The organism is Micromonospora sp. NPDC049282 (assembly GCF_043197045.1).
In the GTDB taxonomy this organism is placed as follows: Bacteria; Actinomycetota; Actinomycetes; order Mycobacteriales; family Micromonosporaceae; genus Micromonospora.
On sequence record NZ_JBICSL010000002.1, the window covers coordinates 303,669 to 416,056 of the forward strand.

112 protein-coding genes and 1 riboswitch (2 of these 113 cut by a window edge) are annotated in these 112,388 nt (G+C 74.6%); of the genes, 51 read left to right on the forward strand and 61 right to left on the reverse strand.

Annotated elements, in window-relative coordinates; all coding sequences use genetic code 11:
• From ACGFI2_RS05235 to ACGFI2_RS05245, 3 genes are all read right to left on the reverse strand, one after another.
• A protein-coding gene (locus tag ACGFI2_RS05235) for an amino acid transporter (RefSeq protein ID WP_393510900.1) crosses the window boundary here: on the reverse strand, positions 1-1,029 show its 5' portion. Its footprint begins 1,068 nt before the window's first position; the window shows 1,029 of its 2,097 coding nt (coding positions 1-1,029); it begins with the start codon at positions 1,027-1,029; the stop codon falls past the left edge of the window.
• Positions 1,030-1,152: 123 nt separating this feature from the next.
• A complete protein-coding gene (locus ACGFI2_RS05240; protein WP_393510903.1) occupies positions 1,153-1,923 on the reverse strand; it encodes a DUF5995 family protein in 771 nt (256 codons plus the stop codon).
• 111 nt (positions 1,924-2,034) lie between these two features.
• Positions 2,035-4,977 carry a helix-turn-helix transcriptional regulator gene (locus ACGFI2_RS05245; RefSeq protein ID WP_393510906.1) on the reverse strand — a complete coding sequence of 981 codons (2,943 nt, stop codon included), beginning with the start codon at positions 4,975-4,977 and terminating at the stop codon, positions 2,035-2,037.
• A 189-nt stretch (positions 4,978-5,166) separates the two neighbouring features.
• Here ACGFI2_RS05245 and ACGFI2_RS05250 point away from each other — a divergent pair, with 189 nt between their 5' ends.
• Positions 5,167-7,653 carry an AAA family ATPase gene (locus tag ACGFI2_RS05250; protein WP_393510909.1) on the forward strand — a complete coding sequence of 829 codons (2,487 nt, stop codon included), beginning with the start codon at positions 5,167-5,169 and terminating at the stop codon, positions 7,651-7,653.
• Positions 7,654-7,764: 111 nt separating this feature from the next.
• Here the strand turns inward: ACGFI2_RS05250 and paaI are convergent, their stop codons facing one another.
• Together paaI and paaK are read right to left on the reverse strand one after the other, a co-directional pair.
• Entirely contained in the window at positions 7,765-8,175 is a 411-nt protein-coding gene (gene paaI / locus ACGFI2_RS05255; RefSeq protein WP_393510912.1) for a hydroxyphenylacetyl-CoA thioesterase PaaI, read from the reverse strand.
• 1 nt (position 8,176) lies between these two features.
• Entirely contained in the window at positions 8,177-9,484 is a 1,308-nt protein-coding gene (gene paaK / locus ACGFI2_RS05260) for a phenylacetate--CoA ligase PaaK (protein WP_393511624.1), read from the reverse strand.
• Between the two features lie 239 nt (positions 9,485-9,723).
• Between paaK and ACGFI2_RS05265 the strand changes: the two genes are divergently transcribed.
• From ACGFI2_RS05265 to ACGFI2_RS05275, 3 genes are all read left to right on the forward strand, one after another.
• On the forward strand, positions 9,724-10,233 hold the full coding sequence (locus ACGFI2_RS05265; RefSeq protein ID WP_393510915.1) for a CrcB family protein: 510 nt from the start codon (positions 9,724-9,726) through the stop codon (positions 10,231-10,233).
• Entirely contained in the window at positions 10,230-10,592 is a 363-nt protein-coding gene (gene crcB, locus ACGFI2_RS05270) for a fluoride efflux transporter CrcB (RefSeq protein ID WP_393510918.1), read from the forward strand. The genes ACGFI2_RS05265 and crcB overlap by 4 nt, the downstream gene beginning before the upstream one ends.
• A gap of 62 nt (positions 10,593-10,654) precedes the next feature.
• Entirely contained in the window at positions 10,655-11,359 is a 705-nt protein-coding gene (locus ACGFI2_RS05275; protein ID WP_393510921.1) for an MBL fold metallo-hydrolase, read from the forward strand.
• 65 nt (positions 11,360-11,424) lie between these two features.
• Here ACGFI2_RS05275 and ACGFI2_RS05280 read toward each other — a convergent pair whose 3' ends face one another.
• Positions 11,425-11,757 (reverse strand): hypothetical protein, encoded by a 333-nt coding sequence (locus ACGFI2_RS05280; protein ID WP_393510924.1) that lies wholly within the window; start codon positions 11,755-11,757, stop codon positions 11,425-11,427.
• Positions 11,758-11,848: 91 nt separating this feature from the next.
• Positions 11,849-13,084, reverse strand: a complete 1,236-nt coding sequence (locus ACGFI2_RS05285; RefSeq protein ID WP_393510927.1) for an MFS transporter — start codon at positions 13,082-13,084, stop codon at positions 11,849-11,851.
• A 119-nt stretch (positions 13,085-13,203) separates the two neighbouring features.
• Here ACGFI2_RS05285 and ACGFI2_RS05290 point away from each other — a divergent pair, with 119 nt between their 5' ends.
• Positions 13,204-14,193, forward strand: coding sequence for a LacI family DNA-binding transcriptional regulator (locus tag ACGFI2_RS05290; protein WP_393510930.1), 990 nt, complete (start codon positions 13,204-13,206; stop codon positions 14,191-14,193).
• 483 nt (positions 14,194-14,676) lie between these two features.
• Here the strand turns inward: ACGFI2_RS05290 and ACGFI2_RS05295 are convergent, their stop codons facing one another.
• Positions 14,677-15,300, reverse strand: a complete 624-nt coding sequence (locus tag ACGFI2_RS05295; protein WP_393510933.1) for a TetR/AcrR family transcriptional regulator — start codon at positions 15,298-15,300, stop codon at positions 14,677-14,679.
• A 69-nt stretch (positions 15,301-15,369) separates the two neighbouring features.
• On the opposite strand from ACGFI2_RS05295, the gene ACGFI2_RS05300 reads away from it, so the two are divergent.
• The 18 genes from ACGFI2_RS05300 to ACGFI2_RS05385 all read left to right on the forward strand — a co-directional run bounded on the left by ACGFI2_RS05300 (position 15,370) and on the right by ACGFI2_RS05385 (position 32,020).
• Positions 15,370-16,524: an FAD-dependent oxidoreductase gene (locus ACGFI2_RS05300; RefSeq protein ID WP_393510936.1), complete on the forward strand. Its 1,155-nt coding sequence runs from the start codon at positions 15,370-15,372 to the stop codon at positions 16,522-16,524.
• Between the two features lie 190 nt (positions 16,525-16,714).
• Entirely contained in the window at positions 16,715-17,212 is a 498-nt protein-coding gene (locus ACGFI2_RS05305) for a nitroreductase family deazaflavin-dependent oxidoreductase (protein ID WP_393510939.1), read from the forward strand.
• A 131-nt stretch (positions 17,213-17,343) separates the two neighbouring features.
• Entirely contained in the window at positions 17,344-18,153 is an 810-nt protein-coding gene (locus ACGFI2_RS05310) for an LppM family (lipo)protein (RefSeq protein WP_393510942.1), read from the forward strand.
• A 172-nt stretch (positions 18,154-18,325) separates the two neighbouring features.
• Positions 18,326-18,667 (forward strand): hypothetical protein, encoded by a 342-nt coding sequence (locus ACGFI2_RS05315; protein WP_393510945.1) that lies wholly within the window; start codon positions 18,326-18,328, stop codon positions 18,665-18,667.
• 14 nt (positions 18,668-18,681) lie between these two features.
• Positions 18,682-19,290: a glycine zipper family protein gene (locus ACGFI2_RS05320; protein ID WP_393510948.1), complete on the forward strand. Its 609-nt coding sequence runs from the start codon at positions 18,682-18,684 to the stop codon at positions 19,288-19,290.
• On the forward strand, positions 19,287-19,970 hold the full coding sequence (locus tag ACGFI2_RS05325; protein ID WP_393510951.1) for a carboxypeptidase-like regulatory domain-containing protein: 684 nt from the start codon (positions 19,287-19,289) through the stop codon (positions 19,968-19,970). The genes ACGFI2_RS05320 and ACGFI2_RS05325 overlap by 4 nt, the downstream gene beginning before the upstream one ends.
• Positions 19,971-19,986: 16 nt before the next feature.
• Positions 19,987-21,231: a phage tail sheath family protein gene (locus ACGFI2_RS05330; RefSeq protein ID WP_393510954.1), complete on the forward strand. Its 1,245-nt coding sequence runs from the start codon at positions 19,987-19,989 to the stop codon at positions 21,229-21,231.
• 1 nt (position 21,232) lies between these two features.
• Complete coding sequence (locus tag ACGFI2_RS05335) at positions 21,233-21,715, forward strand: phage tail protein (protein WP_393510957.1); 483 nt, start codon at positions 21,233-21,235, stop codon at positions 21,713-21,715.
• Positions 21,716-23,117: 1,402 nt separating this feature from the next.
• Positions 23,118-23,363 (forward strand): hypothetical protein, encoded by a 246-nt coding sequence (locus ACGFI2_RS05340; protein WP_393510960.1) that lies wholly within the window; start codon positions 23,118-23,120, stop codon positions 23,361-23,363.
• Complete coding sequence (locus tag ACGFI2_RS05345; protein WP_393510963.1) at positions 23,363-24,121, forward strand: hypothetical protein; 759 nt, start codon at positions 23,363-23,365, stop codon at positions 24,119-24,121. The genes ACGFI2_RS05340 and ACGFI2_RS05345 overlap by 1 nt, the downstream gene beginning before the upstream one ends.
• A gap of 103 nt (positions 24,122-24,224) precedes the next feature.
• Positions 24,225-25,796: a phage baseplate assembly protein V gene (locus ACGFI2_RS05350; RefSeq protein WP_393510966.1), complete on the forward strand. Its 1,572-nt coding sequence runs from the start codon at positions 24,225-24,227 to the stop codon at positions 25,794-25,796.
• The gene (locus tag ACGFI2_RS05355; RefSeq protein WP_393510969.1) at positions 25,796-26,134 is read left to right on the forward strand and encodes a hypothetical protein; all 339 of its coding nucleotides are present in this window, start codon (positions 25,796-25,798) and stop codon (positions 26,132-26,134) included. The genes ACGFI2_RS05350 and ACGFI2_RS05355 overlap by 1 nt, the downstream gene beginning before the upstream one ends.
• Positions 26,131-26,580, forward strand: coding sequence for a GPW/gp25 family protein (locus tag ACGFI2_RS05360; protein ID WP_393510972.1), 450 nt, complete (start codon positions 26,131-26,133; stop codon positions 26,578-26,580). Before ACGFI2_RS05355 ends, ACGFI2_RS05360 begins: the two co-directional genes overlap by 4 nt.
• A complete protein-coding gene (locus ACGFI2_RS05365) occupies positions 26,577-29,231 on the forward strand; it encodes a putative baseplate assembly protein (protein WP_393510975.1) in 2,655 nt (884 codons plus the stop codon). The genes ACGFI2_RS05360 and ACGFI2_RS05365 overlap by 4 nt, the downstream gene beginning before the upstream one ends.
• Positions 29,212-29,838: a phage tail protein gene (locus tag ACGFI2_RS05370; protein WP_393510978.1), complete on the forward strand. Its 627-nt coding sequence runs from the start codon at positions 29,212-29,214 to the stop codon at positions 29,836-29,838. The genes ACGFI2_RS05365 and ACGFI2_RS05370 overlap by 20 nt, the downstream gene beginning before the upstream one ends.
• Positions 29,835-30,755: a hypothetical protein gene (locus ACGFI2_RS05375; RefSeq protein WP_393510981.1), complete on the forward strand. Its 921-nt coding sequence runs from the start codon at positions 29,835-29,837 to the stop codon at positions 30,753-30,755. The genes ACGFI2_RS05370 and ACGFI2_RS05375 overlap by 4 nt, the downstream gene beginning before the upstream one ends.
• The gene (locus ACGFI2_RS05380) at positions 30,752-31,228 is read left to right on the forward strand and encodes a hypothetical protein (RefSeq protein WP_393510984.1); all 477 of its coding nucleotides are present in this window, start codon (positions 30,752-30,754) and stop codon (positions 31,226-31,228) included. The genes ACGFI2_RS05375 and ACGFI2_RS05380 overlap by 4 nt, the downstream gene beginning before the upstream one ends.
• Positions 31,229-31,255: 27 nt before the next feature.
• On the forward strand, positions 31,256-32,020 hold the full coding sequence (locus ACGFI2_RS05385; protein ID WP_393510987.1) for a hypothetical protein: 765 nt from the start codon (positions 31,256-31,258) through the stop codon (positions 32,018-32,020).
• Here the strand turns inward: ACGFI2_RS05385 and ACGFI2_RS05390 are convergent.
• The 8 genes from ACGFI2_RS05390 to ACGFI2_RS05425 form a co-directional block, all read right to left on the reverse strand.
• Positions 32,013-32,627: a bifunctional 4-hydroxy-2-oxoglutarate aldolase/2-dehydro-3-deoxy-phosphogluconate aldolase gene (locus ACGFI2_RS05390; protein ID WP_393510990.1), complete on the reverse strand. Its 615-nt coding sequence runs from the start codon at positions 32,625-32,627 to the stop codon at positions 32,013-32,015. The two genes, ACGFI2_RS05385 and ACGFI2_RS05390, sit on opposite strands and share 8 nt — an antisense overlap.
• Positions 32,624-33,583, reverse strand: coding sequence for a sugar kinase (locus ACGFI2_RS05395; protein ID WP_393510993.1), 960 nt, complete (start codon positions 33,581-33,583; stop codon positions 32,624-32,626). Before ACGFI2_RS05395 ends, ACGFI2_RS05390 begins: the two co-directional genes overlap by 4 nt.
• Positions 33,584-33,719: 136 nt before the next feature.
• The gene (locus tag ACGFI2_RS05400; protein WP_393510996.1) at positions 33,720-34,631 is read right to left on the reverse strand and encodes a PmoA family protein; all 912 of its coding nucleotides are present in this window, start codon (positions 34,629-34,631) and stop codon (positions 33,720-33,722) included.
• A gap of 64 nt (positions 34,632-34,695) precedes the next feature.
• Entirely contained in the window at positions 34,696-35,337 is a 642-nt protein-coding gene (locus ACGFI2_RS05405; RefSeq protein WP_393510999.1) for a hypothetical protein, read from the reverse strand.
• Positions 35,334-36,197: a carbohydrate ABC transporter permease gene (locus tag ACGFI2_RS05410; protein ID WP_393511002.1), complete on the reverse strand. Its 864-nt coding sequence runs from the start codon at positions 36,195-36,197 to the stop codon at positions 35,334-35,336. Before ACGFI2_RS05410 ends, ACGFI2_RS05405 begins: the two co-directional genes overlap by 4 nt.
• Positions 36,194-37,174 (reverse strand): carbohydrate ABC transporter permease, encoded by a 981-nt coding sequence (locus ACGFI2_RS05415; protein ID WP_393511005.1) that lies wholly within the window; start codon positions 37,172-37,174, stop codon positions 36,194-36,196. Before ACGFI2_RS05415 ends, ACGFI2_RS05410 begins: the two co-directional genes overlap by 4 nt.
• A 32-nt stretch (positions 37,175-37,206) precedes the next feature.
• Entirely contained in the window at positions 37,207-38,550 is a 1,344-nt protein-coding gene (locus ACGFI2_RS05420; RefSeq protein WP_393511008.1) for an ABC transporter substrate-binding protein, read from the reverse strand.
• Between the two features lie 97 nt (positions 38,551-38,647).
• Positions 38,648-39,694 (reverse strand): LacI family DNA-binding transcriptional regulator, encoded by a 1,047-nt coding sequence (locus ACGFI2_RS05425; RefSeq protein WP_393511011.1) that lies wholly within the window; start codon positions 39,692-39,694, stop codon positions 38,648-38,650.
• A gap of 239 nt (positions 39,695-39,933) precedes the next feature.
• Between ACGFI2_RS05425 and ACGFI2_RS05430 the strand changes: the two genes are divergently transcribed.
• The 8 genes from ACGFI2_RS05430 (at position 39,934) to ACGFI2_RS05465 (ending at position 49,522) form a co-directional block, all read left to right on the forward strand.
• Entirely contained in the window at positions 39,934-41,262 is a 1,329-nt protein-coding gene (locus ACGFI2_RS05430; protein ID WP_393511014.1) for a Gfo/Idh/MocA family protein, read from the forward strand.
• Positions 41,263-41,279: 17 nt separating this feature from the next.
• The gene (uxaC, locus tag ACGFI2_RS05435; protein WP_393511017.1) at positions 41,280-42,713 is read left to right on the forward strand and encodes a glucuronate isomerase; all 1,434 of its coding nucleotides are present in this window, start codon (positions 41,280-41,282) and stop codon (positions 42,711-42,713) included.
• Positions 42,710-44,011: an enolase C-terminal domain-like protein gene (locus ACGFI2_RS05440; RefSeq protein WP_393511020.1), complete on the forward strand. Its 1,302-nt coding sequence runs from the start codon at positions 42,710-42,712 to the stop codon at positions 44,009-44,011. The genes uxaC and ACGFI2_RS05440 overlap by 4 nt, the downstream gene beginning before the upstream one ends.
• Positions 44,002-45,492: a mannitol dehydrogenase family protein gene (locus ACGFI2_RS05445; protein ID WP_393511023.1), complete on the forward strand. Its 1,491-nt coding sequence runs from the start codon at positions 44,002-44,004 to the stop codon at positions 45,490-45,492. Before ACGFI2_RS05440 ends, ACGFI2_RS05445 begins: the two co-directional genes overlap by 10 nt.
• A gap of 69 nt (positions 45,493-45,561) precedes the next feature.
• Positions 45,562-46,740: a Gfo/Idh/MocA family protein gene (locus ACGFI2_RS05450; protein WP_393511026.1), complete on the forward strand. Its 1,179-nt coding sequence runs from the start codon at positions 45,562-45,564 to the stop codon at positions 46,738-46,740.
• A 16-nt stretch (positions 46,741-46,756) separates the two neighbouring features.
• Positions 46,757-48,103 (forward strand): polysaccharide lyase family 1 protein, encoded by a 1,347-nt coding sequence (locus ACGFI2_RS05455; RefSeq protein ID WP_393511029.1) that lies wholly within the window; start codon positions 46,757-46,759, stop codon positions 48,101-48,103.
• Between the two features lie 233 nt (positions 48,104-48,336).
• Positions 48,337-48,795 (forward strand): ATP-binding protein, encoded by a 459-nt coding sequence (locus ACGFI2_RS05460; RefSeq protein WP_393511032.1) that lies wholly within the window; start codon positions 48,337-48,339, stop codon positions 48,793-48,795.
• 7 nt (positions 48,796-48,802) lie between these two features.
• Positions 48,803-49,522 carry an HD domain-containing protein gene (locus ACGFI2_RS05465; RefSeq protein ID WP_393511035.1) on the forward strand — a complete coding sequence of 240 codons (720 nt, stop codon included), beginning with the start codon at positions 48,803-48,805 and terminating at the stop codon, positions 49,520-49,522.
• Positions 49,523-49,651: 129 nt separating this feature from the next.
• Here the strand turns inward: ACGFI2_RS05465 and ACGFI2_RS05470 are convergent, their stop codons facing one another.
• The 9 genes from ACGFI2_RS05470 to ACGFI2_RS05510 form a co-directional block, all read right to left on the reverse strand.
• The gene (locus ACGFI2_RS05470; RefSeq protein WP_393511038.1) at positions 49,652-50,065 is read right to left on the reverse strand and encodes a barstar family protein; all 414 of its coding nucleotides are present in this window, start codon (positions 50,063-50,065) and stop codon (positions 49,652-49,654) included.
• A gap of 35 nt (positions 50,066-50,100) precedes the next feature.
• Positions 50,101-50,541, reverse strand: coding sequence for a ribonuclease domain-containing protein (locus tag ACGFI2_RS05475; RefSeq protein ID WP_393511041.1), 441 nt, complete (start codon positions 50,539-50,541; stop codon positions 50,101-50,103).
• 177 nt (positions 50,542-50,718) lie between these two features.
• Positions 50,719-53,628 carry a M36 family metallopeptidase gene (locus tag ACGFI2_RS05480; RefSeq protein ID WP_393511044.1) on the reverse strand — a complete coding sequence of 970 codons (2,910 nt, stop codon included), beginning with the start codon at positions 53,626-53,628 and terminating at the stop codon, positions 50,719-50,721.
• A gap of 128 nt (positions 53,629-53,756) precedes the next feature.
• Positions 53,757-54,365: a hypothetical protein gene (locus ACGFI2_RS05485; RefSeq protein WP_393511047.1), complete on the reverse strand. Its 609-nt coding sequence runs from the start codon at positions 54,363-54,365 to the stop codon at positions 53,757-53,759.
• A gap of 8 nt (positions 54,366-54,373) precedes the next feature.
• Positions 54,374-54,694: a hypothetical protein gene (locus ACGFI2_RS05490; RefSeq protein WP_393511050.1), complete on the reverse strand. Its 321-nt coding sequence runs from the start codon at positions 54,692-54,694 to the stop codon at positions 54,374-54,376.
• Complete coding sequence (locus ACGFI2_RS05495; RefSeq protein WP_393511053.1) at positions 54,691-56,868, reverse strand: EAL domain-containing protein; 2,178 nt, start codon at positions 56,866-56,868, stop codon at positions 54,691-54,693. Before ACGFI2_RS05495 ends, ACGFI2_RS05490 begins: the two co-directional genes overlap by 4 nt.
• 176 nt (positions 56,869-57,044) lie before the next feature.
• Positions 57,045-57,977 (reverse strand): HNH endonuclease, encoded by a 933-nt coding sequence (locus tag ACGFI2_RS05500; RefSeq protein ID WP_393511056.1) that lies wholly within the window; start codon positions 57,975-57,977, stop codon positions 57,045-57,047.
• A 33-nt stretch (positions 57,978-58,010) separates the two neighbouring features.
• A complete protein-coding gene (locus tag ACGFI2_RS05505) occupies positions 58,011-58,889 on the reverse strand; it encodes an alpha/beta fold hydrolase (RefSeq protein WP_393511059.1) in 879 nt (292 codons plus the stop codon).
• Positions 58,890-59,102: 213 nt separating this feature from the next.
• Positions 59,103-59,342 carry a winged helix-turn-helix domain-containing protein gene (locus ACGFI2_RS05510; RefSeq protein WP_393511062.1) on the reverse strand — a complete coding sequence of 80 codons (240 nt, stop codon included), beginning with the start codon at positions 59,340-59,342 and terminating at the stop codon, positions 59,103-59,105.
• Positions 59,343-59,567: 225 nt separating this feature from the next.
• Between ACGFI2_RS05510 and ACGFI2_RS05515 the strand changes: the two genes are divergently transcribed.
• Positions 59,568-59,846 (forward strand): DivIVA domain-containing protein, encoded by a 279-nt coding sequence (locus tag ACGFI2_RS05515; RefSeq protein ID WP_393511065.1) that lies wholly within the window; start codon positions 59,568-59,570, stop codon positions 59,844-59,846.
• A 2-nt stretch (positions 59,847-59,848) separates the two neighbouring features.
• Positions 59,849-60,115 carry a hypothetical protein gene (locus ACGFI2_RS05520; RefSeq protein WP_393511068.1) on the forward strand — a complete coding sequence of 89 codons (267 nt, stop codon included), beginning with the start codon at positions 59,849-59,851 and terminating at the stop codon, positions 60,113-60,115.
• Here the strand turns inward: ACGFI2_RS05520 and ACGFI2_RS05525 are convergent.
• Together ACGFI2_RS05525 and ACGFI2_RS05530 are read right to left on the reverse strand one after the other, a co-directional pair.
• On the reverse strand, positions 60,100-60,645 hold the full coding sequence (locus ACGFI2_RS05525) for a hypothetical protein (RefSeq protein WP_393511071.1): 546 nt from the start codon (positions 60,643-60,645) through the stop codon (positions 60,100-60,102). The genes ACGFI2_RS05520 and ACGFI2_RS05525 overlap by 16 nt on opposite strands.
• A gap of 4 nt (positions 60,646-60,649) precedes the next feature.
• Positions 60,650-61,252: a hypothetical protein gene (locus tag ACGFI2_RS05530; protein WP_393511074.1), complete on the reverse strand. Its 603-nt coding sequence runs from the start codon at positions 61,250-61,252 to the stop codon at positions 60,650-60,652.
• Between the two features lie 437 nt (positions 61,253-61,689).
• Between ACGFI2_RS05530 and ACGFI2_RS05535 the strand changes: the two genes are divergently transcribed.
• The gene (locus ACGFI2_RS05535) at positions 61,690-62,526 is read left to right on the forward strand and encodes a hypothetical protein (protein ID WP_393511077.1); all 837 of its coding nucleotides are present in this window, start codon (positions 61,690-61,692) and stop codon (positions 62,524-62,526) included.
• Positions 62,527-62,963: 437 nt separating this feature from the next.
• Here ACGFI2_RS05535 and ACGFI2_RS05540 read toward each other — a convergent pair whose 3' ends face one another.
• Positions 62,964-64,715 (reverse strand): ABC transporter ATP-binding protein, encoded by a 1,752-nt coding sequence (locus ACGFI2_RS05540; RefSeq protein WP_393511627.1) that lies wholly within the window; start codon positions 64,713-64,715, stop codon positions 62,964-62,966.
• 119 nt (positions 64,716-64,834) lie between these two features.
• Between ACGFI2_RS05540 and ACGFI2_RS05545 the strand changes: the two genes are divergently transcribed.
• The gene (locus tag ACGFI2_RS05545) at positions 64,835-65,254 is read left to right on the forward strand and encodes a MarR family winged helix-turn-helix transcriptional regulator (protein ID WP_393511080.1); all 420 of its coding nucleotides are present in this window, start codon (positions 64,835-64,837) and stop codon (positions 65,252-65,254) included.
• Between the two features lie 9 nt (positions 65,255-65,263).
• On the opposite strand, the gene ACGFI2_RS05550 is transcribed toward ACGFI2_RS05545, so the two are convergent.
• From ACGFI2_RS05550 to ACGFI2_RS05590, 9 genes are all read right to left on the reverse strand, one after another.
• Positions 65,264-65,878, reverse strand: coding sequence for a TetR/AcrR family transcriptional regulator (locus tag ACGFI2_RS05550; protein ID WP_393511083.1), 615 nt, complete (start codon positions 65,876-65,878; stop codon positions 65,264-65,266).
• Between the two features lie 87 nt (positions 65,879-65,965).
• Positions 65,966-67,237 carry an ABC transporter substrate-binding protein gene (locus ACGFI2_RS05555; RefSeq protein WP_393511086.1) on the reverse strand — a complete coding sequence of 424 codons (1,272 nt, stop codon included), beginning with the start codon at positions 67,235-67,237 and terminating at the stop codon, positions 65,966-65,968.
• Between the two features lie 39 nt (positions 67,238-67,276).
• Positions 67,277-68,398, reverse strand: a complete 1,122-nt coding sequence (locus ACGFI2_RS05560; protein ID WP_393511089.1) for a branched-chain amino acid ABC transporter permease — start codon at positions 68,396-68,398, stop codon at positions 67,277-67,279.
• Entirely contained in the window at positions 68,395-69,273 is an 879-nt protein-coding gene (locus ACGFI2_RS05565) for a branched-chain amino acid ABC transporter permease (protein WP_393511092.1), read from the reverse strand. Before ACGFI2_RS05565 ends, ACGFI2_RS05560 begins: the two co-directional genes overlap by 4 nt.
• Before the next feature lie 23 nt (positions 69,274-69,296).
• A complete protein-coding gene (locus tag ACGFI2_RS05570; protein ID WP_393511095.1) occupies positions 69,297-70,013 on the reverse strand; it encodes an ABC transporter ATP-binding protein in 717 nt (238 codons plus the stop codon).
• Positions 70,010-70,825 carry an ABC transporter ATP-binding protein gene (locus ACGFI2_RS05575; protein ID WP_393511630.1) on the reverse strand — a complete coding sequence of 272 codons (816 nt, stop codon included), beginning with the start codon at positions 70,823-70,825 and terminating at the stop codon, positions 70,010-70,012. The genes ACGFI2_RS05570 and ACGFI2_RS05575 overlap by 4 nt, the downstream gene beginning before the upstream one ends.
• A gap of 110 nt (positions 70,826-70,935) precedes the next feature.
• Complete coding sequence (locus ACGFI2_RS05580; protein WP_393511098.1) at positions 70,936-71,772, reverse strand: SMP-30/gluconolactonase/LRE family protein; 837 nt, start codon at positions 71,770-71,772, stop codon at positions 70,936-70,938.
• A complete protein-coding gene (locus ACGFI2_RS05585; protein ID WP_393511101.1) occupies positions 71,769-72,980 on the reverse strand; it encodes an RNA polymerase sigma factor in 1,212 nt (403 codons plus the stop codon). Before ACGFI2_RS05585 ends, ACGFI2_RS05580 begins: the two co-directional genes overlap by 4 nt.
• Entirely contained in the window at positions 72,977-73,327 is a 351-nt protein-coding gene (locus tag ACGFI2_RS05590; RefSeq protein WP_393511104.1) for a YciI family protein, read from the reverse strand. Before ACGFI2_RS05590 ends, ACGFI2_RS05585 begins: the two co-directional genes overlap by 4 nt.
• Positions 73,328-73,449: 122 nt before the next feature.
• Here ACGFI2_RS05590 and ACGFI2_RS05595 point away from each other — a divergent pair, with 122 nt between their 5' ends.
• The 5 genes from ACGFI2_RS05595 to ACGFI2_RS05615 all read left to right on the forward strand — a co-directional run bounded on the left by ACGFI2_RS05595 (position 73,450) and on the right by ACGFI2_RS05615 (position 77,734).
• Complete coding sequence (locus tag ACGFI2_RS05595; RefSeq protein ID WP_393511107.1) at positions 73,450-74,814, forward strand: flavin monoamine oxidase family protein; 1,365 nt, start codon at positions 73,450-73,452, stop codon at positions 74,812-74,814.
• An 87-nt stretch (positions 74,815-74,901) separates the two neighbouring features.
• A complete protein-coding gene (locus tag ACGFI2_RS05600) occupies positions 74,902-75,648 on the forward strand; it encodes a lysozyme (protein WP_393511110.1) in 747 nt (248 codons plus the stop codon).
• 69 nt (positions 75,649-75,717) lie between these two features.
• Entirely contained in the window at positions 75,718-76,392 is a 675-nt protein-coding gene (locus ACGFI2_RS05605; RefSeq protein WP_393511113.1) for a peptidoglycan recognition family protein, read from the forward strand.
• A 180-nt stretch (positions 76,393-76,572) separates the two neighbouring features.
• Complete coding sequence (locus ACGFI2_RS05610) at positions 76,573-77,130, forward strand: NADAR family protein (RefSeq protein WP_393511116.1); 558 nt, start codon at positions 76,573-76,575, stop codon at positions 77,128-77,130.
• 94 nt (positions 77,131-77,224) lie between these two features.
• Positions 77,225-77,734 carry an NUDIX domain-containing protein gene (locus tag ACGFI2_RS05615; protein WP_393511119.1) on the forward strand — a complete coding sequence of 170 codons (510 nt, stop codon included), beginning with the start codon at positions 77,225-77,227 and terminating at the stop codon, positions 77,732-77,734.
• A gap of 3 nt (positions 77,735-77,737) precedes the next feature.
• Here the strand turns inward: ACGFI2_RS05615 and ACGFI2_RS05620 are convergent, their stop codons facing one another.
• A complete protein-coding gene (locus tag ACGFI2_RS05620) occupies positions 77,738-78,904 on the reverse strand; it encodes an LLM class flavin-dependent oxidoreductase (RefSeq protein WP_393511122.1) in 1,167 nt (388 codons plus the stop codon).
• Between the two features lie 143 nt (positions 78,905-79,047).
• Between ACGFI2_RS05620 and ACGFI2_RS05625 the strand changes: the two genes are divergently transcribed.
• The 6 genes from ACGFI2_RS05625 (at position 79,048) to ACGFI2_RS05650 (ending at position 84,180) form a co-directional block, all read left to right on the forward strand.
• Positions 79,048-80,022, forward strand: a complete 975-nt coding sequence (locus ACGFI2_RS05625; RefSeq protein WP_393511124.1) for a sulfonate ABC transporter substrate-binding protein — start codon at positions 79,048-79,050, stop codon at positions 80,020-80,022.
• The gene (locus tag ACGFI2_RS05630; protein ID WP_393511127.1) at positions 80,019-80,852 is read left to right on the forward strand and encodes an ABC transporter permease; all 834 of its coding nucleotides are present in this window, start codon (positions 80,019-80,021) and stop codon (positions 80,850-80,852) included. The genes ACGFI2_RS05625 and ACGFI2_RS05630 overlap by 4 nt, the downstream gene beginning before the upstream one ends.
• Positions 80,825-81,550: an ABC transporter ATP-binding protein gene (locus ACGFI2_RS05635; RefSeq protein ID WP_393511130.1), complete on the forward strand. Its 726-nt coding sequence runs from the start codon at positions 80,825-80,827 to the stop codon at positions 81,548-81,550. Before ACGFI2_RS05630 ends, ACGFI2_RS05635 begins: the two co-directional genes overlap by 28 nt.
• 16 nt (positions 81,551-81,566) lie before the next feature.
• Positions 81,567-82,073 (forward strand): selenium-binding protein SBP56-related protein, encoded by a 507-nt coding sequence (locus ACGFI2_RS05640; protein WP_393511133.1) that lies wholly within the window; start codon positions 81,567-81,569, stop codon positions 82,071-82,073.
• Entirely contained in the window at positions 82,070-82,708 is a 639-nt protein-coding gene (locus ACGFI2_RS05645) for a hypothetical protein (protein WP_393511136.1), read from the forward strand. The genes ACGFI2_RS05640 and ACGFI2_RS05645 overlap by 4 nt, the downstream gene beginning before the upstream one ends.
• Before the next feature lie 194 nt (positions 82,709-82,902).
• Positions 82,903-84,180 carry a sulfite oxidase gene (locus ACGFI2_RS05650; protein ID WP_393511139.1) on the forward strand — a complete coding sequence of 426 codons (1,278 nt, stop codon included), beginning with the start codon at positions 82,903-82,905 and terminating at the stop codon, positions 84,178-84,180.
• Here the strand turns inward: ACGFI2_RS05650 and ACGFI2_RS05655 are convergent.
• The 4 genes from ACGFI2_RS05655 to ACGFI2_RS05670 form a co-directional block, all read right to left on the reverse strand.
• Positions 84,167-84,715, reverse strand: coding sequence for an RNA 2'-phosphotransferase (locus ACGFI2_RS05655; RefSeq protein ID WP_393511142.1), 549 nt, complete (start codon positions 84,713-84,715; stop codon positions 84,167-84,169). The two genes, ACGFI2_RS05650 and ACGFI2_RS05655, sit on opposite strands and share 14 nt — an antisense overlap.
• Before the next feature lie 100 nt (positions 84,716-84,815).
• A complete protein-coding gene (locus ACGFI2_RS05660) occupies positions 84,816-85,922 on the reverse strand; it encodes a hypothetical protein (protein WP_393511145.1) in 1,107 nt (368 codons plus the stop codon).
• Positions 85,923-86,194: 272 nt separating this feature from the next.
• On the reverse strand, positions 86,195-87,244 hold the full coding sequence (locus ACGFI2_RS05665) for an aldo/keto reductase (RefSeq protein ID WP_393511148.1): 1,050 nt from the start codon (positions 87,242-87,244) through the stop codon (positions 86,195-86,197).
• A gap of 78 nt (positions 87,245-87,322) precedes the next feature.
• A complete protein-coding gene (locus ACGFI2_RS05670; RefSeq protein WP_393511151.1) occupies positions 87,323-89,263 on the reverse strand; it encodes an ABC transporter ATP-binding protein in 1,941 nt (646 codons plus the stop codon).
• Positions 89,264-89,498: 235 nt separating this feature from the next.
• Between ACGFI2_RS05670 and pgi the strand changes: the two genes are divergently transcribed.
• A complete protein-coding gene (gene pgi / locus ACGFI2_RS05675; protein ID WP_393511154.1) occupies positions 89,499-91,133 on the forward strand; it encodes a glucose-6-phosphate isomerase in 1,635 nt (544 codons plus the stop codon).
• Positions 91,134-91,892: 759 nt separating this feature from the next.
• On the opposite strand, the gene ACGFI2_RS05680 is transcribed toward pgi, so the two are convergent.
• The 7 genes from ACGFI2_RS05680 to ACGFI2_RS05710 form a co-directional block, all read right to left on the reverse strand.
• Complete coding sequence (locus ACGFI2_RS05680) at positions 91,893-92,303, reverse strand: type II toxin-antitoxin system Phd/YefM family antitoxin (protein ID WP_393511157.1); 411 nt, start codon at positions 92,301-92,303, stop codon at positions 91,893-91,895.
• A gap of 38 nt (positions 92,304-92,341) precedes the next feature.
• Entirely contained in the window at positions 92,342-92,884 is a 543-nt protein-coding gene (locus ACGFI2_RS05685) for a GNAT family N-acetyltransferase (RefSeq protein WP_393511160.1), read from the reverse strand.
• A 50-nt stretch (positions 92,885-92,934) separates the two neighbouring features.
• Complete coding sequence (locus tag ACGFI2_RS05690) at positions 92,935-94,656, reverse strand: acyl-CoA dehydrogenase family protein (RefSeq protein WP_393511163.1); 1,722 nt, start codon at positions 94,654-94,656, stop codon at positions 92,935-92,937.
• Positions 94,653-95,225: a PadR family transcriptional regulator gene (locus tag ACGFI2_RS05695; RefSeq protein ID WP_393511166.1), complete on the reverse strand. Its 573-nt coding sequence runs from the start codon at positions 95,223-95,225 to the stop codon at positions 94,653-94,655. Before ACGFI2_RS05695 ends, ACGFI2_RS05690 begins: the two co-directional genes overlap by 4 nt.
• Positions 95,226-95,326: 101 nt before the next feature.
• Positions 95,327-95,782 (reverse strand): DUF4383 domain-containing protein, encoded by a 456-nt coding sequence (locus ACGFI2_RS05700; protein WP_393511169.1) that lies wholly within the window; start codon positions 95,780-95,782, stop codon positions 95,327-95,329.
• Positions 95,779-96,081: a hypothetical protein gene (locus tag ACGFI2_RS05705; RefSeq protein WP_393511172.1), complete on the reverse strand. Its 303-nt coding sequence runs from the start codon at positions 96,079-96,081 to the stop codon at positions 95,779-95,781. The genes ACGFI2_RS05700 and ACGFI2_RS05705 overlap by 4 nt, the downstream gene beginning before the upstream one ends.
• Positions 96,082-96,127: 46 nt before the next feature.
• Positions 96,128-97,369, reverse strand: a complete 1,242-nt coding sequence (locus ACGFI2_RS05710) for a hypothetical protein (protein WP_393511175.1) — start codon at positions 97,367-97,369, stop codon at positions 96,128-96,130.
• Positions 97,370-97,553: 184 nt separating this feature from the next.
• Between ACGFI2_RS05710 and ACGFI2_RS05715 the strand changes: the two genes are divergently transcribed.
• From ACGFI2_RS05715 to ACGFI2_RS05730, 4 genes are all read left to right on the forward strand, one after another.
• Complete coding sequence (locus tag ACGFI2_RS05715; protein ID WP_393511178.1) at positions 97,554-99,029, forward strand: NAD(P)/FAD-dependent oxidoreductase; 1,476 nt, start codon at positions 97,554-97,556, stop codon at positions 99,027-99,029.
• Between the two features lie 68 nt (positions 99,030-99,097).
• A riboswitch (SAM riboswitch) is annotated at positions 99,098-99,208 on the forward strand.
• 246 nt (positions 99,209-99,454) lie between these two features.
• Positions 99,455-100,312 carry an ABC transporter substrate-binding protein gene (locus tag ACGFI2_RS05720; RefSeq protein WP_393511181.1) on the forward strand — a complete coding sequence of 286 codons (858 nt, stop codon included), beginning with the start codon at positions 99,455-99,457 and terminating at the stop codon, positions 100,310-100,312.
• 38 nt (positions 100,313-100,350) lie between these two features.
• Positions 100,351-101,127, forward strand: a complete 777-nt coding sequence (locus ACGFI2_RS05725) for an amino acid ABC transporter permease (protein ID WP_393511184.1) — start codon at positions 100,351-100,353, stop codon at positions 101,125-101,127.
• Positions 101,124-101,867 carry an amino acid ABC transporter ATP-binding protein gene (locus ACGFI2_RS05730; protein ID WP_393511187.1) on the forward strand — a complete coding sequence of 248 codons (744 nt, stop codon included), beginning with the start codon at positions 101,124-101,126 and terminating at the stop codon, positions 101,865-101,867. The genes ACGFI2_RS05725 and ACGFI2_RS05730 overlap by 4 nt, the downstream gene beginning before the upstream one ends.
• Positions 101,868-101,875: 8 nt before the next feature.
• On the opposite strand, the gene ACGFI2_RS05735 is transcribed toward ACGFI2_RS05730, so the two are convergent.
• The 12 genes from ACGFI2_RS05735 to ACGFI2_RS05790 all read right to left on the reverse strand — a co-directional run.
• Positions 101,876-102,796, reverse strand: a complete 921-nt coding sequence (locus ACGFI2_RS05735) for a carbohydrate ABC transporter permease (RefSeq protein ID WP_393511190.1) — start codon at positions 102,794-102,796, stop codon at positions 101,876-101,878.
• Positions 102,793-103,806 (reverse strand): ABC transporter permease, encoded by a 1,014-nt coding sequence (locus ACGFI2_RS05740; RefSeq protein WP_393511193.1) that lies wholly within the window; start codon positions 103,804-103,806, stop codon positions 102,793-102,795. The genes ACGFI2_RS05735 and ACGFI2_RS05740 overlap by 4 nt, the downstream gene beginning before the upstream one ends.
• On the reverse strand, positions 103,803-105,482 hold the full coding sequence (locus ACGFI2_RS05745) for an extracellular solute-binding protein (RefSeq protein WP_393511196.1): 1,680 nt from the start codon (positions 105,480-105,482) through the stop codon (positions 103,803-103,805). The genes ACGFI2_RS05740 and ACGFI2_RS05745 overlap by 4 nt, the downstream gene beginning before the upstream one ends.
• A 100-nt stretch (positions 105,483-105,582) precedes the next feature.
• The gene (locus tag ACGFI2_RS05750; protein WP_393511199.1) at positions 105,583-106,272 is read right to left on the reverse strand and encodes a RibD family protein; all 690 of its coding nucleotides are present in this window, start codon (positions 106,270-106,272) and stop codon (positions 105,583-105,585) included.
• Entirely contained in the window at positions 106,269-106,898 is a 630-nt protein-coding gene (ribA, locus tag ACGFI2_RS05755; protein ID WP_393511202.1) for a GTP cyclohydrolase II, read from the reverse strand. The genes ACGFI2_RS05750 and ribA overlap by 4 nt, the downstream gene beginning before the upstream one ends.
• A 68-nt stretch (positions 106,899-106,966) precedes the next feature.
• On the reverse strand, positions 106,967-107,941 hold the full coding sequence (locus ACGFI2_RS05760; RefSeq protein WP_393511633.1) for a lysylphosphatidylglycerol synthase transmembrane domain-containing protein: 975 nt from the start codon (positions 107,939-107,941) through the stop codon (positions 106,967-106,969).
• A 147-nt stretch (positions 107,942-108,088) separates the two neighbouring features.
• Positions 108,089-108,895, reverse strand: coding sequence for an SAM-dependent methyltransferase (locus tag ACGFI2_RS05765; RefSeq protein ID WP_393511205.1), 807 nt, complete (start codon positions 108,893-108,895; stop codon positions 108,089-108,091).
• The gene (locus ACGFI2_RS05770) at positions 108,892-109,929 is read right to left on the reverse strand and encodes a glycosyltransferase family 4 protein (RefSeq protein ID WP_393511208.1); all 1,038 of its coding nucleotides are present in this window, start codon (positions 109,927-109,929) and stop codon (positions 108,892-108,894) included. The genes ACGFI2_RS05765 and ACGFI2_RS05770 overlap by 4 nt, the downstream gene beginning before the upstream one ends.
• Before the next feature lie 4 nt (positions 109,930-109,933).
• Complete coding sequence (locus ACGFI2_RS05775; protein WP_393511211.1) at positions 109,934-110,332, reverse strand: 6-pyruvoyl tetrahydropterin synthase family protein; 399 nt, start codon at positions 110,330-110,332, stop codon at positions 109,934-109,936.
• 2 nt (positions 110,333-110,334) lie between these two features.
• Positions 110,335-111,312, reverse strand: a complete 978-nt coding sequence (locus tag ACGFI2_RS05780; protein ID WP_393511214.1) for a dehydrogenase — start codon at positions 111,310-111,312, stop codon at positions 110,335-110,337.
• Between the two features lie 94 nt (positions 111,313-111,406).
• Positions 111,407-111,685: a hypothetical protein gene (locus ACGFI2_RS05785; protein WP_393511217.1), complete on the reverse strand. Its 279-nt coding sequence runs from the start codon at positions 111,683-111,685 to the stop codon at positions 111,407-111,409.
• Positions 111,686-111,795: 110 nt separating this feature from the next.
• Positions 111,796-112,388: the 3' end of a heavy metal translocating P-type ATPase gene (locus tag ACGFI2_RS05790; RefSeq protein WP_393511220.1), read on the reverse strand. It continues 1,534 nt past the right edge of the window; only the last 593 of its 2,127 coding nucleotides appear in the window; its start codon lies off the right edge, out of view — the gene reads right to left on this strand; the stop codon is at positions 111,796-111,798.

A 112,388-nucleotide genomic window follows, 5' to 3' on the forward strand; every position in this document is an offset into this window, starting at 1 on the left:
GACCAGGTAGACCGACATGATCAGCGCGGCGGTGGTGAGCAGCCGCCGGGTGCTGCGGATCCGGGCGGTCAGCCGCTGCTCCGGGTCCTCGCCGTCGCCCCGGACCAGCGGCATCATGCTCACCCCGGTCTCGAAGCCGGACAGGCCCAGCACCAGCAGCGGGAAGGCGAGCACGCTGGTGGCCAGCACGTCGCCGGCGCCGCCGACCCGGGTCAGCCGGCCGGTCCAGTCGCTGAGCACCCCCGGGTCGGCGGCGACCTCGGCCAGGCCGGCGACCACCACCACCGCGTTCAACGCGAGGAAGACCGCCACCAGCGGGATGGCTACCTGCACCGCCTCGCTGAAGCCGAGCAGGAACACGCCGCCGAGCACCAGCAGCAGCACCACGGTGACCAGCACCGCGGCCGTGGCGTCGTGCGGGAACGACGCGGGCAGGATCGGGTTCTCCAGCAGGTGCACGCTGGCGTCGGCGGCGGAGAGCGTGATCGTGATGATCCACGAGGTGGCCACGAAGCCGAGCAGCACCAGCACGAAGACCTTGCCCCGCCAGAACGGCAGCAGCCGCTCCAGCATCGCCACCGAACCCTGCCCGTGCGGGCTCTCCCCGGCCACCCGCCGGTACATGGGCAGCATCCCGAGCAGGGTCAGCGCCACGATGAGCAGGGTGGCCAGCGGGCTGAGCGCGCCGGCCGCGACCGCCGCGATGCCCGGCAGGTAGGACAGGGTGGAGAAGTAGTCGACCCCGGTCAGGCACATCACCTGCCACCACGGGTGCGCCCGCGTCTGGTGCTCCCGGATCTCCGGGCCGACCGGCTCGACCCGGTGCTGGAACAGCCACCGGTGCAGCCGGTCGGCGGGCGCCGCCGGCCGGGCCGGCGTCTCCACCCGCTCCGGCAGCGCGCCCGGGGCGCGGGCGGCTCCGTCGCCGGGCTCGGCGTGGCGACCGGCCCGGGCCGCGGCGGCGGCGTGCGCCTCGCGGCGCCGGTCCCGCGTACGCCGGGGCTGCTCCCCGTCCCGTGCCTGCGCCATGACCCGACGGTAGGCGGTACCCGGGTCGCGGCCCGGCGGAATGCCGTTCGAACCAGCGACGAGAGGGACGGCGTCCCCGTGTCCCGCGCCCGGACGGCGGGACACGGGGACCCCCCGTCCCGGCTACTGCAGGAACGCCCCCAGGGGCGACAGCAGCAGCCGGCCGAGCAGCGCGGCGTTGTCGTCCAGCCGCGTCCGCTCACACTCGCGGGCGTGCGGGTCGTGGCGGCAGCGCCAGATCTTCTGCGCGTTGCGCCAGGCCACGTTGCGGGTGTATTCCACCAGCTCGCCCTGGTACCAGTCGTCGATGTCGCCGTTGACCATGTCGAGCATGAGTTGCCAGTGGTCCAGGTAGCCCCGGCGCAGCTCCGGGATCCGCTCCGCGAAGATCTTGTTGATCTCCAGGTAGTCGTGGTGCTGGTCGCTGCCGTCGACCGGCTCCGACTCCAGGCTCTCCAGCGTGGTCACCAGCGCGAACGGCAGGTCGAAGTTGATGTGCGCGTTGACGCCGGCGGCCGCCGACGGCAGCGGCCGGGCATCCGGGCCACGCATCCGCTTGAACAGGCACGACCAGGCCCGCGGCGTGCTCGGGCTGGAGTCGGTCCAGAACCGCAGCGCCTCGAAGTAGCGGGCGGCGAAGTCCACGTCGAGCCGGGCCAGGAACGCCGGGTCGACGAACCGGTCCTCGTAGAGGCCGTCCAGCACGGTGCTGGTGATGACCAGGTAGAGCTTGTTGAAGTCGGCGAGCGGGCAGCTCGCCTCCAGCGGCGGGAGCCGGACCAGCAGGTCCTGCAGCTTCGTCAGATGGTCGACGACCGCCGGCACGTCGGCGGGGTGGTCGGCGAGCAGCCCGACGATGTCCTGGTGCACGGGACCCCAGACCGGTTCGGTCATCTCTCCTCCACGATGGTCGGCGCCCCCACGACGCCACCCGATTCCGTCGGACAGCCTGACAGCCACCGTGGACGGGCCGGATCAGTAGAACGACGTATAACCGACGTACGTCTATTCCGGTCGGTTACGCAGGAAGATCGCGCTGGCCTGCACCCGCGTACGCACCTGGAGCTTGTCGAAGATGTGCGACACGTGCACGCCGATGGTCCGTTCGCTGATGAACAGCCGCTGGCCGATCTCCTTGTTGGTCAGCCCCTCGGCGACCGCGGCGAGCACCTCCCGCTCCCGCGCGGTCAGCACCGCCGTCTCGTCCACCGCCGGCGCCGCGGGCGCCGCCGCCCGCGGCCGGGGCACCGGCGCGGGGGACGGCGCGTCGTCCAGGGTGACCCGGGCCCGACCCGCCAGGGTACGGATCTCCGCGCTGAGCGGCACCGCGCCGAGCGACTGCGCCATCGCGTGGGCCTGGCGCAGCAGCTTGCCGGCGGTCGCCACCCGGCTGCGCCGGGCCAGCAGCGCCTCGGCCTGCCGCAACCGCGAGTACGCCGCCGGGTAGGGATGGTTGCGCCGGTCCCACTCGGTGGCCGAGCGGCCCCACAGCTCGGGGTCGCCCCGGCCGTCGTCGAGCCGGCTCAGCTCGGCGTCGCAGAGCGCCAGGAAACCGTCGGCCACGTAACGCACCGGGGCGCCGGCCTGCCCGCTCTTGCGGGTCACCCGGTCGACCGCCTCCCGCAGCCGGCGCACCGCGGTCGGGTCCACCTCGACCGTGCGGCTGGCCGTCGCCTCCGCCTCCGCGCGCAGCCCGTGCCAGGCCAGCGTGGCCAGCACGATCACGTCGTCGGAGCGACTCTCGGTCAGGCCCCGCTGGACGGCCTGCCGGGCCAGGTCGTGCCGGCCCTGCCACATGAACAGTCCGGCGCGCAGGATCAGCATCGGCAGCACGTGCCGGGCGCCGCCGCCGGCCAGCACCGTGGCGACCGCCTCCAGGTCGCGGTCGGAGGCCTCGACGTCGCCGTACCCGACGGAGAGCCGGCACCGGGCCAGCAGCAGCTCGACCGCGTCCGCCCCGGACGGCCGGTGCCGTAGCGCGGCGGCGACGACCTTCTCCGCCTCGGCCCACTGCCCCACCCGGAACAGCCCGTTCGTCGCGACCGCCAGCAGCCGGGTCTCCCAGGTGCGGCCGAGGCCCAGCTCGGCGACGCGCTCGGCGCCGCGGCGGGCCACCACCACCCCCTCCTCGAGGATGTTCAGCGGCCCGGTGAGCAACTCGGCGAGGTGAAGGTATGCGCAGGCCACGTCCTCCGGTCGACCGGAGCGCTCGGCGGTCTCCAGCGCCCGCCGCATCACCGCCAGCCCGGCGGTCGGATCCTCCAGGAACGCCTCGCTGAAGCCGAGCGCGGCGCTGGCCATCACCACCTCGGAGGTGGAGCCGGGCACCCCGGCGGCCAGGTCGAGGGCCTCCCGGGCCTGGCCGCCGGCCTCGGCGTAGCGGCCCAGGTGCAGCAGCAGCTCGGCCAGCCGGGCGGCGGCGGCGCACCGCTCGTGCGGCGTGCAGTCGGCCGAGGCGAGCACCCGCCGGTATTCCTCCTCGGCCGGGGCGGAACGGCCGGCGGCAGCCAGGTAGCGGGCCCGCCGGATGTGCAACGCGCAGGCCGGCGGGCCGGCCGGGTCGGCGGACAGCTCCTCCAGCAGGGTCAGCGCCCGGGCGTGCTCTCCACTGTGGTGCGCGGCCTCGGCGGCGTGGCTGAGCAGCTCGGCCCGGTCCACCTCGACCGGCTCGGGCGGCCGGCTGCCGTCCGGCGGCACCGGGGTCGGGGTGGCCACCAGGGTCAACGCGGCGGACCAGTGGCGGTGCGCCTCGGCGTACCCGTGCAGCCGTTCCGCCTCGCGGGCGGCGGCCATCGTCGCCGGCAGCGCGCGGGCCGGCTCGCCGGCCTGCCGCCAGTGATGGGCCAGCCGGGCCTGGTGCAGCTCGGCCGGGACCGCGGTGAGTGCCTCGGCGTAGCGGCGGTGCAGCGCGGCCCGCTCGGCGGGCAGCAACTCGTGGGCCAGGATCTCGGCGACCAACCGGTGCCGCAGCCGGTAGCCGTCGTCCGCGCCGACCAGCAGGCGGTGCGCCACCGCCTCGCGCACCGCGTCGAGAAGCTCGTCCTCCGGCAACCGGACGACCTGGGCCAGCAGCCAGTGCTCGACCGGCTCGACGCCGGCGGCGACCGCCTGCACCACGGCGTGCGCGGGCTGGGGCAACGCGTCCACCCGGTCCAGGAAGACCTCGCGCAACGTGTCGGAGAGGCCGTCGCGGCCGTCGCGCCGGTCGCGGGCCAGCTCCTCCACCACGAACGGGTTGCCGCCGCTGCGCTGCCACATCTGGTCGGCGGCCTCCGGCGGCAGGGGCGCGCCGACGATCGCGGCGGCCAACTCGTCGGTGCCGGCCCGGTCCAGCGGGAGCAGGTCGACCACCCGGACCGAGCGCAGCCGGCGCAGTTCGGTGAGCACCCGGCGCAGCGGGTGCGCGCCGCGCAGCGACTCGGCGCGGATCGCGGCGAGCACGGACAGCTGCAGGTCACCGAGGCCGGCGAGCAGGTAGAGCAGGAGCTGGCGGGTGCTCCGGTCGACCCACTGCAGGTCGTCGAGGACGAGCACGAGGGGCCGGCCGCCGGCGACCAGGTGCAACCCCTGGGCGACCCGTTCCAGCAGCGCGCCCGCACCGTCCGGGCCGGGGGTCTCCTCGTCGAAGACCTGCAGCAGACCGCGGACCGCCGAGGTGGTGCGCGCCTCGGCCAGGTCGGCGTCGAGCCGGCGCAGCGCCTGGCGCACGGGGTGCAGCGGCGAGGCGTCGCCGATGTCGAGACAGGTGCCGGTGAGGACCAGGGCGCCGGCCTGCCGCAGCCGATCGCCCACCTCGCCGAGCAGCCGGGTCTTGCCCACCCCGCTCTCGCCGGTGAGGAACACCGCGGCGGTCTGCCCGGGCGCGACGTCGTCGAGCAGCGCCGACCGCAGCGTCGCCAGGGTCCCGGTGCGACCGACGAGCGGTGCGGTGTCCGGGTCGCTGGCCATGTGACGCAGCCTAGTCACAGGTCCCCGCACCGTTCTACGGCCTCGGGGCCCCACTCGTACTCCTCGCGTCGACAACACGACTAACGGTTGCGCGTGCTCGACATACGTCGTCCTACCGATCCCCCGACGACCCGGTGGTGAAAGTGTCCGGAGGTCGTCGGGCACCGGACCAGGGAAAGGGTGGGTGCGATGTTGATCACCACGCCCGTGGGGAGTCGGGGAGCCGTCAGCACGGTGCGCTGGCCGGTGCCGGAGGAACGCCGCACCGTCACCGTGCTCTTCGTCGACATCGTCGGCTCGACCGCCCTCGTGGAACGACTCGACCCGGAGGACGTGCGGACGCTGCAACGGGTCTACTTCGGCACCGTGTCCGGCGTGCTGCGCCGGTGGCGGGGCGTGGTGGAGAAGTACGTCGGCGACGCGGTGATGGCGCTGTTCGGCGCGCCCGACTGCGACGGCTTCGACGCGTACCGGGCGGTGCGGGCCGGACTGGAGCTCCAGGCGGCGCTGGACCGTCGGACGCCCGGCGACGCACGGCTGCGGGTCCGGGTCGGCGTCGCGACCGGCGAGGTGCTGGTCGACCTGACCGGGGCCCGCGACGGCGGGCACGGCGCCGCCAGCGGTGCGGTGATCACCACCGCGGCCCGGCTGCAGGAGTACGCGCCGCCCGGCGGGGTGGTGGTCTGCCCGACCACCCGACGGGCGGTCGCCGGCCTGGTGGAACAGCGTCCACTCGCCACCACGACCCTCGCCGGCAAGGCGTCGCCGCTGGACGTCTGGCGGGTGACCGGGGTGTCCCGGCACCGACCGGCCCGGCACCGCGGCCCGCTGGTGGGCCGCCGGCGCGAGCTGGCCGGAGCGGTGGACGCGGTGACCCGGGCGCTGCGCGAGCGCCGTCCACGATGGATCTCGCTGACCGGTCCGCCCGGCAGCGGTCGCAGCCGGCTGCTGCACGAGCTGACCCGTGCCGTGGCGCGGGTGGACGGCGCTGCCGTGCGCTGGTGCGTGACGCACTGCCCGCCGTATCCGGACGGGGACCTCGCGCCGCTGGCCGACCTGGTCCGCGCGCTGCTCACGCCGGACGTGGTCGGCCGGCCGGCCGGTGTACGCGCGCTGCCCGGATCGTCCGTGGGCCGCGCCGCCGGACGGGCCGCGACCAGCGCCGCGCTGGCCGCGTTCCTCGCCGCTCCGCGCGACGCCGCGGCGGGCGCCCGCGCCGCGACGGCCTGCCACGAGCTCCTGCTCGACCGCGCCACCGGAAGCCCGGTGGTGGTGGCCGTGGACGACCTGGACCGCGCCGCGCCGGCGCTGCACCGGTTCCTGCGTCAGCTGCACGCCGCCGCCGGTGACCGCGGGCTGGCGCTGGCGGTGGTCACCACCCACGGCGCCGGGCGGGCCGATCCCTGGCCCGGACCGGCCGGCCGACGGCACCGGGTGTGGTTGCCGCCGCTGGGCCCCCGCGACACCGGCCGCCTGCTGCGGCACCTGCTCGACCGGGCCGACCGCCCCGGCGCCCTGGCCGCACGGCTGCTGCCGCTGGTCGGGGGCAACCCGGGCGTCGCCACCGCCTACGCCGCGGCCGACCCGGCCGACGAGCCGGCCGGGGTGCCCGCCGCCGTACGCCGGCTGGTGGACGCCCGGCTGGACATGTTGAACGGCAGGCAACGGGCGGTGCTGATGGCCGGCGCCGCACTGGGCGGCCCGATCGGCGCCGCCACCGTCGAACGGATGCTCGGCTGGCCGGCCGGGCAGGCCGGACCGGCGCTGCACGCCCTGGCCGCGACCGGCCTGCTCCGCCGCGCCGATGCCGGCCCGGTCGACCCGGGCGCCGCGGTCGGCGCGGTCGGCGCGGTCGCCGTGGTCGGCGCGGTCGGCGCGGTCGGCTGGACGATCGTCGAGCCGGTGGTCGCCTGGCTGGCCGCGCACCGGTTGCCCCGCGCGGTGCGGGCGGACTTCGCCCGGCGACTGGTCGGCGGGTCGGCCGCGGCGATGCGTCCCGAGCGGACGGGCGCCCTCGCCACCCGGCCCGCGCCCAACGCCGGCCCCGGTGCCAACGACCGGCCGGGCGCCGCCATCAGGGCCGGCGCCAATGCCGGCCCGGGTGCCGGCGCGGCGCGGGTTGGCGCCGTCAGGCCAGGCACCGGCGTCAGCACGGCGACCGCCGTCCGGCCGGGCGCCGCCATCAGGCCGGGCGCCGACGTCGGGCCAGGGGCCGGTCCGCGGGCCGGCGCCGGGGGGCCGGACGCCGTCGCGGGTCGACACGCGGCCGGTCGGTCGGACGATGCCCCCGCCGCGAGCCACGCGGCCGCGGCGGGTTCCGGGATCGGCGTCCCCGGGTGGGACGCCGACGCGTGGGCGAGCTGCCCGCGCGCGGCGGGACGGTACCGCCGGTCGGGTGGAGGGGCCCGACCGGCGCCCGTCCCGCCACCCCCTGCGGCCGGATCCGGCGCCGGCCCGGCAGTGCCGGACCGACCGGGGTACGCCGGCTCCGACGCGACCCGGGCCGGTCCCCCGTCGAGGGCCGCCCCGGGCAGCACGACGTCGGCCGCGGCCGGCCCGATCGCGGTGGACGACCCGGTGTACCCGTTCGCGCGGGCCGCTCGCCCGCCCGGGCGGGTACGTCGGGGCCGGCGCGCCTCGACGGCGTCGGGCGCCGCGACCGGGCTCGCGGCCTGAGGGTCGGGTCCGGGTCGGAGCGGGCACGGGGCCACTCCGACCCGGACGCGTCGTACCAGGTGTTGAGCGGGGCCCCTTGCTGTGCAGGATGAGTTGACAAGGGGCCCCGCCTTACCCCTGGCGGGCGACGACGCGGCTGCGTCCCCGGAACTCGGCCACCACCTCGTCGCCGCGTCGGACGGTGACGTCGTAGATGCCGCTGCGCCCGTGCCGGACCCGCTCGGTGGCGTACGCCTGGAGCACGTCGCCCTCGCGCACGGGGCGCAGGAAGCTGATCTCGCCGCCGGCGGCCACGGTGGCCGGCCCGTGGCTGTTGCAGGCCAGCGCGAACGCGGTGTCGGCGAGCAGGAACACGAACCCGCCGTGGCCGATCGCGTGCCCGTTGAGCATCGCCGGGGTGACCCGCATCCGGGCCACCGCCGCACCGCCGCCGGCCGAGACGAGTTCGATGCCGAGCCCCTTGGATGCCACGTCGGCGTCGAACATGTCGTGCGCCGCGGTGCGACCTCCGTCGCCGGCCATCTCAGCGCTCCCGTCGCTGGTCGACGATGCGGCGCATCTTGCCCACCGAGCGCTCCACCCCGTCCGGCTCGATCACCCGGACCGCCACGGAGACCCCGATGGTGTTCTTGACCTGCTCGACCAGGGCCGCCCCGGCGCGCTCGGCCTCGTCCACCGGGGCGCCGGCGCGCCGTTCCACGTGGACGGTGAGGGTGTCCAGCCGGCCCTGCCGGTCGAGCACGCACTGGAAGTGCGGCGACAGGGCGGGGGTACGCAGGATCAGCTCCTCGATCTGGGTCGGGAACACGTTCACCCCCCGCAGGATCATCATGTCGTCGGTGCGTCCGGTGATCTTCTCGATCCGCCGCATCGGGCGGGCCGTGCCGGGCAGCAGCCGGGTGAGGTCGCGGGTGCGGTAGCGGACCACCGGCATGGCCTCCTTGGTGAGCGAGGTCAGCACCAGCTCACCCCGTTCGCCGTCGGGCAGCACCGCACCGGTGACCGGGTCGATGATCTCCGGGTAGAAGTGGTCCTCCCACAGGTGCAGACCGTCCTTGGTCTCCACGCACTCGACGGCCACCCCGGGGCCCATCACCTCGGAGAGCCCGTAGATGTCGAGCGCGTGCATGTCCAGCCGCTGTTCCAGCTCCCGGCGCATGTCCTCGGTCCACGGCTCGGCGCCGAAGACGCCGACCCGCAGCGAGGTGGCGCGCGGGTCGACGCCCTGGCGTTCCATCTCGTCCACGATGGCGAGCATGTAGCTGGGGGTGACCATGATGACCTCGGGCTCGAGGTCGCGGATCAGCATGACCTGACGCTCGGTCATGCCGCCGGACACCGGGATCACCGTGCAGCCCAGCTCCTCGGCGCCGTAGTGCGCGCCGAGACCGCCGGTGAACAGCCCGTAGCCGTACGCGACGTGCACCCGGTCGCCCCGGCGACCGCCGGCGGCCCGGATCGAGCGGGCCATGAGGGTCGCCCAGGTGTTCAGGTCGGCGCGGGTGTAGCCGACGACGGTGGGGCGTCCGGTGGTGCCGGAGGAGGCGTGCAGCCGGGCGATCCGCTCCCGGGGCACGGCGAACATGCCGAATGGGTAGTTCTCCCGCAGCTCGGCCTTGGCGGTGAACGGGAAGCGGGCCAGGTCGGCCAGGTCGCGTGCGTCGTCGGGGTGCGCGCCGGCGTCGTCGAACGCGCGCCGGTAGTGCGGCACGTGGTCGTACGCGTGCCGCAGCGACCGGCGCAGCCGGTCCAGTTGCAGCGCCCGCAGCTCGTCGAGGCCGATCCGCTCGACGGGATCCAGCGCGTCCGGACGAGGGGTGCGGTCCTGCACGGTTGCCTCCTGCGCGACGGGCCCGACGCCGCGCCGGGCGATGCCGATCACCGTACGCCCGTACGGCCCGTCCTGCCAGGTCAGCGACGTCGGCCGGACGGGGCGGGAACGGGGCGGCGGGTGGGGAGGGGGCGGGTGGGGTGGGGAGCGGGGTTATGCTCGGGCTGGACCGGCGGTGGGGCCCGCCGTCCCGGGACGCGCCGGGAGAACCGCGACATCGCCAACGGTCCCTGCCAGTGATGCCCGTCCTGGTGGGAGGCACCGTGACCCGACCGCCCGAGTCCCGCGTCGATCCCGACGTCGATCTCCGCGTACCCGCCGACCGGGCGGAGCTGACCGCGCACCCGGCCGCGGTGCTGGGCGTGATCGCCGCCGGCGGCGCGCTGGGCGCGCTGGCCCGAGCCGGCGCCCAGGCCACCGTGCCGCACCCGCCCACCGGCTTCCCGTGGGCCACGTTCGGCGTCAACGTCACCGGCTGCCTGCTGATCGGCGCGCTGATGGCGGTGCTCACCACCCGCCCGGCCGGCCCGTTGGTCCGGCCGTTCCTCGGCGTCGGGGTGCTCGGCGGGTTCACCACGTTCTCCGCGTACGCGGTCGACGCGCAACATCTGGTGACGGCCGGGGCGGCGGGCACCGCGCTGGCCTACCTGGCGGCGACCGTGCTCGCCGCGCTGCTGGCCGTCGCCGTCGGGGACACGGTGACCGGCCGGCTGCTGGCCGCCCGAGGCCGGGCGGGGGCGGCCCGGTGATCGTGCTGCTGATCGTGATCGGCGCGGCGCTCGGCGCCCCGCTGCGCTACCTGACCGACCGGGCGGTGCAGGCCCGGCACGACTCGACGTTCCCGTGGGGCACGCTGACCGTCAACGTGGCCGGCTCGCTGCTGCTCGGTGGAATCCTCGCGGTGCCGGCCGATCCCGGGGTGACCGCGCTCGTCGGCACCGGATTCTGCGGCGCGCTGACCACCTGGTCCACGCTCGGCTACGAGACGATGCGGCTGGCCCGCACCGGCCCGCGCCTGCATGCTTTCGCGAATGTGCTGGTCAGCGTGGTCGCCGGGCTTGGCGCGGCCTTCCTCGGGTACGCGCTGGCCACCGCGTTCGCCGGCTGACGGGGCAGCCGGCGAGGGCGGGACGGCGATAGCATCCGGCCAGGCTGCGAGAGGATCCCGCCATGGAGCCACGCCACCTGGCCGATCGGGTCTGGGTGTTCCCCCACGACCCCGACCCGGGCGCGATCCGGCCCGCCGTGGCGGTCGTCGCCGACGAGCGTGGCAGCGTGCTGATCGATGCCGGCCACAGTCCCGCGCACGCCCGGGAGATCCGCGCCGGGCTCGCCGCCGCCCGGCTGCCGGAGCCGCGCTGGCTGGTCTACACCCACCACCACTGGGACCACGTCTGGGGCGCCTGCGCCTGGCCGGACGTCGAGATCGTCGGGCACGAGGCGGGCGTGGCCCCGCTGCGCGCCGAGGCGGCCCGCCCGTGGAGCCACCGGCACCTGCGGGAGCGGGTGCGGGCCGAGCCCCGGCTCGGCCCCAGCTACCGGGCCCGCGCGCTCGCCGTGGACGACTGGGACGGCTTCGCGGTGCTGCCGCCGACCCGCACGTTCACCGACGAGCTGATGCTGCCCACGGGCGTGGTGCTGCGGCACGTCGGTGGCGGGCACGCGAGCGACTCGACGGTGGTGCTGGTGCCGGACTCCCGGGTGCTGCTGCTCGGCGACTGCTGGTACCCACCTCCGCTGCACGAGCGCACCCCCACCGACGGGCCGGATCTGGAGCTGGCCCGCAGCCTGCTCTCCGACCATGTCGAGTGGTACGTCTCCGCGCACGACGAGCCGCTCCGCCGGGAGCAGGCCCGCGCCGCGCTCGGCGACTGAGCGGCGCGAGGCCGCCCGACGAGCGCCGGAAAGCCCGCACCGGCAGGCTGGGCGGTGCGCGGGCGTCAGCGTTTGCGGCGTTCCGGGTGGGCCCGGTTCCAGGCCCGCATCCGCTCCGGGTACCCGGTGCGGGCCGCCTCGTAGAGCGGGACCGCGTGCCGCCGGGCGATCCTGCCGGCGACCCGGGGCGAGCCGGTGCGGCGGCGGATCCACTCGCCGTCGTGGGCGACGGCGACCACCGTGGTGTCGGTGGCGGTGGTCTCCGGTTCCAGGTAGAACTCGACCCCACGCCGGCTGGTCACGAACGCCTCCAGCTGGGCGAGGTCCTCCGGGGTCGCCTCACGGTCGAGCTTCGTCGGGGTCGTCGGGTCGGCGGCTCGCCGACTGAACCAGCCCATACCCGCCTCCTCTCCTCGGCGTCCGTCCCAGTGCAGCACGCGCGCCTGGCAGCGGCCTGGGAGCCCGGTGGGAGTCGGCTGGGCCGCGCGGTCAGCGGGCCGGCGGCGCGGTGGCCGCCGGCGGGCGGAGCACCGGCACCAGCGCGAGCGTGGGCAGCAGGAGCAGCGGCACCAGGCCGAGCGCGTTCAGCACGCCGAAGTGGTCGCCGAGGAAGCCGAGCAGCGGCGGCCCGGCGAGGAACGCGGTGTAGCCGATGACCGCGACCACGCTGACCCGGGCCGGTGCCTTGTCCTCGTCGTCGGCGGCGGCGCTCATCCCGACCGGGAACCCGAGCGACGCCCCGATCCCCCAGAGCGCCACGCCGACCACGGCCAGCGGGCCGGAGCCGGCCAGCACGGCCAGCGCCGCGCCGGCGGAGGCGAGCCCGATGGTGCCGAACAGCACCGGCACCCGCCCCCAGCGGTCGATGGCGACCGTGCCGGCGGTGCGGCCCAGGGTCATGCCGACCACGAACACGCCGAACACGAGGGCGCCGACCGCCTCGTCGACCCCGTACCCGTCCACGAACGCCACCGCGAGCCAGTCGTTGGCGCTGCCCTCGGTGAACGCCATGACCAGGACCAGCAGGCCCACCAGCAGGGTGCGCGGCTCCCGCCAGACGGCCAGCAGCGCGCGTCGCCGGGCCGCCGGCTCGCCCGCGCCGGTCGACTCGGCCGGCGCGGACAGGAACGCCCGGGCGCCGAGCACCGTGCCGGTCAGGATCAGCACCGCCAGCACCGGCAGGTGCACCTCGATCGGTACGCCGAGGCGGGCGGCGCCGGCGCCGAGCCCGGCGCCGGCCACCGAGCCGAGGCTCCAGGCGGCGTGGAACCGGGGCATGATCGTCCGGCCGAGTCGTTTCTCCACCGCCGCGCCCTCGACGTTCATCGCCACGTCGCACAGGCCGGAGCCGAAGCCGAACGCGGCGAGCCCGACGCCGACGCCGACCACCCAGCCGGCCAGGCCGGTGGCGAGACCGGCCACCGTCATGCCGAGCGCGACCAGCACGGTCGCCACGACCACCGTGCGCGCCGGGCCGATCCGCTGGGTGACCAGGCCGGCGGCGGGCATGGCCAGCAGCGCGCCCACCGACATGCAGAGCAGCAGCAGGCCGAGCCGGCCCGGGTTGAGGTCGAGCGCCTCCCGGACCGCGGGCACCCGGGAGAACCAACTGGCCACCGCGAGCCCGTTGAGGGCGAAGACGACGGCGACGCCGGTGCGGGCGGCCAGCACCGGCCGGGGCACCGGTGGCCGCCGCGCGGCCGGTGCGTCGAGGGTGTTGCTCACGTGCGGTCGTCCCTTCCCCCGGATGGTTCCCGACGACGATCGCACACCTGAGAGCGCTACCACCACAAGCCTGCCCGCCCCTTACCCGGCGCGGCCCCGGACCGGGCATGATGCGACCCATGGGTACGCCGACCGCACGACCCGCCACGCTCGACGACGTGGCCCGGGCAGCCGGGGTGTCCCGGGCCACCGCCTCGCGGGTGCTCGGTGGCTACGGTTTCGCCTCGGCGGGCGCCCGCGCGCGGGTGGGCGCCGCCGCCGATCTCCTCGGCTACGTGCCGGACCTGACCGCCCGGGCGCTGGTGCGGGGCGCCGGCGTGCGGCTGGTGGTGGCCGTGGTGGGCCGCGACGACCGGATCTTCGACGACCCGTACGTGCACCGGGTGGTCAGCGCCGCGTCGCGGGTGTGCGGGCCGCACGGGGTCGGCGTGGCGCTGGAGTGGCTGCCGCTGACCGACCCGTCCGGCCTGCACCGGCTCGGCGCCGACCGGGGTGTCTGCGGCGTGATCCTGGTCAACACCACGCAGGCGGCGCTGGACGCGGTGCCGGCCCGGCTGCACGGTCGGGTGGTCTCCATCGGCCGGGGTTCGGCGGCCGTGCCGTCGTTCGACGTGGACAACGCCGCCGGCGCCGGCGCGGTGCTGCGCCACCTGTACGCCACCGGCCGCCGCCGCGTCGTCATGGTCACCGGCCCGCGCTGGTTGACCTGCGCGGAGCGGTCGGTGACCGCCTACCGGGGGCTGATGCGCGCGTCGGGCTCGCCGGCTCGGCTGGTGACCGGCGACTTCACCGCGGCCCGCGGCGGTTCGGCCGCGCTGGCGGCGTTGCGCCGGTGGCCGGACGTGGACGCGATCTACGCGGCCAGTGACGCGACCGCGTTCGGCGTGATCGCCGCGTTGCGCGGGCAGGGCGTGCGGGTGCCGCACGACGTGGCGGTCGCCGGTTTCGACGACCTGCCGTACGCGGCGATGGGCAGCCCGGCGCTGACCACCGCGACCCACCCGGTCGACCGGATCGCCGCCGCCGCGGCCACGGCCGTGCTGACGGAGGCGCCGGCGGCACCGGCCACCGCCTTCGAGTCGACGCTGGTGGCCCGGGAGAGCGCCTGACCGGGCCGGTCAGCGCTCCGGCCCCGCACCGCCTCCAGCGCCGCCGCCTCGGCCCGGGCGGCGTGGCCGTCGGCGACCCCCTCCTGGCCGCTGAGGTCGGCGGCGAGCGCGTCGCCGGCCGCGCGTACCGCCTCGGCCAGCGTGCGGACGCTCGCGCCCGGTTCGGCCGGCACGGGCCCGGCGGCGCGGGTGAACGTGACCGCGGCCCGGGCCAGCACGCGGACGTTGCGCACGGCGTAGTCGATCTGCCGGATCGAACCCTCCACCGAGCGGAGGCGGCCGAGGTGACGGCGGCGCCGGACGTTGAACCGGAGCGCCTCGCCGGCGGCCCGGACCGCGCCGCGCAGCCGCTCCGCCCGGCGTCGGCGTGCCGGGCCCGTTCCAGCGCGGCGAGCGCGGCCTCGTCGTCGGCGCGGTCGAGCGCGCCGCCGATCAGCCTGGCGGGCCGGACGGCAGTGATCGGCGGCACCTGGTCGGACGGGATCAGGCGCCGGCGAACGCGCGCAGCAGGGTGCGTACGCCGGCGCGCAGGTCGTCCCGGCTGGCCGGGGTGCCGGGCGGTGGCGCGCTGAGCGCCCCGGCGCCGACCAGGCGGTCGAAGAGCAGTCCGTCGACGAACGCCACGAACTGGTCGCCCTGCCGGACCGGGTCGGCGGCGCCGGCCCGGGCCAGCAGTTCCCGGGCCTGCACCCGGAGGATGCTGCCGTGGTGCAGGATCCGGCGCAGCTCCGGCCGGTGGGTCGCCTCCAGCAGGCAGGCGTACCGGGCGAGGGAGCGGCTGCGCCCGGCGGTGAGCCACCGGTCCAGCACCTCCGCGACCCCGGCGGCGAGCTGGTCGAGCCCGTCCGGCCCGAGCGCCGGGGCCGGCCCGGTCGGGGCCGTGGGCAGGTCGTGGGCGGCCAGGTCCACCCGGTCGAGGTCGGCCAGGCGCTGCACCACCGCCTCGATCAGGGCCTGCCGGGTACGCAGGTACGCCGAGGTGGTGCCGGGTGGCATCCCGGCCCGGGCGTCGACCGCGCGGTGGGTGAGCGCCCGCATGCCACCGGCGGCGAGCAGTTCCACCGCCGCGTCGGCGAGCAACGCCACCCGGGCCGCCCGTGCGCTCACGTCCGCTCCCCCTCGATCCGATCCGTTGGGCGTAGTATCGCTTTCTACATCTGTAGAAGGAGGCACGGGGTGGACGACACGCACGCGGTGGTGGTCGGCGCGGGCATCGGCGGGCTGGCGGCGGCGCTGGCACTGCACCGGCGCGGGTGGCGGGTCACGGTGCTGGAGCGGGCCGCCCGCCCCCGCGAACTCGGCACCGGCCTGACGCTGATGACGAACGCGCTGCGCGGGCTCGACGCGCTCGGCCTGGGCGACGCGGTCCGGCGGGACGGCACGCCCGACACCCCCGGCGGCCTGCGCGCCAGCTCCGGCCGGTGGCTGTCCCGGGTCGACGGCGCCGACCTCGAACGCACGCTCGGCACCTCGGCGCTCGGCATCCACCGGACCGCCCTGCACCGCCTGCTGCGGCACGCGCTGCCCACCGGCGTGCTCCGCACCGGCGTCGACGTCGTGGACGTCGACGCCGACACCCCGTCGGTGACCTACCGGGCGGACGACTCGGTCCACGACCTCGCGGCGGACCTGGTGGTCGGCGCGGACGGGCTGAACAGCCTGCTGCGCCGGCGGTTGTGGCCGACGCTGCCGCCGCCGGCCTACTCCGGCTCGACCGCCTGGCGCGCGGTCGTCTCCTGGTCCGCCCCGGTGGCGACCGCCGTGACCTGGGGCGCCGGCCGTGAGTTCGGCACCGTACCGCTCGGCGACGGCCGGCTCTACTGGTACGCCGCGGACATCGCGCCGCCCGGCGGCCGGGCGCCGGACGAACTGGCCGCGGTCCGGGACCGGTTCGGCGACTGGCACGACCCGATCCCGGCGCTGCTGGCGGCCACGCCGCCGGAGGCGGTGCTCCGGACCGACCTGCTGCACCTGGCCACCCCGCTGCCGACCTACGTGCGGGGACGGGTGGCGCTGCTCGGCGACGCCGCGCACGCCATGACGCCGCACCTGGGCCAGGGCGCGTGCCAGGCGATCGAGGACGCCGTCGTGCTCGGCGCCGCCTGCGCGGACGGGCCGGCGGACCTGGCCGGCGCGCTGGCCGCGTACGACCGGCAACGGCGACCACGCAGCCAGGCCGTGGCCCGGGCGGCGCTGCGCACCGCGCGGTACGGCCAGCAGCTACGCAACCCGGTGGCGCTCGCCCTGCGCGACACCGTGCTCCGGCTCACCCCGTCCCGGGCGGCGCTGCGCGGCATGGCCCGGTACGCCGACTGGCAGCCACCCGCCTGAGCGTCGACGTACCGGGCCGGGCGTTCGGCGGGCGACCAGCAGCGGGCCCGGCCGCCCGGCGCGGCCTCGGCGCCCGGGCGGCCACCTGGTCCGGCCGCTCCACCCAGGTCGAGGTGTCGGGTCGATCGACCCTGGTCGCCACCGCCCGCCCGGGTCCCCATTGGAGGAGGAAGAGAGAGAGGGGGCCCTCATGGGCACGGGTCTGTGGCGTCGGCACCTGAGATGGATGTACCGGGACGGTCGACCGAACCGGCTGGCCCGGGTGTTGAACGGGCTCTCCGCCCGGCAGTTCGCCGCCGGGCTCGCTCCCGGACACTGGGTGACGCTGGAGGTGAGGGGCCGGCGCACCGGCCGGATCGTCGCCCTGCCGCTGGTGGTCGCCGACCTCGAGGGCGAGCGCTACCTGGTGTCGATGCTCGGCGACCGGGTCAACTGGGTGGCCAACGTACGGGCCGCCGGCGGGCGGGCGGTGCTGCGCCACGGCGGCCGGGAGGCGGTCCGGCTGGTCGAGGTCGACGTGGCCGACCGACCGCCGATCCTGCGTCGCCACCTGGCGCTCGCCCCCGGCGCGCGACCGCACGTGCCGGTCGACCGGCACGCCCCGCTCGCCGCGTTCGCGCGCGTCGCCCCGGACATCCCGGTCTTCCGGATCATCGCGGACCGGCCGGCGTCGGGAAAGGAGGAATGACAACCTTTCAGCATATCGATCGCATCCGTTCTCGGGGTCGTCCGAATGGGAGAGGTGACCGGTAAGATCGGCGACAAAGCGGCGGCTGATCGCTGACTGCCGAACCCGCCCCGACCGCCCACACTGGGCGCATGAATAGGAGACTCCGCCGCAGCCGGATATTCAGCCTCGCGGTGTGTCTCGCCCTCGTGGCGGCACTGAGCGGCTGCATGCAGCTCAACCTCGGGTTGACCGTGAACGCCGACGACACGATCTCCGGTCAGCTCCTGCTGACCGCCGAGAAGTCCGTGCTCAAACAGCGCAACCCGGACGTCGCGGTGGCCTTCGCCGAACTGCGGCAGAACATTCCCACGCTTCCCGCCGGGACCGAGACCCGGTACGAGGACGGCAACTTCTACGGCATTCAGATCGCCTACCGGAAAACACCGCTGGCACAATTCACGAGCGAGAGTGTGAATCTTGTTCGGGACGGCGATCTCTATCGCTTCTCGCTCCCGCTGGACCCGAAGAAATACGGCGGGAAGGTGGCCGAACAGGACCCCCGGAACCAGCAGACGTTCATGACCTTGATGTCGTTCGAGATCTCCGTGACGTTCCCCGGCCGGGTGCTCGACACCAACGGCACGATCACCGGCCGCTCGGTGAGCTGGAAGGTGGTCGCCAACCAGGCCAAGCCGGCCGAGCTGCGGGCCGTCGCCGAGGCGCCGCCGGCACCACCCACCAGCGCGGTCGCCGCCGTGGTCGACGGTGGTTCGTTCCCCTGGCTCCCGGTCGTCGCCGGAGCGGTCGTGCTGCTGCTGGTCGTCGCCGTGGTCGTCGTGCTGCTGCTGCGCCGCTCCCGGGGCGGGAGCCCGGGCGCGAGCCCGGCCGCGCCCACCACCGGACCGGCCGCACCCGCCGCACCGGCCGCGCCGACGCCTCCCGCCGGGCCACCGGTCTGAGTCCCGCCGAACCGGCCCGCCGACCGCCGTCGAAGGTCGCCGGGCCGACCCCGATCACCGGCGACGCCCGCCGGCCCCACCGCCAACCGGGCGGACCCGCGGTGAGAGCCGCGGACCGCCGCACCATCCCACCCGAGACCGGACCACCGCACCGTCGAAAAGGGGGATCGCCGTGAACGATCTCTTCACCTGGGCCGCCCTGGGCGGCCTGACCGGCGCCAGCGCCGCCACCCTGCTCGCCACCAACGTCATCGGCGGCCTGATCGGGCCGAGCGGCGACAAGGCACGCAAGTGGATCGCGCTGGGCTTCGCGCTCCTGCTGTCCTACCTGACCGCCGCGTTCGCCGACGCCGGCCCGGAAAAGTGGATCATCGCGTTCTTCAACGGGCTGGTCATCTTCTCCGCCGCGCTCGGCATCAACCAGCTACCCCCGGGCAACCGGCAGGCGACGCAGGCGTCGCCGACCCAGCTCGCCCAGGGGCGCGAGCCCCGCTACGTCCGCTCCTGGGTCTGAGAGAGGTGACCGTCATGGTCTTCGGCATCCTCAGCGCCGCCGTCCAGGTCCTCTTCGGCGCCGTCCTCGGGCAGTTCGCCGCGGGCACCGTCGGCCTGCTGGTCGGCGCGGTCGTCGGGTTGCTCGTCGGCGCGCCCTTCGGCTGGGCGACCGCCTCGGCCGGCACCTACGGCGCCGACCCGAAGGGGATCTTCCTGTTCGTGGTCGACCACACGTGGAGCCTGCTGAACACGTTCGCCGGGGCGCTCTACCTGGCCCTGCACCTGATCTTCGGCCACCAGCTCGACCGGGTCGTCTCGGCCGGCAGCGGCCGGGTCAACGTGGTCGAGGGCGTCTCGCCCCGCTACGCCACCACCATCGGCACGGTCTGCGCCGGGTCCAGCCCGGGCATCCAGCGGCACGAGGACGTGCACGTGTTCCAGGCCCGGCTGCTCGGCCCGCTCTACCTGCCGCTGGTGGCGCTCAACTACGCGCTGTTCACCATCGCTCCGGTGTGGCTGCTCTGGCACGACCACACGAACGCGCCGATCAACCGGTTCACCCGCTACTTCGAGATCGGCGTCTACCCGCACGTCTGGAACGAGGCCATCGCGTACCGGATCCAGGGGACGCCGCCGCGATGACCGGCGCCATCGAGGCGGCCGTCGCGGACGTCACGTCCTGGCTGGCCGGGGCGGCGGGTGAGCCCGTCCCGGTCGGCCCGCCGCGCGACGAACCGGGCGGCGGCCTCACGGTCTGGCCGCTGGAGCTGCGGCCGGCCCGGCAGACCGCGACCGGCGGCGCGACGCGCGAACCGTACCGGTTCGTGGTCCGCCTGCTGGTCAGCGGCGGCGGACCGGCGGCGCTGCCGGCGCTGGACCGGGTGCTCGCCGCGGCCACCACCGGTACCGGCCGGCCGGAGCTGGTGCTGGACGCCGGCGACCCGGCGCTGTGGCGGGCGCTCGGCGTGGCGCCCCGGCCGGCGCTGCTGCTCGACGTGCCGGCGCGGATCGACCGGCCGGCGCCGACCGCGCCGCCGGTGCGGCAGCCGCTGCGGCTGCGGCAGCTCGACATGCGCACGCTCGACGGCCGGGTGGTCGGGCCGCAGGACCAGCCGCTCGCCGCGATGCGGGTGGAGCTGGTCGGCACCGCCCAGGCCACCGAGACCGACGCCGCCGGCCGGTTCCGGCTGGTCGGCGTGCCGCACGACCCCGACGCCCCGGACCGTCCGGTGCGGATCCGGCTGGTCGGCCGGGGGCGGGTGCACACCGCCGAGCTCGACCCGGCCGGCGACGACCTGGTCGTCGTCCGCGCCCCCGACTGACTCCCCAGGAGGACCGATGCCCACCTACTTCTCCCCCGGCATCTACGTCGAGGAGGTGCCCTCCGGGGCCCGCCCGATCGGGCCGGTCGGCATGAGCACCGCCGCCTTCGTCGGGGTCGCGCCGAACCGCACCGCGCACGTCGACCGGCCGCTGGCGGTCAACAGCTGGACCGAGTTCCTCCGCCTCTACGCCGACGGCGAGCACCTGGAGAGCACCCCGCTGGCCCGGGCCGTGTTCGGCTTCCTGGACAACGGCGGCACCCGCTGCTGGGTGGTCAACGTCGGCGAGGGCGGCCAGCTCACCGGCACCGGTGGGCGGCGCGGCGGGCTGCAACTGCTGGAGGCGATCGACGAGATCTCCATCCTGGCCGCGCCCGGCTACCACGACCCGGTCTCGCACGAGGCCCTGATCAGCACCGCCGAGCGGCTGCGCACCATGGTCGCGATCTGCGACCCGCCGCCCGAGGTGGCCGACGTCTCCCGGCTCACCCGGGTCGCCACACCCGGCAAGCCCGGCAAACCCGCCGAGCCGTCGGCCGGCAAACCCGCCGAGGGTACGCCGAAGGACGCCGACGAGGACGCGCCCGGCACCGGCGGCGACCGGCCCCGGCAGTCCGACTTCGCCACCTACTACTTCCCCTGGATCCGGGTCCGCGACCCGCTCAGCGGGGACCTCGTGCTCACCCCGCCGAGCGGGCACGTGGCCGGCATCTGGGCCCGCACCGACGCGCTGCGCGGCGTGCACAAGGCGCCGGCCAACGAGCCGGTACGCGGCGCGGTCGACCTGGCGTACCGGGTCACCCGGCCGGAGCACGACGTGCTGAACCCCAAGGGGGTCAACGTGATCCGGTTCTTCGCCGGCGAGGGCATCCGGCTCTGGGGCGCCCGTACGCTCGCCGCCGAGGCCAGCGAGTGGCGCTACCTGAACGTGCGGCGGCTCTCCATCTCCATCGAGCAGGCCATCGCCAACGGCACCCGCTGGATGGTGTTCGAGCCGAACGACTTCACGCTGTGGCGTTCGATCCGGCGCGACATCGGCGCGTTCCTGACCCGGGTGTGGCGCGACGGCGCGCTGCTCGGCCGCACGCCCGAGGAGGCGTTCTTCGTCAAGTGCGACGAGGAGACCAACCCGGCCGACGTACGCGACGCCGGGATGGTGGTGGCGCACATCGGCATCGCGGTGGTCAAGCCCGCGGAGTTCGTGGTGTTCAAGCTGAGCCAGTGGGCCGGCGGCACCGAGACCGAGACGATCGGAGGCTGACATGCCGACCACGGCCACGCCGCAGCCGGGCGCACCCGTCGACCCGTACCGGGCGTACCACTTCAAGCTGCTCATCAACGGCATCACCAACGGGCACTTCACCGAGGTCAGCGGCTTCGAGGTGGCGATACCGTCGCTGGCCTACCGGGAGGCCGGCAACGAGCGCATCCGCGCCGTGCCCGGGCAGGTCGAGTACGCCCCGGTCACCCTCCACTTCGGCCTGACCAACGCCCGCGAGCTGTGGGACTGGGTGAACGCGGCGGCGAAGGGCACGGTCAACCGGCGCAACGTGTCGGTGGTGCTGCTCGATCCGGCCGGCACCGCCGAGGTGCTGCGCTGGAACATGATCAACGCCTGGCCGACCCGGTGGCGGGGCGCCCACCTGAACACCCTCTCCCAGGAGATCGCCATCGAGGCGCTCACCCTGGCGTACGAGGGACTGGAGCTGGAGGCCGGCAGTGCGGCCGCCCCGGCGACCGCGTGACCGGCTGGCCCGCGCGCTGCGGGCCACCGCCGACCGTCTCTCCGACCCCGGTCCCATCCCCCGCCGCGCACTCCCCGGCAGCCACTCCACTCTCGCGGACGTCCGGCCCACACGTGCCGGCAGCCGCTCCGCGCTCGCGGACGACGGGTCCGCGCTCACCGGCGAACGGTCCGCCGACCTGCCGCCGCGCCGCCCCGGTGAGCCGCCCGAGCACTGGCTCCGCCTGGTCGCCGCCCACGCCCCCGGCCTCCTCCACGACCTCGCCCATCCCCCGCTCGGCACCGATGGTCGAGGAGTGGACGTCAACTCCGGGCGCCCCGCCGACGGGAACTCCTTGATCACCGACCGGCGCGGCCGGTGGGCCCGTCTGTGGCAGCTGTGGCGGACACCCGCCGGCTCGCCGAGATCTTGGAGCGAAAGGGCCCCCATAGGGGCCGATTCCTACCAAGATCTCCGGCAGCTCCCGACGAGTGGGACGGGGCTCCCATCAGGTGGCGAGGCGGCTGCGGACGCTCCGGGGGACGCGGGTGGGGCGGGCGAAACGTCGGCGGTTCACTCCGATGTGGACGTCGGGGTCGGGTGGATCGAGTCGGCCGGGCCGGACCACATTGACGCGGGTCCGGTGCGGACGGGACGGGAGCCGAGCGGAGCCGGGCCGGCGCGGCGGGGCGCGCCGGGGGGACGGACCGGCCTCACCGGTCGGGCGCTCGACACGGCACGGTCCGCGCACGTGTGGAGGGCCGATTCCTCCGATCCCGCGGCATCCGGCGGCGATCCGGTGACCCGGCCCGGCCTGCCGTGCTCGGGCGGCGCCCCGGGGTGGGGCGGCCCCGCCGGTTCGACCGGCGTCACCGGACCCGCCACCACGGGGGGCACGCACAGCCTGGCCGGACCGGTCGACAGGGCCGGCCCAGGCGACACGGCCGGACCAGCCAACACGGCCCGAGCAGCCGAACCGGTCCGAGCAGGCAGTACCGCCGGAACCGGCGGATCAGGGCCGCGGGGTACCGCAGGAACGGGCAGGAGGGGACCGGGCACCTCAGGGTCGCTCGACGCCACGGGTTCGGCCGGATCCGTGGAGGCGGCCGGCGGAGCCGGGCGGGTGGGTGCGCTGTCGGGGTGGCCGTTCCGCCGTGCGGGACGACTCGACCGCGACGGTGCGCGGGCGGTGGCGTCCGACGCTCTTTTCCACCACGGCAGCCGGACCGCCGCCGTCGGGCCCACGGTCGACGGGGCGGACGGTGTGCCTCCGCTCCTCCTCGCGCCCGGGCGACGCGGATCGTCCGAGGCCGACGGCTCGCCCGGGACCAGAGCCGGCCTCGGCCCGGCGCGGGTCACCGAGCCGCCCCGCAGCGACGGCTTCCGAGCGAGGTGGGGTGCCGAGGCTCCGGTGCCGACCGCGATGGGCGAAAGCCGGACCGGTCCGTCGAGCCCGTGGCCGTCACTGCCGGACGAGGCCGGCGGCGTCCGGGCGAGCGGCACCGGACGAGCGGACGCGGCCCGACCGGACGGCACGAGCGCGGGAGGCCGCGCGGCGCACCGCGACCGGTGGCCGGCGCTGCCGGACGAGCCGGTGCCCTGGCCGTCGACCGCACCGCGCGCCGCGTGGCGGGAGAGCCGACTGGACCGGGAACAGGCGGGTGGCTGATGGAACGCGTCGCCTTCCTCGTGGACGAGTCCGGCACCCGGGTCGACTGCCTGCTCAACCCGGAGACCGTGCAGGTCACCCGGCTGGCCGGGCTACGCCCCCGCGGCGGCCCGGACGGTCCGCTGACCGGCGCCGGCCTGGCCGACGACCCGCTTGTCTACACCGGCGGTGGACGTACCGAGCTGGTGCTGGACCTGCTCTTCGACCTCGACTTCGTGGAGTCTCCGGCCCGCCCCGGCGACGTCCGCGCGCTGACCCGGCCGCTGTGGATGCTCGCCGAGAACTCGGCGGTCGAGCACGGCTGGCCCCGCCCGCCGCTGGTCCGGCTGGTCTGGGGCAAGACCTGGAACGTGCCGGGCGTCATCGCGGCCATCGCGGAACGGTTCGACGCGTTCACGCTCACCGGCACGCCGCGCCGCTCCTGGCTGCGGCTGCGGCTGGTCCGGGTGGCGGAGACCGCCGAGGCGGCCCGCGCCGGCTTCGAGGAGGAGCTGGCGGCGGCGAGCACGCCGACCGTGGCGCCCGGCTCCGCGGTGGTCGCCGCCGCCGACGGCGCGGCCGAGCCGGGCTGGTCCGGGGTGCGGTTCGACCTGCTCGCCCACGACGCGTTGGGGTCACCGCTGCGCTGGCGGCTGCTCGCCGAGCACAACCGGATCACCGACCCGCTCGCGGTGCCGGCCGGCACCGCCCTCGCGGTGCCGGCGATCGGCGCCACCGCGCCGCCCGAGGCCACCGACGCGACGGGAGGCACCCTGTGAACCCACGCGACGCCATCGCCACAAGCACCGCACGCTCACCCGACGCCACCGCCACCCCCGGCGCACATCCACCGGTTCGCGCCGCCGCGACGGGAGGCGGGCCGTGACCCGGGCCGCGACGGTGACCGTGGACGGCCGGCCGCTGGCCGACCCGACCCGGCTGCGCGGGATCCGGGTCGCCGCCCGGCTGGACCGGCCGACGCAGTGCGAGCTGGCCCTGGCCACCGCGCCCGGCGCGGGCGCCCTCGACCCGCCGGTACGCCCCGGCGCCGCCCTCGACGTCCGCCTGGACGGCCGGCCGGAGGCGCTGTTCGCCGGCGAGGTGACCGCCGTGGAGGTGGAGTACGCCGGTGACGGCGCCGCGCTGCTGCGGATCCGGGCGTACGACCCGCTGCACCGGTTGCGCAAGCGGCAGGAGCTGCGGGTGTTCGAGTCGGTGACGGCCGCCGAGCTGGCCGGGGAGCTGTGCGCCGGGCTGGGCCTGAGCGTCACCGCCGAGACCGACGGGCCACGCCTGGACCGGCTGCTCCAGCACCGGCACACCGACCTGGAGCTGCTGTGCGAGGTGGCCGGCCGGGCCGGGCTGCACCTGAGCGTCGACGGTGACCGGCTGCGGCTGCTCACCCTCGACGGCCACGGCGAGCCGGTGCCGCTGACCCTCGGCGAGACCGTGCACGCGCTGCGGGTCACCGAGAACCTGGACCGGGCCGGCGCGGAGTGCGCCGCGCTGGGCTGGCACCCGCAGCGCGCCGAGCCGCTCGGCCAGCGGGCCGGCGAGGCGCGCAGCGGGCGACGGATCCCGCTGCGCCCGGAACCGGGCGACGTCGGCGCGGACGGGGTGCGTACCGCGGTGGACCAGCCCGCGCGCAGCTACGACGAGCTGGCCGCGCTGGCCCAGGCCGGGCTGGACGCGCGGGTGGCCGCGCTGGTCACCGCCGAGGGCACGGCCGAGGGGGACCCGGCGTTGCGGCCGGGCCGGCGGATCGCGCTGGCCGGTGTCCCGGAGCCGGTGGCCGGCGTGTACGTGCTCACCGAGGTGGTGCACACGGTGGACGCCGACGGCCACCTGACCCGGTTCTCCACCGCCCCGCCCGAGCCGCCCCCGGTGGCCGCGCCGCCGGCGGCGACGGTCACGCTCGGCACGGTCACCGACGTCGACGACCCGGACCGGCTCGGCCGGGCCCGGGTGACGCTGCCCGCGTACGGCGACCTGGACGCCGGCTGGCTCGCCGTGCTCTGCCCGGGCGCGGGCCGGGGCAAGGGCATCGTCGCGCTGCCCGACCCGGACGACACCGTGCTGGTGGCGCTGCCCGGCGGCGAGCCGGCCTCGGGTGTGGTGCTCGGCTCGCTGTTCGGCGCGGTCGAGCCGTACGACGCGGGGATCGTCTCCGGCCGGTCCCGGCGGTGGTCGATGCGGACCGGCACCGGCCAGTCGATCGTGATCGACGACGACGGGCGCACGCTGCGGCTGGCCACCGACGCGGGCAGCTTCGTCGAGCTACGCCCCGAACTGACCACCGTGCACGCCGCCGGCGACCTGGTGCTCTCCGCGCCGGGGCGGGCCATGGTGGTGCGCGCGAAGACCGTCGACTTCCTGCACGCCCCGGCGGCCGAGGACGCCGAGACCGCCGCCGCCCAGGCCCGTACCCTCGCCCGCTCCCCCGGAGGTGGCTGATGCGCTGGATCCACCGCGACTCGCTGATCACCTGCGGACACGACGGGCGGGTGGCGAACCGCCCGTCGCAGCGCTGGGTCACCGTGCGGGGGGTGCCGGTGCTGGTGCGGCCCGACCCGGAGGGGCGCGACATCACCGCCTGCCCGAACTACGGCCCGACCATCAAACCCTGCCTGCACACGATGAACGTGACCGTGGGCTACAGCGCCTGGGTGCGGGTGGACCGGCAGCCGGTGGTGCTGTCGCACCTGGACGGTCTCACCGACGGCACCCCGCCGGGGACCGTGCACCACCAGGTCCGCGACCCGCGGCAGATGTTCCTGGGGGCGGACCGGTGAGGGCGTTCCGCTTCGTCGGCGCCGGCTTCGACGCCGGTCGCGCCGGCGGGCTCGCGCTGACCGCCGCCGGCGGGCTCGCCATGACCGAGGGCGACGAGACGGTACGCCAGGCGCTGTACCTGCTGCTGTCCACCACCCCGGGCGAGCGGCTGATGCGTCCCGGGTACGGCTCGCGGCTGCACCGGCTGGTCTTCGCGCCGAACGACGACACCACCGCCGGCCTGGCCATCCACTACGTCCGGCAGGCGATCCGGCGCTGGGAGCCGCGGGTCGAGGTGCTCGACGTGGACGCCGGGCCGGACCCGGACGACCCGTGGCGCCTGGTGATCCGGCTGGACTACCGGGTACGGGCCAGCCTCTCCCCCGGCCAGCTGGTGTTCTCCGTCGACCTGTTGCCGCCCGACGACGAACCCGGCGACCGGCCGGACGAGGAGGCCACGTCATGACGCTGCCGGTGCCGCACCTGGACGACCGCGCCTTCCTGGACCTGGTCACCGAGGCGCGGGAGCGGATCCGCCGCTCCTGCCCGGACTGGACCGACCTGTCCGCGCACGACCCGGGGATGGCGCTGCTGGAGGCGTTCGCCTACCTGACCGAGGTGATGATCTACCGGCTGAACCAGTTGCCGGAGAAGGCGTACGTGGCGTTCCTGAACCTGCTCGGCGCGACCCGGCACCCGCCGGCGGCGGCCTGGGCGGACGTGCGCCTCACCCGCACCGGCGCGGACCGCGCCGCGGTGCGGGTGCCGGCCGGGACCCGGGTCGCCGCGGCCCGCGGCGCCGACCCCCGGCCGGTCGTCTTCGTGACCACCGAACCGGTCGTGCTGCCCGCCGGCGAGACCGAGGTGACGGTACGGGTGCACCACTGCGAGCCGGTCGAGGCGGAGCTGCTGGGCACCGGCACCGGCCAGCCCGGGCAGACGTTCCGGGCCGCCCGCGCGCCGCTGACCCGCACCACCGAGGCACTGGACCTGCTGCTCGGCGTGGAGGTGCCGGCCGGCTCGGTGGAGCTGGGCGCCGCCGCCCGCGAGCACGAGGGGCGCACGTACGAGATCTGGCGGCCGGTGGACAGCTTCGCCGGCCTCGGCCCGCAGGCCAAGGTCTACCTGGTCGACCGGGCCTCCGGGGTGGTCACCTTCGCCCCGGCGCTGGACCTGCGCCCGGCGGTGGCCCCGGACGCCGGGCGCGGGCCGGACGCCGTCACCGGCAGCGCCCCGGCCGTCGAGGGGGCGGCCGGGGCGACCACGGTGGCGGCGGTCCCGCCGGCCGGGCGGCAGGTGCGGCTCTGGTACCGGTGCGGCGGGGGGCCGGCCGGGAACGTGGCGGCCGGCGTGCTGACCAGCCTGCGCGATCCGCTGCCGGGGCTGAGGGTGGACAACCCCCTCCCGGCCACCGGCGGGCGGGACCTGGAGTCGCTGGAGTCGGTGCTGGCTCGCGGGCCGTACGAGTTCTTCGCCCAGCAGCGCGCGGTCACCGCGCGGGACTTCGAGATCCTCGCCACCGGATCCGGCGCGGTGGCCCGGGCCCGCGCGTTCACCCGGGCCACGGTCTACAGCTTCGCCCGGCCGGGCGAGGTGGAGGTGGTGCTGGTGCCGTACGTGCCGGAGGCGGCCCGCCCCGGCGGCCGACTGCCGGTGGCGGTGCTGCGCGAGCACGAGGTGGAGGAGGCGCGCCGCCGGGTCGAGGCCGACCTGGAGCGCCGCCGCGCGCTGGGTACGGCGGTGCGCGCCGGCTGGGCGCGCTACAAGGCGGTCTCGGTCCGGGCCCGGGTGGTGGTGCGCCGCGAGGAGGACGTCGACGCGGTCCGCCGCCGCATCCACGACCGGCTGCACCAGACGCTCAGCCCGCTGCCCACGCCGCTCAACCCGACCGGCTGGGCGTTCGGCGAGCCGCTGCGCGCCTCCAACGTGTACCGGATGCTGGAGCACGCCGAGCCGGGCGTGCGGTACGTCGAGTCGGTGCGGTTCGTGGTCGACGAGGCGCCGGACGCGCAGGTCCGCACCATTGCCGTCGACCAGTACCAGCCGGACACCTGGTACGCCGGGCGCGGGCCGGTGCTGTTCCGCTCCACCGACGCCGGCGCGGGCTGGGAGCCGGCCGGCCGGTTCGACGGCGAGACGGTGGTGCGGGTGGCGCCCGCGCCCGCCCCGGTACGCCCCGGCGTGGTGCCCCGGGCCGGCTCGGTGGCGGTGGTGACCGCCCGCGACGCCGGTGGTTCCCGGGTGCGGCTGAGCGCCGACCTGGGCGAGACCTGGACGCTGCTGACCGACCTCGACTCCGGGGTGCGGGACCTGGCCTGGATCGACCGGGACGGCACCGGCGCGCTGCTGCTGGCCACCGACGCCGGCCTCTACGAGGTGCCGCTGCTGCCCGGCGCGGTGCCGTTGCAGATCCTGGTCGACCCGGCCGACGCCGACCGGGGCTTCTACGCGGTGCGCTCGTTCGTCTCCGAGCGCGGCGCGCCCGGGGTGGCGGTCGCCGCGCAGGCCGGCTTCGGGGTCTACCTGTCCACCGCCGCCGGCCGCCCCGGCACGTTCGGCCACGTCGGACTGGCCAACGTGGACAACCGGGTGCTCGCCGTGCAGTACGACGGCCCGGCCACGCTGCTGTGGTGCGGCGCGGGTGAGCCCGATCCGAAGAAGCCCGGCCAGGGCTGCCACCGGACCCGGCTGTTCGAGTCGGACGTGCAGTGGCAGTCGATGGCCGCCGGCTGGATCGGCGGCACCTGCCGGGACCTGGCGTTCAGCGGCCCGCTGGCGCTGGCCGCCACGCAGAGCGGCGGGGTGGTCCGGCTGGACACCCTCGCCGGGCAGCCGCAGTGGCGGCCGGTGATGGTCAACTGCGGCCTGCCGCTGCGGGACCGGACCCGGTTCGTGCCGGTGGACGCCGTCGCCGCCACCGCGCCGTCCGGGGGCGGCGGGCGGCTGGTCCTGGTCGGGGGCGAGCGCGGCGTGTACCGCAGCGGCGACGGCGAGGACTGGACGGCCAGTGCCAACCAGGCCACCGCCGACGTGGTCACCGTCCCCGGCACCTGGCTGCTCTGCTCCGGCGAGCACGACATCGAGGTGGTGCGGCAGGATGCGCCGAACGGCGATTGAGCGGCTGCTGCCGGCCGCGTACCAGCGGGCCGCCGGCCCGGGCAGCGTGCTGGGCGCGCTGCTGGACGTGATGGAGGCGCTGCACGCCCCGGACGAGGTGGTGCTCGCCGACGTCGACGCGTTGTTCGGGCCGTACCGGACGCCGGACGGGTTCGTGGCGTACCTGACCCGCTGGGTGGCGATGGACCACGTGGTGGCCGCGCCGCGCGCGGACGCGCCGCTGCCGCTGCCGCTGGGCCGGCTGCGCGACCTGGTCGCGCACGGCGCGCTGCTGGCCCGCTGGCGGGGCACGCCGTACGGGATGCGCACCGCGCTGGAGCTGGCCACCGGCGTGACCGGGTTCGTCCTGGACGAGCCGGCGGAGCGGCCGTTCCACCTGGTGGTGCGCGTGCCGCCGGCCGCCGCGGACCGGCTGGCGCTGGTCACCCGGATCGTCGAGGCGGAGAAACCGGCGGCGGTCACCGTCGAGGTGGTCGCCGCGCCGGCCGGCGCACCCACCGACCCGACGCCGCCAACCGATCCGGCGCCGCCCGAGCCGGTACGCGCGGTCGGCCGGGCACACGTGCCCCCACCCCCGCCCCACGATCCGCCCGAGGAGCCGTCATGACCACCGAATGGACCGTCGTCGCCGCCGCCGAGCAGTTCACCCTGGACGCCCGCAACGCCGGTGAGCTGACCTTCACCGTGTCCAACCCGGGCGCGGCGCCGGACACCGTGGTGTTCGACGTCGCGCCGGGCGAGGGCAGCCAGCGCGCCTGGTTCACGGTGACCGAGCCGCAGCGGGTGGTGCCCGGTCAGGGGTCGGTGTCGGTCCTGGTCCGGGTCGCCGTGCCGGCCGGCACCCCGCCCCGGCGCTACGACATGACCGGGTTCGCGTACTCGGCGAACACCGCACCGGAGGAGAGTTCCCGCTCCAGCGGCCGGGTGACCTACGACGTGCGGGCGGTGGAGGCGCGGAAGCGCTCGCCGTGGCCGTGGCTCGCCGCCGCGGCGGCGCTGCTGCTGGTGGTGACCGGCGTGGTGGCGTGGCTGGTGACCCGAGGGCCGGACACCCCGCCGACCCCGCAGGCCCGGCCGGTGACGGTGGAGGCGGAGACGCTCGTGGCCGGCGCCGAGGTCACGTCGAAGACCGCCGCGAAGGCGGAGGTGGTGGCGCAGGACAACTGCTGCGGCGTGGTCTTCTCCGGCGACCGGCAGTTGTTCTTCCTGGGCCGTGCGGTCGGCGACCGGGTGACCGTGTCGGTGGACCTGCCGGCGGACGGCAGGTGGCGGTTCTCCACCGTGCGCATCACGTCGTACGACTACGCGAACACCATCTGGCTTGTGGATGGGCGGCAGGTCGGGGACACGTTCTTCGGCTTCACCCCGACCGTGGTGCGCACCGACGAGCTGGACGTGGACACGCTGGAGCTGACCCGGGGGCCGCACAAGCTGACGCTGGTGGCGGTGAGCAAGACCCAGGGCACCGACGGCTACTTCGCCGGGGTGGACCTGATCCGGTTCACTCCCGCCGGCCGGCCATGAGTGGTCGGCAGAAGGTGCTGCTGGTCGCGCTGGTCGCGCTGCTGGTGGCGCTCTGGGTGGTGGCGGTGGCCGGCCGGCGGGACGATCCGGGCGACCCGGCCGCCGGGCCCGGTCCGCTGGCCCGGCTCGGACGCGGCGCCGGTGCGGTGGACCCGGCGACGGTGACCGTGGCGTGCGTGCCGCCGGCCGCCGACCCGGTGGCCACCGCCGACGGGGTGGTGGTCGGCTTCGGCGCCACCTGCCGGCTGCGGGTCGCCGACCCGGGCGCCCTGCGCACGCTGGTGCTGCGCGGCGCGACGCCGTTCGAGGTGACGGCCCGCGCGCCCGGCGACGCGGACGTCACGGTCACCGACGAGGTCACCCCCGGCCCGGACGGCGCGACGGTGGCGAAGGTGGCGGTGGACCGGGAGACCGAGGTGGTCCTGCGGTGCCCGGGAGGTGGCGGGTGCACGGTCACGGTCGCCCGGTCCTGACCGGGCCCGCCGACGCGGAGGCGCGACATGGGTGAGCTGCGTAAACCGTTCCTGCTGCTGGCGTTGTTCGCGGTGGCGCTGGTGGTCGGCGTGGAGCTGGGCGCCGCGGCGCTGACCGGCGGCGGGGACGCGGGCTCCGCGCTGCGGGGCAGCGCCGGGCAGCTCGGCGTGGAGCTGGGGGACGTGGGCGGGGTGGCCGAGCCGTCCGGCCGGGGCACCGGCTACCTGGCGCTGATCGACGTGGTGGCGCTCTGGACCACCGGGCTGTTCGCGCTGAGCCTGGTGCTGCCGGACCGGGTGCAGGGCCGGGTGCAGGGCGTGGCCACGCTGGTCTTCTCGGTCGTGCTGCTGCTGGTGTCGCTGGTCCTGCTGGTCGTGGCGTTCGTCGAGTTGACCGTGATGGTCTCGCTGTTCCTGGCGCCTCCGTTCGGCACGCTGGCCTACCTGGCGGTGTGGGGGTTCTTCCCGGTCGACGACGCGGCCGTGCTGCTCGGGCTGGCGCTGCTGCTCAAGCTGGTCTGGGCCGTGCTGCTGCTGGCCGCCCAGCCGCGTTTCCTGCGCAACAAGGGGCTGGTGCTGCTGGCGCTGACCACGCTGCTGTGCACGGTGGTGCTGCAGTTCCTGCACGGCCTGGTGCCGGTGATCCTGGTCAGCATCGTCGACGACCTCGGCGCGGTGGTGTTCGCCGTGGTGGCGCTGATCTGGGCGCTGGTGCTGCTGATCGGTTCGATCCCGGCGATCGTCAAGGCGGTGCGCACCACGGCGACGACGTCCGGCCGGACGGTCAACTGACCGGCCGGCCGGTGGCGAGTTCGGCCAGGCGCGGCAGTTGCGCCGGGTCGGTGAGCGCCGAACCGACCGCCACCACCCGGACGCCGGCGGCCAGGAAGTCCCCCGCGTTGCCGGCGTCGATGCCGCCGGTGGCCACGAACCGGGCCTCCGGGAGCGGCCCGGCGACCGCCCGGAACCAGGCCGGGCCGAGGCTGACCGCCGGGAACGCCTTGAGCCAGACCAGGCCGTGGTCGAGCGCCTGCTGCGCCTCGGTGGGGGTGGCCACGCCGGGCAGGTGCGGGATGCCGTAGGTGTGCGCCGCGTCGGCGACCGCCAGGTCCAGGCCGGGCGCGACGGTGAACGCCGCTCCGGCGCTGACCGCCTGCCGGACCTGGGCCGGGGTGCGGACCGTGCCGGCGCCGACGATCCGGTCCCGGCGCCGCCCGGCCGAGGCGGCGGCGCGCAGCGCGGGCACCGCCCCCGGCGTACGGATGGGCACCTCCACCACGTCGATGCCGAGGTCCCAGGCCAGTTCCGCGAGCCGGACGGTCTCCCCGGGCGGCAGGTCGCGCAGGATCACCATCACCCGCGCGTCGCCGAACAGCGGTGCGAAGTCGTGCCCGGTCATGTGCCGCTCCCTCCGTCGTGACGCCGTGCCGGCGTCGCCCACTCCAGGTCCGTCCACGCCAGCGCCCGGGCGATCCACGCCGGATCCGGCGGTGGCGCGGTGTCGCCCGGCGCGGCCAGCACCGGCGCCGCGGTGAGGTGCCCCAGCCGCAGACAGGATCGCAGGTCGACCCCGCGCAGCAGCCCGGCGAGGAAGCCGGCGGCGAACGCGTCCCCGGCGCCGACCGGTTCCACCACGTCCACCGGCGGCGCCGGCACGAAGACCGCCGCTCCGGTACGCGGCAGCGCGGTGGCGCCGACCGGCCCGTCCTTGACCACCAGCAGTTCCGGCCCGGGCAGCAGGTCGCGGACGGCGGCCGGGTCGGCGCTGCCCCAGAGCGTCGCCGCCTCGTCCAGCCCGACGAGCACCACGTCGGCGCGGTCGGCCAGCTCGCGCAGGACCGGGGCGGCCCGGTCGGCGGGCCAGAGCGCGGGCCGGTGGTTGACGTCGAAGGTGACCCGGGCGCCGGGCGCCGCCCGCCCGGCCAGCGCGTGCGCGAGCAGGTCCCGGCAGGAGTCGGAGAGCGCGGCGGTGATCCCGGACAGGTGCAGCAGCCGCACCCCGGCCAGCCGCGGATCGGCGAGGTCCGCCGCGCCGAGCCGGCTCGCCGCCGACCCGGCGCGGTGGTAGTGCACCCGGGTGCCGGCCGGGCCGGGGTCCTTGAGGTAGACGCCGGTCGGGGCGGCCGGGTCGACCCTGACCAGGCCGACGTCCACCCCGGCGGCGGCGATCTCGGCGACCACCCGGCGGCCGAACGGGTCGTCGCCGACCCGGCTGACCCAGGCGGCGCGGTGGCCGAGCCGGGCCAGCCCCATCGCCACGTTCGACTCGGCGCCGCCGACGCCGACGGTGAGCCGGGCGGCGTGTTGCAGCGGCCCGCCGTCGTCGGGGGCGAGCACCACCATGGTCTCCCCCACGCAGGCGACCTCCGGCCCGGGTAGCACCACCTTCGTTCGCGACTGCGGGGCTCGCAAACCCGGCTCACTCCTCGCGCTCACGGCGACACCTTCGTTCGCGACTGCGGGGCTCGCAAACCCGGCTCACTCCTCGCGCTCACGGGAACAGCTCCGCCAGCCGGGCCGGGACGGCGACCGGGTCGAGGTGGCCGTCGACGACAAGCACCCGGTGCCGGTTGCGGCGGGGCGTGCCGACGGCGACCACCGCCGGCCGGTCGAAGGCGTACGCGACACAGACGCCCGGGTACATGGCGGTGCGGACGAACCACCTGTCGCCCGGCCCCAGGCCGGTGAGGACAAGCGTGTACGCGCCACCGCCGGGCGCGCTGCCGGCGAGCGCCAGCCACGGTGCGGCGGAGCCGTTCACCGCCTCCTCACCGGTGGCCTCCCCGGTGCACACCAGGGGCTCTCCGTCGGTGACCGCCCGCCAGAAGAAGCCGCCGTACCCGGCCCCGCCGGGGCGGCCGTTGGTGGCCGGGCTGCCCAGGTGGACGTCGGCGCCGGTGGCGGACGTCAGCGTGCTGGACAGCTCCAGCCACCAGGCGTCGTCGCCGGCCGGGGCGGCGGTGAGCCGGCGGTGCTCGCGCAGCAACGGCCGGCCGGCGGTGTCCCGCCACTCCAGGTCGTGGTCGAGCCGGTCGGCGGTCCGCTCCCGCCAGCCGGTGTGGGCGATGACGCCGTGGTCGTCGCGCCAGGTGTAGCCGGTGCCGCGCACGTACGTCCGGCCGCCCCAGAGGTTGGCGCCGTCCACGTCCTGCACGGCCAGCGACGCGCCGAGGTGCCAGACGTGGTCGGCGGGAAGCGCGTCGGTGACCGGGGTGCCGGCCCGGGTCCGCACCGGGTGCAGGTAGGGCCGTGGTCCGTGCCGCGGGTCCAGGTCCGGCCGGACCACGTAGCGGGCCACCTCGACGCCGGCCACGACCAGGCGCTCCTCGCCGGGCTCGCCGACGGCACCCGGCACGCCGCCGTCGGGCCGGACCGCGCCGGCGGCGCGGGGATCGGCGGTCACCACGCCTCCGGCGCGCGGCCCTCGGCGGCCTCGGCAGCGGACGCGGCGACGCGGGGGTCGGCGGTCACGAGGCCTCCGGCCGCAGCGGCGCCGGGGCGTCCGCCGGCTCCGGGGCGCGAGCCCGGGCGCGGGCGTCGAGCGCGTGCACCGCCGCCAGGGCGTACCCGCCGAGGATCGGCACCGCGACCGGGGTGACCAGCGCGGCGAGCAGCGCGGCGAGTCCGCAGGTGCCGGCCGCGGCCGCCCAGGCGCCGGGATGCCGCGCGCAGGTGCGGGCGGTGTGCCGGGCGGCGACCCGCCAGCCCCGGCCGCCGGTGCCCCCGACCGCGACGGCGACCAGGCCCGCGTACCCGAGCAGGGCCGCGACCACGACGGCGGTGACCGCGAGCGCGGGCCCGCCGCCGGGCACCCGACCGGTGGCCAGCGCGAGCAGGTCGGCGGCGAGCAGCGCGGCGATCGCGAGCGCGACGGCGCTGACCACCGCTCCGGCCGGGAGCGCCCGACCGAACCGGGTCAGGCTGGCCCGCGCCGGCGGCCAGCTGCCGGTGACCGACCGGTCGTGCAGCGCGGCGGAGGCGGTGGCGACGGCCGGGGCGAGCGTGAGCACCGGCAGCGCGGCCACCGCCACGGCGAGGCCGAGCAGTGCCAGGTCGGCCGCCTCGGCCACGGTGTCCCGCCAGTCCCGGCGGGGGCGCTCGGCGGTCATCCCTTCAGCCCGCTGGTGTTGATGCCCTCGACCAGCATCCGCTGGAAGGCGAGGAAGAACAGGAACACCGGCAGCAGGGACAGCACCGACATGGCGAACATCGGGCCGACCGCGCTCTGGCTGGTCGAGTCGATGAACAGGGTCAGCGCCACCGGGACGGTGTAGTCCTCCAGGGCGGACAGGAAGACGAGCTGCCGGAAGAAGTCGTTCCAGGTCCAGATGAACGAGAAGATCGCGGTGGTGACCAGCGCGGGACGGCTCAGCGGCAGGATCACGTGCCGGAAGACGCCGTACGGGGTGGCGCCGTCGATCTTGGCGGCCTCGTCCAGCTCGCGCGGGATGCCGCGCATGAACTGCACCATGAGGAAGACGAAGAACGCCTCGGTGGCCAGGAAGTGCGGGATGAGCAGCGGTAGGTAGGGCCAGTCGCCGCCGACCAGGCCGAGGCTGCGGAACAGGATGTACTGCGGCACGATCAGCACGTGCCCGGGCAGCAGCAGGGTGCCGATCATGACGGTGAACCACATCTTGCGCAGCCGGAACCGCAGCCGCCCGAGGGCGTACGCGGCCAGCAGGCAGGAGAGCGCGTTGCCGACCACGGTGAGCAGGCTGACCATGGCGCTGTTCAGGAAGAACCGGCCGAAGCTGAGGTCGAAGTTGGTCCAGCCCTCGACGTAGTTGCCGGGGGTGAACTCCTCCGGCAGCAGGCCGATGTTGTTGACGATCTCGGCCTGCGACTTGACCGAGGTGCCGAGCATCCAGACCAGCGGGTAGAGCACCACCGCCACGATCACCACGAGCACCAGCAGGCGCAGCGCCTGCCGGTTACCCGGTCGGCGGCGAACCGGCACGGCGGTCATGAGTCCTCTCCGTCCGAGTAGTGCACCCAGAACCGGCCGGTGCTGAAGAAGACGGCCGTGACGAGCGCGATGGCGAGCAGGAACACCCAGGCCATCGCCGAGGCGTAACCCATCTCCAGGTCGGTGAAGCCGGAGATGTAGAGCTTGAGGGTGTACATCAGGGTGGAGTCGACCGGACCGCCGGTGCCGTTGCTGAGCACGAACGCGGCGGTGAAGCCCTGGAAGCCGTGGATGGTCTCCAGCACCAGGTTGAAGAAGATCACCGGGGAGAGCATGGGCAGGGTGACCGCCCGGAACCGCCGCCAGGCGCCGGCGCCGTCCACCGCCGCCGCCTCGTACAGCTCGGTGGGGACCTGCTTGAGGCCGGCCAGGAAGATCACCATCGGCGCGCCGAACTGCCAGATCGCCAGCACCATGAGCGTCTGCAGCGCCCAGTCCGGGTCGGCGACCCAGGGCAGCCCCTCGACGCCGAAGAGGGCGAGGAACGAGTTGAACGCGCCGTCCCGGTTGAACATGTTGACCCAGACGATGGCCAGCGCCACGCTGCCGCCGAGCAGCGACGGCAGGTAGAACAGGCCGCGGAACAGCCCGACGCCGCGCCAGGTGCGGTTGAGCAGCAACGCCACGCCGAGCGCGGCGGCCAGCTTCAGCGGCACGGCAACCAGCGCGAACGTCAGCGTGACCCGCACCGCGTGCCAGTACGACGGGTCGGCGGTGAACATCCGCTCGTAGTTGGCCAGCCCGACCCAGCGCACCTCGGACAGCGGGGTGAGGATGTCGTAGTCGGTGAAGCTCAGCCAGAGCGAGAGCAGCATCGGGATCGCCGTGATGCCCATCAGTCCGATGAGCCAGGGCGAGAGGAAGACGTACCCCGCCAGGCCCTCGCCGTACCGGGCCCGGCCGGCCCCGCGCCGCGTGGGGCGAGGGCCGACCGGTCCGGTCCGGGAGGTCCGGCCGGGCGCCGTGGTGAGGGCCACGGGCCGGTTCCTTTCTTCTCGTCGGCGGGGTGTCAGGCGATCGCGGCCTTGCAGGCGGTGACGAACTGCTCCGCCGCCTGGGCCGGGGTGGCCCGGCCGTACTGGGCGTTCTCGGCGGCCTTGGTCAGCTCGGACTTCACCTTGCTGTGCCCCTTGATCGGGACCTGCGGGGACGGGCCGAACTTCTGCGCCAGGTCGGACTCGACCTGGATGGACTGCTTCATGGCCGGGTCGGTGGCGGTTTCGCTCACCTTCGCCCGCAGGTCCAGGTTGGACGGCAGGCCGCGGTCGGTGCCGAGCAGCGCGACCGCCTCCGGGTCGTTGTTCAGGAAGTTGATCACGTCGACCGCGGTGTCGCGGTGCTTGCTGCCCTTGAAGACCGACCAGTACATCGAGGCGCGGGCCCACTGGGCGCTCGGGTCACCCGGATACGCCACCACGCCCAGCTCGTCCTTGGTGTTCTTCTTCAGGTCCGGCATCTGGTTGGCCCAGACCCAGGAGGTGGCCGCCTTGCCGGTGACCACGAGCTGCTTGGTGATGTCGGTGGCGTTGCCCTGGTGGATGACGTCGGCGGTGGGGGTGGCGCCCCGGTCCCGGGCGCCCTTCCACAGCTCGAACCACTTCGTCACGTCCTCGACGGTGAAGCCGAGTTCCTTGCCCCGGTAGAGGTCCTTGCCCTGCTGGCGCAGCCACACCCAGAGCGCCTTGTAGTCGGCGCTCGGGTCCTGGGTGCCGGGCACCTTCGTCTTCTTCGCCACCTGCTCGGCCCAGGCGATGTGCTCCTCCCAGCTCATCCCGGTGGTCGGCTCCGGCAGGCCGTTCTTCGTCAGCAGCGTCTTGTTGTAGACCAGGCCCTGGGTGTTCTCCCCGGCGGCCACCCCGGCGAGCTTGCCGTCGACCACGCCGTACTCGAGCAGGCTCTTCGGGAACTTCGACACGTCGAGCTTGCCGGAGTCGCGGTAGCTGCCCAGGTCGAGCGTGGTGCTGCGGCCGGCGTACTCGGCCAGGTAGTTGTCGTCGATCTGGAACAGGTCGGGCGGGTTGCCGCCGGCGGTCAGCGTGGCGAGCTTGTCGAAGTAGCCCTGGTTGGCCTGCCAGGTCTTCTCGAACGTCACGTCCGGATGCTTCTTCGTGTAGAGCGCCAGGGCGTCCTCGGTGAGTTTGGCCCGCGCGTCGCCGCCCCACCAGAAGATGGAGAGCTTGACCGGGCCGCCGTCGCCGGCGTCGTCGTCGCCGCCACAGCCGGCCGCGCCCAGGGCGAGCGGCGCGACAAGCGCGACCGCGGCCAGGCCGCGGACGAATCGACGTCGGGACAGGGGGGTACGGTGATTCCGCCCGGCGGGTGCGCCTGCGGTGGGGGGCGTTGCGGGGTGCATCTGCGCTCACTCCTCGGCTGTGGGAGGCGACGACGTCACCGGTGGCCGTCCACGGGCCGCCCGGGTCCGCACCGCTATGCGGGCCCGGGCCACCGCGTCAGGCCACGGCGCCGTTCCGACCGGGCTCGGGAACGGGCCCGGTCGAGTCGCGGACGACCAGTACGGTCTGGAGCATTACCTGTGCGGTGGTGCGACGGTCGCCGGCCACCGCGCCCCGGCCCCGGGCGCCACGTGGCACCTCGGAGTCGTGTTGCAGCAGCATGTCGACGGCCGTCCGGCCGGCGGCCGCGGTCGGCGTGGCCACCGTCGTCAACTTGGGGCGGGTGAGTCGGCTCAACGCGATGTCGTCGACGCCGATCACGCTGACGTCCTGCGGCACCCGCAACCCGAGCGCGTCGAGCCCTTCGATCAGGCCGAGCGCCATCAGGTCGTTGTAGGCGAGCACGGCGGTGACGCCGCTGCGGCGTACCGCTTCGGCCATCGCGCCGCCGCCGGTCTCGGTGGGTTGGTTGGGTCCGAGCACGGTCAGTTCGGCGCCGCCGCCCCGGGCGGCCGCCGCCGCGGCCCGGCGCATCTCCCGGTTGGTCCAGGAGCCGCGCGGGCCGCCGAGCAGGGCGATCCGCCGGTGGCCGAGGCCGAGCAGGTGCTCGATCGCGGCCCGGGCGCCCTGCCCGACGTCCATCATCACGCAGGGCAGTCCGGCGACCTGGCGGTTTATCACCACCACCGGGACCTCGCGGCTGACCTGCTCGATCAGGCTGTTGCTCATCCGAGGGCTGCACAGCAGCACCCCGTCGACCTGCTTGGCGAGCGCGTGGACCAGGTCCTCCTCGGCGACCGGGTCCTCGTTGGTGTCGGCCACGAACACGTGGTAGTCGCGGTGCCGGGCCTGCCCCTCGGCCGCCTTGATCAGCGGCGGGAAGAACGGGTTGGCGATGTCGGCCACGATCAGGCCGATGTTGTGCGTCCGGCCGGTGATCAGGGCCCGGGCGGCCCGGTTGGGCCGGTAGCCGAGGTCCTCCGCGCAGGCCAGCACCCGGACCCGGGTCTCCGGGTTGACCAGGTGCGGGGCCGAGAACGTGCGGGAGACGGTGGAGATGTGCACGCCGGAGGCCCGGGCGACGTCCCGGATGGTGGCTGGCACGGCGGGCTCCCTCGTCCGATGTGGTGGGGGTCACGTGGGTGCCGCCAATTAATGCAAACGGTTGCGCCGGTGTCAACGGTCCATTGTTACGGCTCGATCGCGGCGCCGCTCTTGACGGGCCCACAAAAGCACGCCAATGCGGATTCATAGGGCGGGTTGGCCATCGACCGTTGACGACACGTTCGCCGACGTGGTTTCTTCGGCTGCAAACCTTTGCAGGACTGCGGGAGGCCGACGTCATGTCACCACCGGCCCGGAAACGGGTCCGCCACGCCCTGGTCGGCGCCGGGGCACGCGCCGAGATGTTCGTCCGGGCGCTCGCGCTCGACCACGCCGACACCGCCGAACTGGTCGCCCTCGCCGACGTCAACCAGACCCGGATGGACGCGCACAACCGCTGGCTGGCCGACCTCGGCCACCCGCCGGTGCCCACGTACGCCACCGCCGACTTCGCCGCCATGCTGGCCAAGGAGCGCGTCGACGTGGTGCTGGTGACAAGCGTCGACGTCACCCACGACGCGTACGTGACCGCCGCGCTGCACGCCGGCTGCGACGTGGTCACCGAGAAGCCGATGACCGTCGACGCGGCCCGCTGCCGGCGCATCCTGGACGCGGTCGCCGAGACCGGCCGGCGGGTCACCGTGGCGTTCAACTACCGCTACAACCCGCTGCACGAGCAGCTCCGGCGGCTGCTCGCCGACGGCGCGGTGGGCGAGATCGGCTCGGTGCACTTCGAGTGGCTGCTCGACGTCCGCCACGGCGCCGACTACTTCCGCCGCTGGCACCGCGACAAGGCCACCTCCGGCGGCCTGCTGGTGCACAAGGCCAGCCACCACTTCGACCTGGTCAACTGGTGGCTGGACGCCCGGCCGGTCGAGGTGCACGCGGCCGGCCGGCTGTTCTTCTACGGCGAGGACGGCCGCCGGCACGGCTACGCCCGCGACTACGACCGGGCACACGGCGCCCCCGCCGCCGCCGACGACCCGTTCGCGCTGCGGCTGGCCGAGCACCCCCGGCTGCGCGAGCTGTACCTCGACGCCGAGGCCGAGGACGGCTACCACCGCGACCGCAACGTCTTCGCCCCCGGCGTGACCATCGAGGACGACCTCGCGGTGCTGGCCCGCTACTCCACCGGCGCCACCATGACCTACCACCTCACCGCGTACGCCCCCTGGGAGGGCTACCGGGTGATGGTCAACGGCAGCCGGGGCCGCCTCGAACTGGAGGTGACCGAGAGCGACCACGTCAGCCCTGGCGGCGCGTCGGCGCTCAAGGGCGCGGCGCTGCACGGCGACGAGGCAGCGGTGGAGCGGGGCGCGGCCCGGCTCACGCTGCGACCGTTCTGGCAGCCGCCGGTGGAGATCCCGGTGGACGGCTGGACCCGGCGCGGGCACGGCGGCGCGGACGCCCGGATGACCCGGGTGCTGCTCGGCGGCGAGACCGACCCGCTGGGCCGCGCCGCCACCGCGTACGACGGGGCGCTGGCCCTGCTCACCGGCCTGGCCGCCAACCGCTCGCTGGAGACCGGCGGGCCCGTCCGGGTCGCCGACCTGCTCACCCTGCCCTGACCGAGGAGCCCTCCCCCGTGCCGATCATCTCCCCCAGCGATCTTCTCCTGCCCGCCGAGCCCGGCCAACGCGCGCTGGCGCGCGAGCTGTACGCGCTTGCCGCCGAGCAGCCGATCATCTCCCCGCACGGGCACGTCGACCCGGCGCTGCTGGCCGACGACCGCCCGTTCCCCGACCCGGCCCAGTTGTTGATCGTGCCCGACCACTACCTGACCCGGATGCTGCTCAGCCAGGGCGTGCCCCCGGCCGACCTGGGCGTGCCGAGCGTCGACGGCAGCCCGGTCGAGACCGACGGGCGGACGATCTGGCGGCGCTTCGCCGCGCACTGGCACCTGTTCCGGGGCACCCCGTCACGGCTGTGGCTGGAGCAGACGTTCCGGAACGTGTTCGGCGTGACCACCCCGCTGGGCCCGGCCACCGCCGACACCGTCTACGACGCGCTCGCGGCCCGCCTCGCCGAACCGGCGTTCCGGCCCCGGGCGCTGTTCACCCGCTTCGGCATCGAGGTGCTCGCCACCACCGAGTCGCCCCTGGACGACCTGGGCCGGCACGCGAAGCTCGCCGCCGACGGCTGGGGCGGGCCGGGCGGGCGGGTGGTCACCACGTTCCGCCCGGACGACGTGGTGGACATGGAGTTCGACGGCTGGGCGGCCAACGTGGACCGGCTCGCCGAGGTCTCCGGCGAGGACACCGGCACGTACGCCGGCTACCTGGCCGCGCTGCGGCGGCGGCGGGCCGCGTTCGCCGCCGCCGGCGCCACCTCCTCCGACCACGGCCACCCCACCGCGCGTACCCTCGCTCTCTCCCCGGCGGAGGCCGCCGCGCTCTACGACAAGGGGCGGCGCGGCCGGGCCGACGCCGCCGACGCGGAGGTGTTCCGGGCGCACATGCTGCTAGAGTTCGCCCGGATGTCGCTCGACGACGGCCTGGTGATGCAGCTGCACCCGGGGGCGGTGCGCAACCACAACCGGTGGCTGCACGCCCGGCACGGGCGCGACGTCGGCGGCGACGTGCCGCAGGCCACCGACTACGTGCACGGGCTGGCCCCGCTGCTGGACGCGCACGGCAACGACCCTCGCCTGACCGTGGTGCTCTACACGCTCGACGAGGACACCTTCACCCGGGAGCTGGCGCCGCTCGCGGGCGGCTACGCGGCGCTGCGCCTCGGCGCGCCCTGGTGGTTCCTGGACTCCCCCGAGGTGCTGCGCCGGTTCCGGGAGGCGGTCACCGAGACCGCCGGCTTCTACAACACCGCCGGGTTCGTCGACGACACCCGCGCGTTCTGCTCCATCCCGGTCCGCCACGACGTGGCCCGCCGGGTCGACGCCGGTTTCCTGGCCCGCCTGGTCGCCGAGCACCGGCTGGCCGAGGACGAGGCCGCCGAGACCGTCGTCGACCTGGCCTACCGGCTGCCCAAGCAGGTCTTCAAGTTCGGAGGTGAGCCGTCATGACCAGGATCGTCGACGTCGCGGTGCACGATGTGCGCTTCCCGACCGCCGCCAGCGGCGACGGGTCGGACGCGATCAACCGGGGCGACTACTCGGCCACCTACGTGGAGCTGACCACCGACGGCGGTCCCACCGGCGCCGGGTTCACCTTCACCAACGGCCGGGGCAACGAGATCACCTGCGCGGCGGTACGCGCGCTCGCCCACCACGTGCGCGGGCGCACCGTCGCCGAGATCGCCGCCGAGCCGGTGGCGTTCTGGCGCTCGCTCACCGCCGACGCGCAGCTGCGCTGGCTCGGCCCGGAGAAGGGGGTCATCCACATGGCCACCGGCGCGCTCGTCAACGCGGTCTGGGACCTGCGCGCCAGGCTGGCCGGCAAGCCGATGTGGCGGTTCCTCGCCGAGATGCCCACCGACGATCTGGTGGCGACCGTGGACTTCCACCACATCACCGACGCGCTCACCCCGGACGAGGCGGCGGCCATCCTGGACAAGGGGCGCGACGGGCTCGCCGACCGGCTCGCCGGGCTGGAACGCGACGGCTTCCCCTCGTACACCACCTCGGTGGGCTGGCTCGGCTACCCGGACGAGCAGGTGCGGGCGCTGACCCGCGACGCGTACGCCCGGGGGTGGCGCGCGGTGAAGATGAAGGTCGGCGGGCGGCTCGACGACGACCTGCGGCGGGCCCGGATCATCCGGGCCGAGATCGGCCCGGACGCGTTGCTGATGATGGACGCCAACCAGGTGTGGGACGTCGACGAGGCGATCGCCGCGATGGCGGTGCTGGCCGAGGTCGACCCCTACTGGATCGAGGAGCCCACGCACGCCGACGACGTGCTCGGGCACGCCCGGATCGCCCGCGCGGTGACCGAGCTGACCGGCGGCCGGTGCCGGGTCGCCACCGGCGAGGTGGCCGCCAACCGGGTCATCTTCAAGCAGCTGTTGCAGGCCGAGGCGATCGGCGTGATGCAGGTCGACGCGTGCCGGGTCGGCGGCGTCGACGAGGTGCTCGCCGAGCTGCTGCTGGCGGCGAAGTTCGGGGTACCGGTCTGCCCGCACGCCGGCGGCGTCGGGCTCTGCGAGTACGTGCAGCACCTCGCGGTCTTCGACCACCTGCGGGTGAGCACCGGCCTGGACGGCCGGATGGTCGAGTACGTGGACCACCTGCACGAGCACTTCCTCGATCCGGTCCGCACCCGCGGCGGACGCTACCTGCTGCCCACCGCGCCCGGCTACAGCGCCGCCATGCGGCCGGAGTCGATCGCCGAGTTCCGCTTCCCGGAGGGACCGGCATGGCGCTGACCGTCGACACCGACCGACTCGGCCTGGCCACGCTGCGCCGGGTGCCCGAGGCGAGCCGGCCGCTGCTGCGCCCGGGCACCGTGCCGGCCGGCATCGTCCACCTCGGACTCGGCGCGTTCCACCGCGCCCACCAGGCCGTGCACACCGAGGCCGCGGTCGGCGCGGCCGGCGGCGACTGGGGCATCGTCGGCGTCGCGCCGCGCAGCACCGACGTGGTCGAGGCCCTGGCCGCGCAGGACGCGCTGTTCAGCGTCACCACGCTCGCCGCCGAGGGCGCCACGACCCGGGTGGTCGGCGCGCTGGCCGGGGTACGGCACGCCGCCGGTGACCCGGACGCGGTGGTCCGCCTGCTCGCCGACCCGGCGATCCGGATGGTCACGCTGACCGTGACCGAGAAGGCCTACCAGCTCGACCCGGTCACCGGCGCGCTCGCCGCCGACGCCGAGCTGACCGCCGACCTCACCACCGACCGGCCGCCGCGCACCGTGCCCGGGCTGCTGGTGCGCGGGCTGCTCGCCCGGGCCACCGCCGACTCCGGGCCGCTGGCGCTGGTCAGCTGCGACAACCTGCCGGCCAACGGGCGCCGGCTGCGCTCGCTGGTCGACCAGTGCCTGGCGTTGGCTCGGGTGCCCGACGCGACGCTCGACCGGGTGACGGCGCAGATCTCCTGCCCCGGCACCATGGTCGACCGGATCGTGCCGGCCAGCACCGACGAGACCCGGGACACCGCCCGGCGGGCGCTCGGCGTGACCGACCTGGCCGCGGTCGCCGCCGAGCCGTGGTCGCAGTGGGTGATCGAGGACGACTTTCCCGGCGGCCGGCCCGCCTGGGAGCGGGCCGGCGCGGTCCTCACCGACGACGCCGGCCCGTGGGAACGGTTGAAGCTGCGCGCGCTCAACGGAGTGCACTCGGCGACCGCCTACCTGGGCGCGCTGGCCGGGGCGGAGACGGTGGTCGACGCGCTGGCGCTGCCGCACCTGGACGCGGTGCTGCGCCGGCTGGTCGCCGAGGAGATCGCGCCGAGCTTCACCCCGCCACCCGGCGTCTCCGTGCCCGGGTACGGGGAGCAGGTGCTCGCCCGCTTCGCCAACCCGGCGATTCGCTACCGCACCGCGCAGGTCGCCTCGGACGGTTCGCAGAAGCTGCCGCAGCGGGTCCTGCACACGGTCGCCGACCTGCGCGCGGCCGGCCGGTCGGCGCGGTGGAGCGCGCTGGTGGTGGCGGCCTGGCTGCGGTTCCTGCTCGGCCATGCCGACGACGGCCGCCCGCTGCCGCTGGACGACCCGCTCGCCGACCGGCTGCGCGCGGCGCTGGCCGCGGGCCGGCACACCCCGGCCGGGGTCGTCGACGCGGTGTTCGCGGTCCGCGAGGTCATCCCCGCCGAGCTGGCCGCCGACGAGGAGTTCCGCGCGGACGTGACCGGCTGGCTGACCGCGTTGGAACGGCACGGCGTGCGCGCCACGCTGGCGGGCGCCCGGTGAGCGGCGACGCGCGGGTCGGCCCGCCGGGAGTGGCCCGGTGAGCGGCGACGCGCCGCCGGGGGTGGCCCGGTGAGCGGCGACGCGCCACCGCGGGTGGCGCTGGTCGGCGTGAACGGGCACGGGCGCTGGCACCGGCGGGTGATCGCCGCGCTGCACGCCGCCGGCCGGCTGCGCCTGGTCGCCCTGGTCGACGTGCGCCCGCCGGAGCCCGAGCCGGACGCGCCGACGCCGCCCGGCACGGGCGTCTTCACCGACCACCGGGCGATGCTCGCCACGTCCCGCCCAGACGCGGTGGTGGTCTGCACGCCGCCGCACACCCACCTGCCGATCGCCCGGGACGTGCTCGCCGCCGGCGCCGACCTGCTGCTGGAGAAGCCGCCGGTGCTCGACCTGGCCGAGCACCGGGCGCTGCTGGCCGCGTCCGCCGCCGCCGGGCGGGCGGTGCAGGTCAACTTCCAGGCGCTCGGCTCGGCGGCGCTGACCGCGCTGACCGGAGCGCTGACCGCCGGCCGGCTGGGGGCGGTCACCGGCATCGCCACGGTCGCCGCCTGGCAGCGCCCGGACGCCTACTACGCCCGCTCCCCCTGGGCCGGCCGGCGGGCGGTGGACGGCCGACCGGCGCTCGACGGCGCGCTGGCCAACCCGCTCGCGCACGCGCTGATGCAGTGCCTGGCGGTGGCCGAGTCGGTGACCGGCGCGCCGGTGCGGCCGGCCCGGATCGAGGTGGAGCGCTACCGGGTGCGTCCGATCGAGGTGGACGACACCGCGATCCTGCGGCTCACCCCGCACGCCGGCCCGCCGGTGCTGGCCGCGCTCACCCTGGCCGCCGAGGAGCACGTCGCCGGCGACGTGGTGGTCACCGGCGAGCGGGGCCGAGCGGTGCTGGAATACCCGACCGACCGGCTGCGGCTGCCCTCGGACGACCGCCCGCGCGCCGTGCCCGGCCGGCACGGACTGCTGGCGAACCTGCTCGACCACCGGGCCACCGGGGTGCCGCTGATCGCGCCGCTGGCGCGTACCGGGCCGTTCACCGTGGTGCTGGACGCGCTGCGGGACGCGCCGGAGCCGACACCGCTCGGCGGCGACGTGGTGCGCGCGGTGGGCGACGGGCCGGAGCGGGTGCTCGTGATCCGGGGCGTCAACGAGGTGCTGCGGGCGGCGGCGCGGACCGGTGTGCTGCCGTCCGAGGCCGGGGTGCCGTGGGCCGCCCGGCCCTACGACGTGGAGCTGCCGACCACCACAACCTGACAGGACGGAACGAGCCATGCGTACCCGAACAGTCCGCGCCGCGGTCCTCGCCGCCGCGCTCACGCTCACCATCGCCGCGCCCGCGCCGGCCGCCCCCGCCGGGAAACCGAGCCGGGCCGCGGAGCTGCTCGGCCGCCAGGCGCTGGCGGCGAACGACGGCTGGGCCGCCGAGGGCGCCGGCACCACCGGCGGCGCGGCCGCCACCGCGGACCGGGTACGCGTCGTGCGTACCCGCGCCGAGCTGGTCGCCGCGCTCGGTGGCGACAACGCCACAAATGCCACCGACGCCACCCCGAAGATCGTGTACGTGGCCGGCACGGTCGACGGCTTCGAGGGCCCGGACGGCGCGCCGCTGGACTGCGCCGACCTGGCCGACCCGGAGTACTCGCTGCCGGCCTACCTGGCCGCGTACGACCCGGCGGTCTGGGGACGGGTGGACCCGAGCGGCCCGCTGGAGGCGGCCCGGGTGCGCTCGGTGGCCGCCCAGACCCGGCAGACGCAGATCAACGTCGGCGCCAACACCACGATCGTCGGGCTGCGCGGCGCCCGGCTCACCGGGCTGACCCTCATGATCGACCGGGTCGCCAACGTGATCGTGCGCAACCTGGAGTTCGTCGACGCCCGGGACTGCTTCCCGGCCTGGTCCCCCACCGACGGCGACGCCGGCAACTGGAACTCCCAGTACGACCAGATCTCGGTGCGGCGCAGCGAGCACGTCTGGGTGGACCACAACACGTTCACCGACGGCGACAACCCGGACCGCGCCCAGCCCACCTACTTCGGCCGCCCGTGGCAGGTGCACGACGGCTCGCTCGACGTCACCCACACCGCCAGCCTGGTCACCGCCTCCTGGAACCGGTTCGTCGGCCGGGACAAGCTGATGCTGATCGGCTCCTCCAACACGGTCGGCCCGGACGTCGGCCGGCTGAAGGTCACCGTGCACCACAACCTGTTCGACGGCGACCTCCAGCGGCTGCCCCGGGTGCGCTTCGGCCAGGTGGACGTGCACGAGAACCACTACCGGCTCGGCGGCGCCGGCTTCGAGTACGCCCTCGGCGTCGGTGTCCAGTCCGCCATCCACGCGGAGAACAACTTCTTCACCCTGGCCGACGACGTCGACCCGGCGGACCTCATCCGCGACTGGGGCGGCACCGCGCTCACCGAGCGCGGCAGCTGGATCGGGCAGGGCGGCCGGCTCCCCCGGCCGGTGGACCTGCGCGCCGCCTACAACGCGGTCCACGACCCGGACCTCGGCGGCGACGCCGGTTGGACGCCCACCCTGCGCGCCGCCCCGCCGCTGCCGACACCGCTGGTCCCGCTGGTGGTCGGCGCCGGGGCCGGCGCCGGCCGGCTGCCGCTCTGACCCGTACCCACCGGCGGACCGGGCCGGCGTTCTCCCGCGGTGGACGCCGGCCCGGCGCCGTTCGTCGGGGGTGTCGGCTGACACCCCGGCCGCGATGCGCGATGATCACCTTTGACGATCCCATCGTCGGTGGCATGAATCGGCGACCACCGGGGACAAGAGGGTGACAAGCAGGGGGTGGCAGCGCGAGTGGGCGCCCAGGCCCGGGGACGGGCACGGACGGAGGACCGGACGTGACGGGTGGGACGTCCGGCCGGGTCCTCACCATCGACCTCCCGGCCGATCCCGGCCGGCTCGCGCCCACCCGGGAGCGGCTGCGCGGCTGGCTGCACGCCCGGGGCGTCGGCGAGTGGGACGTCGAGGCCGTGCTGATCGCCACCGGGGAGGCGTGCGCCAACGCCATCGAACACGGCTACCGCTTCGCCACCGAGGGCATCACCACGCTCCGGGTCGAGCTGCGCAACGACCGGCTGGAGATCGAGGTACGCGACCACGGCGGCTGGCGGCCCACCGACGGCGACGACGGCTGCGACCGGGGCCGAGGGCGGCTGATCATGGCCCGGGTGATGGACGAGGCGACCATCGTCGGCACCCCGGAGGGCACCTGCGTACGCCTGGTCAAGCGGCTGACCGGCGACGACGTCCCGCGCGTCGGCCAGCCGACATCAGCGGGCAGCGAAGATCAGCTATAAGGGACGCATGGAGTTTCCCGCGCACCTCGCCACCATGCCGATGCACGCGATCACCGAGATCCACGGTGAGCCCGGCCTGCTGGCCCGTTTCCGGCTGGAGATCGAGGCGTTCGACGAGGCCGCGCGCCTCCGGCTGACCGAGGCGCTGGACCTCGCCGCCGACCTGCACCGCGACGACCGCCGGGTCCGCGAGCCGTACCTGAACCACCTGCTGCGGGTGGCGATCCGGCTGATGCACCACTATCAGGTGCGGGACGTGGACGTGATCGTCGCGGGGCTGCTGCACGACGCGGTGGAGGACCATCCGGCGGAGCTGGCCGGCGTGCCGCTGGACGGGGACATGACCACGGCGGCGCTTGCCACGCTCGCCGACCGGTTCGGCCCGCGGGTGGCGCGGCTCGTCGCGGCGGTCACCAACCCGGCGTACGACCCGGGCCGGGACCGCGACACGCAGTACCGGGAGCACGTCGCGGCCAGCCTCGACCGGGAACCCTGGGCCCGGGTGATCAAGGTGTCCGACTTCACCGACAACGGCGTCGGCGTGATCCACACGGTCGGGCCGAAGGTGGCCCGGTCGGCGGCCAAGTACCGCCCGCTGGTGCCGGTCTTCCGCGAGCTGGTCGCCCGCCCGGACACGCCGCTGTCAGCCCCGGTCAAGCAGCACATCTTCGCCCAGCTCGACCTCGCCGAGGAACGCTTCAGCGCCATCCTCGACCACCCCAACTGACCCACCCCACCGCGCTTCACCACGAAGTCACCCCCCCCCACCTCGCCGAGGTGGCGGCATCCGGCACCGCCCGACCACACCACCTCGCCGAGGTGGTGGGCGGGCGGTAGCAGGCGGGGCGGTGGGTGGTCAGGTGTGGTCGGGCGCGCCGAGGGCGGCGGTGATGCGGGCGCGCAGGGCGGGCAGCCGGTCGGGGTGGTCCCGCAGCACCACCCGCAGGGTGGCGTGGCCGCCGGCGGCCGCCGCGCCGAGCACGTCGAGCAGCGTGCCGAGCTGGGCGGGCGGCTCGTCGGCGAGCAGGTTCGCCGCGTCGCGCACGACGAGGGTGAGCGGCCCCTGCTCGATCCGGTCGGCGAGGGCGTCGGCGAGCGCGTCCCAGTTGTGGCCGTACCAGTCGGGCAGCGGCACGGCCCCGGCGAGCGTCGCGTGCAGCGCCGCCCGGGTGCGGGCGGCCGCACCGGGCACCGGCACGCCGGCCGGTTCGGGCGCCGAGCCGGCGTCGAGCGTGAGCCAGGCCGGCGGCTGCGGGGGCGCGGCGTCCATCGGTCCGTCCTTTCCGGGGCCGGCGCCGACGGAACTCAGAGCCGGTAGAAGTTGCCGTAGTGGTCGGGTGAGAACCAGGTCGCCCCGGTGCTCTTGTTGACCACGATCCGGTACGCGTCGCGGGCGGCGTTGCAGGCGCGCGGGTAGACGTCGTACTCGTAGTAGGTGGCGTTGGTGGGCAGTTGGCCCTCACGGTTGTAGAACTGCCCGCCGGCGAAGTTGCACGTGCCGCCGCTCCAGGAGTACCAGCCGCGGCTGGTCGGGAAGCTCTTCGCCGACCAGCCGGAGCGCGCGGTGCGGGCGTCCGCGCACCGGGACAGCGTGCAGGAGCCGTAGACGGCGGCCCGGGCGGGCTCGGCGAGTCGGGTGGAGACCGTGGCGGGGGCCACGAGCGCGGCGGCGGCCACGGCGGCGACCAGGGCGGATGCGGCCAGGGCGCGGCGTACGCGGGTGGCGGCGGCGCGGAACGGGGTCAAGGGATCCTCCTTGAGCGAGCCGACGTTACATCGACCATCGTCGTTGAATGGTCGGCGCTCAGTCTGCCGAGGATCCTGCCCGCCGTACAGCCCTCACCGGGCGACAGCGCACCGAATCCCGGGTGAACAGGCGGTGGCGGGTGCGGACGGACCGAGCCGCCCGCACCCGCCGCGTGCTCAGCGCGCGAACGCCTGGAACTCGGCGATCCGCACGTTCTGCGCCTGCGGGCTGGCCGTCGCGCAGTCGGTCGCCGCCCGGGGGTCGGCGTCCTGCTCACCGGCGTAGTCCGGCCCGCCGGTGCACTGGTTGGTCAGCACCTCGACCCGCAGGTGCGTGGCCGTGGTGCGCGGGATGTCGAACGAGCGCAGGATCAGCTCCGGCGCCCGGGGCCGCGGCGCCACCGCCGGGAAGGCGTCCGGCCGGCTCGTCCAGACCGGCCGGAAGTCGGCCGCGTCGGCGCAGGTCACCGCGCCCTTGGCGGTGCACGCCAGGACCCGGAACTGCCGCACCGCGGAATACCGGCTCTGGGTGCCGGCGTCCGCGTCCCCGACCACCGGGGGTCGCAGCATCGCGCTGACCTGCACCCGGCGTACCTGCTGGAGCCCGCCGGCCAGGTCGACGGTGACCTGCCGGCCGGCGACCGGCGCGCCGAGCGAGGCCCAGTTGGTGGCCTCGTCGTCGTCGGCGATCGACGCCAGGTTGATCCCGTCGCCGGTGACCGTCGCGCCCGCGCCGGCCGAGGCCAGGTTGGGCCGCAGGGCCACCGCCAGCGTCCGGGTCTTGCCGGCCTTGACCGTCACCGGGCCGATCCGGGTGTGCCCGTAGCCGGGCGCCCGGACGACGAACTCGTAGGTGCCGGGCACCAGGTCCACCCGGTCGGTCAGCGGGGTGGCCGCGTCGGTGTCCGCGACCGGCACCGCCCGCGCCTGGTAGCGCCCGACGAAGAGCTGCGCGCCAGCAACCGGCCCGCGCTCGCCGAGCGGCAGCAGCCGCAGCGAGCCCTCGCGGGCGTACGGCGAGGTGAAGCCGGGGGTCGGGTCGGGGTCGGCGTTGCCGACGCTGGCCGCGGTCTCGCCGAGGCCGCGCGCGGCGAACGCGTTCCAGAGCAGGTCCTGGTTGGCCCCGCCGAAGCGGATCCGGTCGGCGGCGAGCATCGCGTCCCGGGCGTCGACCATGCTGACCTGGCTGACCGCCATCAGCAGGAACGAGTCGACGACGAGCTGGATCCAGCGCCGGTTGCCCGGGCAGGCGGTCACCGGCCGGACGCCGTTCGCGCAGGCCTTCTGCACGGTCGGCGTGCCGGCGCCCCAGCGGCGCATCATGGCCGCCCGGATGTCGGTGTTGGTGGCGCTCCACAGCTCGCCCGAGGCGTGCACCTGCAGGCCGACCAGGTCGTAGTCGACCGACGAGTAGTTCAGCGGGCTGGCGCTCATGTTGTAGTTGCGGATGCCCGCGTTGGGATCCTGGGTGGTGTACTCGCCGATGGTGAAGCCCCGCCGGCCGGGCGCGGCGTACCCGTGCTCGTGGAGGTATTCCATGGCGAGCTGGTCCGACCAGCTCTCGCTCATGCCCTGCGGCGAGCTGACCCCGGCGCTCGGGCCGGCGATCATGCGGTTGGTGACCGCGTGGCCGTACTCGTGGGCGATCACCGACATGTCGAAGTCACCGTCCACGCAGGGCGCGTAGAACGAGCCGGCGACGGGCTGCCACAGGTACATGTTTGTGGTCGGCGCGACGCCGTCCGGCGGGGTGATCTGGTTGGCGTTGTTGCGCGCCGGGAACGTCGGCGGGCCGCCGCTGACGCCGCCGGCCTGCGCGTTGCCCTGCTCGGCGTCGCCGCCGAGACCGCCCCGGCCGAGGTTGTCCTGCTGGAGGTTCCAGGTGTCCTCGGTGAAGCCGAGGTGGTAGGTCCAGTCGTGCATCCGGTTGTGCATCCCGAACAGGTTGGCCCGGGCCGCGTCGATGTCGTTGGCCTGCGGCGAGGTGAACACCTCCGGGTCGCAGCGTCGTTCCTGCCACTGGTTGGTCCACGGGTAGGCGTAGGTGCGGTCCGGACGCGGCGTGGCGGTCTCGGTGCCGACGCTGAACGCGTCGTTGCTGAACCAGTTGTGTACCGCGATCGCGTTGTTGCCCTTCGTCGTGGTGGTGGACGCCCCGGTGGCCGGGTCCACGTCCCACGCCGGGTGTCCCGGCACCCCGACCACCTCGCGGCAGCCGGCGGCCGGCGCGGCGCACCAGCGCACCCGGGTGTCGACCGAGGACCGGTCGACCCGCGGCGAGTTCGGGAAGACGTCCCAGGACGGGTTGTCCGCCGCGTGGTCGATCAGGTCCTCGCGGACCAGCACCGCGCCGTCGCGGGCGTCCACGTAGGTGGCGTAGGCGGCCGGGTCCGCGCCTGTGGTGTCGGCGCCGAGCACGACCTCCCAGGCCGCCCGCGCCCCCCGGTCCGCGGTGGGCACCGCGACCAACGAGGTACGCAGCACCCGCGCGTCGGCGCGGCCGGAGTCGGCGACCGCGACCCGTCGCGCCTGGGCGGCGTCGATCGTGGCCGGCGCCGGCGCCTGGGCGTCACGCGCCAGCGACGAGCTGACGTGCCAGACCGACCCCTGACGTACACCGATCGCCAGCATGCCGTCGACGGCGGCCGGCAGCTCGCCGAAGCGCTGCCGGAACAGCACGGTCGCGCCCTGCCCCATCGGCGCCACGGTCAACTGCTCCAGCGCGGCGGCGCCCTCGGCGGTCAACCCGAGCACGTCGGAGTTCGCGGCCACGTAGGCGCGGGCCGCGGCGGCCGGGTCGGCGGGCAGCCCGGTGGCGAGCGGCCGGCCGGTCGAGGTGAGCGTGGCCGGCGTACCGAAGTCGGTCCAGCGGGCCCGCGCGCCGAGCGCGGCGGCCCGGTCCCGCTGCCGCTCGCTGACCGCGACGCGTCCCTTGCGGTTGTCACGGGCCTTGGTGTCGTGCCGGTCGCCCGGCAGGTGGTCGGGTGAGGCCTGGGTGTGGGTCTCTTCCCGGGGTGCCGCCTGACCGCCGGCTGCGGCGGTCAGGACCATTCCGGCTGCCATGAGCAGCGCGGTGGTCCCCGTCAACGCACGGGATGGTGTGCGCACGGTCCCTCCTGTCATCGTCGAACGGCGATGTCCGTCCCGACATCCGACCAGGATGATCAGCTCGTCGACACCGGCCGAACATCCATTAATGACAGTGCATCGATGGGTCAGGAGTCCGACGCGGGTGCCGCCGGGCGGCCACGGCCCCGCTCCGGCGGGAGTGCCACCGGCTGCGCCGGAACGGTTTTCCCGAGCAGGTGCCGCACCTGCTCCACCGAGCCCCCGCGAACACCGAGGCTCTCCCGGGCAGCCCGGTAGAACCGGTCGCGTCCCAGGTCGGCCCGCTGGATCATTCCGGGCACGTCCGTCGGGGGGTCGGGCAGATCCCGTGCCGCCGATTCGATGTCGCGGACCGCATGCCGCCACTCGGCGGCAGCGCTGACGGTCCCTTCGTCGCCGAGCAGGAGCACCGCCTCCCAGGCCAGGGTGTGCCGGACGTCCGCCTCGGCCAGTCGGGCCACTCCCTCGCTCCGGTCGAGCGGCGGACGCCTCGCCCCGGGACGATGCGCGCCGAGCATCTGGGTCGCCACCGCGTGGATCTCCTTGACCGCCTTCGTCAATTCCACGTACGCGTCGAGCCGCCGCTCGTCCCACCGGACGGTCTGGCTCCGGCGCCACCGGGTCCGCTCGTTCAGGCCCGTGGCGAGCATCGTGCCCGCCGTACCGACAAGCACTCCGAGCAGGGCCGGTAGTTGGGTCGCGAGGTTGCCCAGCACGCTGATGATCATTCCTCTTCGAGGAGTGGCTGAAGTTGCGCCAGAAGTTGGGCCCTGCTGACGTTGCGGGGCAGGTCGACCTTCAGGTCGATTCCCGGTCCCTTGACGGTCAGGGTCACCGATGGCCGGGGGTCACGCAGCCGCCAGTTGCGGATCGCCGCGACCAGCGCACCCAGGTGAGGTTGCAGGGTGGCCAGAGTGGCCAGGTTGGCCACGACACTCACCGCGTCGACGGCGACGGTCAGGGCCGGGACATCGCGGACACCTTCGTACGGCAGATCCAGTTCTTCGAGGATGTCTGCCGGCAACAGCAGCTTGACGCCGGTCATTCCGCACCCCTTACCCGAGTGGCGATGCGGTCCCGGACCGCCTGGTCGAGCGGACGCAGCGACGTCGTCGCGGCCTCTCCGCAGAAGTACCCCTGGACGTGATGGATGCCGAGGTCGTAGATCTGCTTCAGCTCGACCGGCGCCTCGTCGTCGTAACCCTCGACGATGACCGCACGGGCCTGCGGCGCGTGTCCGCGATGCAGCGCGTCACGCGCCACCCGAGCCACGAGCGCGAGTTCCTCCACGGCCAACGGATGGTGCAGGACGGCCCGATCGACCTTGATCTGGGTCAACGGCAACTCGGCCATCCGCGCCAGCGACGCGTAGCCGACACCGAAGTCGTCGACCGCGAAGTGAATCCGAAGGTCGCGAGCGAGAGCGGTGAGCCGCCGGTGGAAGTAGGCGAGCGGCTCCTGCGGCCACTGCTCGCCCGGACCCGGCTCGATCGGGTCCTGTTCGGAGATCTCCAGCGTCAGGGTGCGCGGATGGAGGCCGGCGTCGGCGAGGGCCTTGCTCACGTGGCTGAGGTAGGAGTCGCTGAGCAGTGAGCGCACCGCGACGTTCACCGAGAGCGGCTTCGTGCCCTGCCAGGGCGCCTCGGCGTCGGCCAGGGCGTAGGACGTGATCGCCTTCTCCAGGAGGAGGGTGTCGCGTTCGATGATGAACCGGTCGCCCCAGACGTGTGCCATCTGCAGCGCCGTGAACGGGGCGCGCTTCTCCCGCTCGGTGCGGCGGGCCAGGGCCTCGTAGCTCTGGATGCTCACGCCGGCCGGGCGCTGGTCGAGTTCCACCACAGGTTGGAAGACCATGGTCATGGAGCCGATCAGCTTCTGGTAGAGGCTGAAGGCGTACTGGTAGAGGGTGACCGGCAGGCGCCCGAAGTTGGTGCGCAGGGCGGTCATCACCCGCATCTCGGCCTCGGTCGGGTTGTCCAGCGGATCCGAGTCCCAGATCGTGCGCAACATGATGGCCAGCGGCTCACCCATGTCGAGCAGTGCCACTGCGGGGTCCACCACGATCAGCGCGAGGGTCCGGTCGTTGTCGAACGACACGGGCACACAGAGCAGCCGACGGTCGGCGTCGTCCGAGACGATGTGCCCCGGCACCGACGTGCGGAACTGCAGGGTGTCGGGGGCACTGCGCTCGAGCAGTGGCCACAGCTCGTCCTTGTCGAACCGGCCGGTCGAGTTGACCACGCCGATCCCCTGACCGGAGAACTCGACGACCGCCACGGACGCGGCATCGAGGGCGTGCCGGATGAGTTCCGTACGTCCGGCCTGATCCGGCTGATGTGCCGGCGACCGGTCGGAGCTGGCCGGGAACACTCGGCTCAGGAGCTGAAGGATCGAACTCGCGCGGTCGTCGAGCGGGCTCTTGCACGGCTGGATGGTGCCGGGCCTGGCGGACGTGTTCAGCGCCTGGCGCTCGTGGCGCGACACCGGCGGGTGGGTGAGGAACGTGGTCGGACCGTACGTCTGCACGAGCGGGACCGGGGGCGGTTCGAGACCCTGGAGCGCGACGTAGTCGGCCAGTTGCCCGAACGACACCCGGCCGTTGTCGCCGGCCTCTCCGCGCAGCCCGCGCAGCAGGTGATGGGTCAGCAGCCCGTGCCGATGCTCGTCGCTCTCCCGAGCCGCCGCGCCGGTGGGGCAGGCGAGGAGCGCACTGTGCCGGTCGACCTGCGTGCGGTAGGTCTGCAACACCTCGGCGTGCCGCAGGGCGACGTCCCGGTAGATCCCGGCGTGGCAGCAGTCGAGAACGAGGAAGGACGTGCCCGCGAACGTCTCGAACACGTCCCGCTTCAGGAACGCCATCCGGAGCCCGTTGTCCGGCTCCCGGCGCAGCGTGCCCGGATCGAGGTCCGCGGTGACGAGGTAGGCGTCGAGTTGCGTGTTCCACTCGGGCACCAGCGCGTGACCGGCGAAGTAGACGAGCAGAAGGTCGGACGGACGCGAGTCGACGGCGATGTCCCGGAGCCGGGTCTTGATGTCGTGCCACCTGGCGTCCGGACCGACGAAAAGGTCGACGTTGTCGAAGGTGCCGATGTCCGGGTCCAGCAGCACGGACTGCATCTCCCGCGCGTCGTTCTCGGCGTAGCGCAGGGTGGGCAACTGCACATCGGCCCCGCAGGCGTTGACGCCGATCAGCACGGCCGAACGGTTGCTCGGCGCCATCAGACCCCCCAAGATGATCCGCCTCGCACGTACGGAAAGCAGTCGGAGCAGTGCTTTCGGTGACACTATCGGATCTTCGCGGGCCGGCCTGAGCCCAGAGTCAGATAGCCGTCAGCGCCTGTCTCATCCACCGCGCAAGGGCTCGAAGGCTCTCTTCAGTGCTCCGTCGGTGACGGTCAGGCCGCCTTGAACACGGTGTCCAGGTGCCATTCGAGGAACTCGGCGTTGGGCCGGTCGACCCGTCGCTCCGGCAGCGCGATGACGGAGCCGGCCCTGGCGTAGAACTGGTCCCCGTTCCCGAACTCGCTGCGCAGCCGTGGGCTGACCATCAACCGATACTTCGGATCCACGCCCAGGTATCCGCGGTCGAAGAGGATGTGCACGTCCGACTTGAGGAGCATGCCGTTGTCGATCCGGTGCTCGCCGCCCTTCGGCAGCGGTCGGATGTGGGCCGCCTGAAGCACCGGTTGGACCTTGTTCCCGGTGATCGCGCAGCGCCGGCCGTAGGCGCCGAGGACCACGGCCTTGAACGACTGCTGACCCAGGCGCTGCGGCGTGAGTCGCGGATCGCCGTAGACCGGGCCGGGGCGGTGCCACGGCTCGCGCGGGTCGAACTCCACGACGCCGCCCAGCAGACGGTGCAGCAACAGACCGAAGTAGTCGGCTGCGGCCGGGTCCGCCAGCTCGTACGTCTTTCCCTGCACCACGTTCGGCGCGAAGGCCGGAGGTGGGTCGACGGTGGAGTCGTCGGGGAAGAAGACGCTGTCCCGGACGAAGATGCAACCGATGAGGGGGTCCTCGTCCGGTGCGATCGGCTGCCTCCGGTAGCCACCGACCACCCGGCGCATCTCGTCGAGGCTGGCGACGCCGTTGGCCTCACCGAAGAGATCCCACGCCTCGGAGATCCTCAATCGCTCGAAGCCGCTGAAGAAGCCGCCGCCGATCACCCGGTTGAGCGGGTGGTGCGCCTTGAAGAAGAAGGGTTCACCCGGCGTCAACGCACGGAACGCGCCACCTGACGGCCGCCAGAAGTTGACCTCGGTCAGGTCGGGGCGGGCCGACAGGAACCGATACCACTTCGCGTCCGTCACTCCGACGAAGGCCTTCACATCGGACAGCTTGCACGAGACCGGATCTTGCCGCTATCCCCTGACCGGGTCACGGGCCTGATCGGAGCCGTGAGGCGGTGTCAGGTAGGTGGCGACGGCACGGCGGAAACCCTCCGCGTCCTCGACCCACGGCAGGTGACCCGCCCCGGCCAGGCTCACCCGCGCACAGTTCGGCAATGCCTGGTGCAGCGAGTTGACGCCCCAGCGGGGCCGGATGTCCTCGGCGCCGTCGACGATCAGCACAGGCAGGTCGAGCGTCCGGCACCGGGCCGCGAGGTCGGATTCCCTCAGCTCCCGCTTCACCTCGGCGTTGACGGCCCGGTTGCAGTCCCGGTTGACGCCCAGCCACGGGGTGGCCATGGCCTCGGCGTGCCGCAGGGCGGTGTCGGGGTCGGCGAAGTCGGCCGACCACTGCAGGACCGCCCATTCGCGTTCCTCGGCGGGGGTGCGGGCGCGGGCGCCGAGCGCCGCCCATCGGTCCAGGTGCGCGCCGAGCCGAAGTCGCAGGTTCCGCTCGTAGTGCGGGTGCCAGCCACGATCGGGGTCGATCCCGGTGCCGGAGACGTAGATCAGGTGACTGACCCGTTCCGGGTGTGCGATGGCGTACCGCAGCGCCAGGTGCGCGCCCCACGAGTGTCCCAGCAGCGCCACCCGAGGGCCGCCCAGTTGCTCGCGGACCGCGTCGAGGTCGGCCACGAAGCGCGCGATCGTGTACGGCTCGCACCGCTGCGAGCGCCCGCAGCCACGCTGGTCCCACCGGATGGTGCGGGCGTCGGCTTCGAACAGCCGGGCGACCGGGTCGAGGTAGTCCCAGAGGCCCGGACCGCCGTGACAGAACGCCAGCGGCGGTCCCGCGCCGGCCTGGTCGGCCCACAGGCGACAACCATCTTCGGTACGCACGACCACGGTCATCAGGGACAGTATGACGGGTCGCCCGAGCCGGTGTCCGTCATGGCCAGTGGGCAGGTGACGTCGGTCAGCTCCTCGAACAGGGTCCACAGACGACCGGCGAGCATGTCGACGACCCACCGGCGGACCGGGCACGGCGACGTGTGGTGCGCCGACGCCGACTACACCGAGCGCCACACCGACGAGTGGTTGAAGGCCCTGCTGGACTGAATCTGGCTACGGCTCTCTCATCCAGGTCTTCGGGTCCGTCACGAAGACGCCCTTGCCTTGGTGCCGCCGGATCACGCGCAACGCTTCCAGCCTGACGTAGACCATCTGAATGGTCGAGGTACCCACCTTGTAGTCCGCCGCCATCTGAGCGATCGACGGCAGCTTGTCGTCTGGCTTGAGTCCCTTACCCCTGACACCAGCGATGATGTCGTCGGCAATGCGGATGTAGTCGGGTGTCGTAGGCATGGCGCTCCTTGCGTGGCACGCCAATTTGATCACGAAACGCCCATCGAGCTGCTCCTCGCGTGGCAACGAGTTCGGCTCACTCCCCCGGTCGGGGCGGGTGCGCGTGCCCGTCCCGACCCACCGAACCGCTCCGCCGATCGAGGCCGCGCCTTTGGGTGCACTTCTGGTCGCCCTACCGACAACAAGTGCACCCGAAGGCGCGGACGCAACCGGGAAGGGACCGACGTGACCGAGGTGTACCGCTCCGGCCAGCTCTACGGGACCGGCCTGCCGGCCCGGCTGACCCCGCACGAGGCCCGCACCCGCGCGTTCGACCCGCGCCGGCGGGGCGTCGACGCCGGTCAGGTACGCGCGTTCCAGGCCGAGGTCGCCGACGAGCTGACCGACCTGCACCGGCAGGTACGGCGGCTGACCGTGGAGAACGAGCGTCTGAAGCGGGCGCTGCGCGACTGGCAGGCGATGCACGCCCGCGAGTGCCGGCCGCCCAACCAGGGCCACTGGTAGCGGTGCGTCCGCAACCGGGTGACCTGCTGCGGGTCGACGGCCACGCCTCGGTGCAGTTCGGCGGCGACCGGGCGTTGACGTTCCGGGTCGTGGCGGTGGGTCCCGAGCTGGCGTACACCGGTTGGACCTGGCTGACCGGCTACGTCCTCGACCGACGTGCCGTCGCCACCGCGAAGCGGGAGATCTTCGTCCAGCTCGCGGGACTGCGGCGGGCCGAGGAGCCGACGCCGCCCCGCCGGGCGGCCCGGGTGGCTCAGCCCCAGGCGTAGTCGAACAGGGTCCGGGCGTCGGCCTCGGTGGGTTCCAGCGGGCGGGCCGCGAGGTAGGCGGACAGGTCGCGGAAGTCGGCCGTGGCGTTGTGGACGCACGCCGCCAGCGCGCCGTCGAGCAGATCGCGTACGGCCTGCGACTCGGGCGCGGTCACGTCCTCGGTCAACGGGCGCCGGACGTCCCGGGTGAACACCACGTGGCAGGCGCTCCGGTCGGCCGTGGCGACGCAGTGGTAGCGGCCTTCGTCGGTCAACTGGTTCCTGATGTTCGCCCAGACCGTCGCCTCGGCGGCGTCCGTCACGTCCGCGCCGGCCGCGCAGGCCATCCGGACGCAGCAGCGGGTCGGGTCGTCCCGGGTGACCGTGCCGTGGACCAACGCCAGACCGCCACGGTGGAGGACGGCGAAGCCCTGCACCTCCGGGTTACGGCGGAGGACGTCGGGAGTCCAGACCCGGTCGTACCGCCGCTCGGCGCGGGACCTGAGGGATTCGATCGTCCGGCCGGCGGCCTGGCGTGCCTCGACGCCCATGCGGTCAGTTCCTCCCCGCGACCGGCACGGCGAGCCAGCGGAACTGGCCGTGCCGCCCCGGCAGTTGGGTGAAGTCCTGCCAGTCGAGCCGGTAGTCGCCGCTCAGGTGACGTTCGTTCGGCGGGAAGTAACGCCCGTCCACCCCCCACTTGAGGAGGCCGGTGAGCCGGCGACCGTTGTGGAGCCGGAACTCGCGGTCCCGGGTGGGCTGGTCGACGGCGGGCGCCCGCCACAGCGCGTGGTCGTTGGTGAGCAGGAGGGCGAGACCGTGCGTGTCGGCCGGGCCGGAGCGGCAGAGGTGCTCCAGCCGCTCGACGTCGGCGACGAAACGGTTCCGGACGATCTCGGCGGCGGTGTGGCTGCGCAGGGCGTAGTCCTCGCCGGTGTGCGGATCGGCGCCGTTCCAGCGGATGGTGACGTAGGTCAGTTCGATCGCCGTCCGGCCGCCGGGGCCGTGGCAGAGCAGGTCCAGGTGTTCGTGCTGCTCCTGCCGCACCGCGAGGCGGACCCGGAGGGCGCCGTCGAGCCGGCGCACCGTCCAGGCGAACGCGTGCTGGAAGTCGGCCTCGGAGTGGAACAGGGACCGCTCGGCACTCAGTTCCGCCATGACGCTCGCGACCGGTACGGCTCCGGCGATCAGCATTCACACCCCACAGTGACGATCGCATCCCTCCGGTGGCGCCCCACCGCCGGAAGGATTGCGGAGCCCCACGCTACGAAGCGCCACCTAGCGGAATCAAGACATCACCGTGAGATCGGCGTCCGGTCTGGACGGTCGGTCCCGTGCACGGGACCGACCGCATGAGAACGTTAACAGGCTCGGCACACTGTCCCCCCGATAGGACTAGGGGACGTGTCGTCCGATCGGCCGACCAGGTGTCGGACGGGCCGCCCGCGCGGCTGCCGGCCACGGCCGGACCCAGTTGTTAGTTTGGGTCGCGGACCGCCGCACACGACGGTCCGTACACCCCTCGCCCGACCGCTCGGCGCCGCCGACCGCGACGCCCGGGCGGACGGCTGCCCGCCCGGCGGAGAGGGGGTGCGATGACCGGAGAGCCGGAGGACCCGGGCCCACGGCCGACACCCGGCGTACCGGTCGACGGCCGGCGGCGCCGCTGGGCCGTCCGGGCCCGGACGCTCGGCGACGCGGCGCGCTCGCGTACCCGGAGGTTCTGGGCCGGCGCGCAGCCGACGCTGCGGCAACTGTGGTGGACCGAGGAGCCGCCGACGCGGGTGACCACGGTCGACAGGCGTTTCCTGGAGCCACTTGTGGTGCCGGCACAGGGCCAGGTCTACGTATTCGGAGTACGGGCCACGTTCACCTGGTCCTCCGACACCGCCCGGCCGGAGCTGTTCGGCTGGTACGTCGACTACTTCCAGCCGCAGGCGGCGCAGCGCCTGCACCGCCTGGCCGCCCGGTGCGCGGTCGAGGTGCCGCCGCACCGCCCGCGCGAGCTGCTCGCCACGTTGACCGCGGCGCTGGCCGCCGACGATCCGCCGCCCTGGACGTACGCGCGCGGGGAGGTGACGTTCGCCTGCGAGCCGGACGTCACGGTGCACCTGGACGAGCGGGTCCGTCGCCTGCTCCAGCCGTACTGGGAGCAGCGCATCGCGCTGGAGTGCGAGCGTGACCTGGCCCGCCGGCGCGCCGCGTACGCCCAGGAGCACGGACACGACGCCCCACCCGAGCCGCCCCGTCCCGAACCCACCCGCCCCGACCCGACCCGACGGGATCCGGCAGACCCGAGCCGACCACCCCGCGCGCCCGGCGAGCGCCCGCCGCGGACCACCCCCGACCCCCCGGTGGAGACGTTCACCCCCCTGGAGCCCCTGCTCCCACCCCCTGACCCCCCACCCTCAGCGCGTCGACCGCGAAGTTGACAGCAGCTCCCGTCAGTCACCGTCATGACCGACGCACTCCCGACCCGACGCGGCGATCTCGCAGTTACGGCCCCCTGAATGTCAGCTTTCAGCGCTGGGGGTCAGCGGGATGGCGGTACGCGTGAGGGCCGCGGTCGGGGTGAGAGCTGCGGTCGCGGGGTCGCTGTGTCGGCGGCGGGTCGCCCGCCGGCCGGGTGGAACGCGGTGCCCACCGGGTCACGACACACCCATGCCGTTCCACTCACGGCCACGGTGGGGCCCGAGTGGAACGTCATGGGTGTCCACCGCCCCGCGACACACCCATGCCGTTCCACTCACGGTCAGGGTGGGGCGCGCGGGACGTCGCGGGCGCCTTGGCGGCCGCGCACGGATCGACGGGTGGGGAGGGGACGGGTGGGGAGGGGTGGGGTGGGGAGGGGACGGGTGGGGAGGGACAGTCAGCCGAGCAGGGTGGCGTAGCGGCCGTGGCGGTCGAGCAGGGTGTCGTGGGTGCCGGACTCGACGATCCGGCCGTGGTCGAGCACGGCGATCCGGTCGGCGTCGCGGACCGTGGAGAGGCGGTGCGCGATGGTCACCACGGTGCGGCCCCGGGCCAGCTCGTCCAGAGCCCGCTGCACCGCACGCTCGGTCTCGGTGTCCAGCGCGCTGGTTGCCTCGTCGAGGACCAGGATCCGCGGGTCGCGCAGCAGCGTCCGGGCGATGGCCAGGCGCTGCTGCTCGCCGCCGGAGAAGCGGTGGCCGCGGGAGCCGACCATGGTGTCGTAGCCGTCGGGCAGCGCGGCGATCAGGTCGTGGATCCGGGCGGCCCGCGCGGCGGCCTCGAGGTCGGCGTCGGTGGCGTCCGGCCGGGCGTACCGGAGGTTCTCCCGCACGGTGGCGTGCAGCAGGTAGGTCTCCTGGCTGACCACGCCCACCACGGCGGCCAGGTCGGCCAGGCGCAGGTCGCGCAGGTCGACGCCGTCGATGGTGATCCGGCCGGCGTCCGGGTCGTGCAGCCGGCTGACCAGGGCGGCGAGCGTGCTCTTGCCGGAGCCGGTCTCCCCCACCAGGGCCAGGCTGGTGCCGGCCGGGACGTCCAGGCTGACGCCGGCCAGGGCGGCGGTGTCGCTGCCCGGGTAGCTGAAGGTCACGTCCTCGACGCGCAGGTGGCCGCGGACCCTGGCCGGGTCCAGCGACGCCGGGCGGGCCGGCTCGGCGACCTCCACCGGCAGGTCGAGGTATTCGAAGATCCGGGCGAACAGCGCGAGCGAGGCGGTCAGCGTGACACCCACGTTGAGCAGGCCCATCAGCGGGCGGAACAGGTTGCCCTGCAGCGCGGTGAAGGCGACCAGGGTGCCGATGGTGAGCGTGCCCGCGGTGCCGGGCAGGCCGGCGCCCAGGTAGATCACCGCGGGGATGGCGGCGAAGACGATCGTCATGGCGGCCATCCGCCAGCGGCCGGCCAGCTCGGAGCGCAGCTCCAGGTCGACCAGGCGGGCCGAGGAGGCGGTGAACCGGTCGACCAGCGCCGCCCCGGTGCCGAGCGTCTTGGCCAGTCGTACGCCGCTGACCGACAGCCCTTCCTCGATGGTCACGGTGAGGTCGGCCAGTTCCCGCTGGCGGCGGGCGGTGATCTCCCGGCGCAGCCGGGCGACCCGGCGGGTGAGCCAGAGCGCGGGCGGCAGCACGAGCACCGAGACGAGGGTGAGTCGCCAGCTCAGCGCCAGCATGGCGACGGTGGTGGCGACGACGGTGGTGAGGTTGGCGGCGATCGAGGTGGCGGTGGAGGTGACCACCGCCTGCATGCCGCCGATGTCGTTGGTGATGCGCGACTGCACCTCGCCGGTGCGGGTGCGCACGAAGAAGCCGATCGACTGCCGCTGGAGGTGGGCGAAGACGTCGGTGCGCAGCCGGTGCATGACCTCCTGGCCGACCCGGGTGGAGATCCAGGTCTGGGCGACGCCGAGCACGGCGGTCACCGCGGCCACCGCGACCATGGCCGCGACCAGCCAGGCCAGCAGCGTCAGGTCACGCTCGGGCAGGGCCCGGTCGATCACGGTACGCAGCAGGAACGGCGAGGCCATCGCGATGATCGAGGACGCCACGATGATCGCCACCACGGCGGCGAGCGGGCCGCGGTGGGCGGTGAACAGGCCGCCGATGCGGCGCAGCGACACCTCGCGGGCCTGGGCCTTCTCGGCCGGGGACACGGTTCGGCCGGCTCCGCGGCCGTCGGGGGTGTGATCCAAGGGGGTTCTCCTCTGTCCGGGGTAATGCTGAGGTTACCTCATCATGAGGGAACAACAGGACAGGCTGCTACCGTATTCCCGTGACCGGCAGCGACGAGGAGAGCCTGGCCGAGACGTTCTGGGCGGTGACCCGGCGACTGCGCCACCAGACCAAACGCGCGCTCGAACCGTGGGAGATCAGCCCCGGGCAGGCACGCGCGCTCGGCGTGCTGCTGCGGCACGGCGCGCTGCGGCCCGGCACGCTCGCCGAGCACCTGCGCATCGCCCCCCGCTCGGCCACCGAGGTGGTCGACGGCCTCCAGGAGCGCGGCCTGGTCGAACGGCGGCCCGACCCGGGCGACCGGCGGGCCACCCTGGTCGCGCCGACCGCCGAGGGCGACCGCGTCGGCACCGCCATCCGGGAGGCCCGGGCCACCGAGGCGGAACGGTTCTTCGCCGCGCTCGACCCCGGCGACCAGGCGGAGCTGACCCGGATCCTGCGCCGGCTCCGGGAGGAGTAGGCCGTCCGGTCAGCGGGAGCCGGCGCTGAGCAGCGCGCCCAGCGTGCGGGCCATGACCTCCCGGGCCGCCTCGACGTCGAGCCCCATGGCGTCGCGCATCATCGACCAGGCGGCCCAGGTGCCGGCCACGGTCAGCGCGTCCAGCAGCTGCGCCCGCCCCGGCCCCGCGTTCGCCAACTCGGCGGCGAACACGGTCTCGATCTCCTCCCGGACCCGGGCGATGGCCGCCTCCCGGTTGCGCCGCAACTGCGGTGAGAACGGCTCCCGCAGCGCGGACGCGCGGGCCGGCGGCGCCAGCACCTCGAGCAGCCGGGCGCGCTGGCCGCAGAACTCGGCGATGCGCACGGCGAGCGGCAGCTCCGGCGGGACGGGCCGCCAGAGCGCGGCCTGCCGTTCGCCGATCCGCCGCCCGGTGGCGGCGAACAGCGTCTCCATGTCCTTGAAGTTGGTCCACAGGGTACGCAGCGACACGCCGGCCCGCTCCGCGATCCGCTCCCCCGTCGGCCGCAGGTCGCCGGCGTCGATGAGCGCCAGGTGCGCCTCGACGATCGCGGCACGGGTCCGCTCGGCCCGCGCCGCCCGGCCGTCCACCCGCGCCGGCGGGTCGCTCTCCACCTCGATCACGGACGGCTCCCTGTGCTCGGCTACCGACGGCGACTCTACGTGCGTGCCGTCGGGCGGCCGGCACCCGCCCGACGGCACGCCGGCCACTCAGGCGGTCGGCACCGCGTCCGCCGGCGGGGTCGCCGGCGGCTCGGTGAACTCGGTGACCGCCGCCTCGCCGTCGTCGGTGGTGTACGTCGGGCCGAAGTAGGTCTGCGCACCACCGCTGACCCGGCTCAGCCGGACCCCGCTGTAGCCCGCGTGCACGCCCTCGGCGTACCGGAAGGGGGTGAGTCCGGGCCCGCGGAAGCCGCCCTTGCGCACGGCCTCGACCAGCTTCTCCCGGGTGGGCTCGGGCCCGGCGGCGAGCAGCGCCTGCACGAAGGTGTAGGCCATCGAATAGCCGTAGACCGCGTTGCCGTCGATCGGGTTGCCCGCGTTGAACCGCTGGTGGATCCGGCTGAACTCCCGGATCCACGGGTTGGCGGTGTCGCCCACCATGGGCAGGTAGTTGTCGGCGACCATGCCCTCAAGGATCACCTTCTTGTCGCCGAGCTGGGCGGACAGTGTGGTGTAGTCGGCACCCACGTTGGACACCACCCACTGCGCCCGGAAGCCCTGCCCGGCGGCCTGACCCATGGCCAGGGCGGTGAACCCGGGAATGCTCGCCGAGATCACCACCTGGCAGCCGGCCGCCCGCAGCGCGCCGATCGCGGGCCCGACCTGCTGGTTGGTGGTGGTGTACGTCTGCTTCGCCGCGACCGGGCCGAGCACCTGCTCCACCCCGGCCAGGGAGTCCCGGCCGAAGTCGTCGTTCTGGCCGAAGTGGCAGACCTTGGCGCCGGGGAACTCCCGCTTGACCCAACCGGCCAGGATCTTGCCCTCGACCGTGTAGTCGGGCTGCCAGCCGAACGTGGTCGGATACTTCTTTGGCTGGTTCCAGTTGCGGCTGCCCGAGGCGACGAAGAGGTCCGGCACCCGCTGGGCCTTGACGAACTCCAGCACGTTGGTGTGCGTCGGCGTGCCGAGCCCGCCGAGCAGCGCGAAGACCTTGTCGTCGAGGACCAGCTTGCGGACCACGTTCTCGGTGTTGGCCGGGTTGTAGCCGTCGTCCATGACCTTGTAGACGATCTTCCGGCCGTGCACCCCGCCCTTGCCGTTGACGTGCTCGAAGTACGCCTTCACCGCGGCGGAGATCTTCGAGTAGCCGGGCGCGGCGGGGCCGGTGAGCGGTTGGTGGGTGCCGATGACGATCTCGCCGTCGGTGACGCCGGGGACGTTCTCGGCGGCCTGCTTCGCGTCGTCGGCGCAGGCCGGCAGCGTGGCCAACAGGGCCAGGCCGGCGGCGGCCGCGAGAACGCGGCGGGTGGTGGTGCGCATGGTTCTCCAATCCGGTGCGGGTGGTGGGGACCGGTGAGGTCAGCGGTCCGGTGCGCGGCGTACGGCGGCGCGGAGTCGGGTGGCGAGGGCGCGGACGCCACCCTGCAGTCCGCCCGGGGCGGCGAGCATGACGACGATGAGGATCAGGCCGAACACGGCCAGCGCGAGGTTGCCCTCCAGCCGCTGCGCCAGCCCGGCGGGCAGGTCGAGGTGCTCGGTGAGCAGGGCGGGCAGGTCCTGCAGGGCGACCAGCAGCAGCGCGCCCCAGACCGCGCCGGCCAGGCTCCCGAGGCCGCCGATCACGATGGCCATGAGCAGGAACAGCGACAGGTCGAGGGGAAACTTGCCCGGGGCCACGGTGGCGGTGAGCACCGCGTACACGCCGCCGCCGAGGCCGGCGCAGCCGGCGCTGACCACGAACGCGAGCACCTGGGTGCGGGCCACCGGGATGCCGGCGAGCCGGGCGGCGACCTCGTCGTCGCGGACCGCCCGCAGCGACCGGCCGTACCGGCTGCGCACCAGGTTGGCCAAGAGCAGCACGGTGAGCAGGGCGGCGGCCAGCGCGATCCAGGCCAGCCAGCGTTCGGGCTGGAAGTACGGACCGAGTGCCGCCGGCGGGGTCTGCGCCGGGAAACGCAGACCCTGCTCGCCGTTGAACACCCCGGTGAAGATCGTGGTGACGGCCGGCACCAGGGTCGCCACCGCCAGGGTCACGCCGGCCAGGTAGGGGCCGCGCAGCCGGGCCGCGGCCAACCCGACCACCAGCCCGCCCAGCGCGGTCACCGCGACGGCGGCCAGCAGCGAGCCCGGCAGCACCCACCACCCGCCCACGGCCCGCTCGTCGAGGCCCTGCTGCACCAGGGCCACCGTGTAGGCGCCGGTGGCCATCAGCGCGCCGTGGCCCAGGGAGAGCTGGCCGTTGAGCCCGACCAGCACGGTGTGCCCGGCGGTGACGCAGAGGAACGCGCAGACCCGGGCCACCTGGAGGTTCTGGTAGGGCGGGAGCTGGTTGGTGACCAGCACGACGAGCGTGCCGGCGAGCACCGCCCCGGTGAGGTGCCGCAGCAGGGTCGACCCGCGGGGGCCACCGCCGGCGGGCGCCCCGGGCAGCAGTCGACGCAACGCGACCGGTGTCGTCGGTCCGGTTCGGGTGGTGGTCACACGTGCCTCGCTCTCGCCGCGGAGAAGAGCCCGCCGGGGCGGACCAGCAGGACGGCCAGCAGCAGCACCAGCACGGCCAGCGGGGTGGTGTCCGGCCCCAGGTAGCCGGTGACGTACGACAGGATCAGCCCGACCAGCAGCCCGCCGACCACGGCACCGACCGGGCTGTCCAGTCCGCCGACCACGGCGGCGGTGAACGCGACGACGAAGACCAGGTCCATGGCGTGCGGGTGCAGGCCCAGGCCGGTGGGGACGACGAGCATGCCGGCGAGCGCGCCGACCCCGGCGGCCAGCGCCCAGCCGAGCGTCAGCATCCGGCCGACGCTCACGCCGAGCAGCCGGGAGACCTCCGGGGCGAACGCCGCCGCCCGCATCCGCAGGCCGACTGGCGTCCGGGTGAACAGCAGCGCGAGCAGCACCACGACCGTCAGCGCCGCGCCGAGCACCCAGAGGTCGTAGGGGGACAGCGCGGCGACCCCGCCGACGGTGAGCGCGTCGGTGTCGAACGGCGCCGGGGCCGGCCGGTAGCCGTTGCCGAAGACCATGCCGAGCACCGCCTGGACCAGCAGTACCAGACCGAGCGCGACGATCACCTGGTTGAGCGGGCCGGCGGGCCCGACGAACCGCATCAGCACCCGCTCCACGAGCGCGCCCAGCGCGAGCCCGGCCAGCACCGCGGCGGCCAGGCCCAGCCAGTAGGAGCCGGTCGCGGCGATGACCGCGTAGCCGACGTACGCGGTGGCGACGGCCATCGCGCCCTGGGCGAAGTTGACCACCCGGGCGGCCCGCCAGATGAGCACCAGCGCGAGCGCGAACGCCGCGTACACCGCACCGGCGGCCAGCCCGTCGAAGGTGAGGAACCAGAACCGCTGCATCCGCGACCCTTCCCGCTCGCCGGTCAGAACCCGAGGTACGCGTGCCGCAGCCGGTCGTCGTCGCGCAGCCGGGCCGCCGGCGCGGCGGTCACCACCCGCCCGAGCGACATGACGATCCCCTGGTCGGCGACGGAGAGCGCGGTGCGGACGTTCTGCTCGACCAGCAGCACGGTCAGCCCCTGCTCGTCACGCAGCCGTCGCAGCAGCGCCATGATCTGCGCGGTGACCGTGGGGGCCAGCCCGAGCGACGGCTCGTCGAGGAGCAGCAGCCGCGGGCGGGCGATCAACGCCCGGCCGAGCGCGAGCATCTGCCGCTCCCCGCCGGAGAGCTGGTGGCCGAGATGGTCACGGCGGCGGGCCAGCGCCGGGAAGATCTCGTACACCTCGTCGCGCGCCCGCCGCGCGTCGGCCCGGTCCCGTCGCCAGAGGCCGCCGAGGCGCAGGTTCTCCGCCACGGTCAGCTCGGTCACCACCCCGCGGCCCTCCGGCACGTGCGCCAGGCCGCGCCGGACCAGGTGTTCCACCCGGACGCCGCGCAGGTCCTCCCCCGCGTACCGGATCCGGCCGCCGGTGGGGCGCAGCAGACCCGAGAGGGTACGCAGCAGCGTGGTCTTCCCGGCGCCGTTGGCGCCGAGCACGGCGGCGACGGTGCCGGCCGGCACGGTGAACGCCACGTCCCGCAGCACCGGCACCGGGCCGTAGCCGGCGCGGAGCGCCTCGACCTCCAGCACCGCGGTCACGGCGCGCCTCCGGCTTCGGCCGGCACGTCCGCGCCGAGGTAGGCCTCGGTGACCCGCGGGTCGTCCCGGATCCGCTCCGGCGGGCCGGCGGCGATCACCCGACCGAAGTCGAGCACCACCAGCTCGTGGCAGACGGACATGACCAGGTCCATGTGGTGCTCGACGAGCAGCACGGCGCAGCCGTCGGCGCGCTGCGGCAGGGCCCGGACCAGGTCGGCCAGCTCGGCCACGTCGTCGGCGCCGAGCCCGCCGGCGGGCTCGTCGAGCAGCAGCAGCCGGGGCCGGGCGATCAGGGCGCGGGCCAGCGCGACCCGCTTGCGCACCGGGTAGGGCAGGGTGGTGGGGGTGGCTGCGGCGTGCCGGTCGATGCCCAGCTCGGCGAGCAGGTCGAGAGCCTCGGCGCGCAGCCGCCGCTCGTCGCGGTCGCTGCGGGGCAGGCCGAACAGTGCGGCGGCGAAACCGGCCCGGGCCGCGTGGCTGGCGCCGGCCGTCACGTTCTCCAGCACGGTCAGGCCGGGGAACAGGCCGACGCCCTGGAGCGTGCGGCCGATGCCCAGCCGGGTGAGCCGGTGCGGGCGGGGTCGGAACGGTCGCCCGTCCAGGGTGAGCGAGCCCTCGCTCGGCCGCACGAAGCCGCAGACGACATTGAACAGGGTGGTCTTCCCGGCGCCGTTGGGCCCGATCACGCCGACCACGCTCCCGGGCGGCACCCGCAGCGAGACGTCGTCGAGCGCGACCAGGCCGCCGAAGCGCACGCCGACGTGGTGCAGCGCCAGACCGGGGTCGTCCGTGGGGGTGGCCGGTGGGCTCATCGTCACCTCGCACGGTCGATCGCGCACGGAAACTAATTACACTGAGAGTGTACTTTTCTCCGTCGCCGCGTCAATGCCCGTCGATCCACCGCAGCGCCACCACCGGCCGCTCAGGCGACGCCCGGGACGGGCACCCGAACCGTCATCACGTTGCCGGTCCGCGGTCCGCCGGCCAACGCCCCCGGATCCCACCGCATGGTGACCATGTGCAGCGTGCGCCCGTCCGGGCCGCCGAGCGCGGTGGCGAAGCAGCCCTGGTCCAGTTCGATCCGGTCGAGCACCCGTCCGCCCTCGGCCACCCGGACGGCACACTGGTTCGGCACGTCGCCGTACCAGACCGCGCCGGAGGCGTCCAGGCAGATGCCGTCCGGCGCGGAGTCCGCCACCTCCGCCCAGACCCGCCGCGCGCCGAGCGCCCCGTCGGCGGCGACGTCGAACGCGGTGAGCTGCCCGGCGTACGACTCGGCGACGATCAGCGTCCGGCCGTCCGGGGTGAGCGCCATGCCGTTCGGGAAGGCCAGGTCGCCGGCGACCAGCCGGGCCGTGCCGTCCGGCGTGACCAGGGCCACCGAGCCCGGCGCGAACGTCCCGCCCGGGAAGTCGAAACCGATCGTGTTGGCGTAGGCGTTGCCCCGCGCGTCGGTCACCACCTCGTTCCACGGGTACGGGGCCAGCGCGGCCAGGTCGGCGTGCGGGACCAGGGTGCCGTCGGGCTCCCGGCGCAGCAGCCGCCCGTCCCGGCCGGCGACCACCAGCAACCGCCCGTCGGGCAGCCGGTCGAAGCAGATCGGCAGGCCGTCGACCCGGACCACCACCTCGGTGCGCCCCTCGGCGTCCACGGTCAGCACCTCGCCGGCGCCCCAGTCGGCCAGCCAGAGCCGGCCGTCGAACCACCGGGGCGACTCCCCGAACGCCAGGCCCTCGACAAGCGGTTCCGGTGTACTCACGTGTTCTCCCTCGGCCGGTCCCGGCGGCGGCGCAGGAACTCCTGCTCCGCCGTGTTGGCGGTGGCGGCGATCGCCGCGTCGTACGCGGCCCGGGCCTCGGCCAGTCGGTCGAGCCGGCGCAGCAGGTCGGCCCGGACGGCGTGCCACACGTGGTACGTGGACAGGTCCAGCCGGTTCACCTCGACCAGTCCGGCCGCGGGTCCGCGTACCTCGGCCAGCGCGACCGCCCGGTTCAGCGCCACCACCGGCCCCGGCGCGTAGGCCAGCAACTGGTCGTAGAGCGCGAGGACCTGCGGCCAGTCGGTGCCGGCGGCGGTGGCCGCGTCGGCGTGCACCGCGTTGATCGCGGCCTGGATCTGGTAGGGGCCGGGTCGGTTCCGCCGCAGGCAGCGCCGGACCAGGTCCTGCCCCTCGCCGAGCAGCGCCCGGTCCCAACGGCCGCGGTCCTGGTCGGACAGCGAGACCGCGACGCCGTCCGACCCGGTCCGGGCGGGACGACGCGCCTCGGTGAGCAGCATCAGCGCGAGCAGCCCGAGCGCCTCCGGCTCGTCCGGCATCAGCGTCACCAGCAGCCGACCCAGCCGGATCGCCTCGGCGCCCAGCTCGGCGCGACCCAACCGCTCCCCCGCGCTGGCCGTGTGCCCCTCGTTGAAGATCAGGTAGACCACCGCCAGCACCGCGCGCAGCCGGTCGGGCAGGTCGGCGTCGCCCGGCACCCGGTACGGGATTCCGGCGTCGCGGATCTTGGCCTTGGCCCGGACCAGGCGCTGCGCCATGGTCGGCTCCGGCACCAGGAAGGCCCGGGCGATCTCGGCGGTGCTCAGGCCGCCGAGCAGGCGCAGCGTCAACGCCACCCGGGCGGCGGGGCCGAGCGCCGGGTGGCAGCAGGTGAAGATGAGGCGCAGTCGGTCGTCGGGCACGGGCCCCTCCTCCGCGGGCGGCTCGGCGGCGTGCAGCAGGGCGGCCTCGGCCTGCCGGGCGGCCCGGGTGGACTCGCGGCGCAGCCGGTCGATCGCCCGGTTGCGGGCGGTGGTGACGATCCAGCCGGCCGGGCTCGGCGGCGGGCCGTCGACGGCCCAGCGCCGCACCGCGACCGTGAACGCCTCCTGGACCGCCTCCTCGGCCAGGTCGATGTCGCCGAGGAGGCGGACCAGGACGGCCACCGCGCGGCCGTACTCGGCCCGGAAGACCCGTTCGACCTCGGTCATCCCTCGCCCTGGAACGGGCGGACCTCGATCGGCAGACCGGTGGCACGGGCGTAGCGGCGGCCCCAGTCGAGCGCGGCGTCCAGGTCCGGCGCGCGGATGATCGTGACGCCGCCCAGGTATTCCTTGCCCTCGGCGAACGGCCCGTCGGTGACCAGCACCTCGTCGCCGGCCGGCCGCAGCACGGTGGCGGTCTCCGGCGCGTGCAGGCCGTCGCCGAACACCCAGCTCCCGGCCTCCCGCAGGTCCCGGCCGATCGCCTCGACCTCGCGCATCACCCCGGCCAGGAACTCCGGGTCCGGCCGGTCCGCGCCGGTCGGCTGGTACATGCTGATCAGGTACTGCTTCACGGGTTCCTCCTCGTGCCCTCGGGCGGCTCGACGCCACCCTCCACCCTTCACACGAACGGCGGACGCCGGTTTCGACACGCCGGGGGTGTGGGATTCCCGCCGGGATCGGGGTATGCCGGGGCGTGCGCGGCGGCCGGGTGATCGTGGTGGGGGCGGGATTCTCCGGGCTGGCCTGCGCGCTCGCCCTGACCGACGCCGGCGCGGAGGCGCTGGTGCTGGAGGCCCGGGACCGGGTGGGCGGCCGGACGTTGAGCCGCCCGTTGCCCGGCGGTGGGTGGCTCGACCTCGGCGCGCAGTGGATCGGCCCGACCCAGGACCGGATGTACGCGCTGGTCGCCGCGTACGGAATGGAGATTTTCGCGTCGCCGGCGCACGGCGCCCCGACGCGGCTGCTGGACGGGCGACCGGCGGGCGGCGAGCCGGCCGGGTTGGCCGGGCTGCTCGGCACGCTGGACGAGCTGGCGGTCGGGCTCGACCCGGCCGCGCCGTGGCGGGCCGAGCGGGCGGCGGAGTGGGACCGCACCACGCTCGGCGGCTGGCTCGACGCCAACGGGCCGGACCCGGTCACCGCCGGCTACGCCGGTCGGCTGCTCGCCGGTGGCCTGCTGGCCGCCTCGCCGGACGAGGTGTCGCTGCTGCAGATGCTGTTCTACCTGCGCAGTGGCGGTGGCGTGGGCTCGCTGCTCGGGATGGCCGGCGGCGCCCAGCAGGACCGGATCGTCGGTGGGCCGGCCGCGCTGGCGCGGCGGATGGCCGCCGCGCTGCCGCCGGAGCGGCTGCGCCTGCGGTCGCCGGTGGACGCGATCGCCCAGGACGCCGGCGGCGTGCGGGTCCACGCCGGTGGCGAGGTGCATCGAGGGGACGCGGTGGTGGTCGCGCTGGCCCCGGCGCTGGCCGGCCGGATCCGCTACGACCCGCCGCTGCCGGCGCTGCGCGACGGGTTGACCCAGCGGATGCCGATGGGCGCGGCGTTGAAGGTGCACGCGCGCTATCCGGAGCCGTTCTGGCGGGCCGAGGGCCGCTCCGGGGTGGCCACCACGGACACCGGGCCGCTGACCGAGACGGTGGACAACTCGCTGCCCGGGCTGCCGGGCGGGGTGCTCACCGGGTTCAGCTACGGCGCGCAGGCCCGGGCGCTGCGCCGGCTGCCGGACGCCGCGCGCCGGGCCGCGCTGCGGGACGCGCTGGTCGCGCTCTTCGGCCCGGCCGCCGCCCGTCCCGAGGACCTGGTCGAGTACGACTGGTCGGCCGACCCGTGGACCCGGGGCTGCTTCTGCGGCTCGGTGACGCCGGGCTCGTGGTGCGACTACGGTCCGTCGCTGAGGGCGGCGGTGGGCCGGGTGCACTGGGCCGGGACGGAGACCGCGACCCGGTGGAGCGGCTACCTGGAGGGCGCGGTGACCGCCGGCGAGCGCGCCGCCGCCGAGGCGCTCGCCGCACTCGGCCGAGCACCCAGATTCAAAGAAAATCTTCGATACGTCTATTGAAAAGTTTCGCCATCCTGTGACCTAATGGCGACAGTTCCCTTCGTCACACTCCCGCCGCCGACAGGCGGCAACCCCCAGGGAGGAAAGATGCACCGTCTCCTGCGAACGGCGCTGCGCACCACCGGCGCCGCCGTGCTCGCCACCGTCACCGCCGCCGCGGCGGCCCTGATCGGCGCGGCCCCCGCGCACGCCGCCCCGGCCGGCCTGCCCGGGATGGACGTCTCCAGCTACCAGGGCAACGTGAACTGGTCCACCGCGTGGGCCAACGGCGCCCGGTTCGCCTACGTCAAGGCGACCGAGGGCACGTACTACACGAACCCCTACTTCGCCCAGCAGTACAACGGCTCCTACAACGTCGGGATGATCCGCGGGTCCTACCACTTCGCCCGCCCGGACACCACCACCGGCGCCACCCAGGCCAACTACTTCGTCGACCACGGCGGCGGCTGGTCGAGGGACGGAAAGACGCTGCCCGGCGCGCTCGACATCGAGTACAACCCGTACGGCGCCACCTGCTACGGGCTGAGCCAGGCGTCGATGCGGAGCTGGATCGCCTCGTTCGTCAACCAGTACTACGCCCGTACCGGCCGGTGGGCCACCATCTACACCACCACCGACTGGTGGAGCACCTGCACCGGCAACACCTCGCAGTTCGCCGCCAACAACCCACTGTGGATCGCCCGCTACTCCAGCAGCGTCGGCACGCTGCCGGCCGGCTGGGGCACGTACTCGTTCTGGCAGTGGTCCTCCTCCGGCGTGTTCCCGGGTGACCAGAACGTCTGGAACGGCACGCTGGACCGGCTCCGCGTGCTGGCCTGCAACGGCACCTGCTGATCCCACCGGCGGGGCGGGCCGCTGCGCCCGCCCCGCCGCCGTGTCCGAACCCGACGAGGAGGCCCCGACATGTCCGTTCCTCTCCCCCGGCGGGCCGTGCTGCGTGGCGCGGTCCTGCTCGGCGCCGCCGCCGGCGCCGGCGCGCTGACCCAGGTCGGCGCCGGCCACGACGCGCGGGCCGCCGCCGCGCGGGTCGACCAGCCCACGATCGCGAACTGCGCGACCTGGAGCGCCCGTCCGCCGTCGTCGCCGGTGAGCGTGGTGCAGAGCCGACCCAACAAGATCATCATTCATCACACCGCGTTCCCGAACACCAGCGACTTCAGCCTCGCCCAGGCCTACCGGAACTCCCGCGACATCCAGAACCTGCACATGGACTCCAACGGCTGGCTCGACTCCGGTCAGCACTTCACCAACAGCCGGGGCGGCTACCTGACCGAGGGCCGGCACGGCAGCCTCTACGGGCTGCTGCACGGGCAGAGCATGGTGCAGGGCGCGCACTGCGTCGGGCAGAACAGCCAGGCCATCGGCATCGAGAACGACGGCATCTACCTCGACGTGCAGCCGCCGCAGGCGCTCTGGGACAGCCTGGTCTGGTTCTGCGCGTTCACCTGCCAGCAGTACGGCATCGCGCCGACCGAGATCTACGGGCACAAGGACTTCAACTCCACCCAGTGCCCCGGCCTGCTGCACGACCGGCTGCCCGAGTTGCGCCGCACCGTCGCCGCCCGCCTCGGCGGCTGACCCGGCCGTTCGCGGGGCGCCCGGGTGCGACGGGCGCCCCGCCCTGAGATGCAAGGCGGGGCCCCTTCTTGACGCGTGCGGTGGAGGAAGGGGCCCCGCTCGACTCAACGGACCGTCAGCCGGCGTGCCGGCCGGAGCGCGGACGGGTGGGATGTCGGTGCGGGCTGGCAGGATCGGGCCATGCCGATCCGATCCGTCGCCGAGCTGATCGCCGCCCTCGACTCCGGTGAACACGTCACGTACCTGCACTTCTGGGGGCACCGGCCGCAACGCGACGGCAGCGTCGGCGCCGGCTGCCTGAGCCAGTGGTGGCCGGCGGCGTTCACCGTGGACGGTCGGGAGTTCGCCACCGCTGAGCACTGGATGATGTGGCACAAGGCCACCCTCTTCGACGACCACGCGGTCGCCGAGCGGGTGCTCACCGCCACGCACCCGCACCGGGCCAAGGCGCTCGGCCGGCGGGTACGCGGCTTCGACGAGACCGTCTGGACGGCGCGCCGCTGGGAGATCGTGGTGGCCGGCAGCGTCGCGAAGTTCGGCCAGCACGAGCCGCTGCGGCGGTTCCTGCTCGGCACCGGTGACCGGGTGCTGGTGGAGGCGAGCCCGACCGACCGGATCTGGGGCATCGGCCTGGCCGCCGGCGATCCGCGCGCCGCCGACCCGGCGACCTGGCAGGGCGAGAACCTGCTCGGCTTCGCCCTGATGCAGGCGCGCGCCGCGCTGGCGGCCGGGGCGTGACGGGGCAGCCCGACCCGAGCGCGGTGTCGAAGTCCGCCGGCGGGGACGCCTGGCGGCACGACCCGAGGCCGGCGGGACGGGTAACGTGCGCCGCGTGACCGCGTACTCGCACTGCTCCTTCTGCGGCGCGGCCTACCCGGCGGGCGCCGGCTGGCCGCGCGTCTGCCCGGCCTGCGGGGAGACGGTGTGGCGCAACCCGCTACCCGTCGCGGTGGCGGTGCTGCCGGTCCGCACGCCCGAGGGCCTCGGGGTGGTGGCGGTGCGCCGCGACATCGAGCCGGCCCGCGGCGAGCTCGCGCTGCCGGGCGGCTTCGTCGAGTACGGCGAGGAGTGGTCCGAGGCGCTGGTGCGTGAGCTGCGCGAGGAGACCGGGCTGCGGGCCGAGGCCGACCAGGCGCGGCTGTTCGCGGTGCACGGCGCGCCGGCCGGCGGCACCATGATGGTCTTCGGGGTGCTGCCCGAGCGGCCGGCCGGTGAGCTGCCGCCGTCCGCGCCGACCGAGGAGGCCACCGAGTGGCTGGTGCTCACCGAGCCGGTCGAGCTGGCGTTCTCCACGCACACCCGGGTGCTCGCCGACTTCCTGGCCGGGCGGCGCCCGCGCTGACCGTCAGCCCCGGGCGGGCACCGGCCGGGGCGCGAACGGCACGTCGGCCGGGGCCTCGTCGGCCGGCTCGCCGGCCGGGTGCCGCCACAGCCCGCGCCGGCGCAGGATCGGCAGCACCCCTTCGCCGAACCAGTACGCCTCCTCCAGGTGCGGGTGCCCGGAGAGGATGAACTCGTCGATGCCGAGGGCGTGGTACTCGGCGATCCGGTCGGCGACCTCGGTGTGGCTGCCGACCAGCGCGGTGCCGGCGCCGCCGCGCACCAGGCCCACCCCGGCCCACAGGTTGGGCGCGATCTCCAGGCCGTCGCGGGAGCCGCCGTGCAGGTCAAGCATCCGCCGCTGCCCCTCGGACTCGCTGCGCCGCAGCCCCTCCTGCACGGCGCGGACGTCGTCCTCGGCGATGCCGTCGAGCAACCGCCGGGCCTGCGCCCACGCCTCGTCGGCGGTGTCCCGGCTGATCACGTGCAGCCGGATGCCGTAGCGCAGGTCGCGGCCGGCCGCACCGGCCAGCCCACGGATCCAGTCCAGCTTGCCGGCGACCTGCGCGGGCGGCTCGCCCCAGGTCAGGTAGACGTCGCTGTGCCGGGCGGCGACCGGACCGGCGACGGCGGACGACCCGCCGAAGTAGACCGACGGCACCGGGTCGGGCACCCGGCCCAGCCGGGCGCCGGAGACCCGGACGTGGGCGCCGTCGTGGTCGACCGTCTCGCCGCGCCACAACGCCCGCACCACGTGCAGGAACTCGTCGGTACGCGCGTAGCGGGCGTCCTTGTCGAGGAAGTCGCCGTACGCCCGCTGCTCGGTGGACTCGCCGCCGGTGACCACGTTGAGCAGCAGCCGCCCGCCGGAGAGGCGCTGGAAGGTGGAGGCCATCTGCGCGGCCAGGGTGGGTGAGAGCAGTCCCGGCCGGAACGCGACGAGGAACTTCAGCCGCTCGGTCACCTCGGCGAGCATGGCGGTGGCCAGCCAGGCGTCCTCGCACCACGCGCCGGTGGGGGTGAGCGCGCCGGCGAAGCCGAGTTGTTCGGCGCTGCGGGCGATCTGGCCGAGGTAGGCGACGCTGGCCGGGCGGGCGCCGCCGGCGGTTCCGACCGGGACGCCGTGGCCGCCGCCCACGATGGCCCGGCTGTCGCCGTAGGTCGGCAGGAACCAGTGGAAGGTGAGCGACATTGGTGGCCTCCGGCGCGGGTCGGACGGGCCGCCTCCTGAGGGATGGGACGACCGCGCCGACAGACTACCCATAAAACCTATCGGGTTGGTAGGTTGCTGACGCCCGCCGATGGCCGGCCGGTCCCCCTCCCCGAGGAGTCGCCATGCGTACCCCGTCGAGACCCCGCCGCCGCCGGGTGAGCGCGCTGCTCAGCACGCTCGCGCTGCTCGTCGCCATCACGCTGGCGGCCTGCGGCGGCGACCCGGCCGACGCCCGCGGCGGCGACGGCGACCCGCTGCGGATCGGCTACCAGCGCTTCGGCGGCCTCAGCCTGGTCAAGGCGCGCGGCACCGCGAAGAACGTCACCTGGTCGCTGTTCGAGAGCGGGCCGGCGCTGACCGAGGCGCTCAAGGCCGGTTCCATCGACATCGGACAGACCGGCGAGGCGCCCCCCGTCTTCGCCGCCGCCGGGAAGATCCCGTTCTCCGTGGTCGGCACCTCCGAACCCATCCCGCAGGGCGAGGCGGTGCTGGTCAAGGCGGACAGCCCGTACCGGAGCCTCGCCGACCTGCGCGGGCGGACCGTGGCCCTGAACAAGGGCTCCAACGTGCACTGGCTGCTGGTGAAGCTGCTGGAGGCGAACCGGATGACACTCGCCGACATCAAGGTCAGGTACCTCAAGCCCGCCGAGGGGCGGCCCGCGTTCGACAACGGGCAGGTCGACGCGTGGATCATCTGGGATCCCTACTTCGCGCTGGCCGAACGGCCCGGCGTGCGGGTGCTCGCCGACGCCACCGGCCTGGCCGGCAACCGCGAGTACGTGCTGGCCGCGCCGGACGCGGTGAAGAACCGCACCGACGACGTCCGCGCCTTCCTGGACACCTACCGGCAGACCACCGACTGGGGCATCGCCCACCCAAGCGACCGGGCCGCCGTCCTCGCCCCGGAACTGAAGATCCCGCTGGACGTGACCACCCGGGCGCTGGCCCGCAGCGCCAAGCCGCTCGCGCCGGTCACCCCGGACGTCGGCAAGGAGTTGCAGGCCATCGCGGACAGCTTCGTCGGCCTGAAGCTGGTGCCCGGGCCGGTCGACATCGCCGGCCGGGTGGACGGCCGGTTCAACGAGGCGTTCCGGTGAGCGGTCCGGCGCTCGCCGAGGCGCCCGCGCCGGTCGTACCCCGGCCGGCGCCGCGACGACCACGGGCCGCCACCGCCCGGCGGTGGCGGCGGCTGGTCAGCCCGCTGGCGCTGGTGCTGGCCTGGGAGGTCGCCGCGCGGGCCGGCCTTCTCCCGGCGGAGAAGCTGCCGGCGCCCAGCACGGTGCTCGCCACCGGCTGGCGGCTGGCCGCCGACGGCACGCTCGGCGTGCACCTGCGCGACTCGCTCACCCGCGCCGCGCTCGGCCTGCTCGTCGGCGGCGGCCTGGCGCTGGTGCTCGGCGCCGCGGCCGGGCTGCTGCGCCTCGGCGACGACCTGGTCGACCCGCCGGTGCAGGCGGCCCGGATGCTGCCGCACCTGGGCCTGGTCCCGCTGCTGATCATCTGGGTCGGCATCGGCGAGTCGCTGAAGGTCACCCTGGTCGCGCTGGGCGCGTTCTTCCCGATCTACTTCAACCTGTACGCCGGCATCCGCGACATCGACGAGCGCCTGGTGGAGGCGGCCCGCACGTGCGGCCTCGGCCCGGCCGCGCGGCTGCGACACGTGGTGCTGCCCGGCGCGCTGCCCGCCCTCTTCCTCGGCCTGCGGCTCGCCATCGGCGCGGCCTGGCTCAGCCTGGTCGTCGGCGAACAGGTAAACGCCCAGACCGGCGTCGGCTTCCTGATGATGGAGGCGCGGGAATTCAGCCAGACCGACGTGGTGGTGCTCGGCCTGCTCGTCTACGCGCTGCTGGGCCTGGCGTCCGACCTGCTCATCCGGTTCGCGGAGAGGAGGACGCTGACGTGGCGACGCGGGCTGCGCGCGACCTGAGCGCGCCGGTGCTCACCGCGCGCGCGGTGACCCGTTCCTTCGGCCCGGCCGTGGTGCTGGCCGGCGTGGACCTGACCGTCGCCGCCGGCGAGACGGTCGCGTTGCTCGGCGGCAGCGGCTCCGGCAAGAGCACGCTGCTGCGCGTGCTCGCCGGGCTGGACGATGCCGCCGGCGGCGCCTGGACGGTGCACGGCGCCGCCGCCGTGGTGTTCCAGGAGCACCGGCTGCTGCCGTGGAAGCGGGCGGCCGGCAACGTCGCGCTCGGCGTCGGCGGCCCGGACGTCGACGACCGGGTCGCCCGCGCGCTCGCCGAGGTCGGGCTCGCCGACCGGGGCCGGGCCTGGCCGGCCGAACTCTCCGGCGGTCAGGCCCAGCGGGTCGCGGTGGCCCGGGCGCTGGTCCGCGAGCCGGACCTGCTGCTGCTCGACGAGCCGTTCGGCGCGCTGGACGCGCTGACCCGGCTGCGCATGCAGGGGCTGCTGCGCCGGCTGCGCGCCCAGCACGGCTTCGCCGCGCTGCTGGTCACCCACGACGTGGAGGAGGCGCTGCTGCTCGCCGACCGTGTCCTGCTGCTCGACGGGGGCGTGATCGCGGAGGAGATCCCGGTCCGCCTCGGTCCCGCGCCGAGCCCCGACGACCCGGCCTTCGGCGCGCTGCGCCAGCGGCTGCTCGACCGCCTCGGCGTGCCCGCCGCCTGACCGTTACGGAGAACCGATGACCCGCTGGACCCCCGACCCGTCCTTCTATCCCTCCCCCGCGCTGGCCGCCGCCGCGCCGGCCGAGAAGCTGGCCTACGTGGCCGCGTTCGACCGGGCCGGACAGCGTCCGGACGCCATCGCGGTGCTCGACACCGACCCGGACTCCGACACGTACGGCCGGGTGGTGCGGGTCGGTTCGGTGCGCCTGGGCGGCATCGTCGACCGCACCCCGCATCCGGCGTTCCCCGACGAGCCGCTGGCCGGCGGCCCGCAGATGGTCGAGATCAGCCGCGACGGTCGCCGCGTGTACGTCAGCAACTCGCTCTACGGCGCCTGGGACGACCAGTTCTATCCCGACGGCGTGGGCGCCTGGGTGGCGAAGCTGGACGTCGACCCGGAGCACGGCGGGCTCGTCCCGGACCCGCGCTTCTTCCCGCGCGGGGACGAGTTCCGCGGCCGGCGGGTGCACCAGACCCGGTTGCAGGGCGGCGACGCCTCATCCGACTCGTACTGCTTCCCGTGACCGGCGCGACCTGGGCGGCACTGGCCGGCCTCGGCGCGTTCCACGGCCTGAACCCGGCGATGGGCTGGCTGTTCGCGGTGGCCCGGGGCCTGCAGGAGCGGCGCCGGGCCGCGCTGCTGGCCGCCCTGCCACCGATCGCGGCCGGCCACCTGGCGTCGGTGGCGGTGGTCGCCGCGCTGGTCAGCGCCACCCGCTCGGTGACCGCCGGCACCGTGGTCGCGGTGGGCGGCGGGGTGCTGCTGGTCGGGTTCGGCCTGTGGCGGCTGCTGTCCGACCGGCACTTCCGCTGGACCGGCATGCGGCTGTCGGCGGCTCAGCTCACCGCCTGGTCGTTCCTGATGTCGGCGGCGCACGGCGCGGGCCTGATGCTGCTGCCGGTGCTGCTCGCCGAGCCGGCGGTCGGCGGCGGGCCGCACGCCGGGCACCTGGCCGCCGCGCCGGCCGGCGCGCTGACCGGGCTGGTCGCGGCGGCCGTGCACACCGCCGCCATGCTCGGCGTCGCGCTGGCCGTGGCGCTGCTGGTGTACGAGGTGCTCGGCGTCGGGGTGCTGCGCCGGGCCTGGTTCAACGTCGACCGGCTCTGGGCCGGCGTGCTGGTGGCGGCCGGCGTGGTGACGCTGCTCGGCGCCACCTGAGGGGTCGCGGCCGGCCTCGCCGTCAACGCAGCAGCGCCATCCGGTCGATGACGGAGTCGCGCAGCTCCGGTGGCCACCGGAGCAACGGCGCCGCCACCTGCGCCGACCGCTCCCTGCCAGGGGTAGGCAGATGACCGCCAACTCCTACTGCTCTAATAGGGAAAGGCAGCGTCGCCAACCCCCGGAGGTCATCCGTGAGCCGTTCCCCGTCTCCCGCCGAAGCCGTGCACGACGCCGAGCGGAGCCGGCAGTGGCTCGCCGGTGAGGCGCGCGGCGCGGGCGTCGACCGCACCCGGCTCCGGGAACTGGGCGCCGCGATGGCCGCGGTCACCGCCGCCGCCGCGGAACGCGAACCGGTCGCGGTGGTCTCCGCCCCGGTCGGCGTGGACCCGCCGATCGCCAAGCCGCTGCCGCCGGAGCTGCTGCGCCCGCTGGCCAGCAACGCCGAGATGTGCTGGTCGGCGATGGCCGGGCAGGGACACGTGGTGCCGACGGACCGCTTCTTCGTCCGCAACCACACCGTCACCCCGCACCTGGACCCGGCCGCCTGGCGGCTGCGCCTGTTCGGCGACGGGCTGCGCGGCGCGCCCACCCGGACCGCGCCGGTGGAGTTCAGCCTCGACGAGCTGCGCCGGCTACCGGCCGAGGAGAGCACCGCGCTGGTCGAGTGCGCCGGCAACGGGCGGCGCTTCTTCGCCGAGCAGCAGGACCAGCCGGCCCCGGGCGTGGCGTGGGGGCTGGGCGGCGTGGGCGTGGCCCGCTGGCGCGGCGTACGTCTCGGCGCGGTGCTGCGCCGGGCCGGCCTGCGCGCCGAGGCGGTCGACGTGATGCCCGAGGGCCTCGACCCCGACTACGTCACCGGCGGGGTGAACCTGGGCCGGGTCCGCCGGCCGCTGCCGGTGGCCAAGGCGCTCGACGACGTGCTGCTGGCGTACGAGATGAACGGCGAGCCGCTGCCCGCCGACCACGGCTTCCCGGTGCGGGTGGTGGTGCCGGGCTGGATCGGCATCTCCTCGATCAAGTGGGTGGGCCCGGTCGAGGTCTCCACCACCCCCCTGTTCTCACCGTGGAACACCCAGTTCTACCGCCTGTTGGGCCCCGGCCACCCGGTCGACGGCACGGTGCTCGGCGCGCAGCCGGTGAAGAGCGCGTTCGAGCTGGCCTGGGACGCCCGGGTGCCGGCCGGCGAGGAGGTGCTGCTGCGCGGCCGCTCCTGGTCCGGCAACGGCCCGATCGAGCGGGTCGAGGTGGACACCGGCGACGGGTGGCGCCCGGCCGACCTGATCGCCGCCGACCGGGGCGGACCCTGGCAGCGCTGGACCGTCCGCTGGCGTCCGCCGGCCGCCGGCCGGCACACGCTGCGCGCCCGCGCCACCGACCGCACCGGCGTCGGCCAGCCCGACCGGGCCGCCCCGAACACGCTCGCGTACCTCTTCGACGCCGTGGTGGCGCACCCGGTCACGGCGTGCTGACGGTCAGGTAGGCCGGCGGGACGGCGTCGGTCAGCCACACCCCGTTCGCCGACCGGTAGAACAGGTGGCCGCGCCCGGCCATCGCGGCGGCGTCGACCGACAGCACCACCACCGCGCCGCCGCGGCGCGCGCCGACCCGCCGGGCCGTCGCCACGTCCGGCGACAGGTGTACGTGGTGCCGGCGCCCCCGGCGCAGCCCCTCGGCCCGGATCGCGGCGAGCACGGCCTCGCCGGTGCCGTGGAAAAGCTGCCCCGGCGGCACGGCCGGGGTCAGACCGAGGTCGACCGGGACCGAGTGCCCCTGGCTGGCGCGGATCCGGTCGACCCCGTCCGGGCCGGGCTCGACCGCGAAGCGCTGCTTGTCGTTGCCGGCCACCACCTCGTCCAGGTCGGCGCGGCTGATCCGGAGCGCGGCGAGCAGGTCGGCGACCGACACCCAGCCGGCCCGGTCGAGGGTCAGCCCGAGCCGGTCGGGACGGTGGCGCAACGCCAGCGACATCCGCTTGCTGACCCGGACCAGGTCACGGTGTTCCATCCGGACAGTGTGGGCGCTCGGCCCGGCCGCGTCGACCGGGTTCGGCCTGCGGGTCGTCCGGCCGGCGGGTGACGATCGGGTTCGGCGTGCGGCGGCCCGGTCAGCGGGTGGCGGCCGACTTCGGGTCGACCATCAGGCCGGCGGCGTCCACCACCTCGAAGTCGCTGCCGCGCAGACGGTCCAGCGCGTGCAGCGCGTCGTTGTCCCAGCGCGGGTCGGGTGCGCCGGAGATGTACCAGGCCGAGCCGTGGTCGGCCACGATCAGCCCGTGCGTCCGCATCGCCTCCGCCACGATCCGGGCCTGCCGGGGCAGCCCGGACAGGTCGACCGAGCGCTTGAGCCGCAGCCGCTGGCCGAGCTGCGGCAACGCCGGGTCGGTGGCCGACGAGGCGGAGTGGCTGGCCGGCCACGTCCAGCCGGTGCGGGTACGCGGCACGGTCACCCGGATCGCGTGGTCGATCCGGCCGGCCGCCACCTCGTCGTAGCGGACCAGCCCGGCCAGCACGGACAGCCCGGCCGCGTCGGCGGAGGTCCAGCCCGCCCGACGCATCCGGTTCGACCGCAGGTCGAAGACCGCACCCGAGCCGGCCCGCCAGCCGTCGCCGGACCGGTGCGCGTCGAACAGCTCGTACGCGCGGCAGCCGGCCCGGTCCCAGACGATCACGTGCCGGTCGCCGGTGCCGGACGGGCCGCCCTCGACCTTCGCGTCGGGCGGGATCGGGTACGGCCCGGGGTCGCTCTCGTCGGCGTACCCGAAGGTGACCGGAACCTTCCGCTGCCCGGCCGCGACGACGGTGACCGGGATGCCGATCGGCGCGCCCTCCCACTGCCCCGAGCCGAAGTCGGCGTGCACGTTCGCGCCGGCCCCGATCGCGCCGACCATCGTGGCCGAACGGGAGTGCACGGGCAGCCGGGAGACGTCGGCGTGCCAGACGTTGTCGGCCGGGAAGACGGTGCACGCTCGGGCCGAGGCGCTCGGGCGGGCCCCGATCCCGACCCGGGCGGCCGGCACCGCTGACGGCGCGCCCGGCGTCGCGTCGGCGGACCCGGGCGTCGCCGTGGAGGCGGCGGCGCGTGCGGTGGAGCCGACGCCGGGCGCGGCGCTTGCCCCGGAACCGGCGGGATCAGCTCCGGACGCGGAGCAACCGGCGGTGAGCAGGGCCAGCACGGCGACGACAGCGGCGCGGCGAGGGCGGGGACGGAGCATTCCGGCGATCCTGCCCCAACCCACCGTCCCCGGCAAGCGTGCCCATCTCGCCGCCTACTCTTCGAGGCCGTCCCGCCACCCGACGTCGTGTGATGCCTGCCCGCGATTACCGCCTTCGCGGGCCGCTTCCCGGGCCGCTTCCCGGGCCCCACAGAGGGCGCCGTGGGGCGGGCAAGCCAACCGCCGGGCGCGCACCGCAGGGCCGGCGGGCACCGCAAGACGCGCACCCGTGGGCCGGGCGAGAACGGGGCGGACGCCGCAGGGGCGGGTGGTCAGGCGGCGGCGCGCTCCGGCAGCGGTCGGCGGCGCCGGGCGGGGTCGGTCAGCGACGGCGGGGACCAGGCCCCGTCCGGCTGGTAGAGGTTCACCCCGGGCGGCACGATCTCGTCGATCCGGTCGAACACCGCGTCGTCGAGGGTCAGCGTCGCGCCGGCGAGCAGCGCGTCCAACTGGTCCATGGTGCGGGGTCCGATGATCGTGGAGGTGACCGCCGGGTGCGCCGCGGTGAACGCCACGGCCAGTTGCGGCAACGTGCAGCCGACCTCTTCGGCGAGCGCCGCCAGCTCCTCGACGGCGGCGTACTTGGCGGCGTTGCCGGGCAGCGCCGGGTCGAACCGGCCCGGGGTGAGCGCCGGCCGGCCGGCGGTGAGGTCGACCGGCCGGTCGCGCCGGTAGCGCCCGGACAGGAAGCCGGAGGCCAACGGGCTCCACACCAGCACGCCCATCCGGTGCCGGCGGCAGACCGGCAGCACCGACGTCTCGATCCCGCGCGCCAGGATCGAGTACGGGGGCTGCTCGGTGCGGAACCGGCCGAGCGCGCGCCGCTCGGCGACGTGCTGCGCCTCGACGATCTCGTCGGCCGGGAAGGTCGAGCAGCCGAACGCGCGGATCTTGCCGGCTCGGACCAGGTCGGTGAGCGCGCCGAGCGTCTCCTCGATGTCGGTGCGGTGGTCGGGCCGGTGGACCTGGTAGAGGTCGATCCAGTCGGTGCCCAGCCGACGCAGGCTCTCCTCGACCTCGCGGACGATCCAGCGTCGCGAGTTGCCGCCCCGGTTGGGTCCCTCGCCCATCGGGAAGTGCACCTTGGTGGCGAGCACCACGTCGTCACGCCGGCCGCGCAGCGCCTTGCCGACGATGACCTCGGACTCGCCCGCCGAGTACATGTCGGCGGTGTCCACGACGTTGACGCCGCGGTCCAGCGCGGCGTGCACGATCCGTACGCAGTCGTCGTGGTCGGGGTTGCCGACCGCGCCGAACATCATGGTGCCGAGACAGTGGACGCTGACCTCGATGCCGGTGCCGCCAAGGACGCGGTAGCGCATGGGAACTCCAGGGGGTGACGCCGCGCTGACCGGGCGGCGGCCGGTCCGGTCACGGTAGGGGTTCGAGTGCGCTGGAGGTCAACGGTCGGCGGCGGGCCGGCCGGCGTCGGCCAGGTAGCCGGACGCCTGCAACTCGAACAGCTCGCGGTAGGGCCCGGCCTGATTCATCAGCGTGTCGTGGTCGCCGGACTGCACCAGCCGGCCGTGGTCCAGCACGAAGATCCGGTCGGCGTGCCGGACGTTGGCCAACCGGTGGGTGATCAGCACGACGGCCCGGTCCGGGTGCCGGCGCAGGTGCTGGAAGAGCGCGTGCTCGGCGCGGGCGTCGAGCGCCGCGGAGGGCTCGTCGCAGATCAGCAGCCGGGCGTCGCGGTAGAGGCCGCGCGCGGCCACCAGCCGCTGCCACTGCCCGCCGGAGAGGTCCTGGCCGTTCTTGAACTGCCGGTCCAGCAACGTGTCGTACCCGAACGGCAGTTCGCTGATCATGTCATGCGCGGCGGCGTCCCGGGCGGCGGTCTCCACGCTGGGGCCGGCCCGGCCGGCCCGGTCGTGGCGGCCGACGCGGATGTTCTGCCCGGCCGTGAACGGAAACTTCCACCAGTCCTGGCTCATCACCGCGACCTGCGCGGCGACCTGCCGCGGGTCCAGCTCGGCGGCGTCGACGCCGTCCCAGCGGATGCTGCCGCCGGTGGGCCGGTAGAGGCCGGCGATCAGCTTGGCCAGCGTGGTCTTGCCGGAGCCGTTCTCCCCCACCAGCGCGACCACCTCGCCGCGCCGGAACGTGAGGCTGACCTCGTCGACGGCGGCGCCCTCGGTGTCCGGGTAGCGCAGGCAGACCCGGTCGAGGTCGATCCGGTCGAACCCGTCGACCGGCCGCTCGCCGCCGGTCGGGATCCGCCGGCCGGCCCGGTCGAGGAAGTCCCGGTAGTCCTGGTAGTAGAGGGCATCCTCGTAGAGCGAGTTGGTCGCGAAGATCGTGGTGCGCAGGCTGCTCCGCGCGGACTGTAGGGCGAGCAGCGCGGTGGCCGCCGCGGCGAGCGCGACCACGCCACTCATCAGCAGCCCGCCCAGCACCAGGTAGAGGCCGAACGTGGCGACCCCGGTGACGGAGAGGCCGATTCCCCGGGTGATCGTCTGCGCGCGGGCCAGGCGCAGCTCGGCCCGGGTCTCCAGACGCGTCATCAGGCGGTATTCCGAGAGCAGGAACTCCCGCATCTGGTAGGCGCGGATCTCGGCCGCGGTGTGCCGGTTGGCCATCAGGTCGCCCAGCATCCACTTGCGGCGCCGCCGGGTGATCCGGGCGAGCCAGTCGATGTGCTGGCGGCGGGCCATCCGCACCGCAGTCACCGCCTCCGGCGCGGCGGCGACCAGGAGGCAGGGCAGCAGCGACGGGTGGATGATGGTCACCGCGGCGGCGGTAGCTGCCACACCGACCACACCGGTGACCAGGTTGACCGTGTCGTTGACCAGAGACCCCGCCTCGGCCAGCCCGCGGTCACGGGCGCGGTCCATCTCCTCGGCGAAGCCGGCGTCGTCGAAGGCGGCCAGTTCCACCTCGGAGGTGGTCTCGAACAGCCGGCGCTCGACCGTGTAGTTGATCTGAGGAATGAGCCGGGCCTGTGCCCACCCGGCGGCGACGGTAAGGGCACCGCGCCCGGTGACCGCGGCCGCGGCCAGGGCCAGGGCGGGCAGCGCCGCCCGGAGCCGCGCCGGGGTCGGGCCGGACGCGAAGAGCTGCTGCAGCACACCGGTGGTGGCGAGCAGGCCCAGCGTGGTGAGCACGCCCGCGGCGATGTTGAGGCCGAGCGACGCCGCGGTGTCCCGGCGGCTGGTCGTCCAGCCCAGACTGATCGCCTCGCGGACCAGCGCGGGCAGCCGCCGCGCCACCGACCAGAAGCCGGTGTGGGCCAGCTCGGTCGCCCGGTGCATCCAGTGCGGGTCGGCCAGCTCCGGCAGCGCCGGCTCGCCGGCCGGCTCGTCCGGACCCGATGCGGAACGAGGGTGGATCACCCCGGCCATGACACCTCCTCCGTGCGGTCGGGCAGAGGGATCCTACTTTCCGCATTCACCCGGTGTCAGCCAGTGACGGGCGTGTCGAACACCTGTCCCAACCGCGTGTCGCGACGCCGCCTCGCCGGACGCGCCGGGCGGGTGGGCGACGCCGGGTCGCGTCGCGACAACCGGCTCCGGGTGGCAGGCTGGTGGGGTCGCCGGCGAATGCCGACCGCCCGTCGTGAAGGAGAAGATCGACCCGATGGCTGTGGACGTCACCACCACGGACGAATGGCAGGCGCTGCGCAAGCACGCCGAGGCGATGCGCGGCACCCACCTGCGTGAGCTCTTCGCCGCCGACGGGCAGCGGGGCGAACGGCTCACCGGCGAGGTCGCCGACCTGCACGTGGACTACAGCAAGAACCTGGTCACCGACGAGACGGTCGCGCTGCTCACCGCGCTGGCCGAGCGGGTCGGCCTGACCGAGAAGATCGCGGCGATGTTCGCCGGCCGGCACATCAACGTCACCGAGGACCGCGCCGTGCTGCACACCGCGCTGCGCCTGCCCCGGGACGCCTCGCTCGACGTGGACGGCCAGGACGTCGTCGCCGACGTGCACGCGGTGCTGGACCGGATGTCGGCGTTCGCCGAGCGGGTGCGCTCCGGCACGTGGCGCGGCCACACCGGTGAGCGGATCACCACCGTGGTCAACATCGGCATCGGGGGCTCCGACCTGGGCCCGGTGATGGCGTACGAGGCGTTGAAGGCCTACCGGGACGCGGGGATCAGCTGCCGGTTCGTGTCCAACATCGACCCGACCGACATCCACGACAAGACCTCCGACCTGGACCCGGCGAGCACGCTGTTCGTGGTGGTCTCGAAGACGTTCTCCACCCAGGAGACGCTTGCCAACGCCGATCAGGCGCGGCGCTGGCTGCTCGCCGGGCTGGACGCCGACGACGACGCCGTCGCCCGGCACTTCGTCGCGGTCAGCACCAACGAGCAGCGGGTCCGCGACTTCGGCATCGACCCGGAGAACATGTTCGGTTTCTGGGACTGGGTGGGCGGGCGTTACTCGCTGCCGTCGGCGGTCGGGTTGTCGGTGATGCTGGCGGTCGGCCCGGACCGGTTCCGCGAGATGCTGGCCGGCTACCACGCCGTCGACGAGCACTTCCGCTCCACGCCGGTCGAGCGCAACGTGCCGGCGCTGCTCGGCCTGCTCAACGTCTGGTACACCGACTTCCTCGGCGCGGAGACCCACGCCGTGCTCCCGTACGCGCAGTACCTGCACCGGTTCCCCGCCTACCTGCAGCAGCTGACCATGGAGAGCAACGGCAAGTCGGTACGCGTCGACGGCTCGCCGGTGACGTACCCCACCGGGGAGATCTTCTGGGGCGAGCCCGGCACCAACGGTCAGCACGCCTTCTACCAGCTCATCCACCAGGGCACCCGGCTGATCCCGGCGGACTTCATCGCGTTCAGCCGGCCCAACCACGACCTGGGCGACATGCACGACCTGTTCATGTCGAACTTCTTCGCCCAGACCGCCGCGCTCGCCTTCGGACGGACCCGGGAGCAGGTGGAGGCCGAGGGCACCGCGGCCGAGGTGGTGCCGCACCGGGTGATGGCCGGCAACCACCCGACCACCTCGATCCTGGCGCCGAAGCTCACCCCGGCGACGCTGGGGCAGCTGATCGCGCTCTACGAGCACATCGTGTTCACCGAGGCCGCGGTCTGGGACATCAACGCCTTCGACCAGTGGGGTGTGGAGCTGGGCAAGGTGATGGCCAACCAACTCGCCCCGAAGCTCACCGGGCCGGACCCGGATCTCGCCGAGGTGGACACCTCCACCGCCGAGCTGATCCGCCGTTACCGCGCCGAGCGCGGCCGGAGCTGACCCGACCGGTGACGCCCGGGCGGCCGGACCGTCCGGGCGTCACCGTGACCTGCGGGTACACGGGCCCCCAATTCGGTTGCACCGAATTGCCCACTGATTACTCCCCGACAGTCAACACATTCATCACCGTCGCGCCTTGACCCGTCGCGCAGGCCGCCGCAACCATGGATGAGCCGACGTCGATTCGCATTCCGACACCGGCACGGCGGACCACCTCGAGCGTGGGCGCCGATTCGCGACGAGGGCTCGACGGGGAACTGTTTTCGCACGTCACCGACGTGGTGGTGCCGTGCGCGGGCACATCGGTTGCCGTTCCGTACGGCACCCGGCTGCACCGATGCACGCCCACTTTCCCGCACCCGTGATCCCTTGTGGAACGGCATTGCCGCCGCTATTCGACAACGAGGAACACCGGGGGCAATCGTGGAACGGATCCGCTATCGGCACGGGCCGCGCGCCGCCGCCGGCCCGGTCGTGCCCCGAGCCGGTTCGGCCGTGCCCCGAGCCGGTTCAGCCGTGCCCTGAGCGCGGCGGCCGCCGTGCCGCCGCTCGGACGGGCGGGGGGGGGGGGGGGGGCCGGGGGGGGGGGGGGCCCGCCCGCCCCCCCCCCCCCCCCCCCCCCCCCCCGCCGGGGGGGCGGGGCGCCCCCCGCGGGGGGGGGCGCCCCCGCGGGGGGGGGGGGGGGGGCCCCCCCCCCCCGCCCGGCGGGGGGGGCGGCCCCCGCCGGGGGGGGGGCCCCCCCCCCCCCACGGCACCGGGTCAGCGACGCAGCAGGTCGGAGTGGGCGGCGCGGAGCCGGGTCAGGGTCGGGTCGCCGCCGGGTGAGCGCCGATCCAGCTCGGCCCACGCCTCGGCGAGCGCGTCGGTAAGCGCGCGCAGCTCGGCGGCGTGCCGCCGGCCGGACTGCCGGTGCAGCTCCTCCAGGCGGCGGGCCCAGCCGGCGCTGATCGCGGCCACCCGCTCCGCGTCGGCGCGGGCCTGGGCGCCGGTGCGTGCGGCCGGCGCGGGCACGATCGCGGCGATCGGGCGGGGGTCGCCGTCGCGGGTGACGACGGTGACGGTGTCGGTCAGCTCGGCCAGGGAGACGAGCTGGGTGAGCCGGGTGCGGACCTCGCGCAGCGGCAGGGCGCGCGGCTGGGGGGACCGGTCGGCCAGTGCGGGGACAGCCATGGACACATGTTGACGTCCGGGTACGACAAGAAGACCGCTCAGGCCGTCCACTCCGGCGCCAGCACCGACCAGACCTCCGTGTCGGCCCGGCCCTCGGGCACCGGCGCGGCGGCCCGGAGCACCCCGTCGCGGCGCATGCCGAGCCGCCGGGCGACCGCGATGCTGCGCTCGTTGCCGGCCCGGGTCACCCACTCGACCCGGTGGATGCCGCGCTCCCGGACCGCCCAGTCGATGACGATCCGGGCGGCCCGGGTGACCAGGCCCTGGCCCTGGGCTTCCGCCTCCAGCCAACAGCCGGCCTCGCACACCCCGCGGGCGGTGCTCAGCGACACCAGCAGCACTCCCCCGACGAGCGTGCCGCGCTGCCAGATGCCCCAGATCCCACCGTCGTCGCGGGCCCACCGGTCGGCGTACGCCTGGAGGACCCGGCGAGCCGACTCGGGGTCGGTGGCGACGAACGACGCGCCGACCCAGGGCGCGATGTGCTCCCGGCAGCGGTCGAGGTTGGCGAGGAACTCGTCGGCGTGCCAGGGCTGCAACGGCCGCAGCTCGGCGTCGTCGGTCAGGGCGATCGCGAACATTCGTGCAACCTACCGGGCGGGCACGCCGCCCCGCCCGCCGATTCCGTCGGTCACGGCCGCATCTCGTACGCCCCGGCCAGGTCGGCCACCCGCTGCCACACCCGGGCCGTGCGGTCGGCGTCGACGACCGGGCGCCGGACGTGGGCGAGCGCCCAGGCGGCCTGCTCGTCCGTGGTGGCCGGCTTGCCGTGCAGCTCGGTGGCGTAGCCGGAGAAGTCCCGCACCAGCAGGTCGAAGATCTCGTCCAGCAGGTCCGGGGCGAGGCCGGTCAGCTCGGCATGTTCCAGGATGAGCTGGCCGTAGACGACAAGCGCGAACAGCTGGCCGATGGTCAGCAGGAAGTCCAGGTCGCGTTGCTGCGTCTCGTCCGGCGCGTGCGCGGCGAGCAGCGCGACCAGGCCGTCGGCCTGTTCCCGGAACCGGGCCACGTTGGGCACCCGGGCGTGTGCGTCGTAGGCGGCGCGCCAGTCGTGGAAGCGGATCGCGCCGAGGCCCCGGGCCGGGCCCTGCCGGAACAGGAACTCGTCGTCGGCCGCGTCCCGCCGGGTCGGCACCGCCGGGTGCGGCTGCGGCCGGAACAGGTAGTTCGGCATGAACTTGAGGATCAGGGCCAGGTTGACGTGCACCGTCCCCTCCAGCTTCGGCAGGCCGCGGATGTCCTTGGCGGCCTTGTCGAAGTAGGTGTCGGACTCGAACCCCTTGGCGGCGATGACGTCCCAGAGCAGGTCGATCACCTTCTCGCCCTCGGTGGTGACCTTCATCTTGGTCATCGGGTTGAACAGCAGGTAGCGGCGGTCGTCCGGGCCGGCCGAGCGGAGGTAGTCGACCGCCCGGTCGCTGAACAGCTTCATCGCGACCAGCCGGGCGTACGCGTCGGTCAGCTCGCGGCGCACGTGCGGGAAGTCGGTGACCCGCCGGCCGTACAGCACCCGGTCGTGGGCGTGGGTGACCGCCTCGTACATGGCGTGTTCGCAGATGCCGATGGAGGCGGTGCAGAGGTTGAACTTGCCGACGTTGACGGTGTTCAGCGCGGCGTCGAACGCGGCCGGGCCGGTGTGCAGCACGTCCCGCGCCCGCACCGGGTACTCCTCCAGCCGGAACTCGGAGACGTACATCTGGGCGGCGACCACGTTGCGGACCAGGCGGTACGCCGGGTGCCGGCTGTCGGCGGCGAAGAACACGTACCCCTCGGGGCCCTCGACGTCGGCGCGCCGGCCGAACACCGAGACCAGCCCGGCGACGTTGCCGTTGCCGATGTAGTACTTGCCGCCGGTGGCCCGGAAGCCGCCCTCGCCGTCGGGGGTGAGCAGCATGTCGGTGGCGTAGATGTCGGCGCCGTGCGGCCGTTCGGAGAGGCCGAACGCCATCACGTGCCCCTGGTCGAGCAGCTCGGCGGCGTGGGCCCGGGCGGCGGTGTTCCCGCTCTGCCAGACCGGCCCGAGGCCGAGCACGGTGACCTGCCAGGTGTACCAGTAGCCGAGGCCGTAGAAGCCGAGGATCTCGCTGAGCGCCGCGTTGCGGGCGGTGTCCCAGCGCTTGTCCTTGTCGTCGCCGCCGTCGGCGGACGGGGTGAGGAACGTGGCGAAGAGCCGTTCCCGGGCGGCGAAGTCGAGGAAGTCGGCGTACCACCGGTGCTCGTGGTAGCTGTCGACCAGGGCGCGTTTGCCCCGGGTCTCGAACCAGTCGATCGTGGCGCGCAGCAGCCGCCGCGAGGTGTCGTCGAGGTCGGCGGGGTCGTAGCGGTGCGGGTGGAACAGCAGCGGGTCGCTCACGCGGGGGGCCTTTCCGGGTCGGGGTCGAGGGCGCGGAGGGTGGTCAGGACGTCGTCCAGCCAGGCCAGCACCATCCGCTCGTACGCGATGCCGCCGCGCAGCACGACGTGCTGGAGCGCCGCCCGGGCGTCGGGTGGGTCGGGGTGCGGGAAGTCGCGGCGCTCGCCGGCCAGGTAGCCGGCGAGGACGGCCTCGTGGTCGGCGCGGTAGCGCTCGACCTCGGCGACCAGGGTGGCGCGCCCCGCGGCGTCGTCGAACGCGGCGCCGCGGATCTTCACGGCCAGTTCGTGCCGGACCGCCTCCGGGCGCACCGGGGCGTGCAGCCAGCCGACCAGCGCGGCCCGGCCGGCCGGGGTGACCGACCAGATCTTCTTGTCCGGCAGGCTCTCCTGACCGACCTGGACGCCGGAGATCCGGTCGTCGTCGGCCATCTGCTTGAGCACGCGGTAGATCTGCTGGTGGGTGGCGGTCCAGAAGCGGCCGATCGAGCGGTCGAAGCGACGGGCCAGCTCGTAGCCGGAGGCGGGTTGCTCCAGGAGCGAGACGAGGATGGCGTGCTCCAGCGACATGCCGGCCATCTTGCTATGCACTTTGTTGCATAGCAAGCCCGGAGGCACGCGCCCGACGACGCCGCGACCGATCCTGGTCGCGGCGTCGTCGGGTGAAACGGTCAGGCGCGGTGGGCGGGCCGCCGGGCGAGCGCCAGACCCAGGGCGATCATGCCGACGCCGAGGAACAGGTGCAGCCAGTTGTCGGCGTTGTTGAGCGGTACGAAGTTGGCGCCGCTGTCGTAGCCGATCACCAGGCCGTAGAGCCAGAGCACGAGGTAGATCGCACCGCCGCCGACCAGGTAGGCCCGCGCGCCGGAAACCGTGCGGGCCAGCGTCAGCCCGGCCACGCCGAAGAGCAGGTGCACGATGTTGTGCAGGACCGAGACCTGGAACACGCCCAGCAGCTTCGCTTCCGACTGGTGCCCGGCGAACATCATCGTGTCGTAGTCCGTGGTGATGCCGGGGATGAACCCCAGCACGCCGACCAGCAGGAAGACGATGCCGACCACCTGGGCAGCCCGTCGTACGGGTGACGCGGGGGGCGCCTTACGGGCCGCCCTGGATGAGTTGGTCATGCTTGTCCCACCTCCACCAGCGATCCTCTCGGGTTTCCCGGTGGAGCGGGCCTGAACTGGCGATAAGCCAGAATTATCCGATCAACGTCGGAGCGGCCGGCCCCCCGAGCCATGCCGGGGAAGCGGGCAGGTGGCCCAGGAGCGCCGCGAACTGCGCCACCGTCAGGTACGACGGGTTCGCCGCCTGCGGCTGCCGGAACCGGGTCGGCGGCGAACCGGCCGGTCAGGTCCGTCGCCTGCGCGTTGCCCTTGATCAACCAGGCGCCGAGGTCGTCGAGGGTCACCCGGCGTTCACTCATCCTCCCATTCTGCGACCCGTCCGGCCCGCCCGCCGCACGGGCGCGATCAGATGATCAGGTGGGTCCAGTAGGTGAGCCAGACCGCGAACAGCGCACCCTGCAGTAGGGCCAGCACCGCGGTGAGCCAGGGGTCCAGGCCGGGCCGGCGCGCCCACCGGGCCAGCACCAGCGCGACCGGGAACGCGGCGAGCAGGTAGCGCAGCAGGCTCTTGTAGACCGGCGACCCCATCGACAGCGGCACCAGCACCACGACCAGCGTGTAGACCAGGTACGGCCAGTCCGCCCGGCGGCGCAGCCCGACCACCGCCACGACCAGCGCCGCCACCACGAGCCACACCCGGAGCGCGTCGGCGGAGTTGCCGCCGGCCAACGCCGACCCGGCCACCGTCAACGGGCTCTGCAGCCGGATGCCCCAGCCGGTCTGCTGGGTGTGCTGGTAGGCGAACCAGTCGCCCGCCTGCCACCGGCAGAACGCCATGAACGTCAGCCAGCCCGCCGGGACCAGCAGCAGCGGCCAGCCCTCCCGCAGCAGTCGGGGCCAGGCGCGGGGTCCCACGCGCCAGCCGTGCTCGCGCACCAGCACCAGGGCCAGCGGAACCACCACGAGGAAGCCGACCGAGCGGCTCATCGCGAGGAAGTAGCCGACGATCCCGACCACCAGCCAGCGGCGCCGCTCCGCGTACCAGAAGGCGGCCAGCGCGAGGCAGAGGAAGAGCGACTCGGTCAGGGCCGCCTGGAACAGGAACGCCGTCGGCAGCAGCAGGAGGTAGCGGACCGCCCGCCGGCCGTCGGCCGGGCCGTCGCCGCCGAACAGCCGGGCCCCGAGCCGGTACGCGAAGAGGAGCTGGAACACCAGCGCCACGTTGCTGACCAGCAGCAGCGCCCAGGCGGTGTGCCCGCCCAGCAGCGGCGCGAAGGGCCGGGCCAGGAACGGGTAGAGCAGCGGGAACCCGAAGTCCGGCCAGGGCCGGTCCAGCGGCAACCGGGCCAGGTGATCGTAGAGGAACGAGTCCCAGGCGAACCAGAGCGAGACCCAGCGGTGCGACGAGACGGCGTCCTGCTGGTCGCGCATCAACGCCTCGGCGGCCGGCGGCGCGCCGGGCACCCCGTCCCACGCGGCCAGCACCAGCACGCCGACCAGGCTGAGCACGAGCTTGGCGCCGACGAAGACGGCGAGCACGAAGCCCCAGGGCTCGGGCACCCGACGGGCCGCCGCCGCCAGCCGGGCCGCCGCCCGCGGTCGCCCCCGGGCGAGGTCGGCCGGGCCGGCCCGCCGCTCGTCCGTCATCGCGCTCCCACCGGTCGCCCCGCGACCGACCCCCGGACCGGGAAACCCGACCCGCCTTCCCGTTCCGGCCCGGTTCACACCGACCGGGCCGATGTGCCGGCCGGTGCGGCGCGGCAGGTGAGGACGCCGGCAGGACGGGTAAGGGCGGTTCCGCATCGGCGGGCTGGCGGGGGGCGCGGACGGCATGGGTGACGGCGACGGAACGGTGGTCATCGGGGCAGGTCCGGCCGGGCTGACCGCAGCGTACGAGTTGCGACGGCACGGCCTGCCGGTCCGGGTCTACGAGGCCGACGACGTGGTGGGCGGGATCAGCCGCACGGTGGAGCGCGACGGATGGCGGTTCGACATCGGTGGGCACCGGTTCTTCACCAAGGTCTCCCGGGTCGAGGACTTCTGGCACGAGATCCTGCCCGACGAGGACTTCCTGCTCCGACCTCGGATGAGCCGGATCTACTACCGGGGAGCCCTCTACGACTACCCGCTCAACGCCGGCAACGCGCTGCGCAACCTGGGGGTGTGGGAGGCGCTGCGCTGTCTCGGCTCGTACGGCCGGGCCCGGCTGCGACCGCCGAAGGACCAGTCGCACTTCGAGGGGTGGGTGTCGGCCCGCTTCGGCTGGCGGCTCTACTCGATCTTCTTCAAGACGTACACGGAGAAGGTCTGGGGGATGCCGGCGGACCGGTTGCAGGCCGACTGGGCCGCCCAGCGGATCAAGAACCTGTCGTTGGCGACCGCGATGCGCAACGCGCTGCTGCCCGGCCGCGGCCGTACGGACGTGACCAGCCTGATCGAGGAGTTCCAGTATCCGAAGCACGGGCCGGGGATGATGTGGGAACGCTGCACCGAGGAGGTCGTCCGGCGCGGCGGCACGGTAGCCACCGGCACCTGGGTGAGCGAGGTGCACCGGGATCCGGCCGCCCGTCGGGCCACCGCCGTGACGGTGGTCGACGGGGGCGGTGCACGCACCGAACCGGCCGAGCACGTGATCTCCTCGATGCCGATCTCCGCGCTGGTGCACGCCATGCGTCCGGCCGCCCCGCCGGAGGTGCGGGCGGCCGCCGACGACCTGCGGTACCGGGACTTCCTCACCGTCGCGCTGGTGGTGCCGGCGGAGTTCTCGTTCCCGGACAACTGGATCTACGTGCACGACCCGGCGGCCCGGGTGGGGCGGATCCAGAACTTCGGTTCCTGGTCGCCGTACCTGGTCAAGGACGGCCGGACCTGCCTGGGGCTGGAGTACTTCGTCTTCGAGGGCGACGAGATGTGGCGGACCCCGGACGAACGGCTGGTCGCGTTCGCCACCGCCGAGCTGGAGCGGCTGGGGCTGGTGCGGCCCGGCTGCGTCGAGGCGGGCCACGTGGTGCGGATGCCCAAGGCGTACCCGGTGTACGACGAGCGGTACCAGCACAACGTCGACGTGATCCGGGGGTGGCTGGCCCGGGAGGCGCCGAACGTGCACCCGGTCGGGCGCAACGGCATGCACCGGTACAACAACGCGGACCACTCCATGCTCACCGCCATGCTGACCGCCGAGAACATCGCGCACGGCGCGGACCACGACGTCTGGACGGTAAACGTCGAGCAGGACTACCACGAGCACCGCGGCCCGTCCCGGCACGGCACCGGCCGGGACGCGCCGGTCGTGCCCGCGCGACGGTAAGGCCCGGCGCGTGAGGCCGGTCATAACCGCTGGACGACCCGCGCACCGGTGCTGCTAGCCTTTCGGCAGGTCATGAGCGCCAGCGTCAAGCCCCGGCTCGCTGGCCGGCAACCCTCCGCCACGGTGGGGTGCTCCGGGTGAGGACCAGGCGCCGGCAGCCGTCGGCGCAAGCGTGGCCTGGCACCCAGGTCAGCACCGACCGACCAGGGGAGACCCGATGTTCGCACCGCCCGTCACTCCGGCCCGCCTCATGCTGGTCGAGCGCCGCCACGTCGACCTGATGCGGGTGTGCACCGACCGCTGTCGCGACGCGCGCTGAACCAACGCTCCACCCCCTTCCCCGATCCGTCCTCCCGGCTCCGCCGTGCCCGGCGTCGCCGGCACCGGCACGCGCGGCGCGCGTCCATCCACTCTGGAGAGTTCCTGTGCGTATCCGTACCGCCCTGACCCGCGTCGCCGCGCTCGGCGCTGCGGCCGTGCTCGCCGCCACCGCACTCACCGCCTGCGGCGGCGGTGGCTCCACCGACCAGGCCGACAACCCGTACGGCCTGCTCCGACCCGGCGTGATCCGGGCCGGCACGCTCACCGACGCCCCGCCGAACGTGTATCTGAGGAACGGCGAGTTCACCGGCTTCGACAACGACCTGCTGCGCGCGGTCGCCGGCAAGGTCGGCCTGAAGGTGGAGTTCGTCGGCACCGACTTCTCCGCCCTGCTCGCCCAGGTCGACAGCGGCAAGTTCGACGTGGGCAGCTCCTCGATCACGATCACCGAGGCCCGGAAGAAGACGGTGGACTTCGGCAACGGCTACGACTTCGGCTACTTCGGCCTGGACGTGCCGGCCGGCTCCCCGCTCACCGGCTTCGACCAGCTCGCCGGCAAGCGCGTGGTGGTGGTGCAGGGCACCGTGCAGGACGACTACGCCACCAAGCAGAACCTCGACCCGGTGCGCGTGCCCGACTACAACGGCGCGGTCAACCAGCTCAAGGCCGGCACCGCCGACGCCTGGATCGCCCCGGCCGAGATCGGCGACAAGTCCGCCGCCGACAGCAACGGCAAGATCAAGGTCGCGGCGAAGCAGCTCAGCCCCACCCCGACCGCGTTCGCGGTGGCGAAGGGCAACGACAAGCTGCGCGAGGCGCTGAACAAGGGCCTCGACGAGGTGATCGCCGACGGCACCTGGACCCGCCTGCAGGCGGAGTACTACCCGGGGCGGCCCGTCCCGGCCGACTTCAAGCCCGGCAGCGGCACGGTCCCGGCGCCGGCGCCGTCGGCCGCCTCCTGAGCCGGTAACCGAGCACGAGCAGGGCGGACGGAGCGGACATGGACCCACTGAGCACCCTCTGGGAGACGTTCTTCGACTGGGAGTCGATGCGCGAGGCGCTGCCCGAGATGCTTACCGTCGGGCTGCCCAACACGCTGATCCTCGCCGTCTCCGCCGCCCTGCTCGGCTCGGTGCTGGGCATGCTGCTGGCGGTCGCGGGCATCTCGCGTACCCGATGGTTGCGGTGGCCGGCCCGGGTCTACACCGACGTGTTCCGCGGCCTGCCGGCCGCGGCGACCATCCTGCTCATCGGCGTCGGCCTGGCGCCGCTGGGCATGCGGGTGTGGGGCCCCAACCCCTACCCGCTGGGCGTGCTGGCGCTGTCGCTGATCGCCGCCGCCTACCTGGGCGAGATCTTCCGCGCCGGCATCCTGAGCGTGGAGGCCGCCCAGTTGGAGGGCGCCCGGGCGCTCGGCTTCTCCTGGGGCGAGGCGATGCGCCTGGTGATCATCCCGCAGGGCGTACGCCGGGTGCTGCCCGCCTGGGTCAACCAGCTCATCGCGTTGATCAAGGACTCCAGCCTGGTCTACTTCCTCGGCCTGCTGGCCAGCCAGCGGGAGCTGTTCCGGATCGGCCAGGACTACGCGGCGAACACCGGCAACCAGTCCGCGCTGCTGCTGGCCGGCCTGTTCTACCTGCTGCTGACCGTGCCGCTGACGCACGCCGTCAACTGGCTGGACCGGCGGCTGCGGCAGGGCCGCCCGGCCGCGCCGCCCGAACCCGAGCCCGAGCTGACGCCCGCCGGCGTCGCCCCGACCGGAAGGGACCCGCGATGACCACGACCACCGCCACCTCGGTCAGCCTCGCCGTCCGCGACGTGCACCTGGCCTTCGGCGCACACCGGGTGCTGCGCGGCGCCGACCTGGACGTGGCCCGGGGCGGCACCGCCTGCGTGATCGGGCCGTCCGGCTCCGGCAAGTCCACCCTGCTACGGACGATCAACCGGCTGATCGAGCCGGACCGGGGCGACGTGCTGCTGGACGGGCGCAGCGTGCTGCGCGACGACCCGGACGCGTTGCGGCAGCGGATCGGCATGGTGTTCCAGCAGTTCAACCTCTTCCCGCACCTGAGCGTGCTGCGCAACGTCACGCTCGCGCTGCGGAAGCTGAAGAAGCTCGACGAGGACGAGGCGGTGGCGCTCGCCCGCGCCCAGCTCGACCTGGTCGGGCTGGCCGCCAGGGCCGACGTCCGACCGGCGCAGCTCTCCGGCGGCCAGCAGCAACGCGTCGCCATCGCCCGGGCGCTCGCGCTGCGCCCGCAGGTGATGCTCTTCGACGAGGCCACCTCGGCGCTGGACCCGGAGCTGGTCAAGGGCGTGCTCGCGGTGCTGGCGGACCTCGCCGCCGCCGGCATGACCATGGTGGTGGTCACCCACGAGATGGGCTTCGCCCGCACCGTCGCGGACACCGTCGCGTTCATGGACGGGGGCGTGGTGCTGGAGGCCGGACCGCCGGCCGCCGTGTTCGACGCGCCGGAGCACCCCCGGCTGCGGCGGTTCCTGTCCCAGGTGCTCTGAGCGGCGGGTCAGCCCTTCACCGCGCCGATCAGCACCCCCTTGATGAAGTGCCGTTGGATGAACGGGTAGACCGCGACGATCGGCGCGACGGTCAGCACCACCACCGCCATCTTGATCGCCTCGGTCGGTGGCATGCTCACCCCGGTGGTGCCGCCGGAGGTGTGCGGCGCCTGCCCGGCCAGCAGGTAGCTCTGCAGCACGCGTTGGATCGGGTACATGTCGTTGCGGTCCATGAACAGCAGCGCGTCGAACCAGACGTTCCAGTAGCTGACCGCGTAGAAGAGGCCGACCACGGCGATGACCGCGCGCGACAGCGGCAGCACGATCCGACCCAGGGTACGGAAGTCGCCGGCGCCGTCGATGCGGGCGCTGTCGATCAGCTCCTGCGGGATGCCCTGGAAGAAGCCGCGCACCACGACGAGGTTGAACACGCTGATCGCCGGCGGCAGGACCAGCGCCCAGATGGTGTCCTTCAGGCCCAGCCCGGTGACCACCAGGTAGCGGGGCACCAGCGGCGGATAGAGCAGGAACGGGATCAGGAAGTACGCCAGCAGCCAGCGGTGCCCCAGCGAGCCCGGCCGGGACAGCCCGTACGCGGCGAGCACGGTGACGGTCAGCGCGATCAGGGTGCCGCACACCGTGACCAGCGTGCTGATCCACAACGCCCGGGTGACCGCGCCGCCGGCGAGGATGGTCTGGTAGGCCGAGGCGTCGATGCCCTTCGGCACGACCACCAGCCCGCCGGCGTCGGCGATGGTCTGCCGTGAGGAGAGGCTGGTCACCAGCACCACCCAGAGCGGGAAGAGCACGCCGAGCACCAGCAGCGTGAGCAGGAGGGCCTTGAGTCCCTGGCCGAGCGGGGTGGGTGGCTCCTCCCAGACCGGTCGGCGGGCGCGGGCGCCGGTCGGCCGGCGGATGGTCACGGTCATGACTTCGAGTAGATCCCTCGTTCGCCGAGCAGGTGCGCCACCCGGTTCGCGGCCAGGATCAGCACGAGACCGATGACGGCCTTGAACAGACCGGCCGCCGCGCCGTAGCCGTAGTTCCCGGTGGCGATGGAGAAGTGGTAGACGAAGGTGTCGAGCACCTCGGCGGCCTGCCGGCCGACCGCGTCGCGTTGCAGCAGGAACTGCTCGAAGCCGACCGAGAGCGCGTCGCCGAGGCGCAGGATGAGCAGCAGCACGATCACCGGGCGCAGGCCGGGCAGGGTGATGTGCCAGAGTCGCCGCCACCGTCCGGCGCCGTCCGCGGCGGCCGCCTCATAGAGGTTCTGGTCGATGGTGGACAACGCGGCCAGGAAGACGATGGTGCCCCAGCCCACGTCCTTCCACACCGCCTCCACGGTGACCAGGACGATGAACGTGTCCGGGTTGGTCATCACGTTCCACGGCTGCATACCGGCGTCGCGCATGGTCTGCGCCAGCAGCCCGGCTCCGCCGAGCATGGCGACGAAGAAGGTGACCACCAGCACCCAGCTGAAGAAGTGCGGCAGGTAGACGACGGTCTGGACGAAGCCGCGCAACCGGCTGGAGAGCAGGTTGTGCAGCATGACCGCGAGCAGGATCGGCAGCGGGAAGAAGAACACGAGCTGGAACGCGGTGATGGCCAGGGTGTTGCGGAACGCGTCCCAGAAGGCCGGGTCGTCGAAGAGGAGCTGGAACTGGCCGAAGCCGATCCAGTTGCTGTGCGTGAACGCCTGCCAGGGATTGTCGCCCAGGTAGGGGTTGTAGTCCTGGAACGCGATGACGTTGCCGGCGATCGGCAGGTAGCTGAAGACCAGCAGGATTCCGAAGCCGGGCGCCACCATGGCCAGCAGTTGCCAGTCGCGGCGCAGCCGGGTGCGCAGCGGCACCCGGCGACGGCGGGGCGCGCGCGCCGGTGGCGCCGGGTCGTCGGGTCGGGCCCGCTCGGGCCCGACCACGACGGCCGGCTCGCTCACCTACCCGCCTTGGGCAGCGCGTCGGCGAGCAGCTTGCGCGCTTCCTCCCCGCCGTTGGCCTTCCACTCGGCGACGATGGCGTCGACGTCGCTGAGCGGCCGCCGGCCGCGCTGGACGTCGGTGAACTTGTCCTCCGTGGGCACCTGGTTGGCCTTGTAGGCGGCCGGCATCTCCAGCTTGACCCCGTCCCAGGGGTCCTTCTCCAGGAACTTGACCATCTGGTTGGAGTAGTTCAGCACGTCCGGCACGTAGCGGGGGGTGTCCGGGTAGGGCCCGACGGTGGGGTTGCGGCCGCTGATGAAGAAGTACTGGTTCGCGATCTCCTTGAACGCCAGGTCGGTCTTCACCGGCCCGTTCGGCGACTTGGTGTGGTGCTTGCCCTCGACGCCGAAGTCGCGGAGCTGGGCCTCCTGGCTGCCCAGCGGCGCGGAGCACCAGTTGATGATCCGCAGCAGCTCCTGGACGCGGTCCTTACCGAGGCCCTTCTTGACGAAGGTGAAGGAGATCGGCTTGTCGTCGCCCCAGACGAGCGGGTCGCCGCCGGTGGCGGAGAAGACCGGCACCGGCTGGATGTTCAACTTCGGGTTGGTCTTCTGGTGCTCGGCCTGGGCGCCCTGCCAGAAGCCGACGCCGGCCTGCTTGAACACGATGGCGCCGTTCTTGGCGAACAGCTGGTTGGCGTCCGCGCCCTTGCTGGCCACGATGTCCGGGTGGACCAGGCCGTCCTTGTAGACCTGGACCATCACCTCCAGCGCCCGGCGGTACTCCGGCGTCTCGTACTTGAACTCCGGCGTCCCGTCGGAGCGCAGCCGCCACCCGCCGTTGGAGCCGGGCACCCGGTGGAACATCTGGATCATGGCGAAGACGTCGTCGAACGCCCACACCTTGCGCGCCGGGTCGGTGACCTGCTTGGCCATGGTGAGCAGCTCGTCGAGGTTGGTCGGCAGCGCCAGGCCGCGCGCGTCGAGCAGATCCTTGCGCGCGAACAGCGCCCAGGGGAACGGCCCGTCGGTGGGGTTGGGCACCGCCATCAGCCGCTCGTTCCACACCGCCTCGCGCCAGGCGCCGGTCGGGAAGCTGGCCAGCATCGGGTACGCGTTCGCGGCGTCGCCCTTGAGGTGGTCGGTGAGGTCCTCGAAGAGCACCTTGATGGCCTCGGCGAAGCGCGGGATCTTCTCCACCTCCCACCCCGGCACGCAGACCAGCTCCGGCACGTCGCGGGCGCCGAACATGGCGTTGAGCTTGTCGGCGTACGTGTTGCCGTCCTGGATGGTGAAGTTGACAGGCGTGCCCAGCTCGGCGTTGACCGCCTGGAGGTAGGCGCTCTGCGCGATGCCGGGCGGCGCCGGGCCCCAGGCGGGCGTCATCGCGGTGACCTGCTTGCCGCTGGTGCCGGGCTTGTCGGTGATCGCGTCGACCAGGCTGGCCGGATAGCTGGTGTAGCCGTCGGGCACCGGGCGGGTGCCGACGATGTCGGGCTTGACGGCGCCGGGCAGGTCCTTGCGGGTGGGCAGCACGCCGGAGACGGCGTCGAGCTGCTGGGCGGCGCCGGACCCGGCCGGCTTCTCGGAACAGCCGGCGAGCAGCGGGCCGGCGGTGGTGGCGGCCACGCCGAGGCCCACCAGGCCGAGGAAGTGGCGACGGGAGGAGCCCGGCTCGGGATGGTGCACGCTCATCGGTCCCCCTTTCGGAGGGATGCACGGAGGAGTGTTCGTATGGATGGTCAACAAACTAATCTCGACCGTGAGCTTGCACAAGAGCGAACCGGAGCGTCGGTCAGGCCCGGCAGCGGTCGGAGAGCGCGTAGCGGGTCAGCACCACGTCACCGATCTGGCGCACCTCGACCACCCGGGCCCGACGGCCCGGGTGCCACGGGAAGCGCCCCTCCCCCACGAACCGGGGCGCCCGGCCGTCCCCCACGAAGAACGGCGCGACCACCAGGTGCAGCTCGTCGGCGAGGCCGGCGGTGAGGAACTGGCGGTGCATCGTGCCGCCGCCCTCGACCATCAACTGGCCGACCCCCCGCGCGGCCAGGTCGGCGACCACCGCCTCCGGGGTGACCGACTCACCGGCGTCGACCACGGTGGACACCGCGCCCACCTGCTCGCGGGCCTTCTCCACCACCCCGCTCGGGCAGTAGACCAGCTTGAGCCCGTCACCGACGCCGAAGAACCGGGCCCCCGGATCGAGGTCGCCGCTGCCGGTGACCGTGACCTTCACCGGCGACGGCGGCAACCCCCGGGCCACCCGCTCGGCGCGCCGCCGCTCGCTGCGCACCAGCAGCCGGGGGTCGTCGCGGCGGACCGTGGCCGCGCCCACCATGATCGCGTCACACCCGGCCCGCGTCGCGTCCACCCGGTCCAGGTCGTCGTCGTTGGAGAGCAGCAGCCGCTCGGTGCTCGCGTCGTCGATGTAGCCGTCGATCGACATCGCGCAGCTGAGCAGCACGTACGGGCGGGTGGTCACGGCACGAACGGCAGGTCGAGGGCGTGGTCGGCCCGACTGACCTTGGCCGCGAGGTAGTCGGCGTTCGCCGGGGACAGGTGCACGCCGGTGACCACCCGGTCGGCCACCGTGACGCCCAACCGTTCGAGCTGGGCCGCCTTGTCCGGGTTGTTGCTGAGCAGGGCCACCCGGTCCACGCCCAGCGCGGCGAGCATCTGCGCGGCCACGGTGTAGTCCCGCTCGTCGGCGCCCCGGCCCAGCGCCAGGTTCGCCTCGTAGGTGTCGAGGCCGCCGTCCTGCAGCGCGTACGCGTCGAGCTTGGCGTACAGACCGATGCCCCGGCCCTCCTGACGCAGGTAGAGCAGGTAGCCGCCGGCCTCGGCGATCCGCTCGACCGCCTCGCGCAACTGCGGGCCGCAGTCGCAGCGCTGGCTGCCGAACACGTCGCCGGTGAGGCACTCGCTGTGCGGGCGCACCAGCGGCGGCTCGGCCTTCCCGTGCTCACCCAGGCCGAACGCCAGGTGCTCGCGGCCGTCCACCAGGCCGTGGAAGGTGTGCACCAGGGCGGTGGTCACGTATCCGTCGGGGAACCGAAGCGGGACCGTGACCCGGGTCCGGACCGTCGCGGTGGGCAGGGTTTCGTCCATGGTTCTCCTCCGTCCAGTCGCCGGGCTGACCCGACGACGCACACCTCGCACCCTCACCGTATGCGGGATCACCGACAGTTGCCGGGCTCCGGCCGGGGCAGCCGACGCACCAGGAGCACCACCGCGCCGGGCAGGCTGGCCACCAGCACAAGCGCGCCGTAGACCGTGCCGGTGGCCACACCCTGCGCGGCGGTCAGGCCGGCCGCCGCGAACGCCCAGGCGGCCACCCCCTCGCGCGGTCCGAAGCCGCCCACGTTGAGCGGCAGGGCCATGGCCAGCAGGGCGAGCAGGGTGAGCGGCAGCAGGCGGGACAGCGGGGCGTCGGCGCCCGCGGTGCGGGCCGCCACCATGAAGGTGGCCAGGTGGCCGGCGAACACCACGGCTGAGGCGAACACCACACCGGCCCAGGTCCGGCGGGCCAGCAGCCCGGAGCGGACGTCGGCGATCGCGGTGCGGGCCGCCCGGGCGAGGCGGGACGCGCCGGAGCGGGGCACCGCGCGGGCGGCCAGCACCAGCGCCACGGCGGCCACCACGAAGGCGGCGGCCAGCGCCGGCAGGTACCGGCGGACCGGTGAGGGGAACGCGGCCAGCACCGCCACCGCGATGACCAGTTGCACCACCTGCCCCGCGGTGCGCTCCCACACCACGGCGCGGACGCCCCGGGCCATGTCCCCGGCGTCCCGCCCGTGCCGCACCGCGCGGTGCACGTCGCCGAGCACCCCGCCGGGCAGGGTGGAGTTGAGGAAGACCGCCCGGTAGCAGTGCGCCACGGCGGCCCCCATCGGCAGCCGTACGCCCAGCCCGCCGGCGACCAGCGACCAGCGCCAGGCGCAGCAGACGGTGGTGATCACGCCGATGCCCAGGGCGGCGGCGAGCGCCGGCGCGTCGATCAGCCGCAGCCCGGCCAGGAACGGACCGGCGCCCACGTAGGCGACCAGCGCCGCGAGCACGGCCAGCCCGACGGCCGGGCGTATCCATGCCGCGCCGCGCCGGGCCCGGCCAGCTCGCGCCGGCTCCGGCGCAGGCCCGGCGACCGGCGCCACCGCGGCGGCCGGCGCCGGCCAGGGCGGCGCGACCGGCACCGCGGCGGTGGGCGCCGGCCCGGACGGCACGGGCACGGCGACGGCGACGTGTGACAAGCGGTCCTCCCTTGTTCCCACCACATGTCACGTGTCGGCGGGCCGTACGGTTCAGCCGGCGAGCAGGTCGGCGTGGTGCAGCACCACCTCGACCCGGCCGGCGGCGGCCTCGACGAGTCGCCACCGGGTATACGTCCGGGCGGGGCCGAGCAGATGCGGGCGTTCCTCGACGGCCGCCTCGACCCAGCCGGTCAGCCACTCGACGGTCAGCGCGGCCTGCTCCGGGCCGAGCCGCCACGGGGTGGGCCGCACGGCCACCTCGATGCCGTGCCGGCCGAACGCGGCCACGGTGGCCGCCACCGCGTCCGGCCCGAGCAGGGTCCGCCCGCCGACGGTCCGCCGCTGGTGGGCGTTGAACGCGTCGGCCAGCTCACGGTCGAGCGGATCGGCCGGGGTGAACTCGGCCCGGCCGGACACGGTGAGCGCGAACAGCGTCGGGTGACCGGCGCACGCCGCCACCATCCGGTCGACCTCGTCGGCGGTGAGCATGTCCAGCAGGGCCGACGCGGTGACCAGGTGGGCGTCGGCCAGGTCGGCGGCGGTCAGCCGGGTGATGTCCGAGCCGCGGGTGGTCACCGTGACCGGGGCGCCGTCGGCGGCGGTGAGCCCGCCGCCGGCCAGCGCCAGCAACGCCGGGTCGCGCTCGTGCAGCACCCAGTGCTGCGGGCCGGGCAGCCGGGGGGCGAGCCAGCGGGCCATCGAGCCGGTGCCGCTGCCCAGGTCGTGCACGACCAGCGGACGGTCGGCCGGCAGCCGGTCGCGTACCGCGTCGGCCAGCTCGACCGAGCGGGCGGCCGCGTCGGCCGGCTCGCGCAGCCGCAGCCAGTCCGCGAAGCCGGGTGGGAGTGAGGTGGTCATGCCGCGGTCGCCTCCTTCAACGCCGTTGCCAGCCGGTCCACGGTGACCGGCCAGCCGGTGAGGGTGTCCCGCCGCTGCCGGGCGGCGCGGCGCAGCCGGTCCCGCAGGCCGGGTTCGGTGAGCCAACGGCGCAGCGCGGCGGCGGTCCCGGCCGCGTCGTCCGGCGGCGCCAGCAGGCCCGGCCGCTCACCGCCGGGGGCGTGCCCGAGCGTGGCCGGCAGGCCGCCGGTGTCGGCGGCCAGCACCGGCACGCCCCGGGCCAGGGCCTCGGTGACCACCATGCCGTACGTCTCCCGCCGCGAGGGCAGGACCAGCAGATCGGCGTCGGCGTACGCGTCGGCGAGGTCAGCGCCGGTGCGCGGGCCGGCCAGCCGGACCCGGGCGGCCAGGCCGGCGCCGGTGAGTCGCCGGCGCACCCGGTCCACGAACGCCGGGTCCCGGTCGAGCGGGCCGATCCAGTCACAGGTCCAGTCCAGGTCGGCGACCTCGGCGAGCGCGGCGGCAAGCACGTCGTGGCCCTTGACCGGGGTGACCGCCGCGACGCAGAGCAGCCGGCCGCCGCCGGGCGTGCCGGGGGCGAGCGGCGCCGGGTCGACCCCGGGCGGGGCGACCGCGACCCGGTCCGGGGCGAGCGGGTAGCGCTCCAGCAGCCGACGACGGGTCCACTCGCTGGTGGCGACCACACCGGTCGCCGCCGCCAGCGCCCGCCGCTCGGCCTCGTCCTCGATCGGCAGGTGCACCAGCACCACCAGGCGCAGCCGCGCGGCGTGCGGGGCGAGCACGTCCGGCACGGTGGAGGCGACCAGGCCGTCGAGCAGCACGGTCGCGCCGTCGGGCAGCCCGTTGAGCAGCCCGCCCAGCGCGGCGTGTTCCCGCCGGCCCGGGCGCGGCCAGCCGCCCGGCACCGGGTGCTCCCGCACCGTCCAGCCGAGCGCGGCCAGCCCGCGGCAGACGTGCCGGTCGTAGGCGTTGCCGCCGCTGGGGTTCGCCGGGTCGTCGATGTCGCCCGGCAGCACCACGTGCACGGCGGTCATCCGGTCACAGCGACCGCTCGTAGCTCGCCCACGCGACGTGCGACTCGTGCAGGGTCACGGTGATCCCGGCCAGGCCCCGCGCCCCCTCCCCCAGCCGGCCGGCGTGCACCGCGTCGGCGAGCCGGTCGGCGACCGTACGGGCCAGCACCTCGGTGGTGGTGTTCACCCCGGCGAAGGCCGGCTCGTCGTCCAGGTTGCGGTAGGTCAGTTCGCCGAGCACGGCCTTGAGCTGCTCGGTGGCCAGTCCGATGTCGACCACGACCCCGTCGCCGTCCAGCTCCGGCCGGCGGAACGTGGCGTCGACGACGAAGGTCGCGCCGTGCAGCCGCTGGGCCGGGCCGAAGACCTCGCCGCGGAAACTGTGGGCGACCATCATGTGGTCCCGGACGGTGACGCTGAACACGATCACTCCTCGCCGTAGGTGATGAGATGGCAGAGCGCCGGCAACCGGCCCGAGGCGAGCCGGTCCAGCACGTCGGGCAGGTCGGTGAAGCGGGACCGGCCGGTGAGCAGCGCGTCGAACGCCGGGTCGGCCAGCAGGTCCAGGGCGAGGGCGAGCCGGTCGGCGTAGCCGCGGTCGGCGCGCCGGGGCGAGACGGTGCCGACCTGGCTGCTGCGGATGCCGAGCCGTCGGGAGTGGAAGGCGCCGCCGAGCGCGAGGGTGACCGGGCGGTCGCCGTACCAGCTCAGCTCCAGCACGGTGCCCTCCGGGCGGAGCAGCTCCAGGCCGCGTTGCAGCCCTTCGGCGCTGGCGCTGGCGTGCACCACCAGGTCGCGGTCGCCGGCCGCGTCGGCGGGCAGGGCGAAGTCGACGCCGAGCGCCTCGGCCACCCCGGCCCGGGCCGGGTCGGCGTCGACCAGCTCGACCCGGACGCCGGGGAACCGGGCCAGCAGAGCGGTCACGCCGCACCCGACCATCCCGCCGCCGATCACCGTGACCCGGTCGCCGACCAGCGGCGCGGCGTCCCAGAGCGCGTTCACCGCGGTCTCCACGGTGCCGGCCAGCACCGCGCGCTCCGCCGGCACGCCGTCCGGTACGACCACCACGGCGTCGGCCGGGACCACGTACGCGCTCTGATGCGGGTACAGGCAGAACACGGTTCGCCCGCGCAGCTCCGCCGGCCCGGCCTCGACCGTGCCGACGTTGAGGTAGCCGTACTTGACCGGTGCCGGGAAGTCGCCTTCCTGGAACGGGGCGCGCATGGTGGCGTACTGGTCGGCGGGGACCCGGCCGGTGTGGACGAGCGTCTCGGTGCCCCGGCTGACCCCGGAGAACCGGGTGCGGACCAGCACCTCGCCCGGACCCGGTGGGTCGAGGCGGACCGGCCGGATCTCACCCTCGCCGGGGGCGCGGAGCCAGAAGGCGTGGGCGTCGACGGTCACGAACCCTCCTCATTTCCCGCATTCCGACCGAGTTGTCGATCATAAACACGGAAGCGGGGCGTCCATGGTTCGAACCGCCCGGCACCCGGGACGATCAGGCGGCCCGCCGCCGCTGCGCGGCGACCCGGGCGTCCGGCTCCCCGTGCTCGGCGCGGCGACCGGCGTCCCCGGCCAGCCGCATCGCCCGACGCGCGGCCTCCAGCGGCTCGCAGGGCGCCGGGCGGCCGGCACAGAGCAGGCTGGAACACCTGCCGGCGGCGTCCGGACGGTGCGCGGCGGCCACGTCGTAGGCGGCGCGCCACAGCAACGGGTCGCTGACACCGCGAGGAAGTGCGACGTCCTGACTGGACCTGGTCCGGTTCGTCTCGGGCACCGGTGTTCCCCTTCCGTCGTCACTCCCGGTATCAGTGACCCGGTGAGTCGAGATCAAACCTCCCACCTGCGGACATGTGTCGGCCAGCAATACATCTCACGTCTGGCGGGTCAGCCGGCCGGGACGAGCCGGACCCGGCGCAGCAACTGGGCGTTGAGCGCCACCACGATCGTGGAGGCGGACATCAGCACCGCGCCGAGGGCCGGGCTGAGCGCGACGCCGGCCCACGCGAGCACGCCGGCGGCCAGCGGGATCGCGACCACGTTGTAGCCGGCCGCCCAGGCCAGGTTCTGCCGCATCTTCCGGTACGACGCCCGGGACAGCCGGATCACGCCGCCGACGCCTCGCGGGTCGGAGCCGGCCAGCACCACCCCGGCGGACTCGATCGCCACGTCGGTGCCGGCGCCGATGGCCACCCCGACGTCGGCGCGGGCCAGGGCGGGGGCGTCGTTGACGCCGTCGCCGACCATGGCCACGGTGAGCCCGCGCGCCTGCAGCTCGGCCACCGCCTTGTCCTTGTCGGCCGGGAGCACCTCGGCGAAGACCTCGTCGACGCCGGGCCGGAAACCGAGGTCGGCGGCGACCGCCTCGGCGACCGGGCGGGCGTCGCCGGTAATCATCACGATCTTGCGTACGCCCAGCTCACGCAGCTCGACGACGGCGGACCGGGCCTCGGGGCGGACCTGGTCCTCCAGCGCGAACG

Bases quoted from the DNA above. Each gene is read 5' to 3' on its own strand.
- ACGFI2_RS05240 (WP_393510903.1), bottom strand. From the start codon at position 1,923: ATGACCGAACCGGTCTGGGGTCCCGTGCACCAGGACATCGTCGGGCTG.
- ACGFI2_RS05245 (WP_393510906.1), bottom strand. From the start codon at position 4,977: ATGGCCAGCGACCCGGACACCGCACCGCTCGTCGGTCGCACCGGGACC.
- ACGFI2_RS05250 (WP_393510909.1), top strand. From the start codon at position 5,167: ATGTTGATCACCACGCCCGTGGGGAGTCGGGGAGCCGTCAGCACGGTG.
- paaI (WP_393510912.1), bottom strand. From the start codon at position 8,175: ATGGCCGGCGACGGAGGTCGCACCGCGGCGCACGACATGTTCGACGCC.
- ACGFI2_RS05265 (WP_393510915.1), top strand. From the start codon at position 9,724: ATGCCCGTCCTGGTGGGAGGCACCGTGACCCGACCGCCCGAGTCCCGC.
- ACGFI2_RS05275 (WP_393510921.1), top strand. From the start codon at position 10,655: ATGGAGCCACGCCACCTGGCCGATCGGGTCTGGGTGTTCCCCCACGAC.
- ACGFI2_RS05280 (WP_393510924.1), bottom strand. From the start codon at position 11,757: ATGGGCTGGTTCAGTCGGCGAGCCGCCGACCCGACGACCCCGACGAAG.
- ACGFI2_RS05290 (WP_393510930.1), top strand. From the start codon at position 13,204: ATGGGTACGCCGACCGCACGACCCGCCACGCTCGACGACGTGGCCCGG.
- ACGFI2_RS05305 (WP_393510939.1), top strand. From the start codon at position 16,715: ATGGGCACGGGTCTGTGGCGTCGGCACCTGAGATGGATGTACCGGGAC.
- ACGFI2_RS05310 (WP_393510942.1), top strand. From the start codon at position 17,344: ATGAATAGGAGACTCCGCCGCAGCCGGATATTCAGCCTCGCGGTGTGT.
- ACGFI2_RS05320 (WP_393510948.1), top strand. From the start codon at position 18,682: ATGGTCTTCGGCATCCTCAGCGCCGCCGTCCAGGTCCTCTTCGGCGCC.
- ACGFI2_RS05325 (WP_393510951.1), top strand. From the start codon at position 19,287: ATGACCGGCGCCATCGAGGCGGCCGTCGCGGACGTCACGTCCTGGCTG.
- ACGFI2_RS05330 (WP_393510954.1), top strand. From the start codon at position 19,987: ATGCCCACCTACTTCTCCCCCGGCATCTACGTCGAGGAGGTGCCCTCC.
- ACGFI2_RS05335 (WP_393510957.1), top strand. From the start codon at position 21,233: ATGCCGACCACGGCCACGCCGCAGCCGGGCGCACCCGTCGACCCGTAC.
- ACGFI2_RS05340 (WP_393510960.1), top strand. From the start codon at position 23,118: ATGGGCGAAAGCCGGACCGGTCCGTCGAGCCCGTGGCCGTCACTGCCG.
- ACGFI2_RS05345 (WP_393510963.1), top strand. From the start codon at position 23,363: ATGGAACGCGTCGCCTTCCTCGTGGACGAGTCCGGCACCCGGGTCGAC.
- ACGFI2_RS05355 (WP_393510969.1), top strand. From the start codon at position 25,796: ATGCGCTGGATCCACCGCGACTCGCTGATCACCTGCGGACACGACGGG.
- ACGFI2_RS05365 (WP_393510975.1), top strand. From the start codon at position 26,577: ATGACGCTGCCGGTGCCGCACCTGGACGACCGCGCCTTCCTGGACCTG.
- ACGFI2_RS05370 (WP_393510978.1), top strand. From the start codon at position 29,212: ATGCGCCGAACGGCGATTGAGCGGCTGCTGCCGGCCGCGTACCAGCGG.
- ACGFI2_RS05375 (WP_393510981.1), top strand. From the start codon at position 29,835: ATGACCACCGAATGGACCGTCGTCGCCGCCGCCGAGCAGTTCACCCTG.
- ACGFI2_RS05380 (WP_393510984.1), top strand. From the start codon at position 30,752: ATGAGTGGTCGGCAGAAGGTGCTGCTGGTCGCGCTGGTCGCGCTGCTG.
- ACGFI2_RS05385 (WP_393510987.1), top strand. From the start codon at position 31,256: ATGGGTGAGCTGCGTAAACCGTTCCTGCTGCTGGCGTTGTTCGCGGTG.
- ACGFI2_RS05390 (WP_393510990.1), bottom strand. From the start codon at position 32,627: ATGACCGGGCACGACTTCGCACCGCTGTTCGGCGACGCGCGGGTGATG.
- ACGFI2_RS05405 (WP_393510999.1), bottom strand. From the start codon at position 35,337: ATGACCGCCGAGCGCCCCCGCCGGGACTGGCGGGACACCGTGGCCGAG.
- ACGFI2_RS05410 (WP_393511002.1), bottom strand. From the start codon at position 36,197: ATGACCGCCGTGCCGGTTCGCCGCCGACCGGGTAACCGGCAGGCGCTG.
- ACGFI2_RS05420 (WP_393511008.1), bottom strand. From the start codon at position 38,550: ATGCACCCCGCAACGCCCCCCACCGCAGGCGCACCCGCCGGGCGGAAT.
- ACGFI2_RS05430 (WP_393511014.1), top strand. From the start codon at position 39,934: ATGTCACCACCGGCCCGGAAACGGGTCCGCCACGCCCTGGTCGGCGCC.
- ACGFI2_RS05440 (WP_393511020.1), top strand. From the start codon at position 42,710: ATGACCAGGATCGTCGACGTCGCGGTGCACGATGTGCGCTTCCCGACC.
- ACGFI2_RS05445 (WP_393511023.1), top strand. From the start codon at position 44,002: ATGGCGCTGACCGTCGACACCGACCGACTCGGCCTGGCCACGCTGCGC.
- ACGFI2_RS05455 (WP_393511029.1), top strand. From the start codon at position 46,757: ATGCGTACCCGAACAGTCCGCGCCGCGGTCCTCGCCGCCGCGCTCACG.
- ACGFI2_RS05465 (WP_393511035.1), top strand. From the start codon at position 48,803: ATGGAGTTTCCCGCGCACCTCGCCACCATGCCGATGCACGCGATCACC.
- ACGFI2_RS05470 (WP_393511038.1), bottom strand. From the start codon at position 50,065: ATGGACGCCGCGCCCCCGCAGCCGCCGGCCTGGCTCACGCTCGACGCC.
- ACGFI2_RS05490 (WP_393511050.1), bottom strand. From the start codon at position 54,694: ATGACCGGCGTCAAGCTGCTGTTGCCGGCAGACATCCTCGAAGAACTG.
- ACGFI2_RS05495 (WP_393511053.1), bottom strand. From the start codon at position 56,868: ATGGCGCCGAGCAACCGTTCGGCCGTGCTGATCGGCGTCAACGCCTGC.
- ACGFI2_RS05505 (WP_393511059.1), bottom strand. From the start codon at position 58,889: ATGACCGTGGTCGTGCGTACCGAAGATGGTTGTCGCCTGTGGGCCGAC.
- ACGFI2_RS05510 (WP_393511062.1), bottom strand. From the start codon at position 59,342: ATGCCTACGACACCCGACTACATCCGCATTGCCGACGACATCATCGCT.
- ACGFI2_RS05525 (WP_393511071.1), bottom strand. From the start codon at position 60,645: ATGGGCGTCGAGGCACGCCAGGCCGCCGGCCGGACGATCGAATCCCTC.
- ACGFI2_RS05530 (WP_393511074.1), bottom strand. From the start codon at position 61,252: ATGGCGGAACTGAGTGCCGAGCGGTCCCTGTTCCACTCCGAGGCCGAC.
- ACGFI2_RS05535 (WP_393511077.1), top strand. From the start codon at position 61,690: ATGACCGGAGAGCCGGAGGACCCGGGCCCACGGCCGACACCCGGCGTA.
- ACGFI2_RS05555 (WP_393511086.1), bottom strand. From the start codon at position 67,237: ATGCGCACCACCACCCGCCGCGTTCTCGCGGCCGCCGCCGGCCTGGCC.
- ACGFI2_RS05565 (WP_393511092.1), bottom strand. From the start codon at position 69,273: ATGCAGCGGTTCTGGTTCCTCACCTTCGACGGGCTGGCCGCCGGTGCG.
- ACGFI2_RS05575 (WP_393511630.1), bottom strand. From the start codon at position 70,825: ATGAGCCCACCGGCCACCCCCACGGACGACCCCGGTCTGGCGCTGCAC.
- ACGFI2_RS05585 (WP_393511101.1), bottom strand. From the start codon at position 72,980: ATGACCGAGGTCGAACGGGTCTTCCGGGCCGAGTACGGCCGCGCGGTG.
- ACGFI2_RS05600 (WP_393511110.1), top strand. From the start codon at position 74,902: ATGCACCGTCTCCTGCGAACGGCGCTGCGCACCACCGGCGCCGCCGTG.
- ACGFI2_RS05605 (WP_393511113.1), top strand. From the start codon at position 75,718: ATGTCCGTTCCTCTCCCCCGGCGGGCCGTGCTGCGTGGCGCGGTCCTG.
- ACGFI2_RS05610 (WP_393511116.1), top strand. From the start codon at position 76,573: ATGCCGATCCGATCCGTCGCCGAGCTGATCGCCGCCCTCGACTCCGGT.
- ACGFI2_RS05620 (WP_393511122.1), bottom strand. From the start codon at position 78,904: ATGTCGCTCACCTTCCACTGGTTCCTGCCGACCTACGGCGACAGCCGG.
- ACGFI2_RS05625 (WP_393511124.1), top strand. From the start codon at position 79,048: ATGCGTACCCCGTCGAGACCCCGCCGCCGCCGGGTGAGCGCGCTGCTC.
- ACGFI2_RS05640 (WP_393511133.1), top strand. From the start codon at position 81,567: ATGACCCGCTGGACCCCCGACCCGTCCTTCTATCCCTCCCCCGCGCTG.
- ACGFI2_RS05655 (WP_393511142.1), bottom strand. From the start codon at position 84,715: ATGGAACACCGTGACCTGGTCCGGGTCAGCAAGCGGATGTCGCTGGCG.
- ACGFI2_RS05660 (WP_393511145.1), bottom strand. From the start codon at position 85,922: ATGCTCCGTCCCCGCCCTCGCCGCGCCGCTGTCGTCGCCGTGCTGGCC.
- ACGFI2_RS05665 (WP_393511148.1), bottom strand. From the start codon at position 87,244: ATGCGCTACCGCGTCCTTGGCGGCACCGGCATCGAGGTCAGCGTCCAC.
- ACGFI2_RS05670 (WP_393511151.1), bottom strand. From the start codon at position 89,263: ATGGCCGGGGTGATCCACCCTCGTTCCGCATCGGGTCCGGACGAGCCG.
- pgi (WP_393511154.1), top strand. From the start codon at position 89,499: ATGGCTGTGGACGTCACCACCACGGACGAATGGCAGGCGCTGCGCAAG.
- ACGFI2_RS05680 (WP_393511157.1), bottom strand. From the start codon at position 92,303: ATGGCTGTCCCCGCACTGGCCGACCGGTCCCCCCAGCCGCGCGCCCTG.
- ACGFI2_RS05685 (WP_393511160.1), bottom strand. From the start codon at position 92,884: ATGTTCGCGATCGCCCTGACCGACGACGCCGAGCTGCGGCCGTTGCAG.
- ACGFI2_RS05695 (WP_393511166.1), bottom strand. From the start codon at position 95,225: ATGTCGCTGGAGCACGCCATCCTCGTCTCGCTCCTGGAGCAACCCGCC.
- ACGFI2_RS05700 (WP_393511169.1), bottom strand. From the start codon at position 95,782: ATGACCAACTCATCCAGGGCGGCCCGTAAGGCGCCCCCCGCGTCACCC.
- ACGFI2_RS05705 (WP_393511172.1), bottom strand. From the start codon at position 96,081: ATGAGTGAACGCCGGGTGACCCTCGACGACCTCGGCGCCTGGTTGATC.
- ACGFI2_RS05710 (WP_393511175.1), bottom strand. From the start codon at position 97,369: ATGACGGACGAGCGGCGGGCCGGCCCGGCCGACCTCGCCCGGGGGCGA.
- ACGFI2_RS05715 (WP_393511178.1), top strand. From the start codon at position 97,554: ATGGGTGACGGCGACGGAACGGTGGTCATCGGGGCAGGTCCGGCCGGG.
- ACGFI2_RS05725 (WP_393511184.1), top strand. From the start codon at position 100,351: ATGGACCCACTGAGCACCCTCTGGGAGACGTTCTTCGACTGGGAGTCG.
- ACGFI2_RS05730 (WP_393511187.1), top strand. From the start codon at position 101,124: ATGACCACGACCACCGCCACCTCGGTCAGCCTCGCCGTCCGCGACGTG.
- ACGFI2_RS05735 (WP_393511190.1), bottom strand. From the start codon at position 102,796: ATGACCGTGACCATCCGCCGGCCGACCGGCGCCCGCGCCCGCCGACCG.
- ACGFI2_RS05745 (WP_393511196.1), bottom strand. From the start codon at position 105,482: ATGAGCGTGCACCATCCCGAGCCGGGCTCCTCCCGTCGCCACTTCCTC.
- ribA (WP_393511202.1), bottom strand. From the start codon at position 106,898: ATGGACGAAACCCTGCCCACCGCGACGGTCCGGACCCGGGTCACGGTC.
- ACGFI2_RS05765 (WP_393511205.1), bottom strand. From the start codon at position 108,895: ATGACCACCTCACTCCCACCCGGCTTCGCGGACTGGCTGCGGCTGCGC.
- ACGFI2_RS05770 (WP_393511208.1), bottom strand. From the start codon at position 109,929: ATGACCGCCGTGCACGTGGTGCTGCCGGGCGACATCGACGACCCGGCG.